This window comes from Marinoscillum luteum, from assembly GCF_044005705.1.
In the GTDB taxonomy this organism is placed as follows: Bacteria; Bacteroidota; Bacteroidia; order Cytophagales; family Cyclobacteriaceae; genus Marinoscillum; species Marinoscillum luteum.
In genome coordinates, this window is the sequence record NZ_JBIPKE010000014.1 from 1 (window position 1) to 115343 (window position 115343).

Sequence of the window (115343 nt, forward strand, 5' to 3'; positions counted from 1 at the left end):
AAAGCGGATGCAAAATTAGAACTTATTTTTTAATATCAAACCCTATTGTGAGAAAAATATTTTTTTATTTCTAAGCCCAATCTCACCTCATCCTCTCAAGCATCTCCCCATCCCCGCTGAATGGACGGCAAAGATAGTAAAGCCACTGATTCCACCGCTCATTTTTCAATAAATAAAACAACTTTTTTTAACCCCTAATCAACCCACCTAATCACGAGCCTGATTATCAGCTGATTGGCCCAGACCTGGTCCATGACCCATGGATTCAAAAACATCAATCAGCCCTAAAAGAAGTCGGGAAAATCAAAAATTGATGGGGTGATTAACTGAAAATTGGAATGTCAGCACAGACCCAAGAAAACTATTTGGGCTTTTTGTAAACAGGGACAGTGCTACAAGGCTCACCGTACATGATACTCGACACCATAGGCAGCAGCCTCCTTGTCAACTCGAAGTATGCGTAGTCTCTGGTCTTGATATCACCACAACCCTTAATGACCACCTTGGCGCCCTCCAGATCCTGCTCCAGGATTTCATCAATCGCCTGATTGATTAAGGCTTTCTCGAGTTCCTCTTCACCACCAAACGCCGATAGATTGGCGACACCCTCCAACCTGGTAACTACTAACATATAAGCCCAGGATGGTATGATGGCATCTGCAGAACAGACGACCCCAACGTTTTTGCCTTTGAAGGCCAGCCAATCATAATCTCTCAAAAACTCACGAAATTCTTTCTCTTTGAGAATCATCCCATGAAAAAGCCCTTCTTTCAGGTCAAAAAAAGCCCGCTCGGACTGGTCAATATATTCATCGAAATCCAATGAGATTAAAGGACTCTTCGAAACACGGTTAATTATCTCTTCCATTACACCTTGAACTTTTGAGATGGGACATTAGTTCGGTATTCCTTTAGATATTCCGGCTCGAAGTAGGCAATGTCTTCAAATGCCGAATGCTGGAATTTGGCCCAGGCTACCTCCCCCATGTGGGCCGCAGACGGATGAATGTCTCTGATGAAGTGATACCTATCCACTCCTCCAAAGAGTTGCTCCAGCTTATCGGAGCCATTACCGAAGAAGTAAATGCTTTCCTGCTGGAGATCATCAAAAGAGTGCTCATCTACTATGAGTGGTTGGGTTTTCCAAATTTCAGCGCCGGAATGATCTACCAATTTGCAGTAGACCTCCATGCGCCTGGCATCGATCATAGGGCAGAGCAATTCTTCTCCCTTCAGCATAGGGGCCACCTGAGCAACCATAGTATCCAATGTATCCAAAGCGATCAACGGAATGCTCAGTGTATAGGCCATTCCTTTCGCAGTAGCTGTGCCAATTCGCAGACCTGTATAAGATCCGGGTCCTGCAGACAGGGCGACAGCCGTCAGATCGGACAAAGACATTTCACAGTTCTCTGCCAGCTGCTGAATGATCCCTGGCAAAAGGTTGGAGTGGGATTTCTGCAAATGATAGGCCTGATGACCTATCAAAACTCCCTCCTGATGAATGGCCACTGAACAAACCTTAGTGGAAGTGTCGAGGCTTAGAATAGTACTCAATTATTTGCCTTTTAAAATGCTCTGATATCGTTCGGAATCATTAAGAACTTTAATGGCCTCCATGACTTCCCGGTCCTGATCAAAGGTAGACTCGATCATTCCGCTCTGGAAGTAATACCTCCCGGCAATTTCCTGCTCCAGCAATTTCTTAATCTCTGGCTTGAAAGTGATCAGGTCCTGATCCTTATTATGAAGGGTTTCCCTTTTTAAATCCATGATCTGCTGCTCAATATCCTGATAATATTTTTCCTGCTTGGCCGATGCAATTAGTTTCTCAATATTTTGCTCCACCTGAGTGGTGTAGTTGAGTTCTTTGTCCTTCAACCAGTTTTTAAATTCATCATATTCTGCATCTGTAAGGGTGAAGTCCTTAGCAGGTTTAATCTCCGGGTGTGCGTAATAATAACGAGTAGCATAATCAAAAACCAGGTCATTGGACATCAGACTGTAGGCGATAGGTGCGTACTCAAACGGCTCCACTTCAATGTCAGGGTTTACGCCCCCACCGTCGAAAACAGATCGACCGGATTGGGTCTTGAACTCACTCTTGAGTGAATCCGGAATTTTGCCGATGCTACCGTCTGGGTTTCGATGGCTGTAGTCAATGGCCTGGATACATCTGCCAGAAGGGATATAATATTTTCCAGTGGTCACTTTTAGTTGAGAGTTATAAGCCAGTGGTCGTGTCTGCTGAACCAGTCCTTTGCCATAAGAACGCTGCCCTACGAGCACTCCTCGATCATAGTCCTGCATCACTCCCGCTACAATCTCAGAAGCCGATGCACTTCCATTGCTGATCAATACAGCAAGGGGAATCTGAGTATCCGCGGGATCATTCAAAGTGTTGTAGGTCTTGGTCCAGTTCTTAAGCTTCCCTCGAGTAGTCACCACTTCCCGGCCTTTGCCCACAAAGACATTGGAAACATTGACGGCTTCTTCCAATAAGCCCCCCGGGTTACCCCGCAAATCCAAAATGATTTTTTTCGCGCCATCAGCTTTCAGCTCGTTCACAGCATTTCGCACCTCAGCGCCTGCTTCGGTAGTGAAATCCGTAAGTTTTACATAGCCGATTCCTTCGGCTACCATTCCGAAATAAGGCACGTTGCTAATGGTAATACGCTCACGAGCCAGCGTCACATCAAACAGTTTTTCTTGTCCGAATCTCTTTACCGTCAGGACAATATCCGAATTGGACTGCCCCTTCAGCAGTTTGCTGATAGCATCGGACGATTTGCCCTCCAACACTATTCCATTAATCTTCAAAATCTGATCTCCCGCTTTAAGACCAGCTTTGTGCGCAGGGTAGCCTTCGTAAGGCATCACTACGGTGCTCACGCCTCCTTTCTTATCGACTATAGCACCAATGCCCCCATACTCACCGGTGGTGATGGTGCGATAATCCTCTATGTCATCTTCGGGAATGTAATTGGTATAAGGATCAAGCGAAGCCAGCATGGCTGTAATGCCTGTACGCATCAGCTGGTCCGGATGAATGTCATCCACGTAGTAGGCATTTACTTCCTTAAACAGCGTGGCGAAAATATCGAGGTTCTTCACGATCTCGAAGGTGCGATCACCCACGGGAGTGGCTTTAAAAGCCAAAAAACCAATACTAATGGCACAGATGGCCACGATTGCTTTCCACTTCTTATTCATTGCTTGTTCATTTTGTACTCAAAACAGGAGGTTAAACTTGCATTCAATTGGGCTCACCCGGGTGTTCTTTCCCTATCTTAGAATGCTGACTTTCTAAACGTACCAATAGCTTTTTAAGTTTATCCTCTATTTCACCATAAGGTAATGGTGATTTATCTAAATAGACAAATGCCAGCTGATAAAAGCCGCTAACGGGTGATTGATAGATGATGGATTTGTGAAGCCTATAGGCTTCTCTCATGCGGCGCTTCAGCTGATTTCTCCGAACGGCTCGCTTGAAGTTTTTTTTGGGGACTGTAAAGAGGGCGCGATGATAGGTCACGGCAGAATCCTCCTCCCTTCTGTACTTCAATAACAAAGGGTGCAAATAAAAAGAGGAACCATTCTTGAACAGTTCCTCAATGTCTTTTTTACCGGTCAGCTTTTCCCTTTTTGGAAAAGAAAACGCATGACTAGTCGTTTGGCCTGAGTCAGTCATAGGCCTTTAGTTAGACTTATTTCTTGTGAGTTTGATCAGAAACAGTAAGTTTCTTTCTTCCCTTTGCTCTACGTCTGGCCAATACAGCACGACCGTTGGCTGACTCCATTCTTGAACGGAATCCGTGTTTGTTTTTTCTTTTCCTTACTGAAGGTTGAAATGTTCTCTTCATGGCTATGCCTTTATCTTATTCTTTTATTATGACCAGACCCCAATCACTGACCGGAATCTGAGATTTCTCAAAACGGAGGGCAAAGATAAGTAAAGATTGAGTTTTACCAAACTAAACGCCGCTCCGCAGAGATATTTCTTCAATTTTTATGAAAACGTGGTGAAAAAAAGGGGTTTAAATGTCAAAAACTTCACGCTTGATCTCCTGAAGCTGATGGAATGTGAGCCTGGGGCCGTACTTAGCAACCACCTCTGAGGCTGCCTTGCTGGCCAACTTACCCGAAGAAGCCATAGTGTGACCGTTGGTGATGCCATAAAGAAATGCCCCGGAAAACATATCCCCTGCGCCGTTGCTATCTACTGCCGAGACCGGGTAGGACTCTATATCCACGAATGTATCTCCATCAAATATCATGGCGCCATTCTTCCCTTGTGTGATCACAAATTTTCTGGCTACTTTTCTCAATTCTTCTCTGGCATCAGCGACAGAATCGGTCTTGGTGAAGAGCATTGCTTCCTCTTCATTGCAAAAGAGCAAATCCACAGAGGCTCCCACCACTTCCTCCATTTCCTTCTGGAAGTACTTCACCATACTGGGGTCAGAAAACGTAATACTCACTTTTACACCATTGTCTTCGGCCATTCTCTTAGCCACTTTCATCGCTTCCCTACCTGTCTCTGAAGCTACCAGATATCCCTCTATAAAGAGGTATTCGGAGTTGATCAGGGCATCCTGCCGAAGCTCCGCTTTGGAGAAAGCGGAGCTGATCCCCAAAAATGTATTCATGGTACGCTCCGTATCAGGAGTCGTCATGATGAGTACTTTTCCTGTTATCCCCGCATCCAGGTGACTTCCATCCAGGTTGGTGTCAATGCCATTATTGGCCAACTCGTCCAGAAAAAACCTGCCGTCTTCGTCATTGGCCACTTTGCAAGAGTAAAAGCTCTTGCCACCCAGCATACTTGTCGCCACTATAGTATTGGCAGCAGACCCGCCTCCTTCTTTCTTTTTGATGCCGTCTTTCACGGCAGCTAGTACTTTCACCTGACGCTCCTCGTCCACCAGGGTCATGACTGATTTTTCGATCCCATGTTCGATCAAAAAATCATCGCTACATTCCAACACATAGTCCACTACAGCATTGCCAATGGCATAAACGTCGTACTTCTTCTTACTCATTTTTTATCCTTTATGCTATTAAACCTATTGGGATAATCGGTAATTAAACCGTCCACCCCAAGTTCCATTACGTCCTTCATTTCTGTCACTTCATTTACCGTCCATGGGATTACCCGAATGTCCCGGCTATGTAAAAAATCAACAGACTCCCGCGAAAGTAATGGAAAATAGCAACTATAGATGTCCGGGGTAAACCCGAGTGAATCCAGGTTTTCTTCCACCGTCAGGTCGTTTTCGATCAATAGCGCCAGTGTCACTTTTGGGTAACGCTCATGAAAATACTGTAACACCCTGAAATCAAAAGATTGAATTGTGGTTCTGCTCCAGTCAAGTTTTTCATCTAAGACGGCATAAACCAGGTCACTAAAAGTGGGGGGTGCAGGATGAAAGAGATCATCGGTTTCTGGCTGCGACTTGATCTCGATGTTATAAGCCACAGGGGGTTTACCGTTGACCTTCAGGTAGTCTTCCACTTGGTCGATCACATCCACTAGTCGTGGCTTGACTACCTGCATTTTTTGCTGCTCAGGAAATCTTGGGTGTGGTTTGGAGCCACAATCGAAACCTGCCACTTCCTGATAAGTCATCTGATAAATATTGTTTTGAAGCTGCTGCGTTTCTGGGATTTCATTTCCCATAGAATCAAGGCACATTTCAGCTGACATAAAGGGTTCGTGCGAAACGACCAGTTGACGGTCTTTGGTGACCGCCAGGTCCATTTCGAGGGTAGTTACTTCCAGATCGAGGGCCTTGATGAAGGCCGGAATGGTGTTTTCAGGCATGAGCCCTCTACAGCCCCTGTGTCCCTGAAGGTCAAAGGTTTCTTTCATGTTTTTCTTCGGGCCAAAGCAGGAGGTAAGCATAACTAGGGAGCCAACAAACAAAATTATCTTTCTCATCAAGCTAAAAATTTTATTCTGGTAAACACATAATCCAGAGACTCTTCATTGATCACCATGCGGTAGTAGTCAGTGCCTGGAATCTGCTGTGGCTGGTAGCCGGTTTTATGCAGGTACTTCTTGTTGATGTTGCCATCGAACCAGTGAACCAGCCTGATTTTACCACCTTCTATTTCCAGACAGGTCATCCCACGCTTGCCTATGACACAGCCTGAATTGAAAAGACAGGGGATGTTAAAAATGGTGTTGTAGACATAGTTCTGAAAATTGGTATCGCGTACCTGTTTATAGTATTTCTTTAAGTCCTTCTTATAGGCCCTTATGGACCTGACAATGGCCTCCGTCTGATTGGCTATGTCCTCTACATACTCGCGGCAAAGTTGCTCGATTTTATATTTCAGCCGCTCTACTTTGTGCATTGACTCAAACAACGGACGATGCGTGTGACCAATGACTGATACCACTTTGCGATAAGCTGAGTAATGATAGGCCCGCTTCTCTATTTTATACTGTTTCTTACTGCTGTGAGCCACCGAGTAATTTTTGATCCCCAGAGGGTTGGCAAAGTACTTCAGGGTGAACCCGATCAATTCATTGTGTTTTTGAAACCGCTTGGAAGCCTGATGCCCGTGAAAAAAGAAAAGGTTGTCCCCTTTGTAATCAAACACAAATCCATCGAGGTGCTCGTAATTAAATGGCAAATCCTTCATCATCCCTAGTTCCAGATCGTGATTACCAATGGTTTTAAGCAATCTGGTCTGATCTCTAAACTGATCGAAAACCTCGTAGACAGATTTCCAATGCTTATAAATCTTCCTGAGGCTGAACCTTTGCATCTCCTCCACATCTCCGTTGAGGACTAAGCCATACTGCCGGGGAAGATAATGCTCCTTTAGTGCTCTGGTAAAAAGGTCGGAATTGGTCCGGAAATCGTCAGTGGAGCCACCATCGCCCATATGGAGGTCGCTAAAGATCACCCATTTGTCAGCATCCGTTAACTCGAAAACAGGTGACTGATTAAACAGGTCGTCCAGATTTTGGTAAACAACTTTATTGGTAATCTTCACACGGGAAATTTAATGATCTCACCAAATTAAAGGGTTTAAAGTCAGAGATCAATTAATCGTATCTTAAAGAATTGTTAGCAATTCCAAAATTTGATGACCACCGGATCAAAGCTGGTACAGGGCTGCCTGCCACGGCAGTAGTTTGAAAATCTTTTCTCCCTCCATTTGCACCGCTCCCATATTGCCGATGATCAAAGACAAAGATTCAATATCAAACCGATCGTCTACTTCAAAGGTCTGTTGATCTGCTGAAAAATTGAGCAATATGAGGTACCTGACCGCATCGTCCCATCTCCAATAAGCATATACCTGTTTGTGTGCCTCATTGATCACAGCGTAGTTTGCATACACAAGTGATGGATTGGCCTTCCTGACGCTGATCATTTGCCTGTAAAAATTCAAGATGGAGTTCTCTGCGTTCTGCTGATCTGCCACATTGATTTTGGTATAGTTGGGATTTAACTTCAGCCATGGGGTGGCAGAAGTGAAACCGGCATTTTGAGTGGCATCCCATTGAATGGGGGTACGGGCATTGTCACGCCCATTCACATGCACGTGCTTGAGAAACAGATCCAGGTCTTTGCCCTGCGCTTTCCACTCGGCGTATGCGTTCATGATCTCCACATCATCGTAATCCTCAATGCGATCAAAAGCCACGTTGGTCATCCCTATCTCATCTCCCTGATACACATAGGGCGTGCCTCTCATGGTCATCAGCATAAGGCAGAGCAATTTTGCCGACTCCTCCCAAAAATCCGCATCGTTACCAAAGCGAGAAACGATCCGCTGAAAATCATGATTGCCAAGAAAAATGCTACCCCATCCGTCGTTCTTAAATTTCTCATCCCAGAGTCGGAATATTTTCTTAAACTCTACAAAGTCGATTGGTTTCGGATCAAACCTTCCGCCTGGTCCGTGATCCATGAACATGTGCCCGAAATGAAAAAGCATATTCAACTCTTTTTCATCCTCTGCTACATACTGCAAGCCTGTATCGAGATCTATTCCGGGGCCTTCGCCCACTGTCATCACATCATAGTGGCTCATCACCTCCCGATTCATTTCCTTCAGGAATTCATGAATCCTGGGGCCGTTGGCATAGACCTGAGCAATGGTATCATTGAAGTTGGCATGGGGGGTATCGTCATAGTTTCTTTTAGAGATCACGGAGATCACATCCATTCTGAAGCCATTGACCCCTTTGTCCAACCAGTAGCGCATCAGTTGATAGACTTCCTCGCGGAGCTTCGGATTTTCCCAGTTCAGGTCAGGTTGCTTTTTGGTAAACAGATGCAGGTAATACTCATTGGTTTCTTCAGCATACTGCCAGGCACTTCCACTAAAGAAAGAAGGCCAGTTATTGGGTGGCCCACCATTCTTCCCCGGCTTCCAAATGTAATAGTCGCGCTTAGGGTTGTTTCTGGAAGACCTTGATTCTTTGAACCAGGCATGCTCATCGGAGGAGTGGTTCACCACCAGATCCATCAATAGTTTCATCCCACGAGCATGAATCCCGCTTAGTAGCTCGTCAAAATCCTCCATGGTGCCAAACTCATCCATGATGTCATAATAATCGCTGATGTCATAGCCATTATCATCATTGGGCGACTTGTACACCGGACACAGCCAGATGACATCCACTCCAAGACTCTTGATGTGATCCAGTTTTTGAATAATCCCTTGCAGGTCTCCAATGCCATCGCCATTGCTATCATTGAAACTGCGGGGGTATACCTGATATACCACTGCTTCCTTCCACCATGTTTTGTTTACACTCATGTCGATTTTTTGAATACTGAAAATGGGATTATAGAAAATGACTGGCTACTTCCAATCCGTGATGAAGCCAATCTTTCTCCTGCTGCTGGCGGGTTTCTGACCACCCAAAGGTAGAGGTCAGGTGTTGAAAAACGGGCTCTATGAGTTTAGGGATGGTCTTGATATTGAAATACAACCTCCCTGTTCTTCTTTCGAAAAAATCCAGCAGTGAATGGACTGCTTCATTTTCTATAGTAAAAACCAACTCCGAAAGCGCCAGACGTATTTCAGGGTCTGTTTCCTGCCTCTGCCTGAAAAGTTTAAAAATGTCGCCTGTTTGTCGACCATAATTACTCACAAGATATTCTGCATAGTATGGGTCCAGTCCAAAGGAAACCACCTGCTGCTCTACTTCCTTCTGGTATCTGTGCACATCATTTCCGTCCTTGAACACGCCTCCTGACAGGTAAATTTTGTCTGTCACACAGTCCGAAAGTTTCTTGTCTTTATCCTCTCTGATCTTTTTGGACAATCTGTCCACAATGCGTTCTGCCATCTTGCGATAGCCTGTCAGTTTACCTCCGGCTATCGATAAAAGTCCCGTTTCTGATTCAAATATTTCATCCTTTCGCGAAAGCTGGGAGGCCGATTTTCCCTCCTCTTCTATCAAGGGTCGCAGGCCTGCCCAGCTGGATTCTACGTCCTTTATGTTGAGCTTTATCTTAGGGAAGATATGCCTTACTCCATTGATCAGGTAGTCCACGTCCACTTTTTCAGTGCGCACATGATTGATGTCTCCATGGTAGTCTGTATCGGTGGTGCCAATATAGGTCACCCGGTCTCTGGGAATGGCAAAAATCATCCGCCCATCCGGCACATCAAAGTAGACCGACTGGTGAACAGGGAACTTCTCATGCGGCACCACAATGTGCACACCTTTAGTAGGGTGCAGGTACTTCCCATGTAAGGATTTGTTTTTGGCTCGTATTTCATCTACCCATGGCCCAGCTGCACTCACCGTGTAATCGCAACTACTCGTGTAGCTGGTGTCTGTAAGGTTATCACGCCAATGTACCCCGGTAATTTTCCCTGCATGGTACACAAAGTCTGTGACCTCTCCGTAGTTGATAATATCGGCACCCATCCGGGTAGCTGTTTTCAGAATCTCTATTGTGAGGCGGGCATCGTCAGTTCTGTACTCAGCGTAAACCCCGCCTCCCTCCAGTACATCAGGCCCAAGCAGGGGTTCCATCTCTAGTGTTTCCTCTTTGGTCAGCATCTTGCGCTGATCCACCTTCTCCACCCCGGCCAGTACATCATAGACCATCAGCCCCACCGATGTGAGGATTTTTCCATAAGTGCCATCTGTAATCAATGGCAGAAGCATCTTCTCCGCTTTCACCAGGTGCGGCGCCAGATGGTGCACCACTGCTCTTTCCTGTCCTACTTCACGAACCAGTGCTACCTCAAATTGCTTGAGGTACCTAAGTCCACCGTGTATCAGTTTGGTGGATTTGCTACTGGTACCCGAGGCAAAGTCGTTTTTTTCAAACAGGGCTGTTTTCAATCCTCTTGAGGCAGCATCCAGCGCTATACCTGCTCCCGTAATACCTCCCCCTATAATGATGAGGTCGTAGTGGGTATCTCCCAGGACCTTAACCAAATCACCCCTGTCATTTGCGTTGAATGCATTCATAAATCCTTTGCCCAGTCAAATGTTCTTTGTACTGCTTTTTGCCAGCCCTTGTATAAGTGGTCTCGTTCAGTCTTTGTTATGCCCGGAGCAAATTTTCTATCCGTCTTTCTCACTTTCTTAATTTCATCCAGTGTCCAGACGCCAGCATGCAACCCCGCCAGATAGGCAGCACCGAGTGCCGTAGATTCCGTGATGGCGGGGCGATCCACCTCTACTCCCAGGATATCCGACTGAAACTGCATGAGGTAATTGTTGTTAGTGGCTCCACCATCCACCATCAGACTGGTGATCTCTATACCAGAATCCTGCTCCATTGCAGTTTTAACATCTCGTGTCTGAAAAGCTATGGATTCGAGAGCAGCCTTGATGATGTGATTTTTTCCCGTATCGCGGGTCAGTCCAAAAATGGCTCCTCGCGAATACTGATCCCAATAGGGTGCCCCTAGTCCGGCAAATGCCGGTACCAAATACACCTCATTGGTTTCCACCTTTCTGGCAAAGTATTCGGAATCTTCCGCATGATCCAGGACCCTCAGGCCATCACGTAACCACTGTATGGCGGCTCCTGCAATGAATATACTGCCTTCCAGAGCGTAGGTAAGCTCTCCGGTAGTACTGCAGGCCATGGTAGTCAGTAAACCATTTTGGGATACCTCACATTTGGTACCCGTATTCATCAGCATGAAACAGCCGGTGCCGTAGGTGTTTTTAGCCTCTCCCGGATCAAAGCACGCTTGTCCGAAAAGGGCCGCCTGCTGATCTCCCGCAATGCCCATAATAGGAATGGTGGTGCCTTTGAATTCAAAATCTCCGAAATGATAGGCTGAAGGATGGGCCTCAGGAAGCATGGACATTGGTACCTTCAGGATCTCGAGCAAGTCATCGTCCCATTTATTCTCTACAATGTTGTAGAGCATAGTCCGCGAGGCATTGGTGTAATCAGTCACATGAGCCTTGCCATTGGTGAGTTTCCATACCAGCCATGTGTCTATGGTGCCAAAGCAAAGATTCCCTTTATCGGCCTCCGCTCTGGCATTTTCCACATTGTCGAGTATCCAGTTAATTTTTGTGCCCGAGAAATAGGAGTCTATTACAAGACCGGTTTTGCTTCTAACCTTTTCCTCAAGGCCCCTACTCTTCAGATCTTCACAAAACTCCGAGGTACGTTTATCCTGCCATACGATGGCATTGTAGACAGGCTCACCTGTATCCCGATCCCAAACCACGGTAGTTTCCCTCTGGTTGGTGATGCCAATGGCGGTAATTTCCTTAGGCGAAATTGAAAGTTCATTCAAAAGAGATCGGAAAACCTCAGACTGTGTGGTCCATATCTCTTCCGGATCGTGCTCTACCCATCCGGATTTCGGAAAAAACTGGGTAAACTCCTTTTGCTTTATGCCGACGATTTCCCCTTTCTCATTGAAGAGAATGGCTCTCGAACTGGTAGTCCCCTGATCTAATGCGACAATGTATGCCATGATATTTTATATTTTCCTTACCAAAATGACCCAACGACAACAGCCGTAATGATCAACAATATAACTGCCAGTACCCGGTAATTCTTATACCAGAGGAGTCCGGCCAGTTCTTTCGTTTCTGCTCTGTATAATCCCGCATTCCAGGTGAGGGTATTCACTACCTCATCACTCGGGGCTGGGGTGAGCAAGCTGACAATGACGTGCACCAGTATACAAGCCAGCATGAGCAAAGGTGCTTTATGCAAAAAATGAATCGCATTTAGCGAAGGGAATAACTCATAAACTGAGGAAAGAATAATCAAAACCGATATCGCAAGACCCGCCAAAAGGGCTGCGAAGGCTCCATTTCCATTACCTCGCTTCCAAAACAAACCCACCAGGAACACTGCCACCACCGGTGGGGCAATGAACCCTAACACCAACTGAAGGTATTCCCAGAGGGAGTCAGAAATCTGCTCAATGTACTGTGTCCAGAATGCAGCCAACAATACCAGTACCACCGTGGCAATCTGGCCGACACGCACCAATTGTTTGCTGGAAAGGTTAGGATTCAACTTATTCACAAAATCCATGGTGATCAGGGTAGAGGCAGAATTGAGTGTAGCCGAAATACTACTGGACATGGCCGCCAACAATCCGGCAATGACCAACCCAAGCAGCCCTGTAGGTAGTAGTTGATAAAGCATGACCGGATAGGTCATATTGGGACAATCCTCCAGGTTTTGGCAGATCACCTGCTCGCCGGCCTCATTGGTAATTAAATAGTTCAGCCCGCTGATGTCCAGGTCAGAAAACAGCACAATGGCAATCACTCCAGGAAAAATCATGATAAAAATCACCGGGATTTTCAGTAACCCGGCAAACAATGCTCCCCAGCGACCGTGGTTGAGATCTTTGGCGCTGAGTACACGCTGTACCATAAACTGATTGTTGGCCCAGAAGTAAAAACCAAGTAGCGGCACCCCAAAGAGCAAGCCGGTCCATGGCATATACGCATCATCCACTGGCCCTGCCATATCAAACACTACGTCGGCTGGTTTACTGATGTAGCCACTGCTATTGAGTGCGTCCAGGCCACTCATCAATCCTGACCATCCGCCCACCTCCGTAACACAGAAATAAGTTAAAATCATAGAGCCCACGACCAATAGAATCGCCTGGATCACCTCGGTATGAACAACGGAAGAGAGCCCACCCGGTATCGTATATGCTGCGGCGGCCAATGCCAAACCTACAATGATAAACGTGGAAGAAATCTCCGGGAAAATGATTTTCAGAATCAGATTTCCGGCATACAACCCAGACGAGGTGTCGATAATGACATTGCCCACAATGGTGATAAAGGAAAAATAATACCGGGATCTGCTGTCGTACCGGCGCTCAAGAAACTCCGGCATGGTGTAGACCTTTGAGCGCAGGTAGAAGGGCAAAAAGAATATGGAGAAGAAAACCAGCACTACAGCCGCCATCCACTCATAATTGTAAACCGCCGTATTGGTCTGAAACGCATCGGAGGTAAGACCAATGAGCGTGTTACTGCCTATATTGGCTGCAAACAAAGAAATCCCGACGATGGGCCAGGTCATGTTCCGACCAGCTAAAAAATACTCTTCGGAGGTTTGTTGTTTGCCCTTGGAGATTCCATACCAAATGATGCCAAAAATGTAAACGACAATAATGGCTATATCTACAAAGCTCAATGCTACATTTTCCATGTGGGATTGGTTTAGTCAGTGATTTCAATCCCTATAATAGTAAGAAAATGGCAATCAACCCCTGCTTTCGAGGAGGGGTTTTGCGAGTGTGCGAATGAAAACGATTGAAAATTAAAAATTTATTCCTCTGCTGCCTTTCCGTTAGAAAGTCACCTACTCAGTAAGCCACATTGTCTGACATCAGTCCTAGGGCTACGCCATTGCTCCACCCGAAACCATCCTGCGTGGGGTACTCTCCTCCTCCGGCGATCAGAGTGGTGTCAGCCACATTGTATTTTTCCATCATTTTGCCGGTATTTTGGTAGACTTTATCATTCACCCTCAACCATCTGGTTTTGATCTCAGTCGCCAAATCCATTTTGTCATAATGTTCAAGACCCTTAATCGTCATCCATTGGAGGGGTGCCCAACCATTGGGGTAATCCCATTGCTGCCCGGACTCGATGGTAGTGGTCACTACCCCTCCAGGGAGGAGAAAGTCTGACTCCAATACTCGTGCCTGTGCATCGGCTTGCTGAGCTGACGCTAGAATAAAGTACAAGGGATAGGCGCCCGCCAGTGTCAGCTGATCCGATAGTCTGTTCTCCGTCCAGATATAATCTGTAAAGGCCCCTTTATCGGCATCCCAAAACAAGCGCTGAATAGCTGCCTTGCGCTGATCGGCTTGGGCTGAATAAAAATCTGACTGCTGAACCTTCCCGTCAGCCGCATAGAGATTGGCCAGGGTGGTTTCCACCGCAAACATGAGACTGTTCAGGTCCACAGGCAACATGTCCGTGGTACGGATGCTTCCAAAATCGGCTTTATCCTGAAACCAGCGCGTGCTGTAGTCCCATCCGGACTCAGCTCCGGCCCGCAGATTGCGATAGAGTTTCTTCTGCTCCTGATCTGATAAACCTTCTGCCAATTCGTAATCTTCCTTGTGTGATTCTGGTCTGGGGAAATCCAGAAAATCCCAATAGCGATTGAGCATGGTTCCGTCTGACAAGCGCACCACTCTGTTGACTGCAGGCAGGTCTGAGCTCAGGTATTCCGATCCCTGCATCCAAAAATCGTATTCCTTTTGTACTGCAGGCAAATAAATGGTGGCCTCCTCTACGGAAGTGAGCTGTGCATAAAGATTGACCATCGAAGCAAAAAACGGCGGTTGGCTTCTGCCAAGGTAATAGGTCCTATTGCCATTGGGAATAAAGCCCACAGTATCTATCAGATAAGCAAAATTATCGACCATGGCCTCTACCAGGTCCGTACGACCAGAGGCCCCCAGCCCTATCAGGGTGAAGTAGCTATCCCAATAATAAATTTCTCTAAAACGCCCACCGGGCACCACATATTCGCCGGGCAATGGGATCAGAGTCGAAATTTCGTCTGATTCACTGGCCTTCCTTGTTAAGTTTTTCCAATGATTTTCAAGGTGCATCTTGAGTGACTCTTCCCTTGATGCTACGATCTCAGGCTCAGATGGAGGGATAAAGTTTGCACTCACAAAAGCCTTCAAATCAAAATCAGGATCATCCTTGCGGGCGAGATAATCCGAAGCGATGGTGGCAGGATAACTCTTGGGTGTGCAGTCCACGAAGGTTTTGGAATCAGGGAAAACCCCTGCCATTTGCACATCGTGAAACAACGGCCCCAGTGATTCCCAAGGCTCATAAAAATCCGCAGTTTCATCAGTTGCTTCGGTCTGCTTTTGAGGGGTGCATGAAAAAAATAGCAGTACCACAAGGCCTGCTATTTTTAATGATTTCAATGTTGTCATTGGTCTTTTGTTTATTTGGTAGCCAGTGCCTTATTGCGCCTGGTCTGAAGGTTTTGTACTACGAAATCTCCCACTTTCTCACCCTGATCTACTCCATTCTCTATGGCCATCATGTAATGAATACCGCCATAGAGCCTGCTGATCGCGGCCTCTTCACTAGCTTCCAGAAATGAATTGAAATCCCGCTGTGGGAGTCCATACTCCATTTCGGTGGTGTCTTCGAAGGAGAAGTTGTCACCATAATAATCGGTAAGTGTAACTGCCGCGGCACGTGAAATCACACTATGTCCACTGGTGTATTCAGGGAAAGGAGGTGTTTGTAGCAGGGGCACCCATTCCTCATCCATGTATTGGTTGATCAGCGTCTCAGGTCTGACTACAATACTTCTCCATTTCTCGTCCCAGCAGCTGATAAAACCATCAAACAGGGCGATGGAAGTTCTTGTGTAAGCTTCCACCGTTTCACTGAAGTTGTTTCCGGCCTTCCGGGTGGCAATGGCCACGATGCCTATCCAGTGCCCTCCGGGGGTGATTTTCTTCGTGGCAAACATTGCATGCCCACGGTGATGTGAAACGTAAGGGTTGCAGTCCCAAAACTTGGCGATCTGGGTGTTCTCTTCATTCTGACCACCTCCTTTTTCATATACTTCGGCCAGCTGACGGTAAAACTCACTGTCTTTGTCCATGGTGAGTTCCAGTGGAGGTACCGGAGGAAACTGATTGGCTGAGTCCAATATGAGGGGTCTGATTTTATTCCAGTGAGGTTCTATCCCTTCCATATAATCTGGTGGCGTTGGCTTCCAGGCATAGGTCTCATTCCTGATCGTATATTTAGGAAAAGTACGGGTCTGTTTGTACATATCGCCATCTGCCCAGGCCATCACATGCTTCGCCACCAGCTCCCCATACGCCAGTGATTTTTCCTTCACAGAAGCCGGGAGACCGTTCTCTTCCAAATTCTTGTATAAATTTTCACGGTAAGCGTCTATTTTATCTTCAGAAAAAATCAAGGCTTTGCCCACTGTGAGAAAGGCATGCAAACTGGCCAACTTATCATTGATGCCAGCAGGTGGTGCCGGAGGTGTGGTAAAATCCGTCACTTGCCCGCCCAGGGAAATCAGGGTATCTGGATTAGAAATTGCAAGCACCTCAAAGGCTGCGATGCTGGAATAACTATAAACCCGGCTAGCCACCGGAGGAGAAAAGATATCATACACGATAACATCCGTCAGCTGCTTCATCGCCCCGCTAAAAGTTTCCGGGTCATTCAATATGGCCTGATAAGCCGTGTTTTCCTTGCAGCCAAAAAATAGAGTAGCTGCCAAAAGGGTCATGAAAAGTTTCTTCATTGTATTTAAAAAAATTAGCTAGTCGGTAAATTTAATGAACTCGCTTACAATTATTTAACAATCACCAACCTAAGGCTCCTGGTCTGATCTGCGCTGACAACCTGCAGGAGATACTGGCCTTCTCTCAAATGTGATAGATCGATGGTCTTACTGCTATCCTGGATCAGAAGAGAGGATAACATTCTCCCGCTCATATCAAACAAGAATAAATTATAAGGTGTGCTCACTTCCCCATCCATGCGAAACTGACCAGTCGTAGGATTAGGGAATATCCGTACTTTGCCCAGGTTTTCCTTCTTCACCCCAAGGGTTTCCCCCTTTTGCGGTGGAGTCACTTTCAGATAGATGTCTCCATTGGCGGCTATGAAGCCTCCTTTAAAATCTCCAGCAGGCCCCGATCCCTTCACGCTGCCATCTGCACTTCTGAAAACTACCGAAATCCAGTAAACAGAATCGGATGCTGCCAATCCGTAATAGTCTCGCATACCAGGTGTATATTTCAGTTCCCACTTGCTTGTTCCGTCTATTTTGGTCATTTGACCAACTCCATCGTCCGCTCCCCAGTTTCCGACTACATTGGAACCAAAAGATGGATTGTCTCCAGGAGTCAATACGGCTCCCGAATGCGCATAAATTTTAGTGGCATTCAGCAGGCCCTGATCACCCAGACTGGCATCAAAAATCAATGACACCTCCTGATTGGTGAAAAATTCAGCCGGATCAAAAGAGACTAATGCCACGTCTGATTGGATTTCCAAAAAAACCAATTCGTTCCTGAACCCCTTCCCGATGTTTTCACCAGCCTCATCTCTGAAATGCATGCCCATGCGGAAGGCCGTAGCTTCCTGACTCAATCCAAAATAAGCACGCGGTGTAAGGGTGATCTGCCACTGATTATCCTGACCCTCTACTTTGGTCATTTCACCTGATCCATCCTCAACCTTATGTGAGAGGTCAGTACCCTTAGGGTCATTGACTACCAAACCAGCGTTCATGAATACTTTTGAAGCACCTACCAGGCCGGCTGTTCCGTCTTTACTCGCTTTGGTCGCATCAAAAATGATGGTGATCTCATCATCCAAACCAAAACTCGAAGGGGAAACGGTCACGGGGTTCTCATAGATTTCTACCACTCCCGGAAAGCCCTCAGATACTCTTTTGTTGGTGTAAATGTAAAATTCACCTGGCTTCAGGGTTTGAGTAGCCGCGGCAGAGGTGACAGAAAACTCATCTCCTCCAAAATAATCAAACCATGCTCCCGTACTCGGAAATTCATAAGTGAGCTCGCCTTCCTCTACCCCAAAATTGCCAATAACCACCACATCCAACTGACCATGCTGGATCGCGATACTCTTTAGTTTACCCCCAAGAGATGCCTCTACATCCCCCACATTGAAGACAGACGGATAGGTAACCCTCAAATGATTGATGGCCGCATAAGCATCATATAGATGTTGCCTCAGGGGGTCTTCGTAAAGCCCCAGGTTACCACTGCCCCAGGGAAGTGGCTTATTTCCAACCCTTCCGTTGAAGTTGATGCTAACATCATAACCCAACTCTCCGAACTGCCACATCATTTTGGGACCCTTCTGCAACATCAGAAATGCCGCCCCCATTTTAGCTCGCTCCAGAGCCACTGCCGTATTTTTTACATCATAATTTCCAGCTTGTAAACCGCCTGACAACATCCCCACCATCTGACGCTCCTCGTCATGGCTCTCCATGTATGACACATGAATGGAGGATGCCGCTCCTGATATGCCCCGCGCATTTCCTTTCAAAGCACTGTCAAAATCTCCATGCACATTTCTCCAAAGCAACATTCCGGCATTACCTAGCTCCGTTTCTTCCTGGGCATCCGCAAAGTGCTCCAGTATCACATAAGAACTCGCATCAACCGCTTTGATTTCATTATTCATCCGCTTGAGGATTGAGATCCTTCCGGGATCATACTGCCCCCAGGCGCCCACATCATCTCCGGTATTATTCTGAGTAAACCCTTTTGATAAGTCAAATCTGTAACCGTCAAAATGATATTCATTGATCCAGTAATTATTCACGGAATCCATAAAGTCCTGAGTGTAGGTGGATGCATGATTGAAATCGTAACCTACATTGAAGGGGTGTTTTGGCACTTGATTGAACCATGGACTGTTGGTCGCAGGCGCATTCAATGTCTCATCCCAGTAGAGCTTCACCAGCGGACACTGGCCATAAGCATGGTTAAGCACCATATCTAATATCACGGCAAAACCTTGCTGGTGTGCCGTTTCAATGAAATGTTTTAGGTCATTTTTGGTGCCATAGTATTTGTCCGGGGCGAAATAATAAACAGGGTTGTATCCCCAACTTTCATTTCCCTCAAACTCCATGATGGGCATCAGCTCAATGGCATTCACACCAATTCTTTTCAAGTAGCCCAGGGTATCAGATAAGTCCTGGTAGCTATGAGAACCCAAAAAATCACGAACCAACAATTCGTAAACCACCAGGTCCTGTTTGGCTGGCCGGCTCCACGTCGATTCAGTCTCGGCCCATACATAAGCCTCTTGTCCTGTCTGCAAAATCGTAGCCATCTGATAGTCGGTCTTGTCATAGCCTGTAGGATCGGGATACAACGCTGCGGGAATGTGTTGGTCGTTCCACGGATCTCCCACTTTATCGGCATAGGGATCTCCTATTTTGATGGTACCATCCACCCAATATTGAAAGACATATTCCTCTCCAGCCGTAAGCCCGGTGAGCTCATACCAGAAAAGCTCTCCATCTGCCGTCTTATTCATCAGGTAATTGTCGGAAGGGGTCCAGTTGTTAAAATCACCAACCACATAGGCAAACTCCTTTCCGGGAGCCTCCAACACCAGAATAGCTGAAGTGGCATCACCATCAACGTAGTTAATTCCTTTTTTGGCTCCAGCCGGCAAAGCCGCCACCGGCGTGGACTGCCTGAGCAATATGTTGACAGTCATCTGGTTTTCCACACTCTGACCGCTGATCGTTGCACTCACCTTGATAGACACTGTCGCGGATTGAGTAGGCGAATAATCGTAAGTGATGGAGGTACCGGAGGAAACGCTCGCTACTTCCACAAAACCCTGACCTTCATCTATCGCCAGTGCCATCGCAGTGACTTCTGCGGAGGCTTCCGCCTCAATTTTCAAGGCCTCACCAGAAGTCAAATACACCTCATCATCTGCCGGGTTTAGAATACTTACATAGAATCCCGCGTCCAGGTTCACATAGATATCCTGATTTCCGGCTACAAAGCCCCAATCATAGGTACCAGGAGAAGCGGTTCCTTTCTTAGTCCCGTCGGCATTTCTAAAGACCATGGCCAGTCTGAAGATAGTAGCTGATGCATCTACCCCGTAGTATTGTCTGGCTGTAGGTGTCAACTTGATCTCCCACTTATCTGTTGCTCCTGCCACTTTTGTCATTTGTCCCACACCATCATCCATGCCCCAGTTACCAATGGCATTGTTCCAGGCGGTTCCATCGGGCGCATCTAATACAACTCCACTGTGCAGATACACCTTTGCCGCGCCTACCAGCTCGCCATTGCCCTGAGTGGCATCAAAGGTTATAGTAATTTCGTCGTCTCCAGAAGGATTGGCTGGAGAAAGGGTAACCATCTGTGCTGACAGAGTAACGGAGGTCAGCAGAATTGCCAGTATTGAAAGGATGCTTTTCATGATTTCTGTTTTATGCCGGCGTAAAATATCCTATTAAAGAGCATTTATCCAAAATCCGTTCGTGGTAAATAGGAACAACCCAAAATGAAAACGATTGCAACAAAAATTGAGAAAAAAAGAAGTGGCAATTCAGATTATTTTTGGCATAATTACATTATTTTCAAATGTTTTTAAGTTTGTAAAAAGGACGAAGAACGTCCGATTGTAGAAGTTTTAACTAATAAAGAAGTATGAAGAAAGTATTATCTAACTTAATCGCACCGGTGGTTATTATGGCAGCCCTCTTCTCCTGTGAAGACGAGATCTCCAATAGCTTCGACGTGCTTGATATTGCTCCGGTCATTGATGAGGTGACCCCCAATGGAAGTGTAAAAATTGGGTCGGAGTTTGATATCGTTATTAAAGCCCATGATGGGGAGAGCTCTCCGCTTGCATCTGTTTCAGCTAAGCTGAAAGATGCTGACGGCAACGAACTGGCAACGAAAAGTGGTACCATGAGCGGAACATCAGGTACTTTCACCTGGGCCGCTGCGGATTTTGGATCCACTGCATTGGACACTGGTGACTATACCATTTCCGTAACAGTAACTGACGTGGCTAACTTATCGGTATCCGGAGACTATTCATTCATCGTTTTCGATTTGCCATTTGATGCCACCTATCCAGAAATGTACATCGCAGGAAACTTCAACAGTTGGGGGGCAGATGCGCTTGAACTTGTTGCTGCCAATACCTGGCAAATCACATCTACCTTAGATGGTGGTGGATGGAAATTCAAAAACACTCCAGACTGGTCAGATATCGACTGGGGGGATAGTGACTGTGATGGTGTAATGGAAGTAGCAACCGGCGGTGGCCCAGATACCAACTGTGGACATACAGGTGAGTCTATCATCACTTTCAACGATAAGACATTGGCATACACAGTGGAGTTGGTAGAGCCTATCGCACAAAACATTACCGGTCTTTATCTTGTAGGATCTTTCAATAACTTCGAAGGTTCAGATGAATACAAATTCAAATTAGATTCTGACAACACCTGGATACTTGCTGAAGTGATTCTCAAGGAAGGTGACGTGCTGAAGTTTGCAGAAGCTGCGGACCTGAGTAAGAAAAACTGGGGTGACAATGAGCCTGATGGCGAAGCTGATCTGTTTGGTAGCTCTATCGTATTGGACAATAGCTACTCTCAGGCCTATTATAAAGTCACCTTTAATGATGCAACGCTTGCTTATCAATTTGACTTTGTGAAATTCCCTTCCATCAGCATCATTGGTAGTGCTACTACAGGCGATGATTCCGGATGGGGAATCGATGTTAAATTGAGAGATTTTGGAAACAACTCGTTCCGTCACGCAATGGGTATTTATGAAGGCGCTTTCAAATTCAGACAGAATGAAAGCTGGGATAACCAGTGGGGTGGATTCACATTCCCTTCAGGTACGGCCACCAAAGGCGGTGGAGATGTGTCCGTTTCACTCGCTCAGGAAGATACCTATATTATCATGTTTAACCCTTCATCTGGCGAAGTGTCATTCACCGCAACTGAGATTGCACTGATCGGTAGCGCAACCGGAGATGATACATGGTCAACAGACATCAACATGACGAGAGATTTGCTCGATCCTGCTGTATGGACACTTAATGTAGATCTGGTAGTAGGTGAAGCCAAGATTAGAACAGATGAGACGTGGGATTATAACTGGGGACCTGACGGGTACGACACTCCAGCAAACTTCAACATCACTGAGGCTGGAAACTACGATGTAACTATTAACATCAATACTGGCGTGGCCTCTTTCGAGAAAAATTAAAGCAACTCTATACCTAACTTATTTACAAGAACCTCCCCGAGTGATCGGGGAGGTTTTTTTGTGTTCAATAGCCAAAATGAACAAGAGCTTTCTACTTTTCAAAAAGCTTTGAATCGTCATTTTTATCGCATTCCTTCACATAAATCCCCTAAAACCTTCATCTAAATACCACATATGCGGTATTTCAGGCGCGGTTCGTTCTGTCTAAATTTACTTTCATAACCAAATCAGTTTTAGCCATGTTATTTTCACTTATCGGACTCGTACTTTTAATCGCCTTTGTGGTGTTGGAAAAGTCATGGTCCACTACGAAAGCTTAAGATTTTTCCACTAGATGGAGGTTGCTATAGCATCTATGAATTTATTCATGGATGATAAGGATCTGGTCAAAACCAGGTGCTCAAAGATGTCAAACAGTTAGAATTCTCTTCAAATCCTCAAAAAAAATGCCAGCCCGATCACTCGGGCTGGCATTTCTATTTCTACTCCTGATCCAAAAACGGATACCGGTAACTTTTTGGTGGTACGAGTGTCTCCTTGATCGTACGGGCGCTTACCCATCTCAGCAAGTTGATACCAGCACCGGCCTTATCGTTGGTACCAGAACCTCTGGCTCCGCCAAATGGCTGTTGCCCTACTACAGCTCCGGTAGGCTTGTCATTGATGTAAAAATTGCCAGCGGCATTTCTGAGCTTTTTAGTGGCCAGTTCTATCGCATACCTGTCTTTGGAGAAAACCGCTCCCGTAAGTGCATAAGGTGATGTCTGATCCACCAGGGTCAGGGTCTCCTCATACTGTTCCGGGTCATACACATAGACCGTCAGCACCGGCCCAAAAATCTCCTCACACATGGTCGTGTATTTTGGATCCTTGGCCAGTAAAACCGTAGGCTCTATAAAGTAACCCACTGAATCGTCATAGTTGCCTCCAAAAAGTACTTCTACATCCGTGTCTTTTTTGGCCCGATCAATGTAGCCAGCTATTTTGTCAAATGATTTTTTGTCGATCACGGCATTCACAAAATTGGAGAAATCTTCCGGACTGCCCATGCTGATCTCCTTCAGGTCAGCGGCCATTTGCTTTTTCACCGCTTCCCAGATATTAGAAGGAATATAAGCTCTTGAAGCCGCACTACACTTTTGTCCCTGAAATTCAAACGCACCTCTGATCAGTCCTGCTGCCACTTCCTGTGGATCCGCTGATTTATGCGCGATCACAAAGTCCTTTCCGCCAGTTTCGCCAACCACCCTTGGGTATGAGCGGTATTTATCAATGTTCTGACCTATGGTTTTCCAAAGGTGTTTAAATACGGCCGTACTTCCGGTAAAATGCAATCCGGCAAAATCCGGGTGGTTAAATACCACATCCCCGGCCACTGGTCCGTCTACATAAATCATGTTGATCACACCATCCGGCAAACCAGCTTCTTTGAACACTTCCATGATCACTTGCGCTGAGTACACCTGGCTGTAGTTGGGTTTCCAAACTACTGTGTTGCCCATCAGTGCTGCTGACGCAGGCAGGTTGCCAGCAATAGCAGTGAAATTGAAAGGTGTAATGGCAAAAACAAACCCTTCCAGAGGACGATACTCCAGTCGGTTCCAGATACCTGGTGAAGACTCAGGCTGATCCATGTAGATCTCCTGCATGAATGCCGCATTGAATCTCAAAAAGTCAATGAACTCACACGCCGCGTCGATCTCCGCCTGGTAGGCATTTTTGGATTGTGCCAGCATAGTGGCTGCATTGATTTTAGCTCTGTAAGGACCTGCCAGCAAATCAGCAGCTTTCAGGAAAATACTTGCTCTCTGTTCCCAGGCCAGGTTTTCCCAGGCCTCCTTGGCATCCAGTGCAGCTTTGATGGCTGCCTCCACGTGTGAAGCATCTCCTTCATGAAAATGACCCAAAACATGCTTATGGTCATATGGAGGGCTCATTTTGATTTTATTGCCGGTACGCACTTCCTTTCCGCCAATGTACATGGGGATATCGCGCTCTTCTTTCCGAGCCAGCTTCACGGCCTTTTTCAATTCCTCACGCTCCGGTGTACCTGGGGCGTAGGTCAGTACCGGTTCGTTGGAGGGCTCTGGTATGTAGTAGTTTCCTTTAGACATAATGTAGTAGTTGTTTATTTTTTGCTCCCGCAAAATTATAAAATAGGAGTAGCTCCTTTATAGTAATCTCATTAATTCTGAAAGTGTTTTGATTTGTAGCTGACAATCTGACTTCACCAGGCCCTTGGGATTGTATAGGAGCGGAGTGATCCCCGCGTTTCTCGCACCTATAATATCCGTGCTATGATTGTCGCCGATCATCAGTGTGGTGCTCACGTGGGCATTGACTTCCTTCACGGCATGATCGAAAATCTCCCGTGATGGCTTTTTATGACCCGTAGTTTCAGAGGTAAATACATGCGAAAAATACTTGTCCAGGCCACAAGCCTCCAGCTTAATGGACTGCACATCATCAAAACCATTGGTGACCACACTCAGATGGTACCGCTTGCTCAGATAGTCCAGAATCATAGTGGCATCTGCTATGGTGGCCTTTTGCCGAGGACAATTGAATAAAAAATACTCACTCATCTCTTCGGTCTTTTCAAAATCAGGCGCCCCACACTTCGCCATCACCTTTCTGAATCGCTGGGTTCTGATTTCGTCCCGGTCTATGTTGCCCTGATTGTATTGTTGCCAGAGTGTGTCATTGGTTTTAAAGAACACTTCTGTGAAACGCTCCGGTCCAAAAACAATCTCTCGCTGCAGCTCAAACTGCTGATACAAATCACTGAGCACCTTGCGGGCATTGAGGTCATAGTCCCAAAGCGTATGGTCCAGGTCAAAAAAAATATGGGTGAATTTCATTATTTCCTATAATCTTTTGCGGCTAACTTGTTAATCGCCAGCTCCCTGTTGGAATTCATGGTATTGTAGACTTCCTGATCTCGCTGAAGCTGAAGATCCTTATTGAGAAAATCAAATATCTGCGAAACCATGTCGTAAACTTCGTCTTTGATACTATAAAAGACCCACTGATCCTTTTTTGTTGCGTTGACCAGCCCGGAATTTTTCAGATAACCAATATGGCGCGAGGTTTTCGTCTGTGTATAGTCCAGGATGGCCTCCAGATCAGAGACAGCCAGCTCATCATTCTTGAATAACAAGTGAATAATCCTGACTCTCGCTTCGTCTCCAAAGGCCTTGAAAATCTGAGTGCCGTAGTTTAGACTAAAATTCTTTAATCGCATATTCTTAGTCGGTTATCCCCAAAAAACATTTTCATCAGTACCTTTGACGGGTATAGTTATTTAAAGCTCCTAGAAATATAGCTTTTAAACAACTTTTCCCGTTAGACCTTTATTAATATAGAAAGTATAAGTTTCAAGGGTTTGCTAAAATATTTCATTTACATATTCTCCTTTTTTTTGACCGTCGGCGCATTGGTGGCTCAGTCGGATACTCCAGTCAAAAGGAACATCATCCAATTTACCGGAGTGGTCCTTGCACCCGACAGTAACTCTGTGATCCCAGGAGTACACGTATACGTACCCACAGCCGGTCGCGGGACTACTACCAACCCATACGGTTTTTTCTCACTCCCTGTTCTGGAAGGAGACAGTCTGGTCTTTAGTGCTGTAGGGTTTAAGCGTCAATTCTATATTGTGCCTGAGCATAAGGAAAGCACCAGCCTGAAAGTACTCATCACCATGCAAGAAGATGTGACGCTGCTGAGTGAGGTGGAAGTTTTTCCCTATCCTACAGAAGCCATGTTTAAAGAAGCCATTCTTTCTCTGGAGACGCCCTATCAAAAGCAATATAACAACCTGAACGCCTGGCTTTCGAGTGACTACATGAGCAGCGCCTATGCTGATCTGCCAGCCAGTCCCAATGCCAACCACCAGTATTATATGCAGATGCAAATGCAGGCCATTCAGAATAAATATCAGACCCCTCAAAACAACCTGCTCAATCCCTGGGCCTGGTCTAAGTTTATAAACTCCCTCAAAAAGGGAAACTGACAGGCCTTAAAACAAAATTGCCCGGATGACCCGGGCAACTTCTAAATAGTTTAATGGATAATCAGTCATTAAATCCCCTGAATAGACTCAGCTATTTTAATCACTTCATTCCACACACGGAAAGTATTTTTATAGCAGATCTTGGCTATGTCCTCCTCTGTATATCCTCTTTTCAATAATTCATAGATCACATTGGGAAACATCGATACATCTTTGAGGCCCTTTGGCAGGCTGTCGCCCACGCCATCAAAATCAGAACCAAAGCCCACAAAATCGATGCCTGCGATCTCCACCACATTATCGATGTGATCAGCCACGATTTTCACGTCTGCATACACGTCATTGTCCTCTGAGTATTTTTTAGCAAAAGCTTTATAGGCAGAATCACTTCTCGAAAGCCCGGTCTCAGCACGGTAATTGGTCATCACAGAATCCATGGCATCATATTTATCCCTGGACTCCTTTGACAGGAATGTTGAGCCAAAGTTGATGTGGATCACCCCACCTTTAGCCGCCAGGTCTTTGATCATCTGATCGGACATGTTTCTGTGAAATCCAGGTGTGAACTTTCTGCAAGATGAATGCGAAGCAATCAACGGAGCTTTGCTCAGTCTGAGTGCATCATAGAAAGCACTGTCTGTCACGTGAGAAATGTCCACCATGATGCCCAAGCGATTCATTTCGGCGATTACCTGCTCTCCAAACGGGCTCACACCATTCCAGGTGTATGTAGTGTCGTAAGACGAATCACTGATCTGGTTGTCTATAGAGTGGGTAAGCGTGATGTACCGGATTCCCTTGTTGAAGAAATACTCCACATTGGCCAGGTCGTCCTCAATAGGTGCGCCATTTTCCATACCCAAAGGCAGGGAAATGAGCCCCTTGTCAAAATTGGCCTGGATATCAGCCGGTGTATTGGCCAGGGCAAACTTGTCCGGAAAAGCAGTCGCTACATTTTGTGTCATCTCTATGAGCGAATCCGCAAACGCTTTGGCTCCACCTTTGACATAATAAGATGAGGGTATGTAGATCGACATAAAGGGTGCATCCAGCCCGCCTTCTTTGGCCTTCGGGTAGTCAAAGTTGCCCTCTGTCTCCACGGACACGTCTTCCACCTTTTTCTTGAGCATGAAGCCCTTCACTTCCATGCGATAGGGAAGGTCCACATGGCCATCCACAATAATATTTTGTTTGGCCAATGCTGTCGCATAGGCCATGACCTCCTCGTCGGTCATGTCAGCTACGGCCTTTTTAACCTCCGCAGGCTTTGCGCAGGCAAAAGCAAGGAGTGTGAGTAGCAATAATTTGGAGAAATTCAACATAGGATGATGTTTGTTTTTTGGTTTATAAAACCCTGATTGAGTTATTTGGGGCTAAAAGTACACAGTCGCAGTATTAAATAAAAAAACCCTCCCGGATAGCTATCCGGGAGGGTTTTATGATTCTGTTAAATTCTAGAAATTAGTTAGCCTCTAACTGAGCTAAAATATCTAATTCGATATAGTCATTAGACTCAAAGCCAGGCTCTATTTCAGAAACAAGGATGAGACCTTTAACTCCATCAACCGTTTCAAAAGCCAATACAGTTCCTTCAGTCAATCCAGTAATTACCCCATTTGCATCCAATGTTCCCGCCTCAAACGCAGCATCAATATCAGCATAAGTGGACACTTCATTAAACTGTGAAGCCGTAAGTGTGGTCGTTTTCAATACTGTTGCATTTTTGGTATTCCAACCTTCCACCTGTGAAGCAAATACAGTCGACTCGAAACCTTTAGGTGAAGCGATGGAAGCGTTTTCAGAATTACCGTAGTAATAACCAAAATCAATCAATGGAGAAATTGCCTCAGTAGTTGAGTTCACTTCTGACTTAGAGTACAGTTCTCCAGTGCTCACACTAAAAAAGTTTTCATTTGTAAAGTCTCCGCTAGGGGCAAGAAGTTTCTTGCTTGCGTAAATTCTCGCCTCAGGAGAGTTAACAACCACCTCGATCTCGGTAGTTGAAGTCTGATCTTTGTCATCTACTACTTCAAATTCGTAAGTAATTGTAGATCCAACGTCTTCTGCTTCGATCTCAGTAGCACGTGAGTCCGTTACCACGGCCACACCAGCATCTACGCTTAGGTCCAGTCGGGTGTACTCAGCCAATTTGGTAGCAGTACCACCATCTTTAGACGCATATACTCTGTATACATTGAATCCACCTTCAGCATTGATGCTCACATTGAACACTACCTCATCACCAGGCACCACATTCAACGGGCTGGTAGCGGCTGTCCCATTCACTGTAGTAGCTACAGCAATGGTCGGCACTGCTGGTGCTGGAGTTTCTTCGTCTCCGCCGCAGCTGTATAAAAAGGCCATTGATGCCACTGCACCGTAAATCATTAGATTTTTAAATACGTTTTTCATTTGTTCAATTTTAAGTTTGAGTTTTTAATTTTAGACGATTACTAGTTAAATCAGGACAAATCTAAGATAGTTTCACTTCATAATTTCAATAAAACCGCCGGTCACCAACAAATACTCGTCGGAATGCTAACCATTCTCTTTCGATAGTGTTTGATCTACCCCTGTGACACTTATTAGAGGAATAACGTTGGAATGATGGTGAATATTGATAAATTCATAGATTCATTGACTTGATGTATTATTTTTAATATTTTACAGGGGTGTTTTAGCGAGAATAAAATCACGTTGTAGAGACAAGTGCATTGTGATTTTAAAAAAATGTGACATTTTTGTATTTTAACCGAATAACCTAAAATTCTACTATGACCGATCCTATATCACCAAGTTTGCTTGAAGCCTGGAATACTTACGGGCAATATCTAGCCTATGCAATAGCTGGTGTTGGTGTTTTGATCTTGTTAGGTCATTACCTGAAATTATTAACCACCACAGATGCTAAATCGAAATACGATTATATCAATATGCATGAAATCAACCTCCTTTGGTATGGTTTTCTGCTGATTCTGATCGGTGCGTCACTGTATGCAAACACCCTAAGAGCTAATACCACCTGGTTGTGGTTCTTTGTTTGGATTTTTGTGACCCTCATGGTCTCCATGATCGTGGGAGTAGTTATCCAAAATGTGTTGAAGTTCTACTATCCTTTCTTCATCGAAAAGAGGTTGAAAAAATTGAGGTTCACACCAAGAATTTCTCCTGATGGTCGCAAAATGAAGCTGCTGAGTGAAGAGGAAGAGGATGTATATCTGGATGAAGGTATGCAAGCTGAGGAAGACGCCTTTTCAGTGGACTATGATGTGTGGGTAGATGAGGTTTCGGGATATACCAAAATAGAAAAATACAATGGTAGACTACACGCACTGCAGTGCTCAGAGTGTAACTACCAGACCCTGAAAATAGACAGAGAAGAAGTGGTGCAAGAGGCCACTACTACTGAAGAGGGCGAATTGATGAAATATTATACTTGTGGATACTGTGGACACAAAGAGCGTAAGTCATTCAGCATCTCCAAGTTGAGGTCTGAAGAAGAGACTACGGCATAATCCAACAATCTTAAGAATCAAAGCCCTTTCATCCAGAAAGGGCTTTTTTTCTCTATAGTTTCACGCAGATATTTTGTGGTTCGGTGAAAAACCGCAAAGCCTCACTTCCCCCTTCGCGCCCGACGCCTGATGATTTCATCCCTCCAAATGGGGTTCTCAGGTCACGGAGCATCCAACAGTTGATCCATATAATTCCGGATTTGATCTGATGCGCCACCGCATGGGCACGCTTCAGGTTCTCCGTCCAAATCACGGCCGCTAATCCATACGGTGTGGAATTGGCCTTGCTGATCACATCCGCTTCATCAGAGAATGGCATGAGTGTCACCACCGGCCCAAAAACCTCCTCCTGATTGATCTGACAGTATTCATCCAGCCCCTCGATGACCGTGGGCTCATAATAGTAGCCATTCATCAAAGTGATTCGGCTTCCACCCGCCAGCACTTTCCCACCATCTGTTCTGGCTTTGCTCACATAGGAGTCTACTTTTTCTAAATGATCGTGGGATACCAATGCGCCAAGATCCACCTCTGTAGCTGGATCACCTACTTTGAGTGCTTTCACCCGCTCCACAAAGGCCGCCTTGAACTGCTCATAAATTCCCTTCTGAATAAAAATTCGTGATCCGCAAAGGCAAATCTCCCCCTGGTTGGTAAAAGAACTTTCGACGGTAGTTTGCACCGCTTCTTCAAAGTTGCAGTCATCGAATACCACTACAGGGTTCTTGCCCCCGAGCTCCAGAGACACTTTCTTGAATTGTCTGGCCGCAGCCTGACCAATGATACGACCTGTCTGAGTGCCTCCCGTAAAGGAAATGGCTTTTACCTCTGCATGATCTACCAGCAACTGGCCAATCTCAGCTCCCCTGCCATGCAGCACATTCAATACCCCAGGTGGCAATCCAGCTTCATTAGCTAGTTGACATAGTAAAAAAGCAGTGTATGGCGTGACTTCTGAGGGCTTGGCGATCACGCAATTTCCGGCGGCCAGCGCCGGTGCTATTTTCCAGGTAAATAAATAAAGCGGCAGGTTCCATGGTGAGATACACCCAACCACCCCCAGTGGAGCCCGCCTTGTATAATTGACCGCATGGCCTTCCATGACATGAGCTTCGGTAGATTCATTGATGATCGCCGAAGCAAAAAACCGAAAATTGGCTTCTGCCCGGGGGATATCTACCCTCCTGGCCAGAGCAACCGGTTTGCCATTGTCCTGGCTCTCAGCCCTGGCCAGGGCTTCCAGATTTTCATCTATCAAATCAGCCAGTCTGTGAAGAATTTTGGAGCGCTGGGCCAGCGTCTTTCGCGACCACTCGTGAAAAGCTCCTGACGCGGCGCTCACCGCCACTTCAAGATCTTTGGCAGATGAGTTGGCAATCTTCGCGAAGACCTCCCCCACAGCCGGGTTGATGTTGTCCAGGTACTGACCGCTTTTAGGTTTGTGAAACTCGCCACCAATGAAATTATCTATGACTATCATACTTATAATGATCCAGTTCGTCCTCCGTCTACAGGAATGCTCACCCCGGTGATATACGAAGCCTTGTCCGAAGCCAGAAAAGCTGCCAGCGCTCCCAACTCGTCAGGTTGTCCGAACCTGCCGGCAGGAATACCGCTCCGCATGGCCGCTGCAGTTTGCTCTTCAGAGATGCCTTTTTTCTCAGCTGTATTACTAATAATGGCCTCCAGTCTGGTGGTTTCCACAGCGCCTGGCAGTATATTATTCACCGTAATCCCATGGGGAGCCACTTCATTCGAGAGGGTCTTGGCCCATGAGGCCATCGCACCACGCGTGGTATTACTCACACCAAGCCCCGTAATGGGGATTTTCACGCTGGTGGAAATGACATTGATGAACCTTCCGAAACCTTTTTCTTTCATGGCTGGCAATGCCGCTTGCATGAGTTGGTGACTAGCATGCAGGTGCATGCTGAAAGCCCGCTCAAAATCCTCCCAGGTAGCCTCAGAAACCGGACCCGGAGGTGGCCCACCGGTGTTATTCACCACTATATCCACCTGCTTTTCACGAATGTGCTGGGCCAAGCGATCCACATCTCCCTGCCGGGACAGGTCTGCCACAACGCTGGTATGACCAGTACCTTTCAGGTTGCTGAGCTGAGCCTGGAGTTCCTCTTCATTGCGGGCTACCAAAATCACTTTTGCACCCTCTGCAGCCAGGGCTTCGGCGATTGCCGCTCCTATTCCCTTAGATCCTCCACACACCAGTGCATATTTGCTATTTAGATTCAGGTTCATTGTTTTAAAACTTTCTTTAGTGGGTCAGGTATTATTTATAACTTTTCACCGTCTAAAGTAATTAATAAAAAAACCAAAGGCCATGGCAATTCAAAGACCCTTTAATCTGCAGGAATGGATAGACAATAACCGTGACCTGCTGAAACCGCCGGTGGGTAATAAAAACCTCTATGCCGATGCGGGTGATTACATTGTAATGATCGTGGGTGGCCCGAATGCCAGAAAAGACTTTCACTACAATGAAACCGAGGAGTTGTTCTTCCAGCTGGAAGGCGACATCATCGTGAAAATACAGGAAGATGGGCAGGCAGTAGATATTCCGATCAAAGCCGGAGAGATGTTCCTCCTCCCTGCCAAAGTGCCCCATTCGCCCATTCGATCAGAAGGATCTGTCGGGCTGGTCATAGAGCGAAAAAGAAAACCAGAGCACACGGATGGACTGATGTGGTTTTGTGATGCGTGCAATCACAAGCTACACGACACTTACTTTCATCTGACGAACATCGAAAAGGACTTTCTACCCCGATTCAGAGAGTTTTATAATGCCGAAGAGAAGAGAACGTGCCCCAATTGTGGAAGCATAATGCAAACTGACCCGAGATTTACAGACTAAATGACTTATCAAAACACCCCGGATTTTGCGAAAACGCAAGATCAAAAAGACCCACTGAGCAGGTTTAGAAAAGAGTATCATATTCCTAAAAAGAATAACAAAGAGGTTATTTATTTCTGTGGGAATTCTCTCGGGCTACAGCCAAAAAGAACTGAAAGTTTTATCCAAAACGAGCTCCAGTCCTGGAAAGAGCATGGTGTGGAAGGGCACTTTGATGGGGATAGGCCCTGGGCCGAGTATCACCATTTTTCCAAGAAATCCCTGGCTCGACTGGTGGGTGGCCTGGAAGAAGAGGTGGTCTGCATGAATAACCTGACTACCAATCTGCATTTGCTATTGGCTTCCTTTTACCAACCTGATGGCAAGCGGGTGAAAGTCATGATTGAAGGTGGGGCGTTCCCCTCGGATCATTATGCCGTGGAGTCTCACATGGAGCACCTGGGGGTCAGCCCCAAAGAACATTTAATTGTACTCCAACCTGCCGATGGTAAAACATTCAGAACCGAGGAAATCACTGAGGCCATCCTGAAACGTGGTGATGAACTGGCCTTGATCCTGTTTCCCGGTGTACAGTATTACTCGGGGCAGTACTTCGATATGAAAGCCATTTCCGAAACCGCCCATCAGGTAGGAGCCTTTGCGGGATTTGACCTGGCACACGCCATGGGTAACCTGCCTATGAACCTTCATGATGAAAACATTGATTTCGCGGCATGGTGCAGCTATAAATACCTCAATTCGGGGCCTGGAGGTGTTTCTGGCATTTTCATTCACCAGCGGCATTGTTCTGATCCGAATTTTCCAAAATTAAAGGGTTGGTGGGGCCACGACCATAACACCCGGTTCAACATGGATAACCAGTTTGTGCCCAACCCCGGAGTGGATGCCTGGATGTTGAGCAATAGCAACGTGATCTCCACTGCGGCTCATCATGCGTCATTAGAACTATTCGATGAAGCAGGAATGGCAGCACTTCGGAAAAAAAGCCTCTCCCTAACCGGATACCTGGAATACCTCCTGTCTTCAGATGACCTCATCAGCAGAAACATTGACATTCTCACCCCGACTGACCCAGAAGCCAGAGGATGTCAGCTCTCGGTATTTATCGCCAAAAATGGAAAACAGATTTACGATGGACTGATCGCCCAGGGGGTGATCCTGGACTGGCGGGAACCTAATGTGATCCGAGTGGCGCCCACGCCTATGTACAACACGTTCAGTGAGGTCTACGAATTTTGTCAAATACTCAAGGCCCTCGTCATCATTTATGGAGCATAAGGAGATCAGTATTTTAGGAGCTGGCCTGGTGGGTTCACTGCTGGCAGCGTTGCTTTCGCAAAAAGGCTTCGGGGTAGATGTATTTGAGATGCGCGGAGATCCCAGGTCTCAGAAAATAGGTGAGGGACGATCTATCAACCTGGCGCTCAGTCATCGGGGAATCACCGCTCTGAAACGAGCAGGGGTTTTTGAAAAAATAGAACCTGCGCTCATTCCCATGATGGGTAGAATGATCCACGACCTCAAAGGAAATCTCAACTTTCAGTCCTATGGCCGGGCCAGTCAGCATATCAACTCTGTCTCCCGATCAGGGCTGAACAACATCCTGATTGATCACGCAGAATCTCATGGGGTCAACTTCCATTTTGATCACAAATGCAGCCAGGTAGATCTTGAGAGCGTGGCTATGGATTTTGATGACCCCTCAGTCCGCTCCGTTTCATCTGAAGTGCTCATAGGGGCAGACGGTGCTTTTTCCATGTTGAGAAGAGCCCTGGAAAAAACAGATCGGTTCAATTTTCACCAGCACTACATCGAACACGGGTACAAAGAGCTCCACATCCCTGCCGTCAATGGCACGTTTGCCATGGAACCCAACAACCTCCACATTTGGCCCAGAGGTAGCTTCATGCTCATTGCACTCCCCAACCCGGACTGCTCTTTCACCTGTACCTTATTCTTTCCATTCGAAGGGGACCTTTCATTTGATAGCCTAAAAGATGATGCCTCGGTTTTACAGTTTTTCGAGACCTATTTTCAGGATGTGCTTCCCCTCATCCCGGATCTGGTAGCTCAATTTCAAACAAATCCTACAGCCTCTCTGGTGACTATAAAAACAAGTCCCTGGGTAAAAAACAGGAGCCTCCTGATCGGAGATGCCAGCCACGCCATTGTGCCCTTTTACGGGCAGGGGATGAATGCTGGATTTGAAGATTGCCGTCTGTTTATGGAATGGGGAGAAAAGCTCAAGTTTGACTGGGATAAGTTGTTGCCTTATTTCTCCAATCACCGGAAAGCAGACGCAGATGCCATCGCCGACCTGGCGATGAAAAATTTTGTGGAAATGCGGGACAAGGTGGCCGATGAGCGATTTGTCGCCATCAAAAAATTAGAATCCAGACTACAAGAGGCTTACCCCGATAGCTGGATTCCATTATATTCAATGGTCACATTCAGTGACATCCCTTATTCAAAAGCCAAAAAACTGGGTGAATTGCAAGAGCAAATCATGAGGGCACTACCTGACGATTTTGACCCTATGAGTCATCCGCTGGTGCCTATCATTGAATCATTTAATGCTCTAAAGAAAGACGTTCTGTAAGCATCTCTATTGTCTCCTGCTCTACATCTGAAATACCATCTGCGGCATTGGCAAACAGGTACATCGACTCCAGAACAAACTCTTTATCCGTGCGGCTGTCACTGATATGGTTTTTAAGGGCATTCAGAAACTTCTTTTGCCACTTCTCTATATTGTCAAGCAGGTATCTGAACTCCGTACGAAACGACTGCTCCAATCTCTCCAGGTCCGGATCACCCAGGCCATCACCATACTCCATGGCCAGACCCTTGGCCAGGCGGAGGACACCATCCCACTCACCTTTGTCCAGCACTCCATCGCACATGCACACGATCAGGGAAGGGTAAAGATTTAGGATATACGTAAACTGATCGAGCGTCAGGTCAATATTTCGTACCTTTTTATACTCGTCTAGAAGTTGCTCAACTTGTGTTTTCATTAATTTCTCAGGGAATAACATGGGCGATTAGGGCTAAGTTAAAATAAAGGATTTAATTGTAAATACGATTAGGTGGGAAGTTGTAACCATTTTTATGGTTATTCCACTTTTTTTTATCACTTTTTTTAGTTATTAGAGAAATGAACAGATCTTACCCTGGAGGGTTGTAACGCTATGTCATACAAAGTGGGAATTATTGGCTCCGGGGTGGCGGGACTGGCCAGTGCTATAAGGTTGGCCATAGCGGGTCACCATGTGGAGGTATTTGAGGCCAACGCGTATCCTGGTGGTAAGCTGTCCGAAATCAAACTGGGGGCCTATCGTTTTGATGCTGGCCCTTCGCTCCTCACGCTTCCGTCACTCATCGACGAGCTGTTTGAACTTGCCGGGGAGAACCCCGCGCAATATTTCACCTACCAAAAGCTGGAGATCAACTGTGAATACTTTTTCCCGGATGGGGTGAATATATCTGCGCATGCCGATCAGGAAAAACTCATTGAAGAAATTATTCAGAATACCGCCGAGCGACCCGAAAATGTGCGAAAAGCATTGACCAAAAGCCAACTTCTGTATGAACACCTGAGCGAACTGTTCATGTTTAGTTCTTTACAGGATCCCAAAACCTTCGTCTCCCGACATGCTTTTAAGGCCTACAGGAAGCTCCATCGGTTGGGGTTTTTCCAAACCATGAATGGCGCCAATGCATCCACCTTTGACGATCCCCGGATCACTCAGATGTTTAACAGGTACGCCACCTACAACGGCTCATCCCCATATAAAACACCAGCCACCATGAACATTATTCCACACCTGGAAATGTCTCTTGGGGCTTACTTTCCAGCGGGCGGTATGCATAGCATCACGCTCGCGCTGTATAGCCTGGCAAAAAGGCTGGGAGTGATCTTTCACTTTAACCAGCCCGTGGAGCGAATTTTGATCGAAAAGGGTCATGTAAAAGGGCTGATGACAGGAGGACTGAGCCTGGACTTTGACCGGCTCGTTTCCAATATGGACATTGTGAACTCCTACCGCAAGCTGATGCCGGACCTCAAAGCACCAAAGTTTCTGCTAAACCAACCCAAATCGAGCTCAGCCCTAATATTTTACTGGGGTATAGGCAAGAAATTTTCTCAACTTGATCTTCATAACATTTTATTCAGTAGAGACTACAAAGCCGAGTTCGAGCATATTTTCCAAAGAGGGGCCATCTTTAATGACCCCACGGTCTACATAAATATCACCTCGAGGTATCAGCCATCGGATGCACCGGAGCACGGCGAAAACTGGTTCACAATGATTAACGTACCCAACAACCAGAGTCAGAATTGGGAAGAACTGATCACTGAGGCAAGAAAAAACATACTGGATAAGATCACAGCAACTCTGGGGGAAGACATTGCACCGCTCATCGAAGTGGAGGAAATACTGGATCCACGTACCATTGAATCAAAAACGAGCTCAGCACAGGGCGCCCTGTATGGAAATAGCTCTAATAATCTTTTTGCTGCCTTCCTCAGACATGCCAACAAAAGCAGACGAGTGAAGGGGCTCTACTTTTGCGGAGGCAGTGTGCACCCCGGTGGGGGAATTCCCATGAGTTTATCTTCAGCCAAACTGGTGGCTAAATATTTTCGCTAGGTACTGGTGATTCCGCTTCGACCTCCAGACCTTCCGGGAAAAGTATCTTGTAGTTTTTGAAAATTGATAAGATGGTGGTGACGTAGGTGACGGGCTCTATGCCCCTGCAGTAGCCAAATTGCACCACAGGATCATTGAAATAATTACTGTTCGATTTTTTCAGCAGGTATTCCTTCACATCCTCCCAAAGCTGGGGATTGCCATCATATTTTTCCGTTAGTCTGATGGCATCCATCACATGACCATGACCCACGTTGTAGGCCGCCAGGATAAATTTCACCCGCTCCAAAGGATCGATGATCACATCAGAAAAGTAGGATTGAAGCCATTTGATGTGCTGAGTGCCGGCATAGAGGTTTTGGACAGGATCCTCGAGCATGGTCACATTATATTCTTCTGCGGTGGTCGGGAGGAGCTGTAGCAAGCCCACTGCACCAGCCCATGACTCGGCATTGGGGTCAAATCTTGATTCCTTATAAATCTGAGCCGCCAAAAGCCTCCAGTCCCACTCCAGTTCTGCGGCTGAGCGTTTGATTAAAGAATCATATGGAGAAAGTTTGCCTCCGCCCAGGGAATAGTATTCACTTTGAGTCCGCTTCAGAGAAGCCTTCCTGCTCTTGAAGTATTTATTGTAAATGGTATAATACTCAGAAGTTCTCCTCATTTCGATAATCCAGGCATTCAAAGCTGAAAGTAATTGGTCGCCATTTTTTCGAACCCCCCAGGCAATTTGAGTAGGGAAGCTCACGGCAGTCCTGATGTCCAGATTGGGATAGTAGGTGGAATTAACCAACGCTATGTCCTCTTCTGCCACGGTAAAGTCAATTTCGCCTTCTGCTACCTTTCGGATGATGGCCTCAGTCTCCACTTCAGGTGAGTCTTCGATAATGATGATGTCGTCCCCAATCTCGTTAGACAGGTTTTGTAGGCGATCAAAATAGGATGAATGATGCCGAACCACCACTTCTTTCCCTATGAGCTCAACCGGATTTCTAATGAGTTGCTTTTCGATTTCATGGAGTTTCATTTTTCGCCAATTATCTGGCTTACGCTGGATCAGGACCATCTTCACCAGGTTGTGATAATGCGTAAAGGCAATGCGTTTTTTTCTGTCTTTAGTGACCGTAAGGTTATAGGCCAGGACATCTCCTTCTCCAGCATTCAGCTTTCGGAAGCCCTCCTCCAGGCTTGGGGTAACATTGATACGAAGCTCCAGTCCCTGAGATTTGGCAAAAGCCTTGAGGAGCTCATACTCATAGCCCATGGTATTGCCCCGGTAAATGAAAAGTCCTGTGGAGCTATTGTCCATGATGGCCGTGATGTAGCCACGCTCTTTGATCTTATCCAGATCTAAATCCACTATTTTTTCTGGAGGTTCGCTGTTGGGATCCTTTTCTTTCTTACTACTGCTGGATGTGGTACAAGCAGTCATCAGTAGCCAGAAAACCAGGCCAGTAACAAGAAAGCCAATCTTATGTATTTGATTTCTTTTCAATGTTCCCATTTAAATTGGAACAGAATATACAAGAAATCTGACGATTGCCCATCCCATTTCTCGACGGATGGGGGTTGTTTGCAGTTAGACTACCGCACTTAGTTCGAGTAACTTGTATGTGGCCTGCAGTATGGCTTCAGCGTCGTAGCCACACTCCTGATAGAGTTCGTCCTGCTCACCATGCTCCACAATGCGATCAGGAATTCCCAGTCGGATCACCTTTGCGTTGTAGTTATGATCAGCCATAAATTCCAATATGGCCGTGCCAAATCCTCCGGGCAAACAGCCATCTTCCACGGTAATGACCTTCTTATTTTTCTCAAAAACCTGATGCAGCAGGGCTTCATCCAATGGCTTCACATAGCGCATGTCATAATGAGATACCCGAATTCCCTGTTTCTCCAGCTCGTCACATGCTTTCACAGCATAATTGCCAATATGACCAATGGTGAGAATGGCCACCTCTTCTCCGGCACGCAATAACCTGCCTTTACCTATTTCCAGCTGTTCCAGCGGGGTTCGCCATACAGGCATCACTCCCTGGCCTCTTGGATACCTGATGGTGAAAGGACCGTCTTTAAACTCACTGGCCGTGTACATCAGATTTCGGAGCTCCTGCTCATTCATAGGGGCAGCAACCACCATGTTTGGGATACAGCGCATATAAGCGAGATCATAAGCGCCATGATGGGTAGGCCCATCAGCACCGGCAATACCCGCCCGATCAAGACAAAAAACCACGGGGAGCTTCTGAATAGCTACATCATGGATCACCTGATCATAGGCTCGCTGCATAAATGAACTGTATATATTACAAAAAGGAACCATCCCCTGAGTAGCCAGTCCTGCAGAAAAAGTAACTGCATGCTGCTCTGCAATGCCCACATCAAATGCACGATCAGGCATGGCTTCCATCATGATATTGAGGGAGGAGCCGGAGGGCATGGCGGGTGTAATACCCATCACCTTGTCGTTCTGTTCGGCCAGTTCTACCATGGTATGTCCAAATACGTCCTGGTACTTCGGTGGTTTGGGCTCTGTAACTACTGTTTTTCGTATTTCTCCTGTGATTTTATCAAATTTCCCCGGGGCGTGCCATTTGGTCTGGTCTTGTTCTGCCAGTTTGAAACCCTTTCCCTTCACTGTTACACAGTGTAAAATCTTGGGGCCGGGAATGTCCTTCAAATCCCGCAATACATGAACGAGGTGGTTGATGTCATGACCATCCACCGGGCCAAAATACCTTAAGTTCAAGGACTCAAAGAGGTTACTTTGCTTCAGCAGTAAGGACTTGATGCTGTTCTCAATGTTCCCGACAATCTCACGGGCATTGGGGCCAAACTTGCTGATTTTTCCAAGCACCTTCCACACATCATCCCTGATCTTATTGTAGGTAGGTGAGGTAGTAATGTCTGTTAAATAATCCTTCAGTGCACCCACATTAGGGTCTATGGACATGCAATTATCATTGAGGATAATCAGGAGGTTTTTATTAGAATCTCCGGCGTGATTCATGGCCTCAAATGCCATCCCTCCGGTCATCGCTCCATCGCCAATGACTGCTATGTGGTGCTTTTCCTTCTCCCCTTTATAGTCTGACCCAAACGCCATACCCAAAGCGGCAGAAATGGAGGTGGAAGAGTGGCCCACCCCAAAGGTGTCATACTCACTTTCGGATCTTTTAGGGAAACCTGAAAGGCCATTGTAAAGTCTGTTGGTATGAAAATCTTTTCTTCGTCCGGTCAATATTTTGTGGCCATAAGCCTGATGACCCACATCCCACACGAGCTGATCTACCGGGGTATTAAATACGTAGTGGAGTGCCACAGTGAGCTCTACCACTCCCAAACTAGCCCCAAAATGCCCACCATACACCGAGACATGATCTACGATGTACTCACGAAGCTCTTCGGCCACCTGGGCCAGTTGAGTCTCGTCTAATTTCTTAAGGTCGTTGGGATTGTCGATTTCCGCTAAAAGCTTTCCGGGCCTAATCTCCATATAGTAATCTTTTGGGGTGATTCATGAACGACTTTCAATTCTAATTGTTTAGCGGCAAGACAATTATGAATCAAATATTCCACAAATCTAAACTATTTTGAGATTTCCTATTAGTGCCAGAAGTAGTAGCTTTGGCCTACTGTGAGCGATTCCCAAAATTCCAATACTTACGAGATCAAACTTCCTCTCTTTGAGGGGCCATTTGACCTGTTGCTCTTTTTCATTGAACGGGACGAGTTGGACATCTATGATATTCCCATCGCTAAGGTGACCAGTGATTTTCTGGATTACCTCCATCAGCTGGAAACGATGAATGTGGAGGTGGCCAGTGAATTCATACTAGTGGCTGCCACGCTGATGCGTATCAAAGCCAAGATGTTACTTCCCAGACCGGTATTGGATGAAGAAGGAAATGAAATAGACCCCCGGGAGGAGTTGGTGAAGCACCTGCTGGAATACAAAAAATACAAATCGGTAATTCAGGAGCTCAACAGCCTGGAAAGCAACCGCTTGGATAGGGAACAAAGGGGAAATCTGCTCAAAGAAATCAAAAAGCTCTCTCAGTCCATTGATGTGGAAGCCGAGATGCAGGATCTGGATCTTTACAAGCTGATGAAGGTTTTCCAGAAGGTGCTGAAGCGGTATGAGTTTGATCAAAGCAGGCCTACACATCAGGTGGTGCAGTACCCTTACACCATTTCCACGCAGAAGGATTATCTGATCCAGCGGCTACACAGCAGCCCGAATCATCGCATCTCCTTCAGCTCCTTGGTGGAAGAAAAGCCCGAAAAAATTCTGGTGATCTACAACTTCCTTGCCATCCTTGAGCTCCTCCAGCTGGGCACCATCACTCTTCATATTGGCGAAGGCTTCAATAACTTCTGGGTAGAAAAACTGGAAGAAGAAAAAATCCCGGACTGATCAGCCCGGGATTTCATTTTCAATCAATACTTTCTTGCTAGTTAATTAAAACTTCTCCAGGCCTGAGAAGAAAAACGAACCCTCAATCTCTGCGTTCTCGTCAGAGTCAGATCCGTGGATAGCATTGGCCTCAATAGAAGTAGCAAATATTTTTCTGATGGTTCCTTCCGCAGCATCTGCAGGATTAGTCGCACCAATCAATTTTCTGAAATCTTCCACTGCATTGTCCTTTTCTAGAATCATAGCCACGATAGGCCCAGAGGACATATAAGTGACCAGGTCATTGTAAAAAGGTCGCTCTTTGTGTACTGCATAAAATTGTCCTGCTCTGCCTGCAGATAGGTGAGTCAGTTTCATTGCTTTGATACCAAAGCCTGCTTCTTCAATCATTTTGGTGATCGCACCGGTATTTCCTGATCCGTATGCATCGGGTTTGATCATTGTGAAGGTCCTTGTTCCTGCCATTTAATTGGTTTTTTTGAGTCTTTTACTAAACGGCTGCAAAAATAACATTTATCCTATTCACTATCACCTTACCAGCCATTTTGTATTTACTTGATTTATTGTGAGTTTTGCGATTCACTTACAGCCAAGGTGAGGCAAGAATTGTTAATGAAGGAATTAAGCGCTTTAAAAGCATTACTATCCACCCCCAAGAAAATAATTATAACCACCCACGCTAATCCTGACGCTGATGCCTTGGGCTCTTCTCTGGGATTATACCATTTTCTTAAAAACCGTGGGCACGAGGCACTTGTGGTCACCCCTACGGATTATCCCGACTTCCTGCACTGGATGGAGGGCAATGATGAGGTGGTGGTGTATGGTGAGAAAAACCATCAGCAGGTTGCTGAACTGTTCGAGCAGGCAGATCTGATCTGCTGCCTGGATTTTTCCGGACTCAACAGGATCAAGAAGCTGGGCGAAATGGTAGGCTCCTCCAAAGCTAAGAAGTTGCTGGTGGACCATCACCTGAACCCTGAGCAGTTCGCAGATTATGAACTTTGGGACAACAAAGCCGCAGCTACTGCGGAGCTGATCTACGACCTTATTCTGCTTCTGGATGGTAAAGAAGAGATTAATTTGGCCATAGCCGAGGCCTTGTATGCGGGCATCATGACCGACACAGGTTCGTTCAAGCACGGCTCCACCTCCGCAAAAATCCACCGCACCGTGGCTGAGCTGATGGAGATTGGCGCTGATGTGAATAAAATAAGCCGACTCATTTATGATACCAATTCATTGAATCGACTGAGATTCATTGGTTATGCGCTAATGGAAAAGTTGGTGGTGAATGTTGAATATCAGGTGGCCTACTTTGTGATCAGTGCCGAAGAGCACGAGCGATTTCACTTGAAAAGCGGAGACACCGAAGGCTTGGTCAATTATGCCCTTTCGATCAATGGCATTGTGGTGGCGGCCATCATCATGGAAAAAGGTGGTGAAGTCAAAATGTCATTCAGATCAGTAGGCGACTATGCTGTGAACGATATTGCCTCTGAGTACTTTAGCGGAGGTGGTCACAAAAATGCCGCTGGCGGCATTTCTGATTTAGGACTAGAGGAAACTGTAGAAAAATTTAAATCGCTGATTCCAAAATTTCAGCAAACCCATAACCAAAAAACAAAATGAAAAACATCTGGATATTGATCTTTCCGCTGCTGGTATTTTCCTGCAACAAAAACAATGATTTTACAACAGAAACCGGAGTGGAAGTATCCTGCCTGGTGAAGGGTGACGGCCTTGGCGCCCAAAAAGATTCTATTGTGGTTTTATACCTGAAAATAGTGGGAGCTGATGGTGAAGTACTTACCGAAACCACTCCTGAAAAACCATTGGCTTTGGCCTTTGACCCGGAAATGAAAGCCGGCAACCTGCAGGAGGTACTGAAAGAAATGGAAGTGGGTGATAGCGTGTTTTTCACTACAACGGCCAAAAATCTATTCGAAGAAACTTATCAGACACAGCTACCTCCGGATATGGACTCTGCTGCAGTGATGAGCATCAATATGAAATTTCATGCCCAAATGAGCCAGGAAGATTACCGTGCTTACGTGCAGGAAATGACTGAAAAGCAGCGTGCCAAAGAATCAGTGATTCTTGAAGAAAAGCTTGTTTCTGATGGCGAAACCATCGATGCCTATCTCGAAGAAAATGGCATTGATGCCATCACTACTGAGTCTGGTCTGAGGTACGTCATTACTCAGGAAGGTACCGGAGCAACTGCGCAGCCAGGTGACGAGGTGACTGTTCACTACGCTGGTCGTTTATTTAGCGGAGAGCCTTTTGACAGCTCTATCGAGCGTGGCCAGCCATTCAAATTCAATATTGGTCAGGGACGTGTGATCCCGGGATGGGACGAAGGTATCGCCTATATCAAAGCTGGTGGAAAAGCTACATTGTATATCCCCAGCCCACTTGGTTATGGCAGCAGAGGCGCCGGTCCTACCATTCAGCCATACAGTATTCTTGTTTTTGACGTTGAGGTATTAGAAGTTGGTCAAAACCAGTAACCTGCACTGATTAAAGCATAACCACATAACTTTACCAAAGGGGCAGGCTGATTTTAAAAAGCGAGAAATGAAAAACATAAAAGGTCAAGTAATAGCGGTAATGATGATCATTACCGCTTCCCTTTACTCCTGCAGGCAGGACACAATCGTCACCAGCGTAGATCCGGATGTTCAGCTCAAAGCTGACTTGAAGGTGATGGAAGCCTATGTAAACGCCAAGGGATATACCGATGTGGACACTACCGAGTCAGGAGTATGGTATGTGGTACTCGACTCAGGCAATGGAGCCGGAATCAATCACAACGACATTGTTTCGTTTTTTATAGCAGGCCGACTGACCGACGGTTTTCTGTTTGCCACCAACATTGATACCGTGGATATCAATAATGGTACTTACGACGAAGACCTTACTTACAACCCGATCATCTATACCTACACGGCTGACGGCTGGAACATTCCGGAGATCATCACCAACTTCTATAGCTATGAGCGTGGATACCGCGAGGGGCTTTCCAAAGTGTTGGGTATTTTGAAAGTAGGTGGTCGTGCGCAAATTATCATTCCATCCGGGCTGGCCTATTCCACCAATCCTCCATTTGGCCTGGGCATCCCGCGAAATGCCGTTTTGGTGTTTGACATCTACCCGAGTTATGTGCGGTGAAGGACATGAAAATCTACTTTGCCACCCACAATACCAACAAACTAAGAGAGCTAAGAGCACTCATCCCTGAAAATCTGGAGCTATTGGGTCTGGATGACCTGGGCTTGCACGAAGAAATCCCCGAAACCGCAGATACCATAGAAGGCAACTCTGCCATGAAGACTCGGTATGTATTTGAGAAGCATGGAGTAGCCTGCTTCGGCGATGATACCGGATTGGAGGTGGAGGCGCTGGGTGGCGCGCCTGGTGTGTACTCCGCCAGATATGCTGGCCCGGACAATGACAGCCATGCTAATATGGACTTACTCCTTTCGAATCTCAAAAACGAGGAGAACAGAAAAGCGAGGTTTAAAACCGTGATCACCTACATAGATAACCAGGGCCATGAATACCAGTTTACGGGCATTGCCAAAGGTGAGATCATCCGTGAAAAGACCGGGGCACAGGGTTTTGGATATGATCCTGTATTTTTACCTGAAGGTGAAGACCGGACTTTTGCTGAAATGAGCGCTGCTGAGAAAAATGCCCGCTCCCACAGAGCCCGGGCCTTTGAACAACTCATCCAATTTTTGAAAACTAAATAACATGTCAAAACCTCTGATCATAGGAATCACCGGTGGAAGCGGATCAGGCAAAACGCTGTTTCTGAAACAGCTCATGGAGAAGATTGAAGAAGGAGAAATTAGCTTACTCTCTCTGGATAACTACTACAAGCCCCGCACAGAGCAGCCACTGGATGAGCGAGGGGTGGAGAATTTTGACCTCCCCGAATCACTCGATCGGGAGCGGTTTTCCAATGACCTGAGAAAGCTCAAGCAAGGTGAAGACATAATCATTCAGGAATACACCTTCAATAACGACGAAAAGAAACCCCAAACTATCCATATCAAGGCCACACCGATTATCGTGGTGGAAGGCATCTTCACTTTTTACTATGAAGAAATACTGGACCTGCTGGATTTGAAAATTTACATTGAGGCACCCGACTATCTGATGCTGACCAGGAGGATTACCAGAGATGCCGAAGAGCGTGGGTATGACCTAAGTGACGTGCTTTATCGCTTTCAGCACCATGTAACACCCGCCTTCAAAAAGTACATAGAGCCTCTCAAACATGAAGCAGATGTGCTGATTCCGAATCACAACGGCTTTTCTGTGGGTCTGGAGGTAATTGTTTCTTACCTGCGCCAGAAGGTCAATCAATAATTTTCTGATTGGACTAAGTAATTAATTGTATTTCAGTAGTTTTGTCGCGCTTTGAAACCAGGCGAAAGTAACATATCGAACTTTTTATTCAGGTCATTGGTGATGCTGGGACTAATTGTGGGCTTTTTAGCCATCACAGTGACCACCCCTATCACGCCACAACTGAATATAGAAGAGCTGGCTCAGGTAGACAATGCGCCTACTGATGAAGAGCAGCAACCTGAGACTGTTCTCAGGGCTTTCGATGCGATCCCTGTCACAGCCCATGTAAGCCTTACCCACGAGTTTCTCCTCATAGACATCCTCACCAGCTTTGAGAGTCTTGAAGAAGATATCACCGCTGGTGAGGAAGCAGTATGTGCTGGCAGCAAAGTACTGAAGATTCTTTTCAGAAGAATTATCTCCCCCAACGCACCCTAGTCTGCCCACTGCAGACCAGAACCGCCTTTTTTAGATTACCCGATTTTTTCTCAAAAAAACATACTTAACACCATGAAAAACAAAGGATTTGTTGTTTCACTAACAATCGTTATCTCCTTGCTGTGTATCTACTATTTGTCATTCACATTTGTAGCACAGAAGATCCAAAAGGAGGCAACCGAAGCCACTACAGATGCTAGCGGCAATATCAACTTCGCTGAAAAACAGCGATACCTCGATTCTATTTGGAATGAGCCCGTGTACAATCTGCTTGGGCTTGACTACACCTATCAGGACATCAAAGAGACCGAGCTTAATCTTGGGCTTGACCTTCAGGGTGGTATGCACGTGACATTGGAGGTTTCTCCGGTGGACATTCTTAAAGGACTGAGTGGAAACAATCAGGACCCTGACTTCCAAAGTGCATTGATCACTGCCAAGACCAACATACGTGGCACTCAGAACAACTATGTAGATGAGTTTTACCGTGTGTTCAAAGCAAGCGCTCCGGACAAGTCTTTGGCCTTTATTTTTTCGAATACTGCCAACAGGGGCCGTATCAGTCTCAACTCTACCGATGAAGAAGTACTGGACATCATCCAGGCCGAAGTAGAAAGTGCCATCGACCGTTCATTCAATATCCTGAGAACACGTATCGACAGATTTGGTACTTCACAGCCCAACATTCAAAGACTTCAGGGTACAGGCCGTATCCAGATAGAGCTTCCTGGTGTAGACAACCCTGAGCGGGTAAGAAAACTGTTGCAAGGAGTAGCTAAGCTGGAGTTTTGGGAAGTACACGAAATCAATGAGATTTCGCCAACCCTTCAGGCCATCAATGATCTGTTGGTAAAAGAGCAAAAAGCTACTTTGAATACTGAAGACCTGACGGCCAGCACTGAAACCGTGCAGGAAGACCTATCACTCCTTACTGAGGATGACAATGCATCGGACACTGCGGACACCACTGCGCTGGCAGAAGGTGACTCAGCCACAAGCAACCTTGACTCGGCACTCAACAGCCAGGTTTCGCCCTTATTTTCTCTGATCAAGTCTCAGTACGGACTGGTTTACGATGTGAAAGACACTTCGACCATCAACAGAATCCTCCAAAGAGAGGATGTGAAGTCAGTCATTCCTTCGAATGTAAAGTTCCTCTGGTCTGTGAAGGCCATCAAGAGCGAAGCAGTAGGATCTCCTGAGCTACTGGAGCTACATGCGATCAGAACTTCCCGCACGGGCAAAGCGCCACTTACAGGTGAAGTCATTACAGACGCCAGACAAGACCTGGATCAGCGCTCAAGACCCGCTGTGAGTATGCAAATGAGTGCCGCAGGAGCCAAAACATGGAGACGACTGACCGCCAGCAATGTGGGAAGAAGAATTGCCATTGTACTGGACAACTATGTATACTCTGCACCCAATGTGGAAGGTGAAATCCCGAACGGAAACTCTTCGATCTCCGGAAGCTTCACCATTGAAGAAGCCAAAGATTTGGCCAATATCCTGAAAGCTGGTGCACTACCAGCGCCTACCACCATCGTGGAAGACGTGGTGATCGGACCTACCCTGGGTAAAGTAGCTCAGGAGCAAGGGATTATTTCCATTGTAGCAGGTTTGGGTATTGTGATCATTTTCATGGTCTTCTATTACGCCAAAGGAGGTCTCATTGCCAACGTGGCATTGTTCTTCAATATCTTCTTTATCATGGGGATTTTGGCACAGCTGAGTGCTTCACTCACACTGCCAGGGATTGCCGGTATCGTATTGACCATCGGTATGTCCATTGATGCCAACGTACTTATTTTTGAGCGTATCAAGGAAGAGCTTAGAAACGGCTCAGGGCTGAAAGCAGCGATAAGCACCGGATATAGTAAAGCATACAGTTCTATCATAGATGCCAACGTGACCACATTCATCACAGCGATGATTCTCTACATACTGGGACAGGGACCTGTGAAAGGCTTTGCGATCACTTTGATGATCGGTATTGCCTGTTCATTCTTCAGTGCGGTATTCATCACCCGTGTGATCGTGGAAGCCTTCTCTAAGAAAGGAGACAACTCTAAACTTTCATTTGCCAATGCCTTCTCCAGAAATGCTTTGGTAGGATTGAATATCGATTTTCTGAGCAAGCGTAAAATGGCTTATATCTTCAGCTCGACGTTTATTGCCGTAGGTATTGTAGCTATTTTCATCAAAGGACTTACCCTGGGTGTGGATTTCAAAGGTGGTCGCTCGTATGTGGTGACTTTCACTGAGGCCGCTGTACCTTCAGCACTTAAAGCTTCTGTGGCCCCTTACTTTGACAATCAGGGTACCGAGGTGAAAACCTATGGAGCCAACAACATCATGAAAATCACCACGTCATACCTGATAGATGATGAAACCGATGCTGCAGATCTTAAAGTAAAGAATGCTCTGATAGAGGGAATAACTGCCTCCGGGCTTACCTACAGCACCAATGCTGACCTGGGCCCGGATTCATTTACGATCAGTAGCTCTTCCAAAGTGGGCGCGACCATAGCGGATGACATCAAAAACTCATCCTATGAATCAGCCCTTTTCGCTCTCATCGCCATATTCCTTTATATACTCATTCGTTTCCGTAAGTGGCAGTTTGGGTTGGGTGCGATCGTAGCACTGTTCCACGATACACTTTTTGTGCTCTCAGCCTTTGCAATTGTCTCACTTTTTGGGATTACCTATGAAGTAGATCAGGTTTTTGTCGCTGCCATACTTACCATCATTGGTTACTCCATTAACGATACCGTGGTAGTATTTGACAGAATCAGGGAGAACCTGGGGATCAAAACCGGCAGTGAAATGAAGAAAGTATTCAACGAGTCACTCAACAGCACCATTAGCCGTACGTTGATTACCTCTATCACCACACTTATCGTGGTACTGGTACTTTTCATCTTCGGTGGAGCTGCTTTGAAGGGATTCTCTTTTGCGTTGTTGATCGGTATCCTTATTGGTACTTATTCTTCGATCTTCATCGCCACACCGGTGGTCATAGACCTCAATACTAAAAAAGACGCTAAGGCAGTAAAAGCCTGATAAGCGAAAGAACAATCATTACGAGAAGGGTGTCCACATGGGCACCCTTTTTATTTGGTTCTGTGTGTAGGTATAAATTGGGATAGGTTTTCTAAGCAGATAATTGCTAAATTTAGGAAAAACTACATAACCTATGGAACCTGAACATCGCTATCGGTTTATATCCTATAGTTTATTCCTTGCTTCTACTTTCCTCATCCTTTTTGTCCTCGATCGTTTTTTTGGATTCCACTATGCCCCTGACGAACATCGACTCAATCAAAAGCCGAAAGTGGAAAGCAGTGTAAAAAGCCATGGTGAAACCGCCGAGCCTGCCACAAAACCTGAGACAATACCTGAAGATCAGCCGGAATTTGAAAGCCCGACAGAAGATGCAGAAAAGGAAGCCAAGGAAACTTCTGAGGTACAGAGCCCATCAAATAGCGATTTTTTTCAGACCCTGAAGGCTAACTATCAAGCAGAAGTCCTAAGTCAACTACCCCCTAACAAGGCAAGAACTGACATAGTGATCCGATACTACCAGCATGCTCCGGATGGCAACAGCGCTTATGCACTTCAAAAGTTGGGATTTTATATTCACGAACGCCCGGTAGATCCTGAGCTTGCCAACTATCAATCAAACGCCATTTACTTTGGGGAAAATGTCAAATTGGAAGACATTCAGATCGTAGGGCTCACGCTATTGAGCGAAGGCCTACCGGTCAAATTGATCAAACCTTCACGTTTTGGAGACTCCTGGAAGTCTAACTCCATCGAAATAGGTACCGACACCACCCTGATTAACCAACCTACTCTTACCTTTTCTGAAATAGAAAACCTCGCGATTTAATCCTGGAGTACTTTTTTTGAGGTTTTTCACCCCATTTACTTCCCAAATAGGTTACACTTTGGTTAATATTATGCCATCTAACGCCTAATAGATGAGAAGATTTTTTGCACTAACGGTTTTTCTGCTACACGCTACCTATCACTTCGCGCAGCCCATCGAAACACTGGTCGTAGATGAGCTCACCGAGTATTTGGAACTCAGACCCCAGGAAAAGGTATTTTTGCATACCAACAAGCAGATCCTCGCTGCCGGAGAGACACTCTGGTTTAAAGCCTACCTGACGGATGCCAACACCCTGAAAGCCAGCAAACTGAGCAAAGTACTCAATGTAGACCTCATTGATCAGAATCAGCGAATACTATATTCCCGCATTCTCAAGCTGGAAAATGGCAGTGGGTTTGCCGAAATAGACCTTAGCGACTCCCTCCCTGATGGGGACTATTTTCTGAAAGCATATACCAATTATATGCTCAATTTTGATCGGTCACTGCTCTATACCCAACCGCTCAAAATTATTAACAAATGGGTAGCATACCCCAGTCCTGAAGCTCCTCCAACGGCCTTTGATGTACAATTCTTTCCGGAAAGTGGGGATTTGGTTAACGGGTTGATCACCTCGGTGGGATTCAAAGCCATCAACGAAAAGGGCCTTGGAGTAAGCATCTCTGGAGAAATCGTGGATGATCAGGCCAATAAAATCACTGATTTTCAAAGCCAGTTTGCAGGCATGGGCTCCTTTAAACTAATCCCGACTATCGAGCATATGTACACTGCGCGTGTTTCGTATCAGGGCTCCGTTTTCGAATTTCCCCTTCCAACAGTGCGCCCAAACGGAGCCATCATTCAGGTAACTCCCGCCCTGGAAAAAATGACCCTCAAGGTCCTGACCAAAGACTATTCTCTCGAAAATCACTTCCTGCTGGGCTATCAACGTGGCAAAGCCGTCATGCTTTTGAAACCTGATCCCACCAACAGCTACATGTTCTCCACCTTTTCTACTACTGACCTCCCCACTGGCATTGTCCATTTCACACTGTTCAACCCTGAGGGGATTGCCATCGCAGAGCGGCTTTCATTCATCATGAGCCAGGGTGACCCCACGTTGAGTATTGAAAACATAGAAAAAAATGCGAACCGAAGTAAAACCAGCGTTTCTCTGTCCATGGATCACCTCGGAGAAGATAATGGCCTGGCAGATTTGTCGGTTTCCGTGTTCAAGGCTTCATTGGATCTCCCCATGAAAAACACCATTCAAACCCACCTCCTTTTATCCTCAGACCTAAAGGGGCACATAGAAATGCCTCAGTATTATTTTGCTGATGTGGACATGGAAAAAGTGGAAGCGCTCAATAATTTACTGCTTACACAAGGATGGAGACGTTTCAAATGGGCCACAGTGATGAACAAGGATTTACCCGAAATCCAGCACTTTCTGGAGCAACATCAGAGTATCAGCGGGCAGCTCTTTAAGTATTACAACCGACAGCACTCCGCCCCCGGCAACGTCAGCCTGACGGTACTCGAAAGCCCACTGATCAACGCTACTGTAGAAACCGGGGAGGACGGTAGGTTTCAGTTCGCCGGCCTGGATTTTCAGGATACTGTATCCATCATCCTGCAGGCCCAAAAACCCGGAAAAAAGGCCAAAAAGGACCCCACTAAGGAAAAAAACGATGCTTACTACATCAAAGTGAACCAAAGAAAAAGTCCTCCTGTGGTAATCCCACTAGTCCCCATTCCAGAAGCAGAAATGGATGATGCCATCTCAGATGCGGAAGTGCAAATGAACAGGATAAGGGAGATTGAGGCGGCCTTTTCAGAAGGTGGTGCCATCATGCTGGATGCCTTTGAATTTAAGTCATCCAAAAACCCTTATGACGATCCGGTAAGCAGCCGAGCGCTGATGTACAACAACCCCACCACAAGGGTGGAGCTGGATTCTATGCCAGTAGACCCTCGTCTGGGCGCAGCCAGTATGGCTGATGTCTTCAATGCACTCCAGATTCCAGGGTTTAACACCACCACCATGCAAAGCCGTGGTGCTTCCACCTTTTCAGGAAGCAATACAGTTGCTTTTTTCTATGACGGTATGCAGGTAGACAAGGAGTTTGTCATGCAGGACCTTTCGCCCAGCGATGTTGGTTCCATAGACTACTTCACGGGTGCCAAGGCTTCCATATTCGGGGCTGTAGGTGCCAGTGGTGTGATCGCCATATATCCGCGCAGCGAGCAATCCTATGCCAATCTGGATGTAGTGGGGATCGCCAACTTCAAACTCCCCGGATATTATCAGCCACGAGAGTTTTACAGCCCAAATTATGATGTGATCACTGAAGAAAAGCCAGATTACCGTGCCACCCTGTACTGGAACCCTGCGGTTCAAACCGATCAGAACGGAACCGCCACTTTCAGTTTTTTCACCTCCGACGAAGATGCCGAGTACCTGATAGAAGTGCAGGGTCTTACCTCAGATGGGAGTCCCGTTTTCAGACAGAGCTATCTGATCGTGGAGTAGTCGTAAATGTTAAAAAATCCTAATTCCGATTTCCTGTCATCTTTTTGTCAGACCTTTGTGCTGTGAAACCGACGTTCTTGTTTCTGGTAATTTTAATGTCGCTGGTACTAAAAACCGTGGCACAGGACGAGCACCCCGTTATTGGAGTGCTGGTGGACTCAGCCACTCGCCAACCGGTGCAGTTTGCACATGTAACCAACTACTCCACCAATCAGCTCACCGTCACCAATGCTCAGGGCCGGTTCCGCATTCCGGCGAGTGTGGGTGATACCATCGTATTTTCCATTGTAGGTTATCAAACACTCGGCTGGATCGCCCGGCAGGAGTGGCTGGACCAGGAAATTAGCCTGGCGCTTCCCCAGGATACCCTTTTGCTGAATGACGTCATTGTACAAAACATTCCCACAGAAGAGATATTCAAAAGAAAAATACTCAACTACCAGCCCGAAGACACCTCCTTCTGGTATCATGGGATGCCCCTGCCAGTGGCCAAAGAAGACCCTATGCTCAATGAGAAGACGATCAAAAATCCATTATACATGGCCACACATCCACTCTCTGCCATGTATTACAATTTCAGCAAGCAGGAAAAAGAGAAGCGGAAATATCACCGGGTCATCCAAAATGAACACAGAGAGCAACGTGTATATGCCAAATTTTCCAGGGAATGGGTACATGAAGTAACGGCGCTGGAAGGTAACGAACTCACGGATTTCATTTTTTACTGTGACTATTCTCTGGATTACCTGGACAAAACGCCTCTTTATCTAATTCGGGAAGATTTGCTGGCCAAACTCACCGAGTTTAAACGTGACCAACGAGGTTAATGTACCAGATCAGCCTTGTTGAAATTTTCAAGTCTCAAACATTTTATTATCTTTCGAGTTGGATTCAGGCCCACACCGTGAAAAGACTCATTGCTTTAGGCTTTCTTACACTCTTCCTACTCTACCATATAGGGTATCTGGGTTACTATTGGTATAGCATGAAGCAAATCAATGAAGAGTGGCTCGTGCGGGTGGATGTGACTCCTGATATGAAACACATTTCGATCCCAATTACGCTGCCTTATTGGTCTGATCAATCCGAATATCGCCCATCGCATGGTAGCATCACCATTGACGGTAAACAATACAGAACGGTTCTCGAAAAATATTCTCAAGATGCCATTCACTTGATCGTGGCAGAAGATTACGCAGTGCAGGAGCTCAATCAATCCATCTCAGATTGGATAAAAATGATGAATACTTCTGACTCGGAGCATTCCGGGAAAGTGAATTTGCTCAAGTCTATTGCCAAAGATTATCTGGCTGATACCCATGACCTACTTCCTGAAAAACTTTTTAAGCTAACAGAAACATCATTTTTCAGTACCTCTGACATGCTCACAGAGTGCTATTCTACCATCACCACCCCACCCCCTCAGGTTTAAAGATTCATATCTCGTCTTATTATTTTTTTGAATCAATTCATCGGCAAAATTCACTGAAGATGGGTGTTTGTACGATGCACTAAAACCTAAACAATGAAAACTTTATACCTAACCATAGCAGGTATCCTATGCCTGTACCTATTATCCTACAATCAGATCCACGCACAAGGATGCGTGGCCATACGCTCCGGATGTGGAGCCAATGTGGGCGGTGGAGCTTCCTTGCAAAAGGGCCAATGGCAAGCCGGAACCAATTTCCGTTACTTTCATTCCTACAAGCATTTCCGAGGGAAACATGAAGAAACTAACCGTGTAAAAGAAGGATCAGAAGTGATCAATGACTCATTTTTTCTTGACTTCCTGATGAGCTACGGCCTCACAGACCGACTATCGCTCAATGTAGCTCTCCCTTTTGTGCACCATAACAGATCGTCCCTATATGAGCATGGTGGCAATCCCAAAGAAGATGACATATCCACTGTAGAAAATGAATTTTGGGCTGGAGACAGACACGCTACCAGTAGTGCGGGACTGGCTGACATCAGGCTGGGAATGACCTACTGGCTACTGGATCCTGCGGAAAGTACCGGAACCAATGCATCTATTGGACTGGGGATGAAATTTGCCTCGGGTGACTACCGTGCTCAGGACGAGTTTTATAACCAGGGAGACAATAAGGATCAAACCATCCTCTCCGGTGTGGATCAATCCATCCAACCCGGTGATGGGGGCTATGGAGTTACTTTGGATGTGCAAGGCTACCATACCCTCTCCAATGGGGTGGTCATCAGCGCCAACCTCTACTATCTTTCTAATCCTCGTGAATATTATACCCTGGAAACCAGAGGACGAAGCAGAGACTTCTCTGTCCCAGACCAGTATGCTGCCAGGCTCGGAGCCCTGGTGATGACACCTATACATGGCCTGTTTTTCTATGGTGGTGGCCGACTGGAGGGGGTGCCTTCCAGTGACCTGATAGGAGGCGACGAAGGTTTTAGAAGACCTGGGTATGCGATCTCTCTGGAGCCAGGACTGACCTACGGCATCAGAAATACGGCCTTCAATCTTACAGTACCTGTGGCCGTGGAGCGAAACCGCACCAGAAGTTTTTCAGACAAAGAAAGTGGTGGACATGGTGATGCCGCTTTTGCCGACTACCTGATCAATTTTAGCTTTTCCTACAGATTTGGGAAAAGCACTCCGGTACTGGAATCAATTCAATCGCCAACGGGCATTTAACAACGACTACTTCTTTACTATTATGATAACCCAATAAAGCCTGTTTCCGCTGGATTCAGGGTTTTTCTTAGACCTAAAAAGGGCCTCCGATTGTTATCGGAGGCCCTTTTTTTAATGGCTTATATTTTCCCAGAACTTAGCTTCCGCATCCTACGCATTCAATTACCTGGTTGGCCGGTTTGATACCATCCCGCGTCATTTTCAGGTTGTGGATTTTGTCTCTGATGTCCATATCCTGAAACATGTCGCCGGTTAGCTGGCCTTCGAGGGTTTTGATCTCGTTTTCTAGTTCTTCGTGTGTCATGATGAGTATATTTTTTAGTTAATACAATTTAAGCATAAAAATGATTCGCTCCGATTAGTCATTGATCAAAATAATCGCTTTCTGCAAAGCCAGGTTATTGGGGTATGTCACTTTCTGGCCTTCATCGTTTTTGATGATGATGGAAAACATGTTAAGGTCGTTGACAATGCCCTCAATGGAATTGTCGCCATCCACAATGCGAATTCGGTCTCCAATGCGATAGGGAAAATAAAAAAACAACAGGATGGCCGCAGTGATATTACTCAGGATGGACCAGGCTGCAAACAGCCCAATGCCTGCCACGGTGAAGAATGACAAGAAGTAAACAGAAAGCCCCTCAAATGAGATATCCCAGGTCAACCCCAGGAGGAGCAGGATAAACACCACCAGCACAAACCGAAAATATTTGGTGGTATAAACCACGCGTGGTGTAGATATTTCTCTTCGCTTCCCATAGCGCTTGATGAGTCTGGAAGTCACTTTATTGAGGATGGCATACAGCAGCACCAATGCAGCTGTGATCAGAAGCTGGATCGTCAAACTATCTGTTGATTTGAGAAACTCAATAATTTTCATGACTGCAAAAGTAATTGCTGAATCCGCAACTCCACCACACTGCTCCGCATATTGACCACAATACCTGACTAAAAAATTTCGTTTAATACATATAATCTTTTCTCACCTAAACCATTACCTCATGGAACTCAAGAAAAATGCAGCATACGATCTGGAGCCTAAAACTCCTCTATTCTTCAGCATTGGTCTGGTTATCGCCCTGGCGCTGGTCACAGCGGCCTTCGAATGGCGTGGCCAGTACGAGCCCCTTGATCTACGCAAAGAGGAGCCTGTATGGGAGGAGCCTTACATAGTACGCAATACTGTGATCCCAGCCCCCAAGCCACCTGAGCCAATGCCTATGAAAAAGCCGCAGGTAATCACCCAACCACCCATTATCGTGGAGGGCAATGAACTGGAATCTTATATTGAAGAGACAGAACCCATAGACGACATTCCATTTGACGACATCCCGATAGAGCCATCGCCAGAAGTGGACAACAACGTGTATATGGGCGAGCTTATCGAGACACAAGCCAGCTTTCCGGGAGGGTTATCTGCATTTTATGAGTATGTGGCCACCAATATCAAGTATCCTAAAAGGGCAAAGACTATGGATGTGACCGGGACTGTCTATGTACAATTTATCATAGACAAAGACGGATCCCTCACAGAATTAAAGACGCTGAAAGGAATAGGACTCGGCTGTGACGAGGAAGCCATAAGAGTGCTCGAAAACAGTCCCAAATGGAATCCGGGCAAGCAACGCGGCAGAGCTGTGAAAGTACGAATGGTGTTACCGATTACTTTTTCTCTGGCACATTAAAAACTTAAAGTGATCACTACAGAACTTCATCAGGCGTATTCAGTTCTGTCAATCCCGCTCTGAACACCTACAAACTTTCCATAATTAAGTACGTATATTTGTACAACTAAAATGGACGAAAGATGATAGCAGCAAATTATTCAGAGTTTAGAGCGGGATTGAAAAAATACCTTGATCATGTTGAAGAAGATAATGAAACCTTAGTGATCAAAAGGAAAAGTGGGAAAGGCACGGTATTAATTTCACTCGAAGAGTACAACTCTATCATGGAGACCCTGCACTTACTCAATTCCAGAAAAAATGCCGATCGCCTTTATGAGTCCATCGAGCAAATGAAATCAGGTAAAACCCACAAGCCAAACCCTGAACAACTAAAGTGACGCTGGTTTTCACAGCAAATGCCTGGGAGGACTATGTCTATTGGCAAAAGGTTGACAGAAAGATGGTCAAAAAAATCAATGACCTTATTAAAGTCATCAAAAGAACACCATTTGACGGCATTGGCAAGCCCGAGCCCCTTAGGTATGATCTTGCCGGATATTGGTCCAGACGGATTGATTTAGAGCACCGACTTGTTTATCAGGTAAGTGGGGATGAATTACTGATTTATGCCTGTCGCTATCATTATGACTAATAAAGTCAAGGGTCGCTGCACTACCAACCAATCTATCTACTCACCTTCCAGCCATTCTGGTAGTTGGCCATCAGGTATTGATTGGCTTCCGGGTTGTTCTTGAACTTCCCTGCCTCCTGGTCCCAATAGACCTTCTCTCCGGTCTTAAAAGCTATGTTACCCATTTGCGCATTGATGGCGGCTATACTCCCTGAATCGATCGGTGTATTGAGCAGCCCAGGATCATTGGCTTTCATAGCTGCCACAAAGTTCTGCGTGTGCAAATCCAGGTAATTCTCTGCATCCGATTTGGTCACTGGCGCAACAGGGCTCATTTTTAATTCCCCTTTGTTAGAGTAACCGATTGATTCGCGTTCCACGAGAACTTCCAGACCAGATCGATCCACCACCAGGGTGCCATTATTACCAATGAATGCAATGCCTTCACGGCGGCCATAGGGTCCATAATCGATACCGGTGGCGTGCTCCCAAAGCATGTTGAAGTCTTTATACTGATAGATGGCCTGCAGGGTGTCTGGTGTTTCGGAAGCATCATCAGGAAAGGCCAGCTTGCCTCCGGAGGCCACCACCGAGATCGGGGCCTTCTCCTCCATGATCCAAAGGGCAATGTCTATTTCGTGCACGCCCCAGTCGGTCATCAGCCCTCCGGCATAGTCCCAAAACCATCTGAAATTGAAATGAAATCTGTTTTGATTGAACGGTCTGGCTGGGGCAGGACCGAGCCATGTTTTATAATCTACCCCCTCTGGCACCGGCCCATCAGATACCACCGGAATGGCGCCCATCCAGCCCTGATACGCCCAGGTCTTCACCACCCTGATCTTGCCCAGAACTCCCGACTGCACAATCTCTCTGGCCTTCCGATAATGCGGACCACTCCGCTGCCACTGACCAGTCTGCACCACCTTGCCCGTGTCCCGGGCAGCGTCTACCATGATTCCGCACTCTTCAATGGTATTGGCCACTGGCTTCTCTACATATACATGCTTGCCAGCTCTCACAGCATCCACCATTTGCTTGCAGTGCCAGTGATCAGGGGTGCCGATGACTACTGCATCTAGTTTCTTATCATTGAGAAGCTCCCGATAGTCTCCATATTGTGTGGGTTTGTTGGTTCTCAGCTTTTGGTAATCCATCAGCCTTTTCGCAATCACACCCTCATCCACATCGCAAATACTTACCAGGTCCACTTCCGGCATTTTTAGAAGGGAATAGGTATCGGACCACCCCATGCCATTGCAACCAATTACCCCAATATTGATCTTATTGTGTTGGTTGATCCCGCCTCTGAGAATGTTAGGAAAAGAGAGTGCTCCGGCAGCCAGTGCGGTGTTTTTGACAAATGTGCGTCGTTTCATGGGTTTGGGTTAGTGGGTGATCAATCAATTTTCAACTTCTTAATTTATTGATTTTCCATGAAACCCGCTTTGAAAAAACATCAAGCCAGATCCGATTCCCAATCAAAGTCCCCGGCCTCTTTCTCCTCGTCCTCTTCCAACTGTGTCTGCTCGATCCGGTCCTCCTCACGCAAGCGATCATCCTGAAAATACACATTGTGCCAGGCAATCATAAACCCAATGGTGCATACCCAGAGAAACCTGCGAACCGTATGCATAAGTGATGAAAATCTATTTGCGGACATAGGTGCAAAAAAAGAAGCCAGCTTCGAAGGCTGGCTTCAGGTAAATTTTACTCAACTTCTACCTCATCGAGGTTAATAAACTCTATCGTGTTGTTTTCAGATAAAGTAACACCGATTACGGCATCCTTTAGAATCTTCCCACTGAGAATATCCTTGGATAGCTCATTGAGAATCTCTCGCTGCAAAACACGCTTAAGGGGTCGGGCTCCAAACTGAGGGTCGAAACCAATCTTACCTAGGTGATCCAGCACCTTGTTATCCGCTTCGATCTTGATGCCATTCTCTTCCAGTCTTTTCTGAATCAGCTTAAACTGGATCGCAACAATCTTTCTCAGATCTGCCTTACTCAGCGGTCTGAACATGATGGTTTCATCCACACGATTCAGGAATTCCGGACGCACAGATCGTTTGAGTAACTCAAAAACTTCTTTTTTGGTCTCTTCAATCAATCCTTCAGCATTTTCATCCGTCAGGTTTTCAAACCGCTCCTGAATCAGACCTGAACCGATGTTGGTGGTCATAATGATAATCGTATTCTTGAAATTGGCCACCCGGCCCTTATTATCCGTCAGTCGCCCATCATCCAGCACCTGCAGCAGGATGTTAAACACATCAGGATGCGCCTTTTCTATTTCATCAAGCAGAATCACACTGTAAGGTTTTCTCCTGACTGATTCAGTCAACTGTCCACCTTCATCATAGCCCACATATCCGGGAGGCGCACCTATCAGTCTACTCACGGCATGACGTTCCTGGTACTCAGACATATCTATGCGCACCATGGCGTTCTCATCGTTGAAAAGGTAATCAGCCAGTGCTTTGGCCAGCTCGGTCTTACCTACTCCCGTGGTACCCAAAAAGATAAACGATCCGATGGGCCTTTTGGGGTCGTGCAGACCAGCCCTGCTTCTGCGAACCGCATCAGCCACGGCCATGATCGCCTCCTCCTGACCTGCTACCCGCTTACCAAGCTCGGTCTCCAGATGCAAGAGTTTTTCCCGATCACTCTGGAGCATTTTAGACACTGGTATTCCCGTCCATCTGGCGATCACTTCAGCAATATCCTCACTGTCCACTTCCTCTTTTAGCAGAGATTTTTCACCCTGCATATCCGAAAGCTGTTGCTTATAGGCTTCTAGTTTCTTTTCTGACTCTACGATCTTACCATACCTGATCTCTGCTACCAGACCAAAATCACCAGAGCGCTCTGCCTGCTCAGCTTCTGTTTTGTAGCGCTCAATATTCTCCTTCTCCTGCCTTAGGCCCTGGATTACTGCTTTCTCATTTTCCCACTTAGCTTTCAGCTCATTTCGTCTGCCCGTAAGGTCTGCGATCTCCTTACTCAGCTCATTCTCCTTCTGCTTATCCTTTTCCCTGCGAATAGCCTCCCGCTCGATCTCCAGCTGCATGATTTTCCGGTTCAACTCATCCAATTCCTCAGGCAGTGAGTCTATTTCTATCCGAAGCTTAGAAGCTGCCTCGTCCATCAGGTCAATCGCCTTATCCGGTAAAAACCGATCAGAGATGTACCTGTTGGAAAGCTCGACAGCCGCTATAACGGCATCATCCTTTATCCTTACTCCATGGTGTACTTCGTATTTGTCCTTAATACCCCGAAGAATTGAGATGGCATCTGGAACAGATGGTTCGTCTACGATCACTGACTGAAACCTGCGCTCCAGCGCTTTATCCTTTTCTATATATTTCTGATACTCCTTGAGCGTAGTGGCTCCAATGGCATGAAGCTCTCCACGTGCCAGGGCCGGTTTCAGTAAATTGGCGGCATCCATGGCTCCTTCGCCTCCTCCTCCGGCACCGATCAGGGTGTGGATCTCATCTATGAACAAGATGATCTCACCATCGCTATCTGTCACCTCTTTGATCACGGCTTTCAGACGCTCCTCAAACTCTCCCTTGTATTTGGCTCCTGCCACCAGGAGTCCCATGTCCAGAGAAATAATAACCTTGGATTTCAACGTCTCAGGCACGTCTCCGTCCACGATTCGCTGCGCCATTCCCTCCACAATTGCTGTTTTTCCTACGCCGGGTTCTCCGAGCAGAATTGGATTGTTTTTGGTCCTCCTGGCCAGGATTTGGAGCATGCGCCTGATTTCCTCATCGCGCCCAATTACCGGATCAATCTTACCCTTTTTGGCCAGCTCGTTGAGGTTAATGGAATAGCGCTCCAAAGACCGATATTTAGACTCAGCATTCTGGTCAGTAACCTTATCTCCTCCACGTAGTTCCTTGATCGCCTTGATGAGTGGCTTCTCCTCAAACCCTACATCCTTCAACACCTGGGCAGTCTTATCACCCCCGGCAAGAAGGCCCAAAATAATATGCTCCACGGCCACATACTCATCTCCAAAATCCTTGAGGTATTTCTCAGCTTTTTGTAAGGCCTGGTGTGCCTGACTGGATAGGTAAGGTTGACCACCTGAAACCTTAGGATAGGTATTGATGAGCTCATCCAGCTTACCATCTAGCAGCTGCCTGGTCGCTCCCAGCTTCTTCAGCAAAAATGAGATCAGGTTTTCATCAGACACCAGAATCGCCTTCATGAGGTGACCTGTTTCGATGACTTGCTGACCACTCCCGCTGGCTATTTCCGTAGCCTTTTGTAGGGCCTCCTGTGATTTTATTGTATAGTTATTGAAGTTCATCTTCGTATGATTAATACATTTAATTACTGTCTTGTATCTGCTGATTCACAAATGCTATTCCAATGAGCAAATTGGACTATTTCAAGACAAAATGACAGGTAAACACTCCTCTTTCAGCAAAAAGAAGCCAAGAAGGCAGCATAATCCAAGATCAGAATGAATTTTCGGGTCAGCCACATGATTAATTATTCACAATAGATTTTTTTCCTGTATTTTTCAAAATCAACCAGTTTTCAGTTCACAGATCCAATAATCATGAAGAATCTATACATCGTGTTGGCCATAGCTCTGCTAGCCAGCTGCCAGCCCAAATCAACTACGCCGGATCAGCTCCTGCGGGTACCTTATCAGAGCACCGCCATGAAGGTGGAACGTGATTTCTTCGTGTACCTGCCTGCAGGCTACGAAGAGTCCGAAAAAGATTTCCCGGTATTGCTTTTCCTACATGGAAACGGAGAACGGGGTGACGGGAAAGCCGAGCTGGACTACGTGAAAGCTCACGGCCCCCTTTATGAAGTTTGGGCTCAGAAAAAAGAGCTACCCTTCATTTTAATTGTTCCACAGCTCCCCATGTATGGGATGGATAGCCTGGCAGACTATATTAGAAATCGCACACCCGATCAAATACCTCAGCGACTGGAAACAGGCGTGCCTCCTCGTCCAGGAAAGTTTCCCACACCTGAAATCATGAGTGGCGATCCTCAGGACACCTCTTTCAATGTTGGAGTGGAAGGCCTTCCAGTAGGGTGGCCAATGGTGGAAGATGACCTCCTCTGGATGATTGATCATGTGCTGACCAACTATAAAGCCGATGCTTCCAGGCTGTACCTCTCAGGGCTCAGCTATGGTGGATTTGGTAGCTGGTATATGGCCAGCAAGCACCCCGATCTTTTTGCAGCAGTTGCGCCTGTAGTAGGCTGGGGACACCCCGGCCTCATGGAACCCATCGGCGAAAATCAAATTCCCGTATGGGCATTTGCAGGAGGTAGAGATCCGGTGGTCAGGGCTAAATATTTCTATGCGGGCATCAACAAACTGGAGGAATTAGGCCTAAAAGAGCTAAGATTTACGGTACATGAGGACATGGGCCATGATGCCTGGACCCGCATCTATGCCGGGGATGACTTATACAATTGGTTCCTGGAATTCGAAAAGGAATAAGATAACCTTCACCACAATATGACATCCAAAAAAGGAAATAAGGACCGCCGTGACTTTGTGAAAAAAATAGGTGGGTCCATGGCAATGGTGGGCACAATGGGACTGGCAGCCTGCACGCCTGAAGAAAAGAAATCCATCAACATCAATTTCAACAATACCTACAGGTGGAAAATGACCACTACCTGGCCCCCTAACTTTCCCGTGGTGGGTGAGGGCTGCAAAATGATGGCCCAATGGGTGAGGAAGATGTCTGGTGGTCGGATGGAAATCACTGTCTATGGAGGTGGAGAACTCATACCGGCTCTGGAGGGCTTTGATGCAGTGAGCAATGGAGCCGTGGAGATGAACCATGGAGCGGCATATTACTGGGCGGGTAAACTTCCGGCAGCACCTTTTTTTACCTGCGTGCCTTTTGGGATGAATGCTCAGCAAATGGGCTCGTGGATCATTTCGGGAGGCGGCCAGAAACTTTGGGATGAGCTGTACGCGCCTTTTGATCTGAAACCTTTTATCTGTGGCAACACCGGAGTGCAAATGGGGGGTTGGTTCAATAAAGAAGTGAATTCTCTGGAAAGCCTTAAGGGATTGAAAATGCGCATGCCTGGACTGGGCGGAAAAGTATTTGCCAAAGCAGGGGGGACACCGATGCTCGTATCTGGTGGCGAGATTTATACCAATCTGGAACGCGGTGTGATTGATGCCACTGAGTGGATTGGCCCGTATCACGACTATAAAATGGGGCTCCATCAGGTAGCCAAATACTACTATTATCCAGGCTGGCATGAGCCGGGGCCGGTATTGGAGATGATCGTGAACAATACAAAATATCAGGCCTTGCCGGAAGACCTTCAGGAAATCATCATAACGGCATGCTATAGACTGAACCGCTGGATGATGTCAGAATTTGATGCCAAAAACGGGGAGTATCTCCTGAAAATACTGGAAGAAAAGAAGGTGGATGTGAGGCCTTTTCCTGACGAGGTGATGCAAGGCCTGAAGGAAGCCACCAAAGAAGTGCTGGAAGAACTTACCGCTTCTGACCCCATGTCCAAAAAAGTCTACGAGCACTATTCCGCTTTCAGAAAGCAGATCAAGCCGTGGATGGACATTAGTGAGAAAGTGTTCTACGATCAGATCGGATAATCCCTAAGCGAATAAAAAAAGGCGGCTCCCTGGGAGCCGCCAATAAAGCCAACCAAGTGGTCAGCGCTGCCCTAGTCAATGACTATTCGCCTTAGTACCTTTCTGTTGAGGGTTTGTATGGCCAGCATATAGACCCCTCCCGGAAGATGAGAAACCTCTACTGTGTCCTTTGATATCTCCTGGTGTACCATGCGACCATCCAAAGCCATGATGGTAATATTTACTTCCTGATCCAGTCCCTTGATGAACAGACGCTCTGATACCGGATTTGGATAGACCTCAACCTGCACATCATTGAGAGCAGACAATGGCCGGCTGATTGTGAATACTCCCTCAGCGTTTCCTTTGTAATTGGCTTCATCAATCACCACTTTGAAATCATAGGCTCCAGCCTCCGAAGGCTCACTACCTGCGGCAAACTCGATGATGTAATTCAGACCCTCCGGGGTAGTGGTGACCACAGGACTCTGCGGACTGCCGTTATAGCCTACCTCCAGCTCACTCAGTGTAATCAAGGCTTCTGCTTTGCCGACGGTCAATACGGCATGTTCATAGGATATCTCATAGTCTGATGAAGCTGCGCCATCCACCTTGATGGTATATGCTCCAGCATCAGAAGAGCTTGTCGCAATAGTGGTCAACACCGGGCTGATTTCCAGGTCGGACTCATCATCGCCATGCACAAATCCGGTGATGGTATAGGTGAGTGGAGGGATAGGATCTCCGTAGGTGATGGATTGGTTATGAGCACTGATTTGAAGGTTTGCCTTACCAATCGTCAGATTTCCAGCCTCATACTCAAATGTATAATTACCAGAAAGTGCTCCGGATCCGGTAATTTCATAAGTCCCTGCACCGCTGGTTTCCTGTGCCGTAGTGGCCATCACCGGAAGTACATCAAGCACCGTGGCATCTTCGCCGTGTACAAACCCGGAAATGGTATAGGTCAGTTCGGGAATGGCTTCTCCATAAATAAGAGATTGATCATCAGCACTGATTTGAAGGTTTGCTTTACCGATGGTCAGATTTCCAGACTCATACTCAAATGTATAATTCCCCGAAAGCGCTCCGGAACCGGTAATTTCATAAGTCCCTGCTCCGCTAGTCTCCTCTGCGGTGGTGGCCATCACCGGAAGTACATCAAGCACCGTAGCATCTTCGCTGTGCACAAACCCCGAAATGGTATAGGTCAGCTCAGGAATGGCTTCTCCATAGATAAGAGATTGATCATCGGCACTGATGGTGAGCTGTGCTGGATTCACTTCAAGTATTCCGGCTTCATACACAAACACATAGTTCGCGGCAGCACCATTGGCCACTGTGATGAGGTATTCTCCAACCGGGCTCATCGCCGTAGCCTCCGTTGTGATTTCCGGCACGGAAGCCAATGCAGTCACATCCTCGTCATACACAAACCCGGCAATTTCATAACTCAACTCCGGTAGACTCTCTCCATATGTCATGGTTTCACTCTCCGCGGTAACGGTCAGTGTCGCCTGTGTAATGTCAAAGGTGCGTGACACTGTACTGGCGGCATGGTAAATATCATCCGCGTCTACAGTGGCCTCGATGACCACAGATCCTGCTCCGGTTATCGTCAACAGGTTTCCATTCTTAACCACCGGACCGCTGACCAGGGTAAACTCCACGTCATTGCCTGACGTACTGGTAGAAGAAAGAACAATAGGTTCCGCTCCATAGACTACATCGGGTAAGGCCGCGAAGGAAATGACCTGATCCAGTTTTTCAATAGTCAAAATACCGCTGACAAATTCAAATGCATAGTTGGTAGCCTCAGCGCCTGATACCAGTATGTCATAATCACCCACCGGCGAAGTACTGGTGGCCGCGGTATTAATAATCACCTGACTGGTGAAAACACTTTCATCCTGATTGTTGGCAAACCCCGTGATTTCGTAGGTGAGCTCAGGTAGATCTTCGCCATAAAGGATAGACTGATCATCAGCAGTCACTGTCAAAAGCGCTTTCTGAATGGTCAGTACAGCCTGCTCATAAGTGAAATTGTAATTATCTGATGCCGCTCCGCTCACATTGATGGTATAGGTGCCAACTGCCGAAGCAGAACTGGCTCCTGTGGTCAAAATGGGTAGTGTAGTCAAGTCTGTTTCATCTTCACCAGTAATGAATCCGGCGATCTCATAGGCAAGGTTACCTACTGTTTCACCATACTTCATTTCATGATCCAAAGCAGAGACTATGAGGTCTGCTTTACCAATGGTGAGCACAGCCTCTTCCAATAGGAACGTATAATTGTCGGCTGTGCCTTCAGACAGCTCTATAGCATAATTACCGGCACCGGATTCGGCGGTAGCGGGGGTACTGATTTCTGGGTTGTCATCGAGTGCTGTCTCATCCTCTCCATTGACAAACCCCGAAATGGTATAGGTCAGAGAGGGAATGGCTTCTCCATAGGTGATTTCAGCGTCTGCTGCAGTCACCGTGAGTACGGCAGGGCTTATTTCAAAACTCCTCTGAACAGAAACTGCTGCTGCATATTCACTGTCGCCGGCTTGATCGGCCTGAAGGGTAACCAAACCTGTTCCAAGGATGCTTATTTCATTTTCCGAGAGAGAAATCAGGTCTTCACCCGTAACAAAGCTCAGATCCACAGGAAGTCCGGAGGAAGCAAACACGGAGATATCAAAAGCTTCATCGCCGTAGATTTTATCGGGTATGCTTTCAAAGGTGATAGACTGGAGAGATTTCACGGTGACCGAAACGGTATAAGATTTGGTGAAAAATCCGCTTTCAGAGGTGACCGTATAAACCACAGGATCAGTGAAGTTTTGCGAACCAAGAGGTGAAACGGTAGCTCCTTGTGGCACTTCGATGGTGGGCTCCAGGCTGGTGACATCCGTGCCATCTTCCACAGAAATCATGATCGTTTCACTCTCACCATCAATCACCTCATCTCCCTCCTGAAAAGGCAGGTCAAAGGATAAAATCTCAGCCTCAAAATTCTCACAGGCTACGGTAGTGAAAGTTAGCTGTTCATCGTAAAAATAATTCGCCTCGGCATATGCCACATCATCCACTAGTGCACAATACAGATCAGGGTTGTCCTCCAGTGCTACCTCATAGACACTTCCCAGGGTTGCTTTTTTGAGTGGGTTTTCATTCAGGTTTACAACAGCGTTAACACCAGTGATCTCTGACAGATCGATCGAATCCAAGTCATTCAAAGAGAGGTCCAAAAAGAAATCAGACCCAGTCACACCAGTGAAGTCCACAGACTTTAACTTGTTTCCCCTGAGGTAAACGTTAAGACTTGAATTGGTCATCCCACTCAGGTCAATGGATTCCAGTAGGTGATAATCCAGCGTGACATCTGATAATTCCCCTCCTTTGGGAAGTAACACTTGTGTGAGCGATCCATAATCTTCAGGAGTAGGATCTCCTCCCTCCAAACCGTTGGCTGATGCATAGAGTAAATACAGCAGCTCATTTTGAGACACATCCAGGGAGGTCAGTTTCTTGGCTCCCTCCAGCCTAAGGTCTTCGAGCAGGGACAGGTGGGAAACTTCCAGCGTAGTGATCTCTGCACCTGAAAGATCAACCTCTACCAACAGTTCATTCGCCGACAAATCAATACTCGCCAGGGGATTGCCATACAGATACAGGTAAGCCAGGTTGGTATTGGCACTAAGATCAATTCCTGTCAAGCTATTGTCACTGAGGTTCAGGTTTTCCAGGTTTACACTGGATGAAAGATCGATAGAAGCGATCCCGCAATTTCTCAGATACAGTCTGTTCAACTCGGGATAAGTGGTCAAATCCACCCCACCCAACTCAATATTACTTAGGGAAAGCACCTCCAGGTTTACATTCTGACTGAAGTCAACAGACTGAACATTATGCGACCCATAGATATTGATCTCTGTGAGTGCCTGGTGTGGAGAGAAATCAAAGTTTTCTATCAGGCTACCGGAGTAGCGGATTCCGGAGATGTTGGTAAAGGCCTCCAGCCCGGTGATGTCCTCGGTATTGGAATGAATTGTCACTAAACCAGTGTATGCATCCGCTTCAGCATAAGTAATATCTCCACTGCTGTTCACATCTGCGGCATAAAGGCTAGTATGCATATAATAGTCCGGGATGTAAACCACGTCATTGGGATCACAATACCTGGCAAACCCAACTCCCTCATCCACATTGGTCCAGTTGGCTTCCGCATATGCCGGATCATCCACTTTGATACAGGTGAGATCAGGATTGCCTGTGGCGTTGAATACTGTGAAATTCTCATTGTTTTGGTTGGCCACATCCAATGCAGTCAGACTGTTATTCGCTGCGCTGAACGAGATTAAGGCCCTATTTCTGCGCACATCGATGGCTGTCAAAAGATTATTATCCGCCACCAGCCCAATGGCATTGATGAAGTACTGAATCCCTTCCAGGCTGGCAATTTCTTCTCCACTCACATCTATTGTCCCCTCAAAAGCTTCGGCCTCACTCATTCTGACTTCTCCATCTCCATTGTCCTCTATCATGGACAAAAGAGCACTCTTGAAATTGGCATCTGGAATGACCACCAGAGGATCATCACAATTAGTGTCAAAGAAGACTTCTTCGTCTACCATGTCAGAGAAGTTGTCATAGAAATAATCTACATCATCCACATTGATACAGGTGAGGTTTTGGTCTATATATCCGATGTTACGGGCTTCGAAGACAGTGATTTTATCATTGTGCCCATTCCTGATATCCAGGAATGTCATACGCGCGTTATCCAGGTCAATATGTGTGAGGTTGGGGTTCATACTTAGGTCTAGTGAAGAGAGGTATCCACTGGCAGCATAGATCTTGATCAGCTTGTGGTTGGCGGTGAGATCCACAGTAAATAGTGGATAAGTGGAGTTGATATCTAGCTCTGTGATATTCTGAAACGCCTCAATGCCGCCAATGCTGCTATGGCTATAGCCATCAGTGAGCTTTCCGGTCACCGCCTCAGCTTCACTCAGCTGTATCTCATCGTCATCATTGAGATCGTATCCCTTGAAAATCGCATGATTTTTAAAAGTTTCATCCTCAAAATTCACTGCACAATCGGTACTGAAGCCCACCCCTTCCGGGATGCCAACCCAGTTGTTTTCAGCATAGGTGGGATCATCCACATTGATACACAGCAGGTCAGGATTTCCTGCCAGACTCAGTGTAGTAAAATTTTCATTGTTGCCATTGTTTAGCTTAAGGATAGTTAATCCCACATTTTGCGCACTGAGCGACTCAAGGGAGCTGTTTTCAGAAAGGTCGAGCCTCAGAAAATCGTTATCATCCAGTATCAACGCATCAATGCTACTAAATGCCTCCAGTCCGGCAGCATTACGGATCCCCAGGCTTGACAAATCCAAGGCCCCTGTGAATACCGCAGCTTCACTGGTTTCGATGATCTGATTCGCATTGAGGTCAATAGCTGGCTCATAGGCTAGTAATGCCTCCAGTAACTTTGGATCTACTACATTAATGGAAGGGTCATCGCAGTTATGGTCATAGCCAACTCCAGCGGGAACATTGATGTAAGTAGCTCCAAAATCAACATCATACACCGATATACAGGTCAAATCGTCATTTCCTGTGGCATTCAGATAATTGACATTTTTTCCTACATTGATATTCAAAGAGGTAAGTTCATTATTCCTGCAGTCCAGATAGTTCAGAGCATTCCCATTGCTAAAATCGAGCGAACTCAACGAATTATTTGGCAACTGAACAGTCTGGAGAGCCGGAGAATTACTCAAATCGAGGGTAGTTAATAAGTTATCACCCAAATTAAGTTGGCTCAACAGTGGCAGTCCGCTGGGATCGAAGGTAGTCAGTTGATTGTTAAAGGCACTTAGGCTAAATATGTCAGGATTGGCAGACAGATCCAGTTCTGTGAGCAGATTATTATTACAGTTGAGACTCCTCAAATTGGGCAACATGCTCACGTCCAATGAAGTGAACTCACCGCCATCACATCCCAACGTAATCAATGAGGTATGAGGCGTAAAATCGAAAGTTCCTGTCAGTGGGTTTCTTCCATAATCCAATACCAACAATGTGGCTTCTGTGGAGAGCGAGAGAGTGGTCAACTCATTTCCCTGACAGTACAAAGTGGACAAATTATCGTTTTGGCTTAAGTCGAGCCCTGTCAGGTCGTTGTTGTAGATATAAAGTGTGGTCAACTGAGAATTATTGCTCAGGTCCAGGGTTGTGAGGGCATTGTTTGAGAGGTACAAAGACTTCAAATAGGCGTTTTGGGAGACATCCAAATCCGTCAATCCACAATACTCTGCCGAAAATTGGGAAATAAAAGGATTAAGACTAAGATCAAGTTCGGAAATCGTATTGCCATTGATACTTAATGTGGAGATCTTTCCGAACCCTTCCAGACCAGCCAGATTGGTAATGCTCTTATAAGATAGCTCCAATGCCCCACTGAATGATGTAGCCTCGCTTACCTGAATCTCATCGTCATCATTGGTGTCTATGACGGGATTATGGGCCAACAGCGCATTTTTAAAATTCGTATTGGGGATATTGAGCACACAGTTCACATCAAACCCTGCTCCGGCAGGTATATCTGTCCAGTTGGAAGTAGAGTAATCCGCATCATCTACCGTAATACACGTGAGGTCGTCATTCCCTGTCGCGTCAAAACTTACAAAGTTGGTGTTGTTGCCATTGGCCACCGAAAGAATCAACAGCTCATTGTTTGCTACGTTTACAGTTGTCAGGGCGGCATTCTCACTCAAAGTCAACACCTTGATTGCATTACCAGACAGATTAAGGGAAGTGGCATTCTCAAAAGCTTCTATGCCGAGTGCTGTGGAGATACCCAGTCCACTGAGATCCAGTGCCCCGGTGTAGGCCAGAGCCTCGCTTTGGCGAATCTCTCCATCGTCGTTGGTGTCAATATCGGGAGTGTAAGTCAGCAATGCTTCCTTGAGATTGGCGTCAGGAATCCCTACTATTGGGTCGGCACAGTTGTCATCAAAACTCACCCCGGCATCTACATAAAGGGTAACTCCATTCATTGCCGGGTCATCTACCTGGATGCAGGTAAGTGCTGGATTGTTGAGTGTGTAGAGGTAAATAATTGACCCGGTGCCATTTTTGGCATTCAGGCTGGTGAGGTTATTGTTCTGACAGAACAGGTATTGCAGATTGGTCAGACCACTGACATCCAGAGTGGTCAACTCACTATCATTGCAATACAGATGTGTCAGCTCTGAAAAAGACGTGAAATCAAAAGATGAACTCAGAGGATTGCCTCCATAGCCCAGGACTTTGAGTGACCCTGTGAGATGACTCAAGTCGATACTGCTGATATTGTTGCTTCCAAAATGTAAATATTTCAGCGCTACATTCTGACTCACATCAATGGTACTCAACTGATTATTGAAAGTATTAAGAGTATCCAGCAAGAGATTTTGAGTAACATCTAGTGTCGTAAGCTGATTATTATAACAAAACAAGCGTGTCAAGGCTATATTAGCGGTCACATCCAGGGCTGTAAGCTGATTAGCTCCGCAATTGAGTTTGGTGAGGTTTACAAAGGCTTCAATGCCCGTGAGATCAGCAATGCTTTTATTGAAAACGCTGAGCTCTCCGGTAAAAGCCTCGGCTTCACTCACCTGAATCTGATTGTCTCCATTGGTATCAATCGTCGGGTTATGAGCAAGAATGGCCGCCTTAAAATTGGCGTCAGGAATCGTCACATTCTGCGCATGAGTAGCCACGGCAGATGTCAGAATTAGAATGGTTAGGAACTTTTTCATAGGGCAAATAAATTTTCGGTTTGTGACAGTGAAAGTGGTCACAGAATCCAAAAAATTACCTAACCCCATGGGGTAGTTTTGCACCTACCCGGCCGGGTAGTTTTTGCAACTAATTAATTATCAACTACTTAGATGAAGACTTCATAGCCATCTTCAGGGCTTCCTTGCGGTTAGCTACCCCGAGTTTGGAGTAAATATTCTTTAGGTGAAACTTCACGGTATTGACGGAAACAAACACTTTTTCCGCAATTTCTGTATTGGTAAGATCGGAAAGCGCAAACTTCAACACCTCAAGCTCTCTCTCCGAGAGCGGATCCTGAATAGAGTCATTGAGTTGCTGGATTTCAATTCCAAGATCCTCCGCACTTCCATCCACAAGGCTCCTGATCTGAAGTCGAAGTTCATTGACTTGAGCCGTGAGCAAGCTTTTCTGAAGCCTATTACTTCTTCGAATTGAAAGAATCACAATCAACCCCACCACCAGCAATAAAAAAATCACGGTAAGCAAAAGCACAATGTTTTGCTTGCGCTCGGCCAGTTGAAGCTCAGCCACCAGAGCCTTGGCTTCCAGCAAGGCTATTTGTTGCTCTTTTTGATTGGTTTGATATTCTCTGTCCAACACCAAAATTGCCCTCTGTTTATCTCGCTTAGACAAAGTATCTCTGATGGCCTGATACCTTTTGTAGTAAGTCAACGCATCTTTCTGATTACCATAGCGCTCCTGTTCGCTGGCCATTTCGCGATAGACCAGTGCCTGGTCTTCGAGTAGGCCGTTTTCTTCCGCAATAAGTGCAGCCTGTATCAATAAATAGTCTGCCCGGTCCTTATTGGACAGGCCATTATGAGCCTGGGCCAGCGCCAAAGCAGATGCCACCTGATACTGACCCTGCCCCACTTCTTTGAAGTAATTGTAGCATAAATTTCCTACACGGGTAGCGGCCGGAAATTCCCCCTTTGCATTGAAAATTTTGGTTTTGGTAATCCACTGTTTGGCCAGACTCAGGCTGTCATTGAGGTCTATGGCCGCTTCTTCTGCCATTCGGCTATAAAAAGTGGCGCTATCCAATTCTCCCATTTTTAAATAGGCCTCACTTAATTTTCCTAAACGAAGTACATGGGTATTGTGATTGCCCGCTTTGGTGCTCTTTACCTTCAGGGCTCTTTTGTAATAGTCAACTGCCTGAGGATACTCCATGATAGAACACTTCAAATCACCAAGATTAACCAGGTCATAAGCCAGGGCGGTGCTGTCATTTAGGGCAAAATCAATCGCATAGCCTTCGTTGTAATAGGCGGCTGATTCCTGATACATACCCAAATGACTATACAAAGTGCCCAAATGAGCCAATTGATTGGATATCTCCAATGAGTCATCGGCCGCCCGACATATAGATAGGGCCATCTTGTAGTAGGGTATGGCATCCAGATACTTGCCGAGATACTTGTAAGTAAATCCTGTGTGACTGTAGCTCTCTATCAGGTAAACCGTATCCAGCGGATACTCATCCAGCACCGACACTGTCAGCAGGTAATTCTCAAGGGATTCCTCCACCTGGTTGAGAAAATAAAGGGCATCGGCTTTGATCTGATAAATTCTGGACAGATTCTCTGGCTCTCCTTTCAAAATAGAATCCGCCTTTTCAACCACGAGTTGATACTTCTCCTGATTGTATAAACTGAGCAGATACGACTCGCTGGATTGCCCCATACATCCGCTATAGGAAAACCATAGGATGAAGAAGCCGTAGCGGGCGATCGCCGGAAATGAATTAGACATACTTTAGGCAGCTGGGTAGAATAATCTTAATCTAATATAAAACTAGACAAAAACAGGAAAACAGCCTCTACTCTGCCCCAAACAAAAACACCGCCTTACAGCGGTGTTTCGTCAAATATTCATTGGTGACAGCTCAGTATTTCTGCACGCTTGGGTCTATCTCATCTGACCAGGCAAGGATTCCTCCCGCCAGGTTATACAGGTTGTCAAACCCATGCTGCTGCTCCAGGTACTGGATGGCATTAGCACTTCGCTTACCACTGCGGCAGTGCACCACCACTTTTTTCTCTTTTGAGAACTTATCTGCGTTGTCTGGCACAGTAGACAATGGGATCAATTCCCCACCGATTTCGGCCACCTCAAATTCATTGGGCTCCCGCACATCGATGAGTTGAAAATCTTCACCACTATCCATCATTTGTTTCAGTTCTTTTACGCTTATCTCTTTCACTACTTTAGATTTAAGGTTTATTTACATATTTGCATTCCAAAAAAATCACCCCGCTTTTTTATAACGAGCCCTAAAGATAAATCCGATGAGCGACAAAAAGTTCGAAACCGCGGCAATAAGACATCAAATAGAGCGATCTTCTCAAAAAGAGCACTCTTCTCCTATCTACATGACTTCCAGCTTCAAGTTTGACGATGCGGAGGACGCCCGATCGCTATTTGCTGAAGAAAAGGAAGGAAATATTTATTCTCGCTATTCCAACCCGAACACGGACGAGTTTATCCAGAAGCTATGCCTGCTGGAAGGCGCCGAAACGGGTATGGCGATGGCCTCCGGAATGGCCGCTATGTTTACCAGTCTGGCGGCCTTCCTCAGCAGTGGCGACCATGTGGTAGCATCGCGTTCACTTTTTGGATCCACGCATCAGATTCTCACCAAACTCTTACCCAAATGGGGCATCTCCAGCACGTATGTGGATATTCTGGATGATGCTGGCTGGGAAAAGGCCATTCAGCCCAACACCAAAATGATCTTCCTCGAGACTCCAAGCAATCCTGCTTTGGATCTGGTAGACCTGGAGAAAATCTGTGCGCTTGGCAAGTCCAAAGGCATTCTGGTAAATGTGGACAATTGCTTTGCCACGCCCTACCTGCAAAACCCTATCAAATGGGGCGCAGACATTGTCACTCATTCGGCTACCAAGTTCATCGATGGACAGGGCCGGGTAATTGGTGGGGCCATTGTTACTACTGAGGAGCTCTTTCCTGAAATCAAATTTATGGCGCGACACACCGGTCCATCCATGTCACCCTTCAACGGTTGGCTGCTGTCCAAAAGTCTGGAAACCCTGGCCGTGCGCATGGACAAGCACTGTGACAATGCCCTGAAACTGGCTCAACACCTGGAAGGGCATTCGGCACTCAAGCAGGTTCGGTATCCGTTTTTACCATCATTCCCACAGTACGAGCTGGCCAAAAAGCAAATGCGACTTGGTGGTGGTATAGTGACTTTTGAGCTTAAAGGGGGAATTGATCAGGGCAGAAAGTTTCTCGATGCATTGGAAATGATCTCACTGTCTGCCAACCTGGGTGACACGCGTACCATTGCTACGCATCCTGCCTCTACCACCCATAGCAAACTTTCCGAAGAGGAGAGATTGGCCGTGGGCATTACCCCCGGTCTTGTGAGAGTATCCGTAGGCCTGGAGCATATGGACGACATCATTGCTGATGTAGAGCAGGCATTGGACCGATCCAAATAGGCAGTCACCGTCTCTACAGCAACATGCTGGTCATCTCCGGGAAAATCACCAGCAAGATCAAAAAAGCAATCTGAATCAGCACGAAAGGGATGATTCCCTGATAAAGGTGGCTGGTTTTCACCTCTGGTGGGGCCACGCCTTTCAGGTAAAAAAGCGCAAAACCAAACGGAGGGGTAAGAAAAGAAGTCTGCAGATTGACGGCCAGTAAGATCCCAATCCAGATCAGGTCTATGCCCATGGCCACAAAAAGAGGTGCTACCACAGGCACTATGATGAAAACAATTTCGATGAAGTCTATAAAAAAACCGGCCACAAACACCAGTACCATCACCAAAAAGAGAAAAGCATAAGGACTCATATCTGCCCGCTCTATCAATCCCAGAAATAATTTATCGCCCTCCAGGCCCCTGAATACAAGGGAAAATGCTGTAGCGCCCACCAGGATCATAAAGACCATAGAGGTAAGCAGTGTGGTTTCTCTCATCACCTCTTTCAGCACAGGCATAGTGAGCTTGCGCTGTGACAGTGTGAGTAATATGGCCCCAAAGGCTCCTACTCCGGCGGCTTCTGTAGGAGAAGCAATTCCTGCAAAAATGGACCCCAATACCGCCAGAATCAGGAGAAAAGGAAAAACAAAAGACTTCACTAACTCTCCGGAAAAGCCCCTTTCCCGAAAGGCAGACACTTCAGCTTTGGGCATGGCTGGCGCCCTACCGGGAAATACCTGCGCATAGATAACAATGTAAAGTACGTAACAGACTACCAGACCAACCCCGGGAATCACGGCGGCCAAAAACAAGTCACCCACCGGCACATTGAGGACGCTACCCAGCAGCACTAATACTACCGAAGGGGGAATAATCTGCCCCAGGGTACCGGAAGAAGCAATCACTCCGGTGCTCAACCTCGGGCCATATCCACGCTTCAGCATAGTGGGCAAGGAAATCAACCCCATGGTGACCACCGTGGCACCAACGATACCGGTGGAGGCAGCCAGCATAGCCCCCACAATGACCACAGAGATGGCTAAGCCACCTCTGAACCTGCCAAAAAGTAGCGCCATGGTTTCCAGAAGGCGCTCGGCGATCCCGGATTTCTCCAGCATGATCCCCATAAAAACAAACAAGGGTACCGCCAGCAAGACGAAGTTTTGCATGGTACCATATACCCTGAGTGCCAGGAGATAAAAGAAGTCTACGTCAAAGACCACAATGCCCACCAACACCGAGAGGCCTCCAAGGGTAAATGCTACCGGAAAGCCAAACAGGATCAGGACAAAAATGGTGGCAAACAAAATAATCGGGAGATACTCAATCATGACTCAAGATGGTCTTCAGCGATTTCAAAATAATGGAAACACCCTGCAAGCCCAGGAGTAAAAAGCCAACCGGGATCGTCGACTTTATGATAAATCTGGCTGGCAAGCCGCCAGGATCAGGACTGGTTTCACCCATCAGGTAGGCATTTTTAGTAAACTGATAGCCCTCGCCAATGCCTATCACACAGAGGGGGATCAACAAAAACAAACACCCGATCAAATTCACCACGGCCTTTTGACGATCCGAAAATCGTTGATAAAAGACATCTACCCGCACATGCTTGTCCTGATGGAGTGTCCACCCGGCAGAGAGTAAAAACAGGGCAGCAAACAAGTGCCATTCCAGCTCGAAAGAAGCCGAAGAGGTCATGTGAAAGGTGTACCGAAGCGCCACATCTATGATGATAATTACCACCAACAGGAGACTCAGCCAGCTCACGCTCTTGCCAACATACTCATTGACCCCATCAATCCATTCTGAAATTCTGATCACATTTTTAATTTTTTTGAAGTTTCATGCTACCGCCAGCACCAATATATCCGCCATTTATCAAAAAATACATTAGATACAGGAAATGGATACCAAAAAACCACCAAAATCAATATTTCCCCAATATCATTGCGGATATGAGAAATACCTCATGCATAAAATTTGGAATTATTTCCATTTTACTGCTCCTGACCAACCTTCCTTCAACAGCCCAATATTCAATCGACGGCCTTGATCTGAACCAAAATATCTATGCCTGGCATGACAAAGCTTTGGGAGTAGACAAAACCGGTATTTTGCTTGGTGAATATCAGGAAATTCAACGTCAGTCCAGAGAAACGAGCCAGTTTTTTGACGACAGTCAGTGGATCGCCAACCGATTGAAATACCGTGGTGAGATATATGAAGGCATCTATCTGAGCTATGACATTGAATCCGACCTGCTGCTGATTCGCCACCCTACTAACTATAACTATCATTCCCAGGCTATCAAGTTGATCCAGCAGGACGTGGAGTGGTTTGAGTACTCCGGTCATACGTTTCGTTACATTCATGAACCGGTCCTTCATTTTGGCGAAGGCTTTTTCGATGAGATGTACATGGGCGAGCATCTGCAGCTTTTTGCCAAACGCATTAAAATCACTGAGACCGATCGGGTCATCAGCTACGTGACTGCAGACAAATTCATCATCCAATACCTGGGGGAATATTACAGACTCAGGTCGAAACTGACAGTGATAAAATTGCTCAAGCCTTACAAAAAAGAAATAAGACAATTCATCAAAGCCAACCAGATCAAAGCAAAGCCGGAATACGAATCGGATATGATTCAACTTATTTCCTTTTGCAACCAACTACTTAATGCACCCACCAACCAATGAAGTTTAGCACCATCCTGACTGGCATAATGTTCACCATGGCTTCATGGCAGGCGCTCTCCCAAGCCACAGGGCCGGTTGTCACCGGTGATTATTCAGACCGGCCATTGCAGGAAGTTTTTGAGGATGTAGAGCAGCAAAGCGGTTTGCAGTTCTTCTATCATCAGCCATGGGTGGACTCCGTGAAAGTCACGGCCGTCTTTCGCCAGACACCCATCAGCACTGCGCTTGCCACCATGTTGGAGGGCTCCACACTCAGTTTTCACCAGATCGACGGGCGAATCATTATTACCAACAATGCGGTGGTCATTAATCAACCTACCATCCTTCAGTCTTTCAGTCAGTCGTCCGAAGTTTCTGGTGGCATCGCCAAAGGACTCGTTTTCGCCCGCGAATATCAGGATCAGACCGATGACCAGTCTGATCTGGAAAACTACGTGTTTGAGATCGGCAATCGAAATAGCATGAAAACAAATGGCTCCTCTACCATCGCAGGGTATGTAAAGAGCGCAGAAAATGGTGAGCCCGTGGTGGGTGCCCTTGTGTACCTCCCCGAACCCTTCACTGCTACCTCCTCGGATGAGAGTGGTTTTTACTCCCTCACTTTGCCCAACGGTAAACACAAGATCATGATACAATACGTGGGAATGAAAACCACCCAACGCAATGTGGTGCTGTTCTCCAGCGGAAAACTCAACATAGACATGGATGTAGACGTGATTGCTCTGCAAGAGGTGACCATTGAGTCTGACAGGGACATCAATGTAAAAAGTGTGCAGATGGGCGTCAATAAAATCAATATTGAAGAAGTAAAGACCGTGCCCATCGTACTTGGGGAAAATGATATTTTGAAAATTGCCACCACCAAAGCCGGCGTGCAAACAGTGGGCGAGGGGGCCTCGGGATTTAATGTGCGCGGAGGCAAGGCTGATCAAAACCTCATCCTCATCAACGATGCGCCTGTTTACAATGCCTCACACTTCTTTGGTTTTTTCTCAGTTTTCAATTCGGATGCCATAGAAAACATGGAGCTCTACAAAAGTGGAATTCCCTCCAAATTCGGCGGTCGCCTGTCTTCAGTGTTCGACATACAGGCCAAGTCGGCCAGCAAAACAGAATTCAAAGGTCAGGGTGGCATCAGCCCCATCACCTCCAAGATGACGCTGGAGATCCCGCTGATCAAAGACAAAACAAGCCTGCTACTGGGAGGCCGCACCACCTACTCCAATTGGGTATTATCCAAAGTAAAAAGTGCCGGATTCAATGAGAACCGCGTGTCCTTTTATGACCTCATTACCCAGGTGGATCATCAAATAGACGATAAAAATGACCTGAGAATCTCGGCTTATGTGAGTCATGACAAGTTCAGGCTTTCTTCGGATACCCTGTTTTCTTTTTCCAACTTCTCCTTTGATAACATCAATGGGTCTGCCCGCTGGACCCATAAGTTTACCAATAACCTGGAGGGTGCATTTTCGGCTATTTATTCAGATTATCACTACGACCTGCAGTATGACGAGTCGGCTCCCAATGCCTTCACCCAGAACTTTGGCATCAATGAAGCCACGGCCAAAGCAGATTTTGATTATTACATGGAGGAAAACCGCAAAATCACCTTTGGGGCATCTGTGAAAAGGTATGATGTAAACCCCGGACAAAAAATTCCCCTTGGTCAGGAGTCACTCATTCAGGGTCAGGAGGTAGCTCGTGAAAGGGGAATAGAAAGTGCGATTCATCTGGCCAGCGAAATAGAAATTAATGACTTCTCCATTTACGGGGGTATCCGGTATGTGATGTTTAATGCCGTGGGGCCCCAAAAGGTATATACTTATGAGTCCGGCCTGCCCAAAAACAGCGATACCGAAATAGACTCTGCGCAATATGGCCCCGGCGAAATCATCAAGACCTATCATGGGCCAGAGTGGCGTTTCTCCGGAAGATACACCCTCAACAATGTGAGCTCTCTCAAACTGAGTCTGAGCCGCACCCGGCAATACATTCATAGCTTGTCCAACTCAGCCTCACTATCGCCCACAGACACCTGGAGGCTTTCCAGTGAGCACATAGCACCACAGACCGCCGATCAGGTGGCACTGGGTTACTATCGAAACATGTTTAGAAACCGAGTGGAAATTTCCATAGAAGGTTACTACAGGCTGCTACAAAATCTGGTAGACTTCAAGACGGGCTCTACTTATTTACTCAATCAAAAAATAGAACGGGAAGTGCTGCAGGGACCTGGAAAATCGTATGGCATTGAGTTTTCCCTTACCAAATCGGGCCGACTCAATGGCTGGCTCAACTATGCCTATGCCCGAACTTTCATCAAACTCGATGGGAACTTTCAGGAAGAGATCGTCAATGATGGAAAATTCTTTCCAACCGGATATGACAAGCCGCACACCATCAATCTGGTGGCTAATTACAAGCTCACGCGAAGGTTTAGTTTCTCACTAAACACCACCTACAACACCGGTAGGCCGGTCACATTTCCCGTGGCAGCCTTTGACTTCAAAGGGTCACAAAACATTCACTTCTCAGACAGAAATGCTTTCAGAATTCCTGACTATTTCAGAATAGACCTGGGGATCAACCTGGAAGGAAACCACAAAATTCAAAAACTATCACACTCCTTCTGGTCATTATCCATCTACAACCTTACCGGACGAGACAATCCCTTTTCGGTATTCTTTGATGTGAAAAACGGACAAATACAGGGCTCACAGCTCATTGTCTTTGGAAACCCCATCCCAACACTCTCATATAATTTTAAGTTTTGAGCCGAATGAAAAAACAATACCTCATATTGCTGTTGACCCTTGGCTCTGTGGTGGCGTGCGTAAAACCCTATGACTTTGATCCACTCTCCTATGAGAAGGTGCTGGTGATAGACGGTGCAGTGACCAACGAACCAGGTCCCTATGAAGTCAGCATTACCTATACTTTTCCATTGGAGGAGACCTCTGCAGAGACAGTGGCTGACGCCCAGGTGTGGGTAATGGATGGCGCCGGACTCAGAACAGACTTCAGCCCGTCAGAGTCGGGAGTGTACACTTCACCTCCTGCATTTCGTGGGGTGGTGGGCAATCGCTATAGTCTCTTTGTGGAGATGCCCGATGGCTCCCTCTATACCTCCGATGAGCAGTTGCTCAAGGCTTCGCCTGAGATAGACAGTATTTATGGAAAATATGCCCAACTGCCCAATGACGCTGACGAGCAGAATGTGGGAGGCATTCAGTTTTTCATAGACTCCCATGATGATACCGGAGAAACCAGGCATTATCGATATGAATGGGAAGAAGCTTATAAAATACAGGTACCATACCCGGCTCATTATGAGGTGGTGGTTTCGGATACCGATACGGTCATCGTGCCTCTGGATACCCCAAAGGGGATTTGCTACCAGGAGTATTATTCCAACTCGCTTATTTATGGTACCTCGGTTGGCTCCAGTGAAAATCGCATGGCTGAGTTTCCGGTGCGCTTCGTCAGCGAAAAACTCCCCCATCTACGCACCCGCTATGCGCTCCTGGTCAAGCAATACGCCATTTCGGAATCAGCCTATCTATTCTATAAGCGGCTGAGGGAAAACAATGAATCCGGCGGTTCGCTTTTTGACAAACAAACCGGATCCATCTTCGGAAATATTCATGCTGTAGACAATGCCGAGGAGTCCGTTCTGGGATATTTTGAGGTATCGGGAGTTTCCAGCAAACGGAGGTTTTTCTACAACCGTGACCTGGATGAGCGGTTGAGGGCGGGCCATTTCCCCTATAGCTGCCTCTACACCGAGCGCATTTCCACAGTACCAGACAGTGCCTATTATTACCTTCAGTTATACGACGGTAACATTTACGCCCTTTACACATTTCCCCCTTCAGTAGATATTTACTCCAGGGGCTGTACAGATTGTTCATTCTACGCCGAGGTGATCCCTCCCGACTATTGGGTAAACTAGTAATGATAAAAAAGATCCTTTCCATAGCAGCCATCATACTCATCATCTTCACGGTCACAGGTCAACACCTCGACGTTCGGGAGGAGGTTTACTTACAAACCAACAGTGCCTTTATACTTACCGGAGAAACACTGTACTTCTCGGCCTTTGTCCGCAGTGCCGATACCGGCCAGCCTTCCCCGCTTAGCAGTATCCTATATGTAGAGCTGATAGGATCCGACGGAAAACCTGTATTTCAAAAGAAAATTCATTTGACCAAAGGACGGGGAAACGGTACTTTCTTCCTTTCCTCGTTAGTGTCTTCAGGGCGATATCAGCTGCTGGCCTATACCCGGTGGATGAAAAATTTTCAGGATTATTTTCAGACACCCATTACGGTGATCAATCCCTTCGAGGAATATCCTCAACCAGCGCAAAATGAGGAATTGTCCGTTTCCTTTTACCCTGAAGGTGGCGTGATAGTCGCCGGACACGAAAATGACCTGGTGATGAAAATTGATCAAGGCAACCCAGCAGGCATCGGTGGACGGGTTGTCAGCGCATCCGGCGAAAAGATCGCCGATATCCCTGCCTCCCAAATGGGGTTGAGCCGCTTTACCATCCCAGTGAAAGAGGGCGAGTCCCATCAGGCCATATTAGAGGATCAGGCGGGTAATTTTCATTTTTTTGACCTGCCAAAAGTGACTTCCGATGGAGCGACCATCCAGATAAGGGACGCTGGCCATAGCTATGGCATCACGCCTATAGGGCCCTCCAGCCCAGGCATCTTAACCCTCTCCATATATGATGGCCAAAACGCCGTTTTCCAACAACCTGCAGAAATGAATGCACGCATTTCACTGCCCAAAACCAAACTCATGGCAGGTACCTATCTGGTCACGTTGACCAGTGGTACAGGTGATCAATTGGCCTCACGGCTCCTATGGCATCCGGGTAGCTTGCGTGAGCAAAGGAGTGAGGGTATGGCCGCTTACCATACCCGATCCCCAGTGACCATTCCGCTCGAGTTTGACCATGGGGCGGATGTATCCGTCTCAGTAAGAAGAATGGAAATAGGCCATCAGCCCACCTCTGCCATCCATCAGGCCCTGTTTGGCAGAATCAACAAGTCCTGGAATCTTTCTGTTCAGGAAACTTCCGACTGGAAAACGATGGACAATAGCCTCATGGCGAGCGAATGGAAAGGGCCGAAAACCGAAATGCCGAAAACCGTAAAATGGTTACCTGAACTCCGTGGTGAGTTGATAGAGGGAGCACTGAATTATGAAGCGCCATCGGAAGACAAACCACCTTTCGTGGCACTGAGCATCAGTGGAGATGATTATCAGCTGCAAACCGCCCAGGTAGATGAGCACGGTCACTTTCAGCTTTTGATCAATCCTGCAGAGGGGCCCCGCGAGGCATACATCAGTGTACTGGGCTCTACCAATGAGGTTTCCTTTCAGCTGGAAGGCCAGTTTCTCCAGATTTATCCTCCTTTCGATTATTCTTTACCCTATTTAGATTCCTCACAGGTCTCCGCTTTGGTTGAGCGCAGTGTGAGAAACCAGATTGAAAATGCCTACTATGAACTGAAAAAAGACAGCATTGTCCCACAGACTTACTGGAATCCTCAGTTTGACTATGACATAAGCTATGTACTGGATGATTACAACAGGTTTCCGGAGCTCCACGAGCACTTTATAGAGTTCATCCCTGAGGTGATGGCCAGAAAAAACAAAACACGATCAAAGATCAAAGTGCTTACTAAATATGTAACACCGGGTTCATTAGATCCACTTCTGCTCATAGATGGAGTGCCCACCACGGCGGAAGAAATACTGGACTTCAGCCCTTACAAAATTGAAAGCATTGGGATTATCAACAATAGAGTATTTGTGGGGCCACTCGTGGCAGATGGCATCGTTTCTTTTCACACTTTCGAAAGAAACCTCCATGGCTACAAGCCCGGGCCCAATAGTTTGAATATTCAATACAAAGGGCTCGATCCGGTTCAGGAATTCAGCTTCCCGTCTTACGAAGATGCCGACCAGCGACTGGCCAGAATCCCGGACTACAGGCAGCAGTTATTCTGGAACCCCTCACTTACTGTTGGTGAAAATGGAACAAAAGAACTTGAATTTTATACCGGTGACACTGCCGGCACTTTTGAGGTCTCTATTGATGGCTATGACAAAAATGGATCACCAATCAGTATCAGGCGATATTTCAAGGTGCAATCCACTAATCCGCCAGCTTCAAATTGAGGGAGAGATTTTCCGCATAGTCACAGTCACAATCGTCCGAACCAATGGTCATTTTCTTGCCATCCACTGCCACGATCTGACGGATACCTTTCGAGTAAGTCACTGTGGCTGAGTAATATTTACCTGCCTGCAGATCATAGTAAACGGGCGACTCTGTCACCCACTCAGAGAAAAGGGTGTCTTGTTTTTCGATTTTTCCTTCGAAGATGGTCAGTAACACTTCCGGGTTTTCCTCATTGATGGTGAATCTTACTTTCAACTCCCCGAAAAAAGGTCCTGGATCGCAGGCGCAATCATCGCAATGAATGCACATTGCCACCAAAACAAATACCGGGATCAATAGCAGCTTTCTCATTAGTTTCTGGTTATGAATCCTCCAAATGAAAGAAAAACCCTATGCCTATCCACCTTGCTGGTTTTGGTATCAAAATAGGAATACCCCAACTTCAGAAATGCAGAGTCTCCCACTTTTCTGAAAAGCCCAAATCTGGGAATAGCCACCCAACCATTTGGTGGCTTCCTTTCGGTACCACCGTACACTCCCCAGGTATACACCCCATTGAGCTGGGCAAAAGCGCCCAGGTCCGCTACTTCGAAATGCTGAACGTACTCAGCGCCCAGCCCAAGGAAATAACGCTCTTCAGGATATTGATAAAACACATTATTTCCGCGGTATTCCAGAGTCTTTTTTCTGAATGGGCGAGCGTCAAAAGTGGTGAAGAGGTTTAGGTTTCTGGACTTGTTCATAATACCTACCTCCAGCCCCAATGCCGCATCTTCCATGTTCAGGTCACTCCTCAATCCCAGATAAAAAGCTGGTTTCAGACCAAATACCTCGTCATAGCGGTCTTCCACCACCACCTCCTGGGCAGCAGCAGTCAGGAACCAAAAGCCAATGAATGTGTTAATGATCAGGCGCACAGCGTGTGAGGTCAAATGTTAGTGAATTTAACAACAAACACAATCTATGCCAAAGCTAATTTCTTATCGTAACTTTGCATGATGGAGAAGAAGGATATCAGAAAGATGAGCCTGCAACAGATCAAAGACTACTTTGCTTCTGTGGATGAAAAAGCATTCAGGGCTGTACAGGTCTGGGAGTGGCTCTGGCAGAAGTCTGCGCGATCTTTTGAGGAAATGACGAATCTCTCCAAAGGGCTTCGCGAAAAGCTGGAAAGTGAATTTGTTCTTCGGCCTATCAGCATTGCCACTTCGCAAAAGTCAAACGATGGCACCATCAAATCGGCATTCAAACTCTATGACAATGAGTTGATAGAAGGGGTGCTGATCCCCGCAGATGACCGCATGACCGCCTGCGTATCCTCACAGGTGGGTTGCTCGCTGAGCTGCAAATTTTGTGCGACTGGCTATATGGATCGCAAAAGAAACCTGGACCCGGGAGAGATCTATGATCAGGTAGTGGCCATCGACGCGCAGGCTAAGAAAGATTTTAATCTCCCCCTTTCCAATATCGTTTTTATGGGAATGGGCGAACCCCTCCTCAACTATGCCAATGTGCTCGAAGGGATCAACCGAATCACTGCTGAGGATGGGCTGAACATGTCACCCAAACGCATCACGGTCTCTACGGCGGGAATTGCCAAGATGATCAAAAAGTTGGCCGACGATGAGGTACGATTCAACCTGGCCCTGTCATTGCACGCAGCAGATGACAAGAAAAGGAACCAGATCATGCCGATCAACGAAAGTAATACCCTGGAAGCATTGCGGGAGGCGCTGATGTATTTCTACCAAAAAACTCAAAACAAAATTACGTTTGAGTACATCCTGTTTTACAACTTCAATGATACCCTGGAGGATGCAGAAAACCTACTGAAATTTGCCCGTCAGATTCCTTCTAAAATCAACATCATCGAATACAACCCCATTTCGGAAGCCAACTTTAAGAATACTGAGGAGGACCGGTTGGAGAAGTTTGCCAACTACCTGAAGAAAAACAAAGTGACTGTAAACATCCGAAGGAGTCGTGGTAAAGATATAGACGCGGCATGCGGTCAGCTAGCCAATAAAAATAAAGCAGCATAATTACCATCCTCCTGAAAAGAGCAGTATGACCATGATCAAAACTGCCAGAATCAAGGCGAGCCAGGCCGAGCTGATGATCACCCCGGCAATGGCTAGCCCCTTGAAATCCTTATTAAATGCCTTCTTGTACCGCTTGAGCGAAATTATCCCTGTAACTAACCCCACGATAATCAGAGGAAATATGAACATCGGCAAAGCAATGGCCAGAATGGAAGCAATGGAGCTGGAAAAGGAGATAATGGCCAATGATTTGGCTTCATTGTAAACATCATCGAAGCGCGTGACGGAGGTATCCTGCGCTTGGCTCATCTGATCCAGCAAATCCGGTGGTATCACCTCGGCCACCCGTGCCTTTAGCTGCTCAATCCGTCGGGATTCAATCCCCGACAGCCTTCTCTCACCGCGTTTGCGCTCAGCCATCATTTCGAGGCCTCCCATCTCAGGCATCACGAACCCCACATTCTCATCTGAAAGGATGACCGGATCCGTTGCCATCTTGGCCAAAAAAGGGTACTCCTCCAGCAAGTCATCCGTGGATTCTAAAGCTTGCTGGTTGTCAGGAGCCACAAAATGCTTTTTGATTCTACTGTGACGAAAGTCTTTTTTCTTTTTTTGAGTCAGGTCAATACAGGCATACTGGGGGGAGACGCACTGACTCAGTGTAAACAGCAAAAGCAGCAATGAAAAAAATCGAGACATATGGCGTATGATTACTTCTAATAAATGTAATCATATCTTATGATATAAGATATACTTTTCCTGCCCATAAGAAATGTGAATTTTTCAAATCTCCGTCCGCTGCTGACGGGACAGAAACTTCCCAAATCTATTCATTACCCAGAGGTGCAGCAGCGCCTGTGAATTCACATAAAGATACCAGGGCAGACGCGGCACAAACTCATGAATGGCCGCAACAATGTATCGCCCCTCCAATACCGACCTGAACTCCAGCCAACCATAGCCTTCCTTGCCAGCCAATAGGCCGCCCACGATGTAAAAGACCTGACGTTCTTCATCACTCCGCTCCGTGGCATATCGCAACTTGAGGAGTACCATCCCGAAAAGTTGAAAGCTCACCAAATCCGCGTCTTCATTGACCTTGATCAGGTACCGAAAAGCATCCGGCAGCCATGTCAAATAAGCCTTCGCTACCCACTCTGCGCTTTTCCCACCCGGGTTGGACAGGCGCTGCACACTCCGCACCGTATTTTTAGCCCGAATTCCCGGTACGCTTTTAGGTAATTGAGGCACCTTATCCGCATTTTTCAAGGTAAATTCCACAGCCTCCTCAAACGTTTTATATTTCAAACCAAGGGCATTGATTAGCGGATGCTCCTCCACTGTCATTTTGTGTCGCAAACTCTCTATCAGTGGGGAAACAAACGTGGTACTGCTATCAGAGAACACCGCCACCCAGAGTTTGGAAAGCCCGAGTGAAAACACTGGCACGGATCTGATAAACCGGCGTTTTCCAAGCATTTTGGCCGTAGTCCGCAGCATCCCCATGTAGGTATTCTGCTCTGTAGTCCCGATCTCAATGGCCTCATCATAGGCCTTCGCATTTCCAAAACAGTAATCAATGACCTCCAACACATCTGCCAGAGCCACTGGCTGGGTCTCCGATTTTGTCCATTCAGGACAAAGCATCACAGGAAGCCTGGTCACCAGTTTTTCAATGATCTCAAATGAGGAGCCCCCTGGCCCCACTATAATGCCCGCCCTCAGCGCTGTGAGGGCAGCGCTCCGGCTACCAAGGGTAAGCTCTACTTCATATCTGCTTCTCAGGTGGGTAGACAGCTGACTCTCATCTTTGGGCAGAATACCTCCCATGAAAATAATTTGTTTCAGGCCCACAGTCTCCGCCGCCCGCGAAAAATTATCCGCCAACAGCAGATCAGTGTCCTCAAAGTGGCTTTGATTAAGTCTGGTAGACGGCTGCATTGAATGCACCAGATAGAGTGCATAATCAGCTCCTCTGATGGCCTCCGTAGTACTCCGAACAGAATAGAGATCTACTTTTTTCCACACCACCCCCTCCCCGGCTGGAGGCTCCATGTCATTTCTGCTCAGGGCTACGATGTTGTACTTATGTGCGTAGGATGCTATGAACCAGCGACCTATAAATCCTGTGGCTCCGGCAATGGCGATTGTAGGCTTCATCCCTGTCAAACCCTCAATCCGTAGAAGAGTTTAATTTTCACCCTTAAAACCGGCAATCAATTATTTCAAAGGAAAATATCCGCCAATGGAATAAATGAGCTGTGTCGGCGGTAAATCTGTACTTATTTGCTTGGCTCCTGGACCTTCTTCCAGCTGAAAACCTAACCCAATCTGGGCAGTAAACCACTTTTTGCCTCTAAATACATAGCTCGGCCCCAACAAACTCTGGGTGTAATATTCCTTAAACCCCTGATGCCAGTAAGTAAGTGACAAAAAAGATGACCGGATGCCTCCTTTTGGGTGATAGTTGATGGCGGCACCATACCCTATCAGACCGGCCCCTACCTGAAGGCCCAGCTTGTTCTCTATCAGAAACTCCAGATCGCCACCTATGAGCGACCCGCCACCTTGCAGGAGGCCCAGAGTGACCGTGCCGATATAATCTTTATCAGCTTCTCCATTGAGCATTTTCATCAGCTCCTCCTGAGTGATCTGACCGTAAGAAGCTACCCAAATCAGTAGCATAGAGGCGAAAAAGGCGAGAATTTTCACTGAATTACTTTTTACTAGCGTTAAAGAGTTTTTGTTTTTCCTCCTTGCTCAGGCTGTCATAGCCCGATTGGGAGATTTTGTCCAGAATGGCATCTATTTCTTCCTGCTCACTTTTACTTCCGGCGGCCGATTTTCTTGGTTTGGATTTAGCGGGCTCACCGCGATGGGTCACTTTGATTTTGGGCGATGCTACAAAAAAACTTTTCACCCACTCCATGAAACCGATGATCCAGGCACCAATATCTGTACCTGATCGCAGCTGGGAGATGTACAGCCACCCTATAAGTGCTCCACCCAGGTGAGCAATATTGCCCCCGGCATTGCCCCCGGTACTACCAAGGAAGGACACCACCACATAAAATGCGGCGATGTACTTGATCTTCACCGGGCCCAGAAAGAGCATGAAAAAAGTGTAATTAGGCATGAATACGGCTGCTGCTACTACTGTGGCGTATACCGCCGCTGAGGCCCCTACCATACCGCTTATAGATGCCACCTGCTCCTGATAGAAGGGAATGAGGTTGTATACCAGCAAATAAGCCACTCCGCCAGCCAACGCACCCAAAACGTAGATGGCAATGACTTTTTTGTTTCCCAAAAACTCGAGGATCAACTTACTGAACCAATAGAAAACCAGCATATTGAACAGGATATGCAAAATGCCTGTGAGACTATGGGCAAAAGCGTAGGTGATCAGCGTCCATGGTCGCGTGAGAAACTCCCCGAAAGAAGGGGGAATGGAAAATTGATTGTAAATGACACTGAACAAAGCATCCGCATTGGATAGTCTGCTGATCACCATCAATACCCCCAGAAATAAAAACACAATGACGTTGATAATGATCAACTGCGCCGGAGCGTTGTTGGGCTTGTTCCAGGCGTTCTTAAAATCGTCTAATATGCTGTTGTTCATCATTTAGTAAAACCTCCCATTGTCCTTTTGCCAAATCTTAAGTAGTATATATGCAATCAACATGCCTCCCAGGTGTGCCAGGTGTGCGACATTGTCACCGGACGTCCGACTAAATTCGGAATAAAGTTCATAGAGTCCATAAAAAAGGACCAGATATTTAGCCTTGATCGGGATCGGTGGAAAAAGCAGGAAAAGCTGCGTATTGGGAAACAACATGCCAAACGCCATCAAAATTCCAAATACCGCACCGGATGCACCCACCATAGGCACATTGGTGATGGATGAGAAAATATCTTTAACAATCTCGATGGCCTGCTGCTGATAGGCCACATTGTCTGCATTTTTATAATAATCATCCGAGAACTCCGCCAGCCTCGGCAGGTTGTAATGATAAGATTTGTGCTCTACTATGAACATGCTGAAAGCCTCTGGATTTGGGTTGTCCAGATACGCTTCGGTATCATTTTTCAAGCTGATGTTTTCCACATAATCAGCCGCCCCGTATAGCACACCGGCACCTATCCCACAGATCAGATAGAAAGTCAGAAAGCGCTTCGATCCCCATACCTGCTCCAGCATAGGTCCGAAGATGAATACCGCAAACATATTGCCCAAAATGTGGCCAAAGCCACCGTGTATCCACATGTAGGTGACAAACTGATACGGCACAAAATCATCAGCAAAAACCACCCGAAGGCCAAATATTTGTGATAAGGGGAGGGAAAGAATGGCTTGAATTAAAAAAATCCCGACATTGATGATCAGGATGTTTTTCACCATCGGTGTGATTCTCATCATGAGCTAAACCAGCTTTTAATTTTGTCTAAACTAATCAATTTATAAGTCGGATTACCATCAGGTGTATAGTTGGGCTGCTTACAGGCAAAAAGTTGATCAATCAGCTGTTCGGCCTCCTGATCTCCCAGATTTTTACACTTGATCGCCGCGGTTCTTTTGGCCAGCGACCGGCACAAGTTTTCCTTTTGGTTAATCCCCAGTTCTTTTTTATTGAATTTAAATTGTTCGAGCAGCTCCTCAAAAATCTCCTTCTCATTACAATTGGAAAGTTCTGCTGGTACGCCCTGAATAACGATCATATGCTGACCCATCTCCTCAAACTCAAATCCGAGCTTCTGAATTTCCGGCTTTATCTCCATAACGAGGGAATAATCAGATGGGTTTAAAGAAATCTGCTGCGGGAACAAGCTACTCTGCGAACCACTGGCATCACGGGTGAGCTTGGTCTGGTAGCGCTCAAAAAGGATGCGCTCAAAAGCCGCTCGCTCATCTATGATGGTCATACCCGACTTCACCTGCCTGATCAGGTACTTCCCGTGCAGGCGATAGGTCTTGCTGGGGATGAGCTCTCCCTGATCGGGGTGCTCGTGCATGCTGCTGGAAAACGTGACCGTTTCCTCAGGCATTTCCTTCTCCATTTGCTCAGAGGATATGATATCCTCTCGCTTCGCAAAATCATAAAGCGACTCCCAGTTTTTGGCTTTGTCCCTTTCTGAATCAATGTTTTTAAACTGTGCGTACTGATTGTCTTTGATACTCGACCCCCCTCCTGATCGCATGGCTGAGGAAGTAAACTGCTCGAAGTTTACATCGGTAGAAAAATCCAGCGAAGGAGTCACGTTGAACGAGCCCAGGGACTGACGCACTGCGGAGTTGATCACGCCATAGAGCATTCGATCATCATCAAACTTCACTTCGGTTTTGGTGGGGTGCACATTGATATCTACATGGAGTGGGTCCATCTCCACGAAAAGCACATAAAAAGGAAAATAATCCTCCTTCAGTAAGCCCTGAAACGCCGTGGACACAGCATGATTGAGGTAATTATTCCTGATATACCTTCCATTCACAAAGAAAAACTGCTCACCACGTGTTTTCTTGGCAAACTCCGGTTTGCCCACGTAGCCAGTGACCTTAACGTGCGGGGTTTCCTCGTCGCAGGGGATTAGTTGCTGCTGATAGTTTTTTCCGAACAGCTGGACGATGCGTTTGCTCAGTTTACCCGCTTCCAACTGATACATCTCCAGATCGTTGTTGGTCATGGACATGGCCACTTCCGGATTGGCAAGGGCCACCCGGTGAAATTCATCAGTAATGTGCCTGAGTTCTACGGGATTGGATTTCAAAAAATTCCTACGGGCCGGCACATTGTAAAATAGGTTTTTGACACTGATAGAAGTGCCATCTTTAGTCGCAAGGGGCTCCTGCTTTTTGATTTCGGAAGACTCCACCTGCAAAATGGTACCGAGCTCGTCTTCCCTTCTTTTGGTGCGCATCTCCACCTGAGCTACTGCAGCTATGGAAGCCAGCGCCTCTCCACGGAAACCCATGGTCCGAATCTTAAAAAGATCCTCGGCCGTCCTGATTTTGGAGGTGGCGTGCCGCTCAAAGCTCATCCGTGCATCGGTGACGCTCATGCCTTTGCCATCGTCTATCACCTGGATCAGCGTACGACCGGCATCCTTCACCACCAGCTTGATCTGCGTGCCGCCGGCATCTATGCTGTTTTCCAGAAGCTCTTTCACCACAGACGCAGGGCGCTGTACTACCTCTCCGGCAGCGATCTGGTTGGCAATACTATCGGGTAGTAAGTAAACAATATCCTCCATCTACTGGGCGCCTCGTGATGGTTTTTTGAATCTGAAGTATAGGTAAACGGGTACCGCAAGCCAAAGCACATAGAGGGCATCATTGCCAAAGTATAACCAGCCCATGACCAGGCAGCCGAGTATCGCCGCTATCAACATCTGCAAAAGCGATGTATTGGGCACTGCGTCTGTTTTCCGCTGAAAGCTAATCTTACCAGGGCTATAACTTTCTGAATGACCACCTTCCATTTCCCTCCGGATATATTCGGTACGTTCTTTGATCTGCTCTTTTACAGGGTCGTAATAGCGAGGTTCTATTTCGAAACGACGGGTCTTGGGCACTTTTATAAAAGAAGGGAATCTCATGTTGATTATCTTATGTTCTACCAAATAAACAAGCGATTGATCTCCTTGTTTTGGTATCCCGCCAAGGATATTCATTGCTTATTCGACTGGCTAGCTGATATTTTCGATCAGTAACACAGGTCTTTGTACAAAGTTAATTTAATTTGACACAATGCATTTTATTAAAAGCATATTGGTCACTCTTAGTTTCATGCTCTTTTGCGGAGCGCTCTATGCCTCAGGTTTTGTAGCCGAGAAAGCTGACAGCCTGTATCGGCACATGAGTACCACACAACGCCTCAATCAGCTCGTGCTGGTGAGCACCTCACAAGCTACCCTCCCCACGGTCTCGGGTGACTTTGGTGGCATCTACTTTTCTGAACCCCTTAAAACCTCACTTGGAAAAAGAAACCAACTCATTGTGGTGCAGCTCGACGAGCGACTGAATCCCTTCACGGAAGAATTGGTCAACCTTCCCGGGCTCTACACCCTGGCAGCACTCTCCCACGCCGACCTGCTGAACACCTACCTTTACCACCTGAAAGCCGCCAGCAAAAGCCGGGGTATCGACATGCTCATCCTCCCGGAGGTAAATCATCCTGGCACCACCGTGGACCTGGTTTTGCAGAAAATGAAAGCACATGATCCCGACTTCTTCCGGGATAAAAAAAGCCTCTCATTCACCTCTGCCAGAAAAAAGAAGGAGCTGATCCGGGTATTTGAAGAGAATGACTTCTGGGTGATCCCTGAAGCGGATACCCAAACCGCGAGCAGCCGACTGGAAAAGTACTCCGATAAAATAGCCTCCACCGTGTCTCTGGAAGACAAAATACGGCACAACATCCTCGCCAGACTCTTGAGCCCTGCTACGTCTCCCACAGACCAAATACCAAACCAACTGGCTGTGGCGATCAGCAAGGCCTCCATCATTCCACTGCAACGGGTGCCTGGAATATTCCCTATCCTGAGTGACACCATTTCCTTTGTGACCAACCAGCCCTATGGCCCTATGGCCAACATGCTCAGAAAATATGCTTATGTGAAGACCGCTTATGGGGAAATTCTAACCAGTCATTCACCCATTGTTTTGGATAACAACTCTTTCATACCACCAGGTATTTTGAGTGGAGACCGTGATATCATCTTTGTGGGAGAAATTGAGAACCTGCGGGATCATGCAGAGATGCTGGACGCGGCACTCGTTTACAGCCACCCTAGTGAAATTTACAGCTACGTCATCCCTCAGCAGCTCTTCGGTGCCTCGGACATTAGCGGCAGACTCCCTTATGCGGTTGAAAAGCTTTCGACCTTCAATAATGACGAGGTGGCAGGTAAAAAAATATTGGGCTATGCTCCGGCTGAAATGACCGGACTTGACAAGTCTGCGCTATTCAAAATAGAGCAGATAATGGCCGATGCCATCAGTAGTGGGAGCACCCCGGGTGGTCAGTTGGCCATTGCAGTAGATGGCGCTATTGTCCTGGATCAAGCCTATGGCTTCCTGACTTACGACAGCCTGATTCCCGCTGAAAAAACCACCCTGTATGACCTGGCTTCTGTCACTAAAGTAACGGGTACATTGCTAGGCATCATGAAACTTTATGAAGATGGGCGGCTGGATTTGGATGCCAGAATCGATGAATACCTCCCGGCGTATCAAAACTCCAATAAGGGACACATTACCGCACGGGCCCTGCTTGCTCACAATGCCGGCCTAAAACCTTACGTCCCTTTTTGGCAAAAAGTACGGTCGGCAGATATGCTGGAAACCTTTTTTTATGAGGATGAGGCGGCTTTGCTGGCCGATCGTCGCAGCTACCATACCCGCCCCAATACCATCGTTCAGGACACTTTGAAAAACTGGATCATCCAGTCTCCACTGATTCAGTATGACAGCATACCCTTCTATAGTTATAGCGATATCGGTTTCATGATCCTGCACCAGGTGGTGGAGCAGATTTCCGGGCAGCCACTTGATCAATATTTGTCTGAAACCTTCTATCAGCCCATGGGCCTTAGGAGACTTACTTTTAATCCATTGGATCATGGATTTCAGCGGTTCGAAATAGCCCCGACAGAGCACGATTATTATTTCAGAGAGGAGCTCGTTTGGGGCGAAGTACATGATCGAAATGCCGCGGTTTTTGGTGGTGTAGCAGGCCATGCTGGTCTTTTTGCTACGTCTCACGACCTGGTGGTGATTTTGCAAACACTCCTGCAGGGCGGCACTTATGGTGACCACCAATTTTTGCAAGCCTCCACCATACAATATTTCAATCAGTGTTTTTTCCCCAACAACCGCCGTGCACTAGGCTGGGACAAAAAGGATGACAAAGTGGGCAATGTATCAGCCTTCACTACCAGCGAGAGCTTTGGCCATACAGGATTCACCGGCACTATGGTCTGGGCAGACCCCCAATACAACCTTATTTTTGTGTTTCTATCTAACAGAATACACCCCAACTCTAATAATTACAAACTTATCCAGAAGAACATTCGTACAAAGATCCAGGATGTCGTGTATGAGGCATTAATGGCTAAATGGATAAAATAAGAACAAAAGGTTAAACCCCACGTTTACCTTTGCATAGTTATGAAAATAGGAATTGTCTGTTATCCCACCTACGGTGGGAGTGGTGTAGTGGCTACGGAATTGGGAAAGGCCCTGGCCAAAGAAGGTCACGAAATTCATTTTATCACCTATTCGCAGCCCACCCGGCTCGATTTCTTTAGTGAAAACCTCTATTATCATGAGGTCTCAGTGAAATCCTATCCTCTGTTTGACTACCCGCCGTATGAGTTGGCCCTGGCCAGTAAAATGGTGGATGTGGTGGAGCACGAAAAAATTGACATTCTCCATGTTCATTACGCCATCCCTCATGCGTCTGCGGCCTATATGGCCAAGCAGATTCTGAAAACCAAGGGTATCGTGATCCCGGTGATCACTACCCTACACGGCACAGACATTACATTGGTGGGCAAAGATGCCACCTACGAACCCGTGGTTACTTTTTCCATCAACCAGTCGGATGGCGTCACGGCTGTTTCTGAAGACCTGCGAAAAGATACTCTGGAGCACTTTGACATCACACGTGAGATAGCGGTCATCCCCAACTTCATAGACCTGGAGCGCTTCAAAAAGCAAAAAAAGGATCATTTCAAAAAGGCCATTTGCCCACTGGATGAAAAACTCATTGTTCATACCTCCAATTTCCGAAAGGTAAAAAGGGTACAGGACGTCATTGATGTTTTCAACAGGGTGCGCAAAGTCATCCCTTCCAAGCTGCTCATGGTTGGTGACGGTCCTGAGCGCCACACCATGGAAGAGCTCTGCAGAAGCATGTGCAACATAGACGATGTGCGCTTTCTGGGGAAACTGGAGGCCGTAGAAGAGGTGCTCTCCGTATCTGACCTCTTTCTTATGACTTCTGAAAAGGAGAGTTTCGGACTGGCTGCGCTGGAGGCTATGGCCTGTCAGGTTCCGGTCATTTCTACCAACGCCGGTGGGCTTCCCGAGCTCAACCTGCACGGTACTTCCGGTTTTGTCTGTGAGGTAGGAGATACCAAAACCATGGCCGAGCATGCCATACACATCCTGGATGATGCTAACCTCGGAAAATTTAAAGAAGGTGCGCTAAACCGAGCCAAGGATTTTGACGTAACTAATATTTTACCGCTATATGAGCGGTTTTATGTACAGACTATGGAAAACACTAAAAACAGTGTCTCAACACTCTTGTGAAATACTTTTCATTTATCATTTTAGAATTAACTTTGCAGCAAATCGGCTGATAAGGTATGGAACTTAAGAACAAACCTCATACAAAAGGGACCAAAGCGCTATTCAAAAATCCAGTTTTGGAAAGACTCACCAGAACGCACATTGCCATTCCATTGATTTTGTTTAGCACTATTTCTACTATTTTGATCGTCTACGGGATCAACCAGGGATACATCAATGCTGTGAATGCACCATTATTATTCGTGGCTGGACTGCTGGCGTTCACATTGATAGAATACATCATGCACAGGTTTTTATTTCACCTGCAGCCCAAAACGGACAAACAGGAGAAATTTGCCTATACCGTACATGGCGTTCACCATGACTACCCAAAAGATAAAGACAGGCTGGCCATGCCACCGCCATTGAGCATCGTGATCAGTGCACTTTTCTTTGGACTGTACTGGTTGATCATGGGCAACCTGGTATACGGGTTTCTTCCCGGATTTCTGATGGGATACGCCTCATACCTTTGGGTGCACTACATGGTACACGCCTTCAAACCACCAAAGAATTTTTTCAAGGTGCTTTGGGTACATCATGGCATTCACCATTACAAAGACCAACACAATGCCTTTGGGGTATCTTCTCCCCTCTGGGATGTGGTATTTGGCACAATGCCTAAAAAATAAGCCTTAAGAATTTTTGTTTTTGTTGTCCTTCATTCGCTTCGCCCTGCGTTTCTCCGGTGAAGCGGGTTCAAGGAAAATTTTGTAGAGACCGTCACGCAGCACTGTCATAATATCTACAAAAAGGCTGGCGAATATGGGTTTTCTTCCTGGCATATCGAACGGGTCTATCTCTTAAATTTAAGAGGATTTTTCTATTTCCGCTAATCATTTGGACCATCCTTAGAAAAATCTGAGGTATTCTTAAAAAAGTGGAAATCATTCTTGGTTTTTTTTAGTTTACTAAGACCAAAACCACATCCGTATGATTGGCCAACGATTTACCGAATACATCCCTGAGAAAAACCCCGAGCAAAGCACCTTTGACAACCTGCTCAATGTCTTTCTTCAGCTCATGGTGATCACCGCGGGAGACGTGGCTGAGGCCCTGAGCTGGCTTACCAACCTGGACAGACAGTACAATATCAGCAATGCAGAATACGGGATTGGGGACTTCATTGAAGACCTGAAAGCCAAGGGATACATTACTGATGACAATCAAAAAGGGGAATTCAAGCTCACCGCAAAGAGTGAGCAAACCATCCGGAAAAGTGCGTTGGAAGAAATTTTCGGAAAGCTCAGAAAATCTGGGAAAGGCGACCACCATACCAGGCATTCCGGACGTGGCGACGAGATCAGTTCAGACTTCAGAGAATTTCAGTTTGGCGACAGCCCGGAGCAAATTGAGCTCACGGAAAGTCTCAAAAACGCGCAGATCAACCATGGGTTTGGTGACTTCATGCTCACAGAAGGCGACCTGGAAGTGCGGGAGCGCGAATTCAAAACTCAAACCTCCACTGTGTTGATGATAGACATCAGCCATTCCATGATCTTATATGGAGAGGACCGCATTACACCTGCGAAGAAAGTGGCTATGGCTCTTGCGGAAATGATCACCAAAAAGTACCCCAAGGACACACTGGACATTATTGTGTTTGGCAATGACGCCTGGCAGATCGAAATCAAAGACCTTCCCTACCTGAATGTAGGCCCCTATCACACCAATACAGTGGCCGGACTGGAACTAGCCATGGACCTCCTGAGAAGGAGAAAAAATAAGAACAAACAGATCTTTATGATCACTGATGGCAAGCCCACGTGCCTGAAGGAAGGAATCAAATACTACAAAAACAGCTTCGGACTGGATCCAAAAATCCTGAACAAAACCCTTAATCTGGCGGCCCAATGTCGCCGGATCAATATTCCCATTACCACTTTTATGATTGCTTCTGATCCCTACCTCCAGCAATTTGTCCGGGAGTTTACGGAAGTAAACAGTGGCAATGCCTATTACAGCAGCCTTCAGGGATTGGGCCATCTGATTTTTGAAGACTACAAAAAAAACCGAAGGAAAAACCTTTAACAAACCGTTGATGAACTACACAGAGATACCAGCCAATAAACTCCTAAGCATAAAGACATTGGGAGCGCTGAAAAATACGGGGTACGAGCCACTCACCATTAAGGAGGAACTCAGAAAAAACCTCATAGCCAACTTTCAGAAAAAGCACAACGTGTTTGAAGGAATCTGGGGGTATGAAGACACAGTCATCCCTGACATAGAGCGGGCCATTCTTGCCAAGCATAACATCAACTTTCTGGGCCTCAGAGGGCAGGCCAAGACTCGCATCGCCAGAATGATGACCCTCCTCCTCGACGAATACATCCCTTGTGTAGCCGGCTCTGACCTCAATGATGACCCCATGAGGCCCATCTCTAAATTTGCCAAGGATGCAGTGGCTGAGTACGGTGATGATACGCCCATCCATTGGATGCACAGAAGTGACCGATATACCGAAAAGCTGGCCACACCCGATGTGACCATCGCTGACTTGATTGGCGATGTAGACCCCATCAAAGCCGCGAGTCTGAAACTGCCCTATTCGGATGAGCGAGTGATTCACTACGGACTCATCCCCCGATCACATCGAAGCATTTTTGTCATCAACGAGTTGCCCGATCTGCAGGCCAGGATACAGGTAGCCCTCTTCAACATCCTGCAGGAAGGCGACATTCAGATCAGGGGATTCAAACTCCGTCTACCCCTCGATGTGCAGTTTGTTTTCACGGCCAACCCCGAAGACTATACCAACAGGGGAAGTATTGTCACTCCGCTGAAAGACCGCATCGACAGCCAGATCATCACCCACTATCCGAAATCCCTCGAGATCGGGAAGAAAATCACCCAGCAGGAGGCCAGCATTGAAAAAAGCCAGTCGGAACAGATCGGGGTTTTCGATCTCATGAAAGACCTGATCGAGCAGGTGGCTTTTGAAGCCAGGGAAAGTGAGTACGTAGATGCCAAAAGCGGTGTTTCAGCCAGGCTGACCATCTCGGCTTACGAAAATCTGATCAGCGCCGCGGAGCGAAGACTTCTGGTCAATAATGAAAAGAAAACATTTGTTCGGGTTTCCGACCTCATCGGGGTGATTCCGGCCATTACCGGCAAAGTGGAACTGGTCTATGAAGGCGAACAGGAGGGCCCGGGAATCGTGGCGCAAAACCTTGTCGGAAAAGCCATTCGTAAGCAGTTTATCAACTATTTCCCTGATCCTGAAAGCAACAGAAAACAGAAAGAAGGGAAAAATCCGTATCAAAAAATTACTGACTGGTTTGGTGACGGCAACATGGTAGACGTGCTGCACGACTACTCCGCCACGGCCTATGAGCAAGAACTCATGCAAATCCCCGGTTTGGAGCAGCTGGTGAGTGATCAGCACGGTAAACAACCCAAAGAGTTTAAGCTCTTCCTGATGGAATTTGCCCTGCATGGACTGGCCGAGTACAGCCTGCTCAGCAAGCACAAACTAGAGCGCGGCATGCAGTTTAAGGACCTCCTGAGTAGTATGTTTTCTATGCCCGAAGGAGAAGATGAAGAGGAAGATTATTAGATTTCGGTTATGGAATTGCATGAGATCAAACGACTGATCTATGGCGGTGAAAGTGATCTGGTAGAGTTCAAACGTAAGATTGCCCACCCTGAAAAGGTCATCCGGGAGGTAGTGGCTTTCGCCAATACCAAGGGAGGACATTTGTTTGTAGGGGTGGACGATGACCGGTCCATCGTGGGGTGTAAATATGCAGAGGAGGAAGATTTTCTCCTCCAAAAAGCCATCAGAGAACTCTGCCGTCCGTCCATAGCTTTTGAAGTGCACACATTTCAGCTCACCGAGAAGCGTGGGCTACTGCATTACCACATTTTACCAGGCAAAAAGAAACCGTACTACGCTTTTGAAAAGAAGCAACATCGCTACGGGAAGGCCTTCGTACGCGTGGGTGACCGTTCCATACAGGCCAGCCCCGAGATCAGAAAGATTCTGAAATTCAACAATCAGCCACAAGACACCCATTTCGCCTATGGGCTGAACGAAAAGCTCCTTTTCAACTACCTCAATGAAAACGAAAAAGTCACCGTCAATCAATTTAGAGAACTCACCGGTCTGGACTACCCATCTGCCTCCCATACCATGGTGCAAATGGTGATCGCCAATGTACTCAAAATCATCCCCCGTGAGCAGGAAGACTGGTACATGGCGGTAGAATAATTTTTTGCAGATTTTTAGCTGTTTCTTAAAGTTATTATCTCCAAATTTTTAATATTACAAGACGCCCCCTTTTTCACTGCAAGCAACTTCTTACTATGGCTAAAACCACCATCAAAGACAAGAAAATATTCGTTCTGGATACTTCTGTGATCCTTTATGCTCATGATTCTATTCTCAATTTTGCAGAGCATGACGTGGGCATTCCTATCACGGTTTTAGAAGAACTGGATACCTTCAAGAAGGGGAATGACACTAAGAATTTTGAGGCCCGGGAGTTTACCAGACTACTGGATAAGCTCGCCGAGGGTAAAATGCTTCAAAACTGGAATCCACTCAATGGGAAGTCCAAGGGACAGTTTAAAGTACTCATGGAGATGAACAGTGAGGTGGACGCCCATAAGGTATTTGGCGAACGCAAAAATGATCACAGCATCCTCAATGCCGCCCTGACCCTGAAGCAAAACGAAAAGAAGCGACAGGTGATTCTGATCAGCAAAGACATCAACCTGAGGCTCAAGGCCAAATCGCTGGACCTGCCCGCGGAAGACTATGAAACCGGAAAGATCAAAAATGTAAGCACCCTCCATACGGGAAAATATGAAGTAGATGTGTCCTCGGACAGCATTGATCATCTTTTCAGGATGGGGTCTATAGATCGTAAAGAAGTACTGGGCAGGAAAAAAGGCATAGCCAACAGTTATTATATTCTGAAAAGTGAGAAAAACTCTGTGCTCTCTCACTACAATGCCGTAGAAAAGACCATCGATAAGGTGGATAAAATGCCTATCTACGGAGTGAAGCCACGCAATGCAGAACAGACCTTTGCGATACATGCCATGCTGAATCCGGACATCAAACTGGTGAGCATCAATGGAGTGGCCGGAACCGGAAAAACCCTCCTGGCACTGGCGTCTGCGCTCGAGCAGCGGCGAAATTTTAAGCAGATCTACCTTGCCCGCCCCATCGTGCCACTGAGCAATAAAGACATTGGATACTTGCCCGGCGACATCAAATCCAAACTCAACCCTTACATGGAGCCGCTTTGGGACAACCTGAAGTTTATCCAGAACCAGTTTAAGGAAAGTGATAAGGAATTTAGAAACATCACCGAGATGGTCAATCAGGAGAAACTTATGATTACCCCCCTGGCATATATCAGAGGTAGGAGTTTGTCCAATATTTTCTTCATCGTGGACGAGGCTCAGAACCTTACCCCACATGAGATCAAGACCATCATCACCAGAGCCGGCGAAAACACTAAGATCATCTTCACCGGGGATATTTATCAGATTGATACGCCCTACCTGGATTCTCAAAGTAACGGACTTTCATATCTGATTGATCGCATACAGGGGCACCCGATGTACGCCCACATCACGCTGGAAAAAGGCGAACGCTCAGAGCTGGCCAACATTGCCAACGAACTCTTATAGGACATGCAGGTGGTCTCAATCAATCTGGGAGAAAGGCAAACCGTCCGGTGGAAACGGAAAGAAGTGGAAACCGGAATCTTCAAGTATCCGGTAAATCATCACATCACGCTGGGATATGAAGATGTGGAAAACGACCATGTGGTGGACCGCAAGTATCATGGCGGCATAGATAAGGCATGTTATTTGTTCTCTGCCGATGTGTACCCTTTCTGGAAGTCAAGGTACCCCCAGTTATCCTGGGATTGGGGCATGTTCGGGGAGAATATTACTGTGATGGGTCTGGATGAATCCAAAATTCACATCGGATCAATCTACAGCATTGGCACAGCGATGGTGGAGGTTTCAGAGCCCCGGCAGCCCTGTTTCAAACTCGGGATTCGTTTCGGAACACAAAAAGTCCTCAAGGAATTTATTGATGCCGGCCACTCCGGTGTATACCTACGGGTGATCACACCTGGAAAAGTGAAAGTAGGGGATCAGATGTCCCTGATCGAAGAAGGCAGTGATATTTCTATCCTCGATATTTTTCAATTGTTTTATCACCAGCACAAAAACCCTGAGCTTGTGCACAAAGCCCTGGAGCTGAAAAAACTGGCAGCTGGTGCCCGGAGAAATTTACAAAAACTCTGACATAAAAAAGCCCTCCCGATAGTCATCGGGAGGGCTTTTTGGGGCTTAACTGAGTGCCTTCGTGAAGCACTTATTCAAAATAGATTCATAAATCTGACCAAACTGATCATAACACCAGTCCCTTAAAGTGATTATCTCTTCCGGGACCAGTGACCTGATCGCTTTCTTCAGCTCTTTTTCAAAGAGCCACCGGTCAAAACTTACTTTTGCAAGGATGGTTTTGAAATACTCTAACATAAATGTGAAATTTTGTTAAAGGGTTAACTAACACTACAAAATTGACGTTTTCCTTCTGAAAACGCATTACTTAAAAGTTAAACAATTAATAGCTTTGATGCAAGATCAAAAAGCATTCACTGCAAACGATTTCAAGTAACACATATGTTAAAAACGAGAGAAGGCTGGCTAGGTTGTTTGATGGTACTTATTTTTTCATTACCTGCTTTGGCTCAGGAAAAACAAGTGGAAATTGGGGATACAGAAATCGGGATGAACCAATATTTCCGCATCACCATCAAAGTAGAAAACGAACGGCTCAAAGGCTATACCCCTTTCCCGGAGATTGATGGTTTTGTCAAAAGAGGAACCTCCTCTTCCACCTCCACAAGTTTTATCAATGGCCGGATGACTTCCTCACAGAGCATCATCCAAAATTATCAGGCCACCCGTGAGGGCACCTTTCAGGTCAATGGCTTTTCCATGACCATCAACGACGAAAAAATAGAGGTTCCCGGATTCACCATAAAAGTGGGTCCTCCAGCCAAGCAACAACAAAGACCGTCCAACGATCCTTTTGTAGATCCTTTCGATGTATTCAAAAACAGAAACAGCGAACCCACAGAGTTTATCGATGTGGATGCCGATGCCTTTTTGGCCCTCACCACAGACAAAAAGGAAGTATACGTGGGTGAAGGCTTCACCACCACACTCGCCTTTTATGTGGCTGAGTCCAACAGAGCGGATATGCGCTTTTATGACCTGGGCAAACAGATCACCGAAATCGTCAAAGAAATAAAACCCGCCAATTGTTGGGAGGAAAATTTCAATATCGACAACATTAACGGTGAGCCCGTAACCATCAACAACCGCGCCTTCACCCAGTATCGGGTCTATCAGGCCTCATTCTATCCACTCAATCAGGAAAACATCACTTTCCCCACTGTGGGTTTGAAACTCATCAAATACAAAGTGGCCAAGAACCCTTCTTTTTTCGGGAGAAACAGGCAGGAAGATTTTGAGACGTTCTATTCCAAACCAAAAACAGTCACCGTAAAAAGCCTGCCTCCTCACCCGCTGAAAGAGCAGGTGGCGGTGGGGGATTATCGCCTTGCAGAAAAAATCAACAGTTTGGACCTCAAAACCGGAGAAAGCTTCAACTATACTTTCAATATCCTGGGCGAAGGCAACATCAGTGCCATAGAAGAACCCCGATTGCCCGAGACTGACATATTTGATTTCTACGCACCCAACGTGAAGCAAAACGTGACCCGCTCAGGTGGTGAGGTAAAAGGCACCAAAAGCTTCAACTATTATGGAATCCCCAATGAGCCGGGTACCTATCAGCTTGGTGACTATTTCAAATGGATCTTTTTCAATCCTGAAAAAGGCGTATATGACACGCTGAGGTCGCAACAGGTATTGGCGGTAACCGGCGAAAGCCGAAAAAACGAATATATCCTCTCCAATGATATGGGCTCATTCTATGATGGGATAGAATTTAAAGAAAATACCCTCTCCAGCTTGGACGATAGCTCATGGATGCGAATCTTTGCCAACGTATTTATTTTGGCTATGTTAGCGCTTACGGTCTTGGTTTTCATCCGTAAATAATCACTCGATCATTCATGGGAAATATTTTTGGGAAGATTTTTAGCATCACCACCTTTGGTGAATCACACGGCGTGGCCATTGGCGTCACCATCAACGGCTGCCCGGCAGGAATACCAATTGACATGGCCTTTATCCAGTCTGAGCTCAGCCGCAGAAAGCCCGGCCAATCTAAAATCACCACCCAAAGAAAAGAAGAAGACGAAGTAGAAATATTATCCGGTGTGTTCGAAGGGCTCTCCACTGGCACTCCTATAGGACTTCTGATCCGCAATAAGGATCAGAAAAGTAAAGATTATAGTCACATCGCCGAGAAATTCAGGCCATCACACGCGGACTACACCTACCATGAAAAATATGGAGTGCGGGACTATCGCGGAGGTGGGCGAAGCTCTGCCCGTGAGACTGCCGCGCGCGTAGCTGCCGGAGCGGTCGCCAAGCTTATGCTCAAAGAATTTGGCATCTCCTTTCATGCCTATGTATCTCAGGTTGGCACTTTAAAGCTGGAGAAAAGCTATGAGCAACTTGACCTTTCCAAAACGGAAGACAATGCTGTACGCTGCCCGGATCCTGAGATGGCTCAGCAAATGTTTGACTACATCGATGACGTCAGGAAATCACAAGACACTGTGGGCGGTGTAGTGACGGGAGTCATCAAAGGGGTACCCGTAGGGCTGGGTGAGCCAGTCTTCGATAAACTCCATGCCGAATTGGGCAAAGCCATGCTCAGCATCAATGCGGTGAAAGGGTTTGAATACGGAAGTGGCTTCGAAGGAATCAAAATGAAGGGCTCGGCACACAATGACGCTTTCTACGTGGAAGACGGAACTGTGAAAACAAAAACCAACCTTTCTGGCGGTATACAGGGTGGCATATCCAACGGGCAAGACATCTACTTCAATGTGGCCTTTAAACCTGTGGCCACCATCATGCAGGATCAGGCCAGCATAGATACCCAGGGCAACGAAGTAACCGTTTCCGGCAAAGGTCGTCATGATCCATGTGTGGTGCCACGTGCTGTCCCCATCGTAGAAGCCATGGCCGCACTGGTCATCGCTGATTTCTATTTGATCGCCAGAACCAATAAATTACGAGGATAAATATTCTCGCAATTTTGGAAAACATAGATCAGCGGTATCTAAAAACTTCAACATGAAAAAACTTCCACTCCACGTAAAGATCATTATTGGGCTTGTTCTTGGTATTATCTGGGCCTTTATATCCAGCGCCCTTGGATGGAATCAGTTTACCATTGATTGGATTGATCCTTTTGGTCAGATCTTTATTCGTCTGCTGAAATTCATTGCGGTACCCCTGGTCCTTTTTTCCATTATCGATGGAGTATCAGGTCTGAATGACACCTCCAAACTGGGGCGAATGGGTGCTAAAACCCTCGGCCTGTATCTGGTCTCCACGGTGACTGCCATTACGGTCGGCCTCCTTATCGTCAATTTCATTGCGCCGGGCTCGCACATTGATGATGCCCAGCGGATGAAAAACAGAATCTCCTATGAGCTTTGGGTGCAAAATACCCCGGGTGTGGAAGTAAAAGATGGCAAGAACTTCCTCAATGATCCTGCCTATGCAGATCTGGTGATGGAGATGAGTGATGGACAAGAACTGGCTGCGCAGCAGCAAACGGTTGAGGACAAGGTAGCGCTCGCCAAGAAGCAAAAGGAGGTACCTCCATTGCAGTTCGTTGTGGACATGGTACCTGAAAACATCATTCTGTCCATCTCAGACAATAAGCTGATGCTTCAGGTTATCTTCTTTGCCATTTTCTTCGGGATCACACTCGCAGTGGTCCCCAATGACAAAGGGGCTCCTGTAAAAAACTTTATTTCCTCTATCAACGAGGTGTTTCTGAGGATGGTGGACACCATCATGGCAGCAGCACCTTTCTTCGTTTTTGCGCTCCTGGCTGGCGTAGTAGCCAAAATGGCCGACAGCCCTGCTGAGGTCTTTCAGATATTCAGAGGCCTGGGTTCCTACACCATCACAGTACTCCTGGGCCTGGGCGTGATGCTTTTTGCTTTCTATCCCCTGGTCACGTCCACATTTATCAAGAAAATCTCTTACAAAAAGTTTTTCAAAATCCTGAGCCCGGCGCAATTCCTGGCATTTTCTACAAGCTCTAGCGCAGCTACCCTGCCTGTGACTATGGAGTGTGTGGAAGATGGAATGGGCGTTTCTAAAAATGTATCGAGTTTTGTCTTGCCTATTGGTGCCACGGTGAATATGGATGGCACCAGTCTTTATCTGGCAATCGCCACTGTATTCCTTGCTCAGCTTCATTTTGTAGACCTCTCGCTTTCTCAGCAGCTCGTTATCGTGCTTACAGCCACTATGGGCTCCATAGGTACCGCCGCTGTGCCAGGCGCGAGTTTGGTGATGCTCATCATTATTATTCAGACAGTGGGCTTAAACCCCGCCTGGATCGCCATCATCTTTCCGGTAGACAGAATACTTGATATGACGCGTACGGTGGCCAATATTACAGGAGACGCCACTGTGGCCACACTCATCGCCAGTAGTGAAGGAGAGTTAAGGGCAGAAGATTAATGGATAAAGTGACTTTCTTCTGAACTTTTATCTCACTTTTGCATTTAGTATAGAATCAAATCAATGACTATGGAAACCACTGTAAATCCTATCAACATATATACTGAGTCTAACCCGAACCCAAACTCCTTGAAGTTTGTGGTGAATTTCCTGTTGCTCCCAGAGGGTGTAAGCCGGGACTTTCCGGACAGGGCCAGTACCACAGAGGCTCCATTGGCCGCCGAACTCTTTGATTTTCCCTATGTGAAGCGCGTGTTTTACATGAGCAACTTTATCACCGTGACCAAAGACGAAGGTGTAGACTGGCATGAAGTAAAAGGTGAGGTGCAAAACCACATCAAATCTTTTCTGGAGGCCGGAAAGCAAATTCTTACCGAAAAGGAAGTAGAAGAAGACCACAAAGTGTTGGATGGTGATACTGACATTGAAGCCAAGATCAAAGGAGTGCTGGACGAATACATCCGACCTGCAGTGGAAATGGATGGCGGTGCCATCACATTTGGTTCCTTTGAAGATGGTAAAGTAAAAGTACTCCTTCAGGGTGCTTGCAGTGGATGCCCCTCATCCACTATCACCCTTAAAGCAGGGATAGAAAATCTCCTGAAAAGAATGATCCCCGAAGTGCAGGAAGTAGAGGCAGAAGGAGTTTAAATTCTCAACTCAGATAAAATTTCGTCTTAACGGAACGCTCTCACTTGATAGCAACTTGCAATTTTGCTATATTCGTCAATGGTTCGGCCTTTGTTCGCGTTCTTACTCCTCTCATTTTCTTGGGCCTGCAAGGGCCCACAAGATGCTTCTTCGAGCAATGAAATCATTACGGAAGCACTTCCCGGCATCTGGTATAAACTACCTGCAGATGCCTCCGGTGACATAATCCAGTTTACGACAGACAAAACCAGTCTTCCTCCCAGCCGCTTTCAGGAACGAATCATTTTTGAGTCTGACGGCCAAAAAGTCGTCAGATATACCCCCGGCCCGGATGACCGACCAAAGGCCACCCATGGCTCCTGGCGATGGATCACGGCAGACCTACTTGTAGTCTCATTTGGTGAGGCTGAAGACACGCTCTCCGTCCTTTCGCTGAATAAAAACTACCTACAATTCAAAACACCGTAACAATGAACTACCGTCTGACCCTCGTCATGCTTTGCCTGGGATTTATGGCAACAGCACAAAGTTTGACTCCTCAGAGGAGCAAACCCACCCAACCAAAAGGACCCTTTTTTCAAACACTAACTCCAAAGTCGCCAATCACCGTGCCGGAGCACCGTACCTGCTTCACCACTGAAATGGAGCAGAAGCTTCAAGCCAAATACCCTCAACGACAAAGTACTGACTCTTTCGAAGAAGCTCTGCAAAAGCGGCTGAGTCAGGCCAGTAGTGCCAGAAGTACTGATGAGGTATACCGAATCCCTACCATTGTGCATGTGGTGCACAATGGCGAATCCGTGGGCACCAGCTCCAACATCTCGGCAGCCCAGGTCAATTCTCAGTTTGAAGTACTCAATGAAGACTTCAGGCGACTGGGAGCCGGAGCTAATACTCACGAAAGTGGTGCTGATGTCTTTGTGGAATTTGTACCTGTTTTAACCGATCCTGATGGTCAGACACTGACTGAACCAGGCATCAATAGAATCAACGGAGGCAGGGTTTTCTGGGAAGAAACACCGCTGGAAGAGACGCTCAAGCCGGAAACTATTTGGGACCCGGAACGATACTTCAATATCTGGGTGGTCAATTTCGGAGGTGACCTGGATGGCGTACTGGGGTACGCCCAGTTTCCTTCACTCTCCGGACTGGATGGTCTCCCAGACGATATGGGACCAGCCAGTACAGATGGAGTGGTGATCGGCTATTCATTTTTTGGAAAAACCGGTAATGTCCTCGAACCCTACGACCTGGGAAGAACCACCACCCACGAGGTAGGCCACTGGTTGGGCTTAAGACATATCTGGGGAGACGGTGGTTGTGAGGTGGATGATTTTTGTGAAGACACCCCGAATGCGGGCGGGCCAAACTTTGGTTGTAGTGCCAATGACAGCTGCACCGAAGATGCGTTTCCAGACATGATTGAGAACTACATGGACTACTCCGACGATGCCTGCATGAATATTTTCACCATCGATCAGAAAGCCCGTATGCGTACGGTACTTGAATTCGGGGCCCGACGCAGCACGTTGATAGGTCCACTATGTGATGAGGCTGAAGTAGCTCAGGTCGGTACCAACACCACCACTCCGCCCATGTGGTATACCTTCACCACCACAGAGGAATCCATCGTGACGGTTTCATCAATCGGGCAAACGACTCAAAACACCTACCTGAGCTTATACCCTGGGTGCGACATGCCAGCGATCAACACCAGCGATGACGTTTTAGGCACTACCCAATCTGAATTATCTACGCTTGTGGCAGCTGGCGAAACCGTCAAAATCCTCTGGTCGGCCAGAAACTCGGAAGAAGAATTCAACTGGACCCTGAGCACCACAGCACCTACGGAAGGCGCTGCCTGTGGCCTTGCCCTCCTTGCTATCGAGGGCAATAACCAAGTGGCGTCAACCGACTTGAATACCCTCTGGTACAGCTTCACCCTGGCTGATGCGGAATCCAAAATCATAATTGATGGGGGAGATAAAAGCTATAAGACCTATGCTGGCAACTGTCAGCAACTCCAATTGATCACTGAAGGATCGGGATCACAGACCTTGCTTGATGTAGCGCAGGGTGATGAGATTTTTATTGCTTTTGAACCAGGCGGTGGAGACTTCTCATGGAGCCTGGCAGTGGAAGCGTTGGAAGCTGGTGAAGCTTGCTCAGTGGCAGTGGACGCAATTGAGGGTACCAACACCACCCCTTCTACTCCTTACTGGTTTACCTATACCATGACTGAGTTTGCCAACCTCACCATCTCCAGCACTGGACAGACGGAGGTGGCTACCTATGCCAAACTCTTTGATGGATGCTCAGGAAATCTCATCTCCGACAATCAGCCCTCCGGTGATCAAACAGAGATCACGGTGGCACTAAGTGAAGGCACTGAGGTTAAGATTCTTTGGGACAACAGTTCAGCTTCTTTCGACTGGACACTCGAAACCAATCCATTTGAGCCTGGGGAAAATTGCTTTGCCGCCATCACGGCACAGGAGGGAATCAATACTGCACCGCAGGCTCCCATTTGGTTCACCTTTACCATGCCAATGGAAGGTAATTTGCACATCACCTCCGCTGACCTCACCGATGAAGATACCGATCTTTACGTGTTCGAGGAATGTGAAGGGTCGTTGCTATTCAGCAATGACGACATTGACTATGACAATGATATATACCAGAGTGAAGGCATTATCTACGGACTGGAAGAAGGTGCAACTGTCAAAATATTTTGGGCTGATTCGTGGGCTACGGAATCTTTTGACTGGAAACTCACCGTACTGGAAAGCCAGCCCGGTGATGCTTGTGGAAATGCCAAAGAAGCAGTACTCGGGTCAAATACTGTTCCTGAAATCGTTGGGGACTTGTTTTGGACATACTACACGATACCAGAGTCCGATAAAAAGCTGGTGATTTCCAGCACCTCCTCAGAGACCGTATATGTGGCCTCAGACTGTGAGGAGCTGCTGCTATACGCCTCCGGTTACGAGGGAGCAATCGCTCCCGGTTTAGTCGCCGGACAGGAAATTTTAATCGTATGGAGCATAGAGGGTGGCGGCGACTTCAGTTGGACCCTGGCCATGGAAGCACTTGACCAGGGCGATGACTGCTCTGATCCTCTGACAGCCGAGGAAGGCACCAACGCGGCGGGCTATGCCCCCGCATGGTACACCTTCACTATGCCTATGGCAGGAAACCTCCTCATCTCATCTGAAGGCATGACCACCGAAGACACGGATCTGTTGGTATTGAGTGCGTGCGACGGGGATGTACTGGGTGCAAGTGACGACATTGATTTTAACAATGGCATATTGCAGAGCGAAGTATACCTCCAGGGGCTAAGTCAGGGTGAATCAGTGTATATCTACTGGACCCCACAGTGGTCTTCAGCCGCTTTCAGCTGGCAGTTGACTGTGAGCGAACCCTTACCCGGGGAAGAGTGTGAAGCACCAGCTACCGCTCAAGTTGGTACGAATACGGTCCCCGAACTAAGAGTTCCTTTTTACTGGATGACCTTTACCATGCCAGAGGCCAATCAAAAACTGGTGATCACGAGTACCTCTGAGGAGTATGTTTACACCGTGGTGGACTGTGACCTGCAGATCATCTCCAGTGGATATGAAAACCTCACCATCTATGATTTGGCAAAAGATGAGGAAGTGCTCATTGCATGGGAACTCTATTTTGGTGGTGGCTTTGATTTTCAACTGAGTGTCGAGGACATAGAACCCGGGGATCTCTGTGGCGACCCAATTGAGGCGCAGGTAGGTAGTAACTCCATGGACCATGCAGCTACCTGGTACAGCTATACCATGCCCAAAGCCGGAGACCTGCGAATCAGCTCTGTGGGTCAAACAGATGCAGATACTTACCTTTTCATATTTGATGCCTGTGAGGGCGACATCATTGCACAAGTAGATGATACTGAGGATAACCTTCAAAGCGAAGTGCTGCTGCAAGAGCTCGCTGCCGGAGAAACAGTGTTTATTTATTGGGCAGATCTCTACTCCACAGAAGGGTTCAGTTGGAAACTGGAATTGGAGGGAATTACCAATGCAGCGCCGGTCATGGCCAACCAGTCCTTTGAGGTACTCGGGCCTGTGACAAACGGACATCAGATCGGAACCGTAGTGGCCACGGACCAGGATGGAGATGACTTGAAATATACCATCACCGCTGGCAATGATGATGCGGCTTTCACGCTACACGAATCCAATGGAACCCTCACACTTGCAGACGTTGACCTTTGGGATCAAAATGATACACAATTGACCATAGAGGTGACAGATCAAATAGAAAAAGCATCTGCCAAAATCACTGTCAGATTTTTGGTGCTGGGATGGTCTGCGCAGGATTTCAGAATCTTCCCTAATCCAACAAGTGACCTCCTCACGATAGAAGGGGCTAGCTATACAATAGGATATCTGACCGACCTCAGCGGAAAAGTGGTAAAAACCTTCAAAGGAAACACATCCACCATTTCACTGCAGGACCTGAGAGACGGGATATATCTACTCAAATTGGAAAAAGATGGAGATTACCAGGTAACGAAAGTTTTACTTCAGCGGTAATTTTAATGGGGGTTGATGAGGAGGCTCATCAACCCTTGTTTTTTTATTCAACCTCCTGCCAATCACCAAAAATCCAGTTACCGGATGCCTCAGGGTTTGAGGACATCAGGAAGTCTCTGAATCCGTTAACCATCTCAGAAAGGGTGATCTGCCCATCATGGTTCTGATCCAGTTTTTCAAATCCCATTTCAGAATATTTCATGTCTATGTCATAGATTTTAAACATGTCATAATACTCCTTTTTGGAAATGATGTGATCCTCATTCTGATCAAAAAGCGTAAAAATATAAGCGGCCGTACGGAAAATATACTTCTTCGCCGCCTTGGGTGAAATGGTGTTTCGCGATCCGAACAGACCCAACCACTCATCCCGTGTGATGGAAACGTCTTCCTTTTCCATGTCTGTGAGCAGCTGTACATACAACCTCAGAGACTTCAGCTTTAGACGCAGCCGCTCTTTGGAGTTCTCCTCAAAATTGAGGGAGTCGCTCATCTTTTCGGCAACCTGCGAAAAGTCATCAGGCTGCAAAAGTTCATTCTTATTAGAATCCAGGATGTTGAATAGATAGGAAAGTTTTTTCCTTCTTACTTCTGTTAGCATGTTCAATATTTCGCTTGGTTGGAATTAATAAAAATATATGATTTAGATTATTAAAAGAAGATTTTACACTTATTATAGATAAAAATACAGCTTAAGCCACGTTGGCACCCATAACAACCCATTCGCATTGACGGGGAAAAAAGTACTTTTGTGCCATGCGTGAATTCGATCTTGTGGTGTCCCCCGAAGTGGGTTTTGACGAAGACCAGCTTACTGCCTACCTCAGGCAGCAGGGAATGCTTTCTGCTGAGGAATATTTTCAGATCATCCGCAGATCGATTGATGCGCGTCAGAAACAAATCAAGATTAATCTCCGTGTACAGACAGATACTCAGCCCATTGACCTGGAGTTTGTGGAGTATTTTCAGGAGGCCCATCAGGTATCCGGATGTCCCGAGGTGATTATTATAGGTGCAGGACCAGCCGGGCTCTTTGCGGCCATCAAAGCCATAGAAAATGGCCTGCGGCCTATCGTACTGGAGCGAGGCAAGGATGTAAGAACCCGACGCAGAGACCTGGCCGCCATCAATAAGGACCATGTGGTGAACCCCGAAAGCAACTACTGCTTCGGAGAAGGTGGCGCGGGTACTTACTCCGATGGAAAACTCTATACTCGTTCGAAAAAGCGGGGCAGTGTACGACGTGTCTTTGAAATACTGGTGGCTCACGGTGCCCCTAGAGAGATTCTGGTAGAGGCCCACCCACACATCGGCACCAATAAGCTGCCCAACATTGTCACGGCACTACGGGAAACCATAGAAGCCGCCGGAGGTCAGGTGCTTTTCGATAGCAAAGTCACTGACCTGATTTTGGAAAACAACGAGATCAAGGGCGTAAAACTACAGGATGGCAGCACCATCCATGGAGTAGCCACTGTGCTGGCCACGGGCCACTCTGCCCGCGATATCTTCCATTTGCTACATGATAAGCAGATAAAAATTGAGGCCAAGCCGTTTGCTTTGGGTGTGCGTGTAGAGCACCCGCAGCAGCTCATCGATCAGATTCAGTACAAGTGTGAGAACCGAGGTGCATACTTGCCGGCGTCCTCCTATGGAGTGGTGGCCCAAACGGTACTCCACAAGACGGAGCGTGGAGTCTTTTCCTTCTGTATGTGTCCAGGTGGGTTTATCGTTCCCTCCGCCACCGCTCCTGGCGAAGTGGTGGTCAATGGCATGAGTCCCTCGCGGAGAAACAGTAAGTACGCCAATTCGGGCATTGTGGTAGCTGTGGAACTGGAAGACATCAAAGCCTTTCATCAATTCGGGCCGCTGGCCGCCCTGGAGTTTCAGGCTTCAGTAGAGCGCCAGGCCTGGCAGCTGGGTGGGCAGACACAGCAGGCACCTGCACAGCGCCTCGCTGACTTTGTGAATGGAAAGGTGTCGGATAGCCTGAATGAAACCTCGTACCAGCCGGGGCTTGCTTCCGTGAATATGGACGAGGTGCTCCCAGACTTTATCGCTCCACGCCTCAGAGATGGGTTCAAGGTCTTTGGCAAAAAAATGAAAGGTTACCTCACCAATGAGGCGCAGATAGTCGGGGTGGAAAGTCGCACATCGTCACCCGTGAGGATCCCACGTGACAGAGAAACCCTGGCACACCCGGAGATCAAAAATCTTTTCCCATGCGGGGAAGGCGCCGGCTATGCCGGTGGTATTGCCTCGGCAGCTATGGATGGGGAAAAGGTCATGGCAGCCGTCATTGCCAGCCTCAGACACTAAGGGTCAATTCCAGAGGTAAAAAAAGATG

94 protein-coding genes (1 of these 94 running past the window's edge) are annotated in these 115343 nt (G+C 46.7%); 46 read left to right on the plus strand and 48 right to left on the minus strand.

Annotated features, from left to right (window positions below; genetic code table 11):
• Nucleotides 1–361: 361 nt before the first annotated feature.
• From ACHKAR_RS06045 to ACHKAR_RS06115, 15 genes are all read right to left on the minus strand, one after another.
• The gene (locus ACHKAR_RS06045; protein ID WP_395416594.1) at nucleotides 362–868 is read right to left on the minus strand and encodes a DUF2480 family protein; all 507 of its coding nucleotides are present in this window, start codon (nucleotides 866–868) and stop codon (nucleotides 362–364) included.
• On the minus strand, nucleotides 868–1557 hold the full coding sequence (gene tsaB, locus ACHKAR_RS06050) for a tRNA (adenosine(37)-N6)-threonylcarbamoyltransferase complex dimerization subunit type 1 TsaB (protein WP_395416595.1): 690 nt from the start codon (nucleotides 1555–1557) through the stop codon (nucleotides 868–870). Before tsaB ends, ACHKAR_RS06045 begins: the two co-directional genes overlap by 1 nt.
• Complete coding sequence (locus tag ACHKAR_RS06055; RefSeq protein WP_159584353.1) at nucleotides 1558–3213, minus strand: S41 family peptidase; 1656 nt, start codon at nucleotides 3211–3213, stop codon at nucleotides 1558–1560. It abuts the gene before it with no gap.
• 43 nt (nucleotides 3214–3256) lie between these two features.
• Nucleotides 3257–3691, minus strand: coding sequence for a ribonuclease P protein component (rnpA, locus tag ACHKAR_RS06060; protein ID WP_159584351.1), 435 nt, complete (start codon nucleotides 3689–3691; stop codon nucleotides 3257–3259).
• 16 nt (nucleotides 3692–3707) lie between these two features.
• The gene (rpmH, locus tag ACHKAR_RS06065; RefSeq protein WP_115869829.1) at nucleotides 3708–3863 is read right to left on the minus strand and encodes a 50S ribosomal protein L34; all 156 of its coding nucleotides are present in this window, start codon (nucleotides 3861–3863) and stop codon (nucleotides 3708–3710) included.
• 174 nt (nucleotides 3864–4037) lie between these two features.
• Nucleotides 4038–5042, minus strand: coding sequence for an adenosine kinase (locus ACHKAR_RS06070; RefSeq protein WP_395416596.1), 1005 nt, complete (start codon nucleotides 5040–5042; stop codon nucleotides 4038–4040).
• Complete coding sequence (locus tag ACHKAR_RS06075; protein ID WP_395416597.1) at nucleotides 5039–5941, minus strand: glycerophosphodiester phosphodiesterase family protein; 903 nt, start codon at nucleotides 5939–5941, stop codon at nucleotides 5039–5041. Before ACHKAR_RS06075 ends, ACHKAR_RS06070 begins: the two co-directional genes overlap by 4 nt.
• Entirely contained in the window at nucleotides 5941–7008 is a 1068-nt protein-coding gene (locus ACHKAR_RS06080; protein ID WP_395416598.1) for a metallophosphoesterase family protein, read from the minus strand. Before ACHKAR_RS06080 ends, ACHKAR_RS06075 begins: the two co-directional genes overlap by 1 nt.
• A 105-nt stretch (nucleotides 7009–7113) precedes the next feature.
• The gene (locus ACHKAR_RS06085) at nucleotides 7114–8787 is read right to left on the minus strand and encodes a glycoside hydrolase family 13 protein (RefSeq protein ID WP_395416599.1); all 1674 of its coding nucleotides are present in this window, start codon (nucleotides 8785–8787) and stop codon (nucleotides 7114–7116) included.
• A 28-nt stretch (nucleotides 8788–8815) separates the two neighbouring features.
• Nucleotides 8816–10462 (minus strand): glycerol-3-phosphate dehydrogenase/oxidase, encoded by a 1647-nt coding sequence (locus ACHKAR_RS06090; protein WP_395416600.1) that lies wholly within the window; start codon nucleotides 10460–10462, stop codon nucleotides 8816–8818.
• The gene (glpK, locus tag ACHKAR_RS06095) at nucleotides 10459–11940 is read right to left on the minus strand and encodes a glycerol kinase GlpK (protein WP_395416601.1); all 1482 of its coding nucleotides are present in this window, start codon (nucleotides 11938–11940) and stop codon (nucleotides 10459–10461) included. Before glpK ends, ACHKAR_RS06090 begins: the two co-directional genes overlap by 4 nt.
• 17 nt (nucleotides 11941–11957) lie before the next feature.
• A complete protein-coding gene (locus tag ACHKAR_RS06100; protein ID WP_395416602.1) occupies nucleotides 11958–13655 on the minus strand; it encodes a sodium:solute symporter in 1698 nt (565 codons plus the stop codon).
• Between the two features lie 157 nt (nucleotides 13656–13812).
• Complete coding sequence (treF, locus tag ACHKAR_RS06105; RefSeq protein WP_395416603.1) at nucleotides 13813–15414, minus strand: alpha,alpha-trehalase TreF; 1602 nt, start codon at nucleotides 15412–15414, stop codon at nucleotides 13813–13815.
• An 11-nt stretch (nucleotides 15415–15425) separates the two neighbouring features.
• Nucleotides 15426–16763 (minus strand): vanadium-dependent haloperoxidase, encoded by a 1338-nt coding sequence (locus tag ACHKAR_RS06110; RefSeq protein ID WP_395416604.1) that lies wholly within the window; start codon nucleotides 16761–16763, stop codon nucleotides 15426–15428.
• Nucleotides 16764–16813: 50 nt separating this feature from the next.
• A complete protein-coding gene (locus ACHKAR_RS06115) occupies nucleotides 16814–20455 on the minus strand; it encodes a DUF4961 domain-containing protein (RefSeq protein WP_395416605.1) in 3642 nt (1213 codons plus the stop codon).
• Between the two features lie 230 nt (nucleotides 20456–20685).
• Here ACHKAR_RS06115 and ACHKAR_RS06120 point away from each other — a divergent pair, with 230 nt between their 5' ends.
• Entirely contained in the window at nucleotides 20686–22269 is a 1584-nt protein-coding gene (locus ACHKAR_RS06120; RefSeq protein ID WP_159584331.1) for a SusF/SusE family outer membrane protein, read from the plus strand.
• Between the two features lie 482 nt (nucleotides 22270–22751).
• On the opposite strand, the gene pruA is transcribed toward ACHKAR_RS06120, so the two are convergent.
• From pruA to ACHKAR_RS06135, 3 genes are read right to left on the minus strand one after another with little or no spacing between them, the layout of a single operon-like run.
• A complete protein-coding gene (gene pruA, locus ACHKAR_RS06125) occupies nucleotides 22752–24383 on the minus strand; it encodes an L-glutamate gamma-semialdehyde dehydrogenase (RefSeq protein WP_159584329.1) in 1632 nt (543 codons plus the stop codon).
• Between the two features lie 57 nt (nucleotides 24384–24440).
• Nucleotides 24441–25130, minus strand: coding sequence for a YjjG family noncanonical pyrimidine nucleotidase (locus ACHKAR_RS06130; protein WP_159584327.1), 690 nt, complete (start codon nucleotides 25128–25130; stop codon nucleotides 24441–24443).
• Nucleotides 25130–25513 (minus strand): ArsR/SmtB family transcription factor, encoded by a 384-nt coding sequence (locus ACHKAR_RS06135; protein WP_159584325.1) that lies wholly within the window; start codon nucleotides 25511–25513, stop codon nucleotides 25130–25132. The genes ACHKAR_RS06130 and ACHKAR_RS06135 overlap by 1 nt, the downstream gene beginning before the upstream one ends.
• A 177-nt stretch (nucleotides 25514–25690) precedes the next feature.
• Between ACHKAR_RS06135 and ACHKAR_RS06140 the strand changes: the two genes are divergently transcribed.
• Nucleotides 25691–26284 carry a carboxypeptidase-like regulatory domain-containing protein gene (locus ACHKAR_RS06140; RefSeq protein ID WP_395416606.1) on the plus strand — a complete coding sequence of 198 codons (594 nt, stop codon included), beginning with the start codon at nucleotides 25691–25693 and terminating at the stop codon, nucleotides 26282–26284.
• A gap of 68 nt (nucleotides 26285–26352) precedes the next feature.
• On the opposite strand, the gene ACHKAR_RS06145 is transcribed toward ACHKAR_RS06140, so the two are convergent.
• Together ACHKAR_RS06145 and ACHKAR_RS06150 are read right to left on the minus strand one after the other, a co-directional pair.
• On the minus strand, nucleotides 26353–27606 hold the full coding sequence (locus ACHKAR_RS06145) for a dipeptidase (RefSeq protein WP_395416607.1): 1254 nt from the start codon (nucleotides 27604–27606) through the stop codon (nucleotides 26353–26355).
• 139 nt (nucleotides 27607–27745) lie between these two features.
• Nucleotides 27746–28696 (minus strand): hypothetical protein, encoded by a 951-nt coding sequence (locus ACHKAR_RS06150; protein ID WP_159584319.1) that lies wholly within the window; start codon nucleotides 28694–28696, stop codon nucleotides 27746–27748.
• A gap of 362 nt (nucleotides 28697–29058) precedes the next feature.
• On the opposite strand from ACHKAR_RS06150, the gene ACHKAR_RS06155 reads away from it, so the two are divergent.
• Nucleotides 29059–29799 carry a hypothetical protein gene (locus ACHKAR_RS06155; protein WP_159584317.1) on the plus strand — a complete coding sequence of 247 codons (741 nt, stop codon included), beginning with the start codon at nucleotides 29059–29061 and terminating at the stop codon, nucleotides 29797–29799.
• Nucleotides 29800–29851: 52 nt separating this feature from the next.
• Here ACHKAR_RS06155 and ACHKAR_RS06160 read toward each other — a convergent pair whose 3' ends face one another.
• A complete protein-coding gene (locus tag ACHKAR_RS06160) occupies nucleotides 29852–31279 on the minus strand; it encodes an aldehyde dehydrogenase (RefSeq protein ID WP_395416608.1) in 1428 nt (475 codons plus the stop codon).
• A 2-nt stretch (nucleotides 31280–31281) separates the two neighbouring features.
• Entirely contained in the window at nucleotides 31282–32055 is a 774-nt protein-coding gene (locus tag ACHKAR_RS06165; RefSeq protein ID WP_159584313.1) for an SDR family oxidoreductase, read from the minus strand.
• A gap of 82 nt (nucleotides 32056–32137) precedes the next feature.
• Here ACHKAR_RS06165 and ACHKAR_RS06170 point away from each other — a divergent pair, with 82 nt between their 5' ends.
• The 3 genes from ACHKAR_RS06170 to ACHKAR_RS06180 are packed head-to-tail and all read left to right on the plus strand — an operon-like array spanning nucleotide 32138 to nucleotide 35267.
• Complete coding sequence (locus ACHKAR_RS06170; RefSeq protein ID WP_395416609.1) at nucleotides 32138–32668, plus strand: 3-hydroxyanthranilate 3,4-dioxygenase; 531 nt, start codon at nucleotides 32138–32140, stop codon at nucleotides 32666–32668.
• The gene (gene kynU, locus ACHKAR_RS06175) at nucleotides 32669–33946 is read left to right on the plus strand and encodes a kynureninase (protein ID WP_395416610.1); all 1278 of its coding nucleotides are present in this window, start codon (nucleotides 32669–32671) and stop codon (nucleotides 33944–33946) included.
• Nucleotides 33936–35267: an FAD-dependent oxidoreductase gene (locus ACHKAR_RS06180; protein ID WP_395416611.1), complete on the plus strand. Its 1332-nt coding sequence runs from the start codon at nucleotides 33936–33938 to the stop codon at nucleotides 35265–35267. The genes kynU and ACHKAR_RS06180 overlap by 11 nt, the downstream gene beginning before the upstream one ends.
• Here ACHKAR_RS06180 and ACHKAR_RS06185 read toward each other — a convergent pair.
• Nucleotides 35239–35685 (minus strand): hypothetical protein, encoded by a 447-nt coding sequence (locus ACHKAR_RS06185; protein ID WP_159584305.1) that lies wholly within the window; start codon nucleotides 35683–35685, stop codon nucleotides 35239–35241. The two genes, ACHKAR_RS06180 and ACHKAR_RS06185, sit on opposite strands and share 29 nt — an antisense overlap.
• Nucleotides 35686–35859: 174 nt before the next feature.
• Between ACHKAR_RS06185 and crtD the strand changes: the two genes are divergently transcribed.
• The gene (crtD, locus tag ACHKAR_RS06190; RefSeq protein ID WP_395416612.1) at nucleotides 35860–37323 is read left to right on the plus strand and encodes a 1-hydroxycarotenoid 3,4-desaturase CrtD; all 1464 of its coding nucleotides are present in this window, start codon (nucleotides 35860–35862) and stop codon (nucleotides 37321–37323) included.
• Here crtD and ACHKAR_RS06195 read toward each other — a convergent pair.
• Nucleotides 37307–38827: a transglycosylase SLT domain-containing protein gene (locus ACHKAR_RS06195; RefSeq protein WP_449566850.1), complete on the minus strand. Its 1521-nt coding sequence runs from the start codon at nucleotides 38825–38827 to the stop codon at nucleotides 37307–37309. The two genes, crtD and ACHKAR_RS06195, sit on opposite strands and share 17 nt — an antisense overlap.
• Nucleotides 38828–38902: 75 nt before the next feature.
• Nucleotides 38903–40819, minus strand: a complete 1917-nt coding sequence (dxs, locus tag ACHKAR_RS06200) for a 1-deoxy-D-xylulose-5-phosphate synthase (protein ID WP_395416614.1) — start codon at nucleotides 40817–40819, stop codon at nucleotides 38903–38905.
• 141 nt (nucleotides 40820–40960) lie between these two features.
• Here dxs and ACHKAR_RS06205 point away from each other — a divergent pair, with 141 nt between their 5' ends.
• Nucleotides 40961–41740 (plus strand): segregation and condensation protein A, encoded by a 780-nt coding sequence (locus tag ACHKAR_RS06205; RefSeq protein ID WP_395416615.1) that lies wholly within the window; start codon nucleotides 40961–40963, stop codon nucleotides 41738–41740.
• 45 nt (nucleotides 41741–41785) lie between these two features.
• Here ACHKAR_RS06205 and ACHKAR_RS06210 read toward each other — a convergent pair whose 3' ends face one another.
• Nucleotides 41786–42205 (minus strand): nucleoside-diphosphate kinase, encoded by a 420-nt coding sequence (locus ACHKAR_RS06210; RefSeq protein ID WP_159584295.1) that lies wholly within the window; start codon nucleotides 42203–42205, stop codon nucleotides 41786–41788.
• Nucleotides 42206–42352: 147 nt separating this feature from the next.
• On the opposite strand from ACHKAR_RS06210, the gene ACHKAR_RS06215 reads away from it, so the two are divergent.
• The 12 genes from ACHKAR_RS06215 (at nucleotide 42353) to ACHKAR_RS06270 (ending at nucleotide 55618) form a co-directional block, all read left to right on the plus strand.
• On the plus strand, nucleotides 42353–43372 hold the full coding sequence (locus ACHKAR_RS06215) for a DHH family phosphoesterase (protein WP_159584293.1): 1020 nt from the start codon (nucleotides 42353–42355) through the stop codon (nucleotides 43370–43372).
• Complete coding sequence (locus tag ACHKAR_RS06220) at nucleotides 43369–44253, plus strand: FKBP-type peptidyl-prolyl cis-trans isomerase (protein ID WP_159584291.1); 885 nt, start codon at nucleotides 43369–43371, stop codon at nucleotides 44251–44253. Before ACHKAR_RS06215 ends, ACHKAR_RS06220 begins: the two co-directional genes overlap by 4 nt.
• 67 nt (nucleotides 44254–44320) lie before the next feature.
• Nucleotides 44321–44914 (plus strand): FKBP-type peptidyl-prolyl cis-trans isomerase, encoded by a 594-nt coding sequence (locus tag ACHKAR_RS06225; RefSeq protein ID WP_159584289.1) that lies wholly within the window; start codon nucleotides 44321–44323, stop codon nucleotides 44912–44914.
• Nucleotides 44915–44919: 5 nt separating this feature from the next.
• Nucleotides 44920–45498: an RdgB/HAM1 family non-canonical purine NTP pyrophosphatase gene (gene rdgB / locus ACHKAR_RS06230; protein ID WP_395416616.1), complete on the plus strand. Its 579-nt coding sequence runs from the start codon at nucleotides 44920–44922 to the stop codon at nucleotides 45496–45498.
• Between the two features lies 1 nt (nucleotide 45499).
• The gene (gene udk / locus ACHKAR_RS06235) at nucleotides 45500–46120 is read left to right on the plus strand and encodes a uridine kinase (protein WP_395416617.1); all 621 of its coding nucleotides are present in this window, start codon (nucleotides 45500–45502) and stop codon (nucleotides 46118–46120) included.
• 102 nt (nucleotides 46121–46222) lie between these two features.
• Nucleotides 46223–46540: a hypothetical protein gene (locus tag ACHKAR_RS06240; protein ID WP_395416618.1), complete on the plus strand. Its 318-nt coding sequence runs from the start codon at nucleotides 46223–46225 to the stop codon at nucleotides 46538–46540.
• 72 nt (nucleotides 46541–46612) lie between these two features.
• Entirely contained in the window at nucleotides 46613–49603 is a 2991-nt protein-coding gene (gene secDF, locus ACHKAR_RS06245; protein WP_395416619.1) for a protein translocase subunit SecDF, read from the plus strand.
• Between the two features lie 133 nt (nucleotides 49604–49736).
• Nucleotides 49737–50432, plus strand: a complete 696-nt coding sequence (locus ACHKAR_RS06250) for a hypothetical protein (protein ID WP_395416620.1) — start codon at nucleotides 49737–49739, stop codon at nucleotides 50430–50432.
• Between the two features lie 91 nt (nucleotides 50433–50523).
• Nucleotides 50524–52947 carry a hypothetical protein gene (locus ACHKAR_RS06255; RefSeq protein WP_395416621.1) on the plus strand — a complete coding sequence of 808 codons (2424 nt, stop codon included), beginning with the start codon at nucleotides 50524–50526 and terminating at the stop codon, nucleotides 52945–52947.
• Nucleotides 52948–53042: 95 nt separating this feature from the next.
• On the plus strand, nucleotides 53043–53774 hold the full coding sequence (locus ACHKAR_RS06260) for a carboxypeptidase-like regulatory domain-containing protein (RefSeq protein ID WP_395416622.1): 732 nt from the start codon (nucleotides 53043–53045) through the stop codon (nucleotides 53772–53774).
• Nucleotides 53775–53851: 77 nt separating this feature from the next.
• Nucleotides 53852–54379 carry a hypothetical protein gene (locus ACHKAR_RS06265; protein WP_395416623.1) on the plus strand — a complete coding sequence of 176 codons (528 nt, stop codon included), beginning with the start codon at nucleotides 53852–53854 and terminating at the stop codon, nucleotides 54377–54379.
• A gap of 93 nt (nucleotides 54380–54472) precedes the next feature.
• On the plus strand, nucleotides 54473–55618 hold the full coding sequence (locus ACHKAR_RS06270) for a transporter (RefSeq protein ID WP_395416624.1): 1146 nt from the start codon (nucleotides 54473–54475) through the stop codon (nucleotides 55616–55618).
• 136 nt (nucleotides 55619–55754) lie between these two features.
• On the opposite strand, the gene ACHKAR_RS06275 is transcribed toward ACHKAR_RS06270, so the two are convergent.
• Nucleotides 55755–55922 (minus strand): hypothetical protein, encoded by a 168-nt coding sequence (locus ACHKAR_RS06275; RefSeq protein WP_395416625.1) that lies wholly within the window; start codon nucleotides 55920–55922, stop codon nucleotides 55755–55757.
• A 54-nt stretch (nucleotides 55923–55976) separates the two neighbouring features.
• Nucleotides 55977–56498: a mechanosensitive ion channel domain-containing protein gene (locus tag ACHKAR_RS06280; RefSeq protein WP_395416626.1), complete on the minus strand. Its 522-nt coding sequence runs from the start codon at nucleotides 56496–56498 to the stop codon at nucleotides 55977–55979.
• 121 nt (nucleotides 56499–56619) lie between these two features.
• Here ACHKAR_RS06280 and ACHKAR_RS06285 point away from each other — a divergent pair, with 121 nt between their 5' ends.
• From ACHKAR_RS06285 to ACHKAR_RS06295, 3 genes are all read left to right on the plus strand, one after another.
• The gene (locus ACHKAR_RS06285; RefSeq protein WP_395416627.1) at nucleotides 56620–57303 is read left to right on the plus strand and encodes an energy transducer TonB; all 684 of its coding nucleotides are present in this window, start codon (nucleotides 56620–56622) and stop codon (nucleotides 57301–57303) included.
• Nucleotides 57304–57425: 122 nt separating this feature from the next.
• Nucleotides 57426–57683, plus strand: a complete 258-nt coding sequence (locus ACHKAR_RS06290) for a type II toxin-antitoxin system Phd/YefM family antitoxin (protein WP_159584265.1) — start codon at nucleotides 57426–57428, stop codon at nucleotides 57681–57683.
• A complete protein-coding gene (locus ACHKAR_RS06295) occupies nucleotides 57680–57937 on the plus strand; it encodes a Txe/YoeB family addiction module toxin (RefSeq protein WP_395416628.1) in 258 nt (85 codons plus the stop codon). Before ACHKAR_RS06290 ends, ACHKAR_RS06295 begins: the two co-directional genes overlap by 4 nt.
• A 32-nt stretch (nucleotides 57938–57969) precedes the next feature.
• Here the strand turns inward: ACHKAR_RS06295 and ACHKAR_RS06300 are convergent, their stop codons facing one another.
• From ACHKAR_RS06300 to clpB, 3 genes are all read right to left on the minus strand, one after another.
• Complete coding sequence (locus ACHKAR_RS06300; RefSeq protein ID WP_395416629.1) at nucleotides 57970–59295, minus strand: Gfo/Idh/MocA family protein; 1326 nt, start codon at nucleotides 59293–59295, stop codon at nucleotides 57970–57972.
• Nucleotides 59296–59375: 80 nt separating this feature from the next.
• Nucleotides 59376–59552, minus strand: coding sequence for a hypothetical protein (locus ACHKAR_RS06305; RefSeq protein ID WP_159584259.1), 177 nt, complete (start codon nucleotides 59550–59552; stop codon nucleotides 59376–59378).
• A 74-nt stretch (nucleotides 59553–59626) separates the two neighbouring features.
• Nucleotides 59627–62242, minus strand: a complete 2616-nt coding sequence (gene clpB, locus ACHKAR_RS06310) for an ATP-dependent chaperone ClpB (protein WP_395416630.1) — start codon at nucleotides 62240–62242, stop codon at nucleotides 59627–59629.
• Nucleotides 62243–62497: 255 nt separating this feature from the next.
• Between clpB and ACHKAR_RS06315 the strand changes: the two genes are divergently transcribed.
• Both ACHKAR_RS06315 and ACHKAR_RS06320 read left to right on the plus strand, forming a co-directional pair.
• The gene (locus tag ACHKAR_RS06315; protein WP_395416631.1) at nucleotides 62498–63403 is read left to right on the plus strand and encodes a carboxylesterase family protein; all 906 of its coding nucleotides are present in this window, start codon (nucleotides 62498–62500) and stop codon (nucleotides 63401–63403) included.
• Nucleotides 63404–63421: 18 nt separating this feature from the next.
• Nucleotides 63422–64546, plus strand: coding sequence for a TRAP transporter substrate-binding protein (locus ACHKAR_RS06320; protein ID WP_395416632.1), 1125 nt, complete (start codon nucleotides 63422–63424; stop codon nucleotides 64544–64546).
• Between the two features lie 71 nt (nucleotides 64547–64617).
• Here the strand turns inward: ACHKAR_RS06320 and ACHKAR_RS06325 are convergent, their stop codons facing one another.
• From ACHKAR_RS06325 to ACHKAR_RS06335, 3 genes are all read right to left on the minus strand, one after another.
• Nucleotides 64618–72327, minus strand: coding sequence for an MBG domain-containing protein (locus ACHKAR_RS06325; protein WP_395416633.1), 7710 nt, complete (start codon nucleotides 72325–72327; stop codon nucleotides 64618–64620).
• Between the two features lie 124 nt (nucleotides 72328–72451).
• Nucleotides 72452–74104, minus strand: coding sequence for a LuxR family transcriptional regulator (locus ACHKAR_RS06330; protein ID WP_221413399.1), 1653 nt, complete (start codon nucleotides 74102–74104; stop codon nucleotides 72452–72454).
• 133 nt (nucleotides 74105–74237) lie between these two features.
• Nucleotides 74238–74555, minus strand: a complete 318-nt coding sequence (locus tag ACHKAR_RS06335) for a rhodanese-like domain-containing protein (protein WP_159584249.1) — start codon at nucleotides 74553–74555, stop codon at nucleotides 74238–74240.
• Between the two features lie 85 nt (nucleotides 74556–74640).
• Between ACHKAR_RS06335 and ACHKAR_RS06340 the strand changes: the two genes are divergently transcribed.
• Entirely contained in the window at nucleotides 74641–75816 is a 1176-nt protein-coding gene (locus tag ACHKAR_RS06340; protein WP_395416634.1) for a trans-sulfuration enzyme family protein, read from the plus strand.
• Nucleotides 75817–75829: 13 nt separating this feature from the next.
• On the opposite strand, the gene ACHKAR_RS06345 is transcribed toward ACHKAR_RS06340, so the two are convergent.
• On the minus strand, nucleotides 75830–77134 hold the full coding sequence (locus ACHKAR_RS06345; protein WP_159584245.1) for a TRAP transporter large permease: 1305 nt from the start codon (nucleotides 77132–77134) through the stop codon (nucleotides 75830–75832).
• Nucleotides 77127–77627, minus strand: a complete 501-nt coding sequence (locus ACHKAR_RS06350) for a TRAP transporter small permease subunit (protein ID WP_395416635.1) — start codon at nucleotides 77625–77627, stop codon at nucleotides 77127–77129. The genes ACHKAR_RS06345 and ACHKAR_RS06350 overlap by 8 nt, the downstream gene beginning before the upstream one ends.
• Nucleotides 77628–77761: 134 nt before the next feature.
• Here ACHKAR_RS06350 and ACHKAR_RS06355 point away from each other — a divergent pair, with 134 nt between their 5' ends.
• Genes ACHKAR_RS06355 through ACHKAR_RS06370 form a run of 4 tightly spaced genes read left to right on the plus strand, consistent with a single transcriptional unit; the run spans nucleotide 77762 to nucleotide 84706 of the window.
• Nucleotides 77762–78505: a hypothetical protein gene (locus ACHKAR_RS06355; protein WP_395416636.1), complete on the plus strand. Its 744-nt coding sequence runs from the start codon at nucleotides 77762–77764 to the stop codon at nucleotides 78503–78505.
• Nucleotides 78502–81282: a carboxypeptidase-like regulatory domain-containing protein gene (locus ACHKAR_RS06360; protein WP_395416637.1), complete on the plus strand. Its 2781-nt coding sequence runs from the start codon at nucleotides 78502–78504 to the stop codon at nucleotides 81280–81282. Before ACHKAR_RS06355 ends, ACHKAR_RS06360 begins: the two co-directional genes overlap by 4 nt.
• A 5-nt stretch (nucleotides 81283–81287) precedes the next feature.
• Nucleotides 81288–82460: a DUF4249 domain-containing protein gene (locus tag ACHKAR_RS06365; RefSeq protein ID WP_395416638.1), complete on the plus strand. Its 1173-nt coding sequence runs from the start codon at nucleotides 81288–81290 to the stop codon at nucleotides 82458–82460.
• 2 nt (nucleotides 82461–82462) lie between these two features.
• On the plus strand, nucleotides 82463–84706 hold the full coding sequence (locus tag ACHKAR_RS06370; protein WP_395416639.1) for a hypothetical protein: 2244 nt from the start codon (nucleotides 82463–82465) through the stop codon (nucleotides 84704–84706).
• Here the strand turns inward: ACHKAR_RS06370 and ACHKAR_RS06375 are convergent.
• Nucleotides 84684–85061: a hypothetical protein gene (locus ACHKAR_RS06375; RefSeq protein ID WP_159584235.1), complete on the minus strand. Its 378-nt coding sequence runs from the start codon at nucleotides 85059–85061 to the stop codon at nucleotides 84684–84686. The two genes, ACHKAR_RS06370 and ACHKAR_RS06375, sit on opposite strands and share 23 nt — an antisense overlap.
• The gene (locus tag ACHKAR_RS06380) at nucleotides 85061–85642 is read right to left on the minus strand and encodes a hypothetical protein (protein ID WP_395416640.1); all 582 of its coding nucleotides are present in this window, start codon (nucleotides 85640–85642) and stop codon (nucleotides 85061–85063) included. Before ACHKAR_RS06380 ends, ACHKAR_RS06375 begins: the two co-directional genes overlap by 1 nt.
• A gap of 66 nt (nucleotides 85643–85708) precedes the next feature.
• On the opposite strand from ACHKAR_RS06380, the gene rlmN reads away from it, so the two are divergent.
• The gene (rlmN, locus tag ACHKAR_RS06385; RefSeq protein ID WP_255465505.1) at nucleotides 85709–86752 is read left to right on the plus strand and encodes a 23S rRNA (adenine(2503)-C(2))-methyltransferase RlmN; all 1044 of its coding nucleotides are present in this window, start codon (nucleotides 85709–85711) and stop codon (nucleotides 86750–86752) included.
• Here the strand turns inward: rlmN and ACHKAR_RS06390 are convergent, their stop codons facing one another.
• From ACHKAR_RS06390 to ACHKAR_RS06420, 7 genes are all read right to left on the minus strand, one after another.
• Nucleotides 86753–87451, minus strand: coding sequence for a DUF4190 domain-containing protein (locus tag ACHKAR_RS06390; RefSeq protein WP_395416641.1), 699 nt, complete (start codon nucleotides 87449–87451; stop codon nucleotides 86753–86755).
• Between the two features lie 84 nt (nucleotides 87452–87535).
• Nucleotides 87536–88912 (minus strand): NAD(P)H-binding protein, encoded by a 1377-nt coding sequence (locus tag ACHKAR_RS06395; RefSeq protein ID WP_395416642.1) that lies wholly within the window; start codon nucleotides 88910–88912, stop codon nucleotides 87536–87538.
• Nucleotides 88913–88972: 60 nt separating this feature from the next.
• Nucleotides 88973–89464: a hypothetical protein gene (locus ACHKAR_RS06400; protein WP_159584225.1), complete on the minus strand. Its 492-nt coding sequence runs from the start codon at nucleotides 89462–89464 to the stop codon at nucleotides 88973–88975.
• Between the two features lie 4 nt (nucleotides 89465–89468).
• A complete protein-coding gene (locus ACHKAR_RS06405; protein WP_395416643.1) occupies nucleotides 89469–90380 on the minus strand; it encodes a rhomboid family intramembrane serine protease in 912 nt (303 codons plus the stop codon).
• Nucleotides 90381–91175: a rhomboid family intramembrane serine protease gene (locus ACHKAR_RS06410; protein ID WP_159584223.1), complete on the minus strand. Its 795-nt coding sequence runs from the start codon at nucleotides 91173–91175 to the stop codon at nucleotides 90381–90383.
• Nucleotides 91172–93004, minus strand: a complete 1833-nt coding sequence (gene mutL / locus ACHKAR_RS06415; protein ID WP_159584221.1) for a DNA mismatch repair endonuclease MutL — start codon at nucleotides 93002–93004, stop codon at nucleotides 91172–91174. The genes ACHKAR_RS06410 and mutL overlap by 4 nt, the downstream gene beginning before the upstream one ends.
• On the minus strand, nucleotides 93005–93349 hold the full coding sequence (locus tag ACHKAR_RS06420; RefSeq protein WP_159584219.1) for a bromodomain-containing protein: 345 nt from the start codon (nucleotides 93347–93349) through the stop codon (nucleotides 93005–93007). It abuts the gene before it with no gap.
• Nucleotides 93350–93500: 151 nt separating this feature from the next.
• Between ACHKAR_RS06420 and ACHKAR_RS06425 the strand changes: the two genes are divergently transcribed.
• From ACHKAR_RS06425 to ACHKAR_RS06460, 8 genes are all read left to right on the plus strand, one after another.
• Nucleotides 93501–95882, plus strand: coding sequence for a serine hydrolase domain-containing protein (locus tag ACHKAR_RS06425; RefSeq protein ID WP_395416644.1), 2382 nt, complete (start codon nucleotides 93501–93503; stop codon nucleotides 95880–95882).
• Between the two features lie 39 nt (nucleotides 95883–95921).
• On the plus strand, nucleotides 95922–97070 hold the full coding sequence (gene bshA / locus ACHKAR_RS06430) for an N-acetyl-alpha-D-glucosaminyl L-malate synthase BshA (protein ID WP_159584215.1): 1149 nt from the start codon (nucleotides 95922–95924) through the stop codon (nucleotides 97068–97070).
• 116 nt (nucleotides 97071–97186) lie between these two features.
• Nucleotides 97187–97741 carry a sterol desaturase family protein gene (locus tag ACHKAR_RS06435; RefSeq protein ID WP_395416645.1) on the plus strand — a complete coding sequence of 185 codons (555 nt, stop codon included), beginning with the start codon at nucleotides 97187–97189 and terminating at the stop codon, nucleotides 97739–97741.
• 301 nt (nucleotides 97742–98042) lie between these two features.
• On the plus strand, nucleotides 98043–99140 hold the full coding sequence (locus ACHKAR_RS06440) for a vWA domain-containing protein (RefSeq protein ID WP_395416646.1): 1098 nt from the start codon (nucleotides 98043–98045) through the stop codon (nucleotides 99138–99140).
• A gap of 10 nt (nucleotides 99141–99150) precedes the next feature.
• Entirely contained in the window at nucleotides 99151–100668 is a 1518-nt protein-coding gene (locus ACHKAR_RS06445) for a magnesium chelatase (protein ID WP_395416647.1), read from the plus strand.
• Between the two features lie 9 nt (nucleotides 100669–100677).
• Nucleotides 100678–101322: an AlbA family DNA-binding domain-containing protein gene (locus ACHKAR_RS06450; RefSeq protein WP_159584207.1), complete on the plus strand. Its 645-nt coding sequence runs from the start codon at nucleotides 100678–100680 to the stop codon at nucleotides 101320–101322.
• Nucleotides 101323–101417: 95 nt separating this feature from the next.
• On the plus strand, nucleotides 101418–102755 hold the full coding sequence (locus tag ACHKAR_RS06455) for a PhoH family protein (RefSeq protein ID WP_395416648.1): 1338 nt from the start codon (nucleotides 101418–101420) through the stop codon (nucleotides 102753–102755).
• A gap of 3 nt (nucleotides 102756–102758) precedes the next feature.
• Nucleotides 102759–103385: an MOSC domain-containing protein gene (locus ACHKAR_RS06460; protein WP_395416649.1), complete on the plus strand. Its 627-nt coding sequence runs from the start codon at nucleotides 102759–102761 to the stop codon at nucleotides 103383–103385.
• Between the two features lie 45 nt (nucleotides 103386–103430).
• On the opposite strand, the gene ACHKAR_RS06465 is transcribed toward ACHKAR_RS06460, so the two are convergent.
• The gene (locus ACHKAR_RS06465) at nucleotides 103431–103622 is read right to left on the minus strand and encodes a hypothetical protein (protein WP_395416650.1); all 192 of its coding nucleotides are present in this window, start codon (nucleotides 103620–103622) and stop codon (nucleotides 103431–103433) included.
• A 144-nt stretch (nucleotides 103623–103766) separates the two neighbouring features.
• Between ACHKAR_RS06465 and ACHKAR_RS06470 the strand changes: the two genes are divergently transcribed.
• The 6 genes from ACHKAR_RS06470 to ACHKAR_RS06495 all read left to right on the plus strand — a co-directional run bounded on the left by ACHKAR_RS06470 (nucleotide 103767) and on the right by ACHKAR_RS06495 (nucleotide 112996).
• On the plus strand, nucleotides 103767–105215 hold the full coding sequence (locus ACHKAR_RS06470; protein WP_395416651.1) for a BatD family protein: 1449 nt from the start codon (nucleotides 103767–103769) through the stop codon (nucleotides 105213–105215).
• A 14-nt stretch (nucleotides 105216–105229) separates the two neighbouring features.
• Nucleotides 105230–106312 (plus strand): chorismate synthase, encoded by a 1083-nt coding sequence (gene aroC, locus ACHKAR_RS06475; RefSeq protein WP_159584197.1) that lies wholly within the window; start codon nucleotides 105230–105232, stop codon nucleotides 106310–106312.
• Nucleotides 106313–106364: 52 nt separating this feature from the next.
• Complete coding sequence (locus tag ACHKAR_RS06480; RefSeq protein WP_395416652.1) at nucleotides 106365–107774, plus strand: dicarboxylate/amino acid:cation symporter; 1410 nt, start codon at nucleotides 106365–106367, stop codon at nucleotides 107772–107774.
• Between the two features lie 63 nt (nucleotides 107775–107837).
• The gene (locus tag ACHKAR_RS06485) at nucleotides 107838–108425 is read left to right on the plus strand and encodes a NifU family protein (RefSeq protein WP_370519076.1); all 588 of its coding nucleotides are present in this window, start codon (nucleotides 107838–107840) and stop codon (nucleotides 108423–108425) included.
• Nucleotides 108426–108515: 90 nt separating this feature from the next.
• Nucleotides 108516–108893 carry a hypothetical protein gene (locus ACHKAR_RS06490; protein WP_395416653.1) on the plus strand — a complete coding sequence of 126 codons (378 nt, stop codon included), beginning with the start codon at nucleotides 108516–108518 and terminating at the stop codon, nucleotides 108891–108893.
• A 2-nt stretch (nucleotides 108894–108895) separates the two neighbouring features.
• Nucleotides 108896–112996 carry a M43 family zinc metalloprotease gene (locus ACHKAR_RS06495; RefSeq protein ID WP_395416654.1) on the plus strand — a complete coding sequence of 1367 codons (4101 nt, stop codon included), beginning with the start codon at nucleotides 108896–108898 and terminating at the stop codon, nucleotides 112994–112996.
• 43 nt (nucleotides 112997–113039) lie between these two features.
• Here the strand turns inward: ACHKAR_RS06495 and ACHKAR_RS06500 are convergent, their stop codons facing one another.
• Nucleotides 113040–113597, minus strand: coding sequence for an EF-hand domain-containing protein (locus tag ACHKAR_RS06500; RefSeq protein WP_159584188.1), 558 nt, complete (start codon nucleotides 113595–113597; stop codon nucleotides 113040–113042).
• 155 nt (nucleotides 113598–113752) lie between these two features.
• On the opposite strand from ACHKAR_RS06500, the gene ACHKAR_RS06505 reads away from it, so the two are divergent.
• Nucleotides 113753–115315, plus strand: a complete 1563-nt coding sequence (locus tag ACHKAR_RS06505) for an NAD(P)/FAD-dependent oxidoreductase (protein ID WP_395416655.1) — start codon at nucleotides 113753–113755, stop codon at nucleotides 115313–115315.
• Between the two features lie 3 nt (nucleotides 115316–115318).
• On the opposite strand, the gene trhA is transcribed toward ACHKAR_RS06505, so the two are convergent.
• Nucleotides 115319–115343, minus strand: partial view of a PAQR family membrane homeostasis protein TrhA gene (gene trhA, locus ACHKAR_RS06510; RefSeq protein WP_395416656.1) — the 3' portion only. Its footprint extends 623 nt past the window's final position; only the last 25 of its 648 coding nucleotides appear in the window; its start codon lies beyond the right edge, outside the window; it ends in the stop codon at nucleotides 115319–115321.

What these genes read in the sequence shown, in the direction of transcription:
- dxs (WP_395416614.1), bottom strand. Translation starts at nt 40,819, where the DNA reads ATGGAGATTAGGCCCGGAAAGCTTTTAGCGGAAATCGACAATCCCAAC.
- ACHKAR_RS06135 (WP_159584325.1), bottom strand. Translation starts at nt 25,513, where the DNA reads ATGCGATTAAAGAATTTTAGTCTAAACTACGGCACTCAGATTTTCAAG.
- kynU (WP_395416610.1), top strand. Translation starts at nt 32,669, where the DNA reads ATGACTTATCAAAACACCCCGGATTTTGCGAAAACGCAAGATCAAAAA.
- ACHKAR_RS06115 (WP_395416605.1), bottom strand. Translation starts at nt 20,455, where the DNA reads ATGAAAAGCATCCTTTCAATACTGGCAATTCTGCTGACCTCCGTTACT.
- ACHKAR_RS06445 (WP_395416647.1), top strand. Translation starts at nt 99,151, where the DNA reads ATGAACTACACAGAGATACCAGCCAATAAACTCCTAAGCATAAAGACA.
- ACHKAR_RS06325 (WP_395416633.1), bottom strand. Translation starts at nt 72,327, where the DNA reads ATGAAAAAGTTCCTAACCATTCTAATTCTGACATCTGCCGTGGCTACT.
- ACHKAR_RS06455 (WP_395416648.1), top strand. Translation starts at nt 101,418, where the DNA reads ATGGCTAAAACCACCATCAAAGACAAGAAAATATTCGTTCTGGATACT.
- ACHKAR_RS06300 (WP_395416629.1), bottom strand. Translation starts at nt 59,295, where the DNA reads ATGAAACGACGCACATTTGTCAAAAACACCGCACTGGCTGCCGGAGCA.
- ACHKAR_RS06170 (WP_395416609.1), top strand. Translation starts at nt 32,138, where the DNA reads ATGGCAATTCAAAGACCCTTTAATCTGCAGGAATGGATAGACAATAAC.
- ACHKAR_RS06500 (WP_159584188.1), bottom strand. Translation starts at nt 113,597, where the DNA reads ATGCTAACAGAAGTAAGAAGGAAAAAACTTTCCTATCTATTCAACATC.
- ACHKAR_RS06285 (WP_395416627.1), top strand. Translation starts at nt 56,620, where the DNA reads ATGGAACTCAAGAAAAATGCAGCATACGATCTGGAGCCTAAAACTCCT.
- ACHKAR_RS06090 (WP_395416600.1), bottom strand. Translation starts at nt 10,462, where the DNA reads ATGAATGCATTCAACGCAAATGACAGGGGTGATTTGGTTAAGGTCCTG.
- ACHKAR_RS06505 (WP_395416655.1), top strand. Translation starts at nt 113,753, where the DNA reads ATGCGTGAATTCGATCTTGTGGTGTCCCCCGAAGTGGGTTTTGACGAA.
- ACHKAR_RS06255 (WP_395416621.1), top strand. Translation starts at nt 50,524, where the DNA reads ATGAGAAGATTTTTTGCACTAACGGTTTTTCTGCTACACGCTACCTAT.
- ACHKAR_RS06055 (WP_159584353.1), bottom strand. Translation starts at nt 3,213, where the DNA reads ATGAATAAGAAGTGGAAAGCAATCGTGGCCATCTGTGCCATTAGTATT.
- ACHKAR_RS06215 (WP_159584293.1), top strand. Translation starts at nt 42,353, where the DNA reads ATGAAGGAATTAAGCGCTTTAAAAGCATTACTATCCACCCCCAAGAAA.
- ACHKAR_RS06480 (WP_395416652.1), top strand. Translation starts at nt 106,365, where the DNA reads ATGAAAAAACTTCCACTCCACGTAAAGATCATTATTGGGCTTGTTCTT.
- ACHKAR_RS06405 (WP_395416643.1), bottom strand. Translation starts at nt 90,380, where the DNA reads ATGATGAACAACAGCATATTAGACGATTTTAAGAACGCCTGGAACAAG.
- ACHKAR_RS06150 (WP_159584319.1), bottom strand. Translation starts at nt 28,696, where the DNA reads ATGAAAAACGTATTTAAAAATCTAATGATTTACGGTGCAGTGGCATCA.
- ACHKAR_RS06240 (WP_395416618.1), top strand. Translation starts at nt 46,223, where the DNA reads ATGCTGGGACTAATTGTGGGCTTTTTAGCCATCACAGTGACCACCCCT.
- ACHKAR_RS06130 (WP_159584327.1), bottom strand. Translation starts at nt 25,130, where the DNA reads ATGAAATTCACCCATATTTTTTTTGACCTGGACCATACGCTTTGGGAC.
- ACHKAR_RS06485 (WP_370519076.1), top strand. Translation starts at nt 107,838, where the DNA reads ATGACTATGGAAACCACTGTAAATCCTATCAACATATATACTGAGTCT.
- ACHKAR_RS06410 (WP_159584223.1), bottom strand. Translation starts at nt 91,175, where the DNA reads ATGATGAGAATCACACCGATGGTGAAAAACATCCTGATCATCAATGTC.
- aroC (WP_159584197.1), top strand. Translation starts at nt 105,230, where the DNA reads ATGGGAAATATTTTTGGGAAGATTTTTAGCATCACCACCTTTGGTGAA.
- rdgB (WP_395416616.1), top strand. Translation starts at nt 44,920, where the DNA reads ATGAAAATCTACTTTGCCACCCACAATACCAACAAACTAAGAGAGCTA.
- pruA (WP_159584329.1), bottom strand. Translation starts at nt 24,383, where the DNA reads ATGTCTAAAGGAAACTACTACATACCAGAGCCCTCCAACGAACCGGTA.
- rlmN (WP_255465505.1), top strand. Translation starts at nt 85,709, where the DNA reads ATGGAGAAGAAGGATATCAGAAAGATGAGCCTGCAACAGATCAAAGAC.
- treF (WP_395416603.1), bottom strand. Translation starts at nt 15,414, where the DNA reads ATGACAACATTGAAATCATTAAAAATAGCAGGCCTTGTGGTACTGCTA.
- ACHKAR_RS06185 (WP_159584305.1), bottom strand. Translation starts at nt 35,685, where the DNA reads ATGAAAACACAAGTTGAGCAACTTCTAGACGAGTATAAAAAGGTACGA.
- ACHKAR_RS06420 (WP_159584219.1), bottom strand. Translation starts at nt 93,349, where the DNA reads ATGAGATTCCCTTCTTTTATAAAAGTGCCCAAGACCCGTCGTTTCGAA.
- ACHKAR_RS06100 (WP_395416602.1), bottom strand. Translation starts at nt 13,655, where the DNA reads ATGGAAAATGTAGCATTGAGCTTTGTAGATATAGCCATTATTGTCGTT.
- ACHKAR_RS06250 (WP_395416620.1), top strand. Translation starts at nt 49,737, where the DNA reads ATGGAACCTGAACATCGCTATCGGTTTATATCCTATAGTTTATTCCTT.
- ACHKAR_RS06260 (WP_395416622.1), top strand. Translation starts at nt 53,043, where the DNA reads ATGTCGCTGGTACTAAAAACCGTGGCACAGGACGAGCACCCCGTTATT.
- ACHKAR_RS06280 (WP_395416626.1), bottom strand. Translation starts at nt 56,498, where the DNA reads ATGAAAATTATTGAGTTTCTCAAATCAACAGATAGTTTGACGATCCAG.
- ACHKAR_RS06450 (WP_159584207.1), top strand. Translation starts at nt 100,678, where the DNA reads ATGGAATTGCATGAGATCAAACGACTGATCTATGGCGGTGAAAGTGAT.
- ACHKAR_RS06085 (WP_395416599.1), bottom strand. Translation starts at nt 8,787, where the DNA reads ATGAGTGTAAACAAAACATGGTGGAAGGAAGCAGTGGTATATCAGGTA.
- ACHKAR_RS06120 (WP_159584331.1), top strand. Translation starts at nt 20,686, where the DNA reads ATGAAGAAAGTATTATCTAACTTAATCGCACCGGTGGTTATTATGGCA.
- ACHKAR_RS06305 (WP_159584259.1), bottom strand. Translation starts at nt 59,552, where the DNA reads ATGCATACGGTTCGCAGGTTTCTCTGGGTATGCACCATTGGGTTTATG.
- ACHKAR_RS06075 (WP_395416597.1), bottom strand. Translation starts at nt 5,941, where the DNA reads ATGAGAAAGATAATTTTGTTTGTTGGCTCCCTAGTTATGCTTACCTCC.
- ACHKAR_RS06345 (WP_159584245.1), bottom strand. Translation starts at nt 77,134, where the DNA reads ATGATTGAGTATCTCCCGATTATTTTGTTTGCCACCATTTTTGTCCTG.
- mutL (WP_159584221.1), bottom strand. Translation starts at nt 93,004, where the DNA reads ATGGAGGATATTGTTTACTTACTACCCGATAGTATTGCCAACCAGATC.
- ACHKAR_RS06220 (WP_159584291.1), top strand. Translation starts at nt 43,369, where the DNA reads ATGAAAAACATCTGGATATTGATCTTTCCGCTGCTGGTATTTTCCTGC.
- ACHKAR_RS06110 (WP_395416604.1), bottom strand. Translation starts at nt 16,763, where the DNA reads ATGAAGAAACTTTTCATGACCCTTTTGGCAGCTACTCTATTTTTTGGC.
- ACHKAR_RS06145 (WP_395416607.1), bottom strand. Translation starts at nt 27,606, where the DNA reads ATGTTGAATTTCTCCAAATTATTGCTACTCACACTCCTTGCTTTTGCC.
- ACHKAR_RS06160 (WP_395416608.1), bottom strand. Translation starts at nt 31,279, where the DNA reads ATGATAGTCATAGATAATTTCATTGGTGGCGAGTTTCACAAACCTAAA.
- ACHKAR_RS06195 (WP_449566850.1), bottom strand. Translation starts at nt 38,827, where the DNA reads ATGGGAACATTGAAAAGAAATCAAATACATAAGATTGGCTTTCTTGTT.
- rnpA (WP_159584351.1), bottom strand. Translation starts at nt 3,691, where the DNA reads ATGACTGACTCAGGCCAAACGACTAGTCATGCGTTTTCTTTTCCAAAA.
- ACHKAR_RS06045 (WP_395416594.1), bottom strand. Translation starts at nt 868, where the DNA reads ATGGAAGAGATAATTAACCGTGTTTCGAAGAGTCCTTTAATCTCATTG.
- ACHKAR_RS06495 (WP_395416654.1), top strand. Translation starts at nt 108,896, where the DNA reads ATGAACTACCGTCTGACCCTCGTCATGCTTTGCCTGGGATTTATGGCA.
- ACHKAR_RS06330 (WP_221413399.1), bottom strand. Translation starts at nt 74,104, where the DNA reads ATGTCTAATTCATTTCCGGCGATCGCCCGCTACGGCTTCTTCATCCTA.
- ACHKAR_RS06180 (WP_395416611.1), top strand. Translation starts at nt 33,936, where the DNA reads ATGGAGCATAAGGAGATCAGTATTTTAGGAGCTGGCCTGGTGGGTTCA.
- ACHKAR_RS06425 (WP_395416644.1), top strand. Translation starts at nt 93,501, where the DNA reads ATGCATTTTATTAAAAGCATATTGGTCACTCTTAGTTTCATGCTCTTT.
- clpB (WP_395416630.1), bottom strand. Translation starts at nt 62,242, where the DNA reads ATGAACTTCAATAACTATACAATAAAATCACAGGAGGCCCTACAAAAG.
- rpmH (WP_115869829.1), bottom strand. Translation starts at nt 3,863, where the DNA reads ATGAAGAGAACATTTCAACCTTCAGTAAGGAAAAGAAAAAACAAACAC.
- ACHKAR_RS06210 (WP_159584295.1), bottom strand. Translation starts at nt 42,205, where the DNA reads ATGGCAGGAACAAGGACCTTCACAATGATCAAACCCGATGCATACGGA.
- ACHKAR_RS06165 (WP_159584313.1), bottom strand. Translation starts at nt 32,055, where the DNA reads ATGAACCTGAATCTAAATAGCAAATATGCACTGGTGTGTGGAGGATCT.
- ACHKAR_RS06270 (WP_395416624.1), top strand. Translation starts at nt 54,473, where the DNA reads ATGAAAACTTTATACCTAACCATAGCAGGTATCCTATGCCTGTACCTA.
- ACHKAR_RS06340 (WP_395416634.1), top strand. Translation starts at nt 74,641, where the DNA reads ATGAGCGACAAAAAGTTCGAAACCGCGGCAATAAGACATCAAATAGAG.
- ACHKAR_RS06440 (WP_395416646.1), top strand. Translation starts at nt 98,043, where the DNA reads ATGATTGGCCAACGATTTACCGAATACATCCCTGAGAAAAACCCCGAG.
- ACHKAR_RS06275 (WP_395416625.1), bottom strand. Translation starts at nt 55,922, where the DNA reads ATGACACACGAAGAACTAGAAAACGAGATCAAAACCCTCGAAGGCCAG.
- ACHKAR_RS06155 (WP_159584317.1), top strand. Translation starts at nt 29,059, where the DNA reads ATGACCGATCCTATATCACCAAGTTTGCTTGAAGCCTGGAATACTTAC.
- ACHKAR_RS06370 (WP_395416639.1), top strand. Translation starts at nt 82,463, where the DNA reads ATGATAAAAAAGATCCTTTCCATAGCAGCCATCATACTCATCATCTTC.
- ACHKAR_RS06320 (WP_395416632.1), top strand. Translation starts at nt 63,422, where the DNA reads ATGACATCCAAAAAAGGAAATAAGGACCGCCGTGACTTTGTGAAAAAA.
- bshA (WP_159584215.1), top strand. Translation starts at nt 95,922, where the DNA reads ATGAAAATAGGAATTGTCTGTTATCCCACCTACGGTGGGAGTGGTGTA.
- ACHKAR_RS06465 (WP_395416650.1), bottom strand. Translation starts at nt 103,622, where the DNA reads ATGTTAGAGTATTTCAAAACCATCCTTGCAAAAGTAAGTTTTGACCGG.
- ACHKAR_RS06395 (WP_395416642.1), bottom strand. Translation starts at nt 88,912, where the DNA reads ATGAAGCCTACAATCGCCATTGCCGGAGCCACAGGATTTATAGGTCGC.
- ACHKAR_RS06225 (WP_159584289.1), top strand. Translation starts at nt 44,321, where the DNA reads ATGAAAAACATAAAAGGTCAAGTAATAGCGGTAATGATGATCATTACC.
- secDF (WP_395416619.1), top strand. Translation starts at nt 46,613, where the DNA reads ATGAAAAACAAAGGATTTGTTGTTTCACTAACAATCGTTATCTCCTTG.
- ACHKAR_RS06360 (WP_395416637.1), top strand. Translation starts at nt 78,502, where the DNA reads ATGAAGTTTAGCACCATCCTGACTGGCATAATGTTCACCATGGCTTCA.
- ACHKAR_RS06355 (WP_395416636.1), top strand. Translation starts at nt 77,762, where the DNA reads ATGAGAAATACCTCATGCATAAAATTTGGAATTATTTCCATTTTACTG.
- ACHKAR_RS06315 (WP_395416631.1), top strand. Translation starts at nt 62,498, where the DNA reads ATGAAGAATCTATACATCGTGTTGGCCATAGCTCTGCTAGCCAGCTGC.
- ACHKAR_RS06470 (WP_395416651.1), top strand. Translation starts at nt 103,767, where the DNA reads ATGTTAAAAACGAGAGAAGGCTGGCTAGGTTGTTTGATGGTACTTATT.
- ACHKAR_RS06390 (WP_395416641.1), bottom strand. Translation starts at nt 87,451, where the DNA reads ATGTCTCGATTTTTTTCATTGCTGCTTTTGCTGTTTACACTGAGTCAG.
- ACHKAR_RS06070 (WP_395416596.1), bottom strand. Translation starts at nt 5,042, where the DNA reads ATGAGTAAGAAGAAGTACGACGTTTATGCCATTGGCAATGCTGTAGTG.
- crtD (WP_395416612.1), top strand. Translation starts at nt 35,860, where the DNA reads ATGTCATACAAAGTGGGAATTATTGGCTCCGGGGTGGCGGGACTGGCC.
- ACHKAR_RS06365 (WP_395416638.1), top strand. Translation starts at nt 81,288, where the DNA reads ATGAAAAAACAATACCTCATATTGCTGTTGACCCTTGGCTCTGTGGTG.
- udk (WP_395416617.1), top strand. Translation starts at nt 45,500, where the DNA reads ATGTCAAAACCTCTGATCATAGGAATCACCGGTGGAAGCGGATCAGGC.
- glpK (WP_395416601.1), bottom strand. Translation starts at nt 11,940, where the DNA reads ATGGCATACATTGTCGCATTAGATCAGGGGACTACCAGTTCGAGAGCC.
- ACHKAR_RS06375 (WP_159584235.1), bottom strand. Translation starts at nt 85,061, where the DNA reads ATGAGAAAGCTGCTATTGATCCCGGTATTTGTTTTGGTGGCAATGTGC.
- ACHKAR_RS06460 (WP_395416649.1), top strand. Translation starts at nt 102,759, where the DNA reads ATGCAGGTGGTCTCAATCAATCTGGGAGAAAGGCAAACCGTCCGGTGG.
- ACHKAR_RS06290 (WP_159584265.1), top strand. Translation starts at nt 57,426, where the DNA reads ATGATAGCAGCAAATTATTCAGAGTTTAGAGCGGGATTGAAAAAATAC.